The 111,519-nt window shown below is 68.6% G+C and carries 109 protein-coding genes and 3 tRNA genes (2 of these 112 running past the window's edge); 86 read left to right on the top strand and 26 right to left on the bottom strand.

Annotated features, from left to right (window positions below; translation table 11 throughout):
* The 3 genes from ACO06I_RS05505 to ACO06I_RS05495 form a co-directional block, all read left to right on the top strand.
* Positions 1-542, top strand: the 3' portion of a protein-coding gene (locus tag ACO06I_RS05505) for a penicillin-binding protein 1A (RefSeq protein ID WP_421931588.1). 1,876 nt of this gene lie to the left of the window's left edge; the window shows 542 of its 2,418 coding nt (coding positions 1,877-2,418); its start codon lies beyond the left edge, outside the window; its stop codon occupies positions 540-542.
* 49 nt (positions 543-591) lie between these two features.
* Positions 592-1,705 (top strand): peptide chain release factor 2 gene (prfB, locus tag ACO06I_RS05500; protein WP_421931587.1). Its coding sequence is split into 2 segments (ribosomal slippage): positions 592-660 and positions 662-1,705, totalling 1,113 coding nucleotides; the frame shifts between segments, so codons are not numbered across the junction.
* A 26-nt stretch (positions 1,706-1,731) separates the two neighbouring features.
* Positions 1,732-2,433 carry a 2-phosphosulfolactate phosphatase gene (locus tag ACO06I_RS05495; protein ID WP_421931586.1) on the top strand — a complete coding sequence of 234 codons (702 nt, stop codon included), beginning with the start codon at positions 1,732-1,734 and terminating at the stop codon, positions 2,431-2,433.
* Here the strand turns inward: ACO06I_RS05495 and ACO06I_RS05490 are convergent.
* From ACO06I_RS05490 to tyrS, 5 genes are all read right to left on the bottom strand, one after another.
* Entirely contained in the window at positions 2,418-2,837 is a 420-nt protein-coding gene (locus tag ACO06I_RS05490; RefSeq protein ID WP_421931585.1) for a DUF805 domain-containing protein, read from the bottom strand. The two genes, ACO06I_RS05495 and ACO06I_RS05490, sit on opposite strands and share 16 nt — an antisense overlap.
* A gap of 81 nt (positions 2,838-2,918) precedes the next feature.
* Positions 2,919-3,407, bottom strand: coding sequence for a bactofilin family protein (locus ACO06I_RS05485; RefSeq protein WP_421931584.1), 489 nt, complete (start codon positions 3,405-3,407; stop codon positions 2,919-2,921).
* A complete protein-coding gene (locus tag ACO06I_RS05480; protein WP_421931583.1) occupies positions 3,388-4,545 on the bottom strand; it encodes a M23 family metallopeptidase in 1,158 nt (385 codons plus the stop codon). The genes ACO06I_RS05485 and ACO06I_RS05480 overlap by 20 nt, the downstream gene beginning before the upstream one ends.
* A gap of 296 nt (positions 4,546-4,841) precedes the next feature.
* The gene (locus ACO06I_RS05475) at positions 4,842-5,303 is read right to left on the bottom strand and encodes a peroxiredoxin (RefSeq protein WP_421931582.1); all 462 of its coding nucleotides are present in this window, start codon (positions 5,301-5,303) and stop codon (positions 4,842-4,844) included.
* Between the two features lie 56 nt (positions 5,304-5,359).
* Entirely contained in the window at positions 5,360-6,688 is a 1,329-nt protein-coding gene (tyrS, locus tag ACO06I_RS05470; RefSeq protein ID WP_421931581.1) for a tyrosine--tRNA ligase, read from the bottom strand.
* 245 nt (positions 6,689-6,933) lie between these two features.
* Here tyrS and ACO06I_RS05465 point away from each other — a divergent pair, with 245 nt between their 5' ends.
* Together ACO06I_RS05465 and ACO06I_RS05460 are read left to right on the top strand one after the other, a co-directional pair.
* Entirely contained in the window at positions 6,934-7,488 is a 555-nt protein-coding gene (locus ACO06I_RS05465) for a DOMON-like domain-containing protein (protein WP_421931580.1), read from the top strand.
* Positions 7,485-8,687, top strand: coding sequence for an exo-beta-N-acetylmuramidase NamZ family protein (locus ACO06I_RS05460; RefSeq protein ID WP_421931579.1), 1,203 nt, complete (start codon positions 7,485-7,487; stop codon positions 8,685-8,687). The genes ACO06I_RS05465 and ACO06I_RS05460 overlap by 4 nt, the downstream gene beginning before the upstream one ends.
* Before the next feature lie 12 nt (positions 8,688-8,699).
* On the opposite strand, the gene ACO06I_RS05455 is transcribed toward ACO06I_RS05460, so the two are convergent.
* Positions 8,700-9,350: an alpha/beta hydrolase gene (locus ACO06I_RS05455; RefSeq protein ID WP_421931578.1), complete on the bottom strand. Its 651-nt coding sequence runs from the start codon at positions 9,348-9,350 to the stop codon at positions 8,700-8,702.
* Positions 9,351-9,504: 154 nt separating this feature from the next.
* Here ACO06I_RS05455 and ACO06I_RS05450 point away from each other — a divergent pair, with 154 nt between their 5' ends.
* The 11 genes from ACO06I_RS05450 to ACO06I_RS05400 all read left to right on the top strand — a co-directional run bounded on the left by ACO06I_RS05450 (position 9,505) and on the right by ACO06I_RS05400 (position 19,799).
* On the top strand, positions 9,505-9,951 hold the full coding sequence (locus ACO06I_RS05450; RefSeq protein ID WP_421931577.1) for an Rrf2 family transcriptional regulator: 447 nt from the start codon (positions 9,505-9,507) through the stop codon (positions 9,949-9,951).
* Positions 9,948-11,090, top strand: a complete 1,143-nt coding sequence (locus ACO06I_RS05445) for a cysteine desulfurase family protein (RefSeq protein WP_421931576.1) — start codon at positions 9,948-9,950, stop codon at positions 11,088-11,090. Before ACO06I_RS05450 ends, ACO06I_RS05445 begins: the two co-directional genes overlap by 4 nt.
* Positions 11,091-11,101: 11 nt before the next feature.
* On the top strand, positions 11,102-12,571 hold the full coding sequence (sufB, locus tag ACO06I_RS05440; RefSeq protein ID WP_421931575.1) for a Fe-S cluster assembly protein SufB: 1,470 nt from the start codon (positions 11,102-11,104) through the stop codon (positions 12,569-12,571).
* 29 nt (positions 12,572-12,600) lie between these two features.
* Entirely contained in the window at positions 12,601-12,975 is a 375-nt protein-coding gene (locus ACO06I_RS05435) for a hypothetical protein (protein WP_421931574.1), read from the top strand.
* Positions 12,975-13,721 (top strand): Fe-S cluster assembly ATPase SufC, encoded by a 747-nt coding sequence (gene sufC, locus ACO06I_RS05430; RefSeq protein WP_421931573.1) that lies wholly within the window; start codon positions 12,975-12,977, stop codon positions 13,719-13,721. The genes ACO06I_RS05435 and sufC overlap by 1 nt, the downstream gene beginning before the upstream one ends.
* The gene (gene sufD / locus ACO06I_RS05425; protein WP_421931572.1) at positions 13,718-14,755 is read left to right on the top strand and encodes a Fe-S cluster assembly protein SufD; all 1,038 of its coding nucleotides are present in this window, start codon (positions 13,718-13,720) and stop codon (positions 14,753-14,755) included. Before sufC ends, sufD begins: the two co-directional genes overlap by 4 nt.
* A gap of 2 nt (positions 14,756-14,757) precedes the next feature.
* A complete protein-coding gene (locus tag ACO06I_RS05420; protein WP_421931571.1) occupies positions 14,758-15,972 on the top strand; it encodes an aminotransferase class V-fold PLP-dependent enzyme in 1,215 nt (404 codons plus the stop codon).
* Positions 15,973-15,984: 12 nt separating this feature from the next.
* A complete protein-coding gene (locus ACO06I_RS05415) occupies positions 15,985-16,338 on the top strand; it encodes an SUF system Fe-S cluster assembly protein (protein ID WP_421931570.1) in 354 nt (117 codons plus the stop codon).
* A gap of 14 nt (positions 16,339-16,352) precedes the next feature.
* On the top strand, positions 16,353-16,754 hold the full coding sequence (locus ACO06I_RS05410; RefSeq protein WP_421931569.1) for a HesB/IscA family protein: 402 nt from the start codon (positions 16,353-16,355) through the stop codon (positions 16,752-16,754).
* 150 nt (positions 16,755-16,904) lie between these two features.
* Complete coding sequence (gene katG, locus ACO06I_RS05405; protein ID WP_421931568.1) at positions 16,905-19,070, top strand: catalase/peroxidase HPI; 2,166 nt, start codon at positions 16,905-16,907, stop codon at positions 19,068-19,070.
* A gap of 207 nt (positions 19,071-19,277) precedes the next feature.
* The gene (locus ACO06I_RS05400) at positions 19,278-19,799 is read left to right on the top strand and encodes a DUF2087 domain-containing protein (RefSeq protein WP_421931567.1); all 522 of its coding nucleotides are present in this window, start codon (positions 19,278-19,280) and stop codon (positions 19,797-19,799) included.
* Here ACO06I_RS05400 and ACO06I_RS05395 read toward each other — a convergent pair.
* Complete coding sequence (locus tag ACO06I_RS05395; RefSeq protein ID WP_421931566.1) at positions 19,786-20,694, bottom strand: LysR family transcriptional regulator; 909 nt, start codon at positions 20,692-20,694, stop codon at positions 19,786-19,788. The genes ACO06I_RS05400 and ACO06I_RS05395 overlap by 14 nt on opposite strands.
* Before the next feature lie 92 nt (positions 20,695-20,786).
* Between ACO06I_RS05395 and ACO06I_RS05390 the strand changes: the two genes are divergently transcribed.
* Positions 20,787-22,175, top strand: coding sequence for a phospholipase D-like domain-containing protein (locus ACO06I_RS05390; protein WP_421931565.1), 1,389 nt, complete (start codon positions 20,787-20,789; stop codon positions 22,173-22,175).
* On the opposite strand, the gene ACO06I_RS05385 is transcribed toward ACO06I_RS05390, so the two are convergent.
* From ACO06I_RS05385 to parE, 6 genes are all read right to left on the bottom strand, one after another.
* Positions 22,163-22,831, bottom strand: a complete 669-nt coding sequence (locus tag ACO06I_RS05385) for a glutathione S-transferase family protein (RefSeq protein ID WP_421931564.1) — start codon at positions 22,829-22,831, stop codon at positions 22,163-22,165. The genes ACO06I_RS05390 and ACO06I_RS05385 overlap by 13 nt on opposite strands.
* 58 nt (positions 22,832-22,889) lie before the next feature.
* Complete coding sequence (locus ACO06I_RS05380) at positions 22,890-23,072, bottom strand: hypothetical protein (RefSeq protein WP_421931563.1); 183 nt, start codon at positions 23,070-23,072, stop codon at positions 22,890-22,892.
* Between the two features lie 41 nt (positions 23,073-23,113).
* Positions 23,114-23,917, bottom strand: a complete 804-nt coding sequence (locus ACO06I_RS05375; protein ID WP_421931562.1) for an enoyl-CoA hydratase/isomerase — start codon at positions 23,915-23,917, stop codon at positions 23,114-23,116.
* 85 nt (positions 23,918-24,002) lie between these two features.
* A complete protein-coding gene (locus ACO06I_RS05370) occupies positions 24,003-25,058 on the bottom strand; it encodes a GGDEF domain-containing protein (protein ID WP_421931561.1) in 1,056 nt (351 codons plus the stop codon).
* Between the two features lie 127 nt (positions 25,059-25,185).
* Complete coding sequence (locus ACO06I_RS05365; protein ID WP_421931560.1) at positions 25,186-27,000, bottom strand: DEAD/DEAH box helicase; 1,815 nt, start codon at positions 26,998-27,000, stop codon at positions 25,186-25,188.
* A 168-nt stretch (positions 27,001-27,168) separates the two neighbouring features.
* Complete coding sequence (gene parE / locus ACO06I_RS05360; RefSeq protein ID WP_421931559.1) at positions 27,169-29,208, bottom strand: DNA topoisomerase IV subunit B; 2,040 nt, start codon at positions 29,206-29,208, stop codon at positions 27,169-27,171.
* Positions 29,209-29,310: 102 nt separating this feature from the next.
* Here parE and ACO06I_RS05355 point away from each other — a divergent pair, with 102 nt between their 5' ends.
* Complete coding sequence (locus ACO06I_RS05355) at positions 29,311-30,294, top strand: Gfo/Idh/MocA family protein (RefSeq protein WP_421931558.1); 984 nt, start codon at positions 29,311-29,313, stop codon at positions 30,292-30,294.
* On the opposite strand, the gene ACO06I_RS05350 is transcribed toward ACO06I_RS05355, so the two are convergent.
* The 4 genes from ACO06I_RS05350 to ACO06I_RS05335 all read right to left on the bottom strand — a co-directional run bounded on the left by ACO06I_RS05350 (position 30,272) and on the right by ACO06I_RS05335 (position 33,644).
* The gene (locus ACO06I_RS05350; protein WP_421931557.1) at positions 30,272-31,486 is read right to left on the bottom strand and encodes an aminoglycoside phosphotransferase family protein; all 1,215 of its coding nucleotides are present in this window, start codon (positions 31,484-31,486) and stop codon (positions 30,272-30,274) included. The two genes, ACO06I_RS05355 and ACO06I_RS05350, sit on opposite strands and share 23 nt — an antisense overlap.
* Positions 31,483-31,731 (bottom strand): DUF3297 family protein, encoded by a 249-nt coding sequence (locus ACO06I_RS05345; RefSeq protein WP_421931556.1) that lies wholly within the window; start codon positions 31,729-31,731, stop codon positions 31,483-31,485. Before ACO06I_RS05345 ends, ACO06I_RS05350 begins: the two co-directional genes overlap by 4 nt.
* Positions 31,732-31,855: 124 nt before the next feature.
* Positions 31,856-33,265: a type I glutamate--ammonia ligase gene (gene glnA, locus ACO06I_RS05340; protein ID WP_421931555.1), complete on the bottom strand. Its 1,410-nt coding sequence runs from the start codon at positions 33,263-33,265 to the stop codon at positions 31,856-31,858.
* 40 nt (positions 33,266-33,305) lie between these two features.
* The gene (locus tag ACO06I_RS05335) at positions 33,306-33,644 is read right to left on the bottom strand and encodes a P-II family nitrogen regulator (RefSeq protein WP_421931554.1); all 339 of its coding nucleotides are present in this window, start codon (positions 33,642-33,644) and stop codon (positions 33,306-33,308) included.
* A gap of 234 nt (positions 33,645-33,878) precedes the next feature.
* Here ACO06I_RS05335 and ACO06I_RS05330 point away from each other — a divergent pair, with 234 nt between their 5' ends.
* The 12 genes from ACO06I_RS05330 to ACO06I_RS05275 all read left to right on the top strand — a co-directional run bounded on the left by ACO06I_RS05330 (position 33,879) and on the right by ACO06I_RS05275 (position 46,226).
* Positions 33,879-35,414 (top strand): acetyl-CoA acetyltransferase, encoded by a 1,536-nt coding sequence (locus tag ACO06I_RS05330; protein WP_421931553.1) that lies wholly within the window; start codon positions 33,879-33,881, stop codon positions 35,412-35,414.
* 8 nt (positions 35,415-35,422) lie between these two features.
* On the top strand, positions 35,423-35,992 hold the full coding sequence (locus tag ACO06I_RS05325; RefSeq protein WP_421931552.1) for a histidine phosphatase family protein: 570 nt from the start codon (positions 35,423-35,425) through the stop codon (positions 35,990-35,992).
* Between the two features lie 12 nt (positions 35,993-36,004).
* Positions 36,005-37,456, top strand: a complete 1,452-nt coding sequence (locus ACO06I_RS05320) for an NAD(P)H-hydrate dehydratase (RefSeq protein ID WP_421931551.1) — start codon at positions 36,005-36,007, stop codon at positions 37,454-37,456.
* A gap of 252 nt (positions 37,457-37,708) precedes the next feature.
* Positions 37,709-38,347, top strand: a complete 639-nt coding sequence (locus ACO06I_RS05315) for a LysE family translocator (protein WP_421931550.1) — start codon at positions 37,709-37,711, stop codon at positions 38,345-38,347.
* Positions 38,348-38,361: 14 nt separating this feature from the next.
* Positions 38,362-38,446 (top strand) — tRNA-Leu (locus ACO06I_RS05310).
* A gap of 31 nt (positions 38,447-38,477) precedes the next feature.
* A complete protein-coding gene (locus tag ACO06I_RS05305) occupies positions 38,478-39,062 on the top strand; it encodes a class I SAM-dependent methyltransferase (RefSeq protein ID WP_421931549.1) in 585 nt (194 codons plus the stop codon).
* Between the two features lie 154 nt (positions 39,063-39,216).
* Complete coding sequence (tig, locus tag ACO06I_RS05300) at positions 39,217-40,575, top strand: trigger factor (protein ID WP_421933600.1); 1,359 nt, start codon at positions 39,217-39,219, stop codon at positions 40,573-40,575.
* Between the two features lie 245 nt (positions 40,576-40,820).
* Entirely contained in the window at positions 40,821-42,671 is a 1,851-nt protein-coding gene (locus ACO06I_RS05295) for a TonB-dependent receptor plug domain-containing protein (RefSeq protein WP_421931548.1), read from the top strand.
* Between the two features lie 22 nt (positions 42,672-42,693).
* A complete protein-coding gene (locus ACO06I_RS05290; RefSeq protein ID WP_421931547.1) occupies positions 42,694-43,203 on the top strand; it encodes a YfiR family protein in 510 nt (169 codons plus the stop codon).
* Positions 43,204-43,205: 2 nt separating this feature from the next.
* Entirely contained in the window at positions 43,206-44,936 is a 1,731-nt protein-coding gene (locus tag ACO06I_RS05285) for an ATP-binding protein (protein WP_421931546.1), read from the top strand.
* A 142-nt stretch (positions 44,937-45,078) separates the two neighbouring features.
* Positions 45,079-45,693 (top strand): ATP-dependent Clp protease proteolytic subunit, encoded by a 615-nt coding sequence (locus ACO06I_RS05280; protein ID WP_421931545.1) that lies wholly within the window; start codon positions 45,079-45,081, stop codon positions 45,691-45,693.
* A 5-nt stretch (positions 45,694-45,698) separates the two neighbouring features.
* Complete coding sequence (locus ACO06I_RS05275; RefSeq protein ID WP_421931544.1) at positions 45,699-46,226, top strand: hypothetical protein; 528 nt, start codon at positions 45,699-45,701, stop codon at positions 46,224-46,226.
* Here ACO06I_RS05275 and ACO06I_RS05270 read toward each other — a convergent pair.
* Both ACO06I_RS05270 and ACO06I_RS05265 read right to left on the bottom strand, forming a co-directional pair.
* Complete coding sequence (locus ACO06I_RS05270) at positions 46,216-46,470, bottom strand: hypothetical protein (RefSeq protein ID WP_421931543.1); 255 nt, start codon at positions 46,468-46,470, stop codon at positions 46,216-46,218. The genes ACO06I_RS05275 and ACO06I_RS05270 overlap by 11 nt on opposite strands.
* Positions 46,471-46,482: 12 nt before the next feature.
* A complete protein-coding gene (locus ACO06I_RS05265; protein WP_421931542.1) occupies positions 46,483-47,148 on the bottom strand; it encodes an HAD-IB family hydrolase in 666 nt (221 codons plus the stop codon).
* Between the two features lie 337 nt (positions 47,149-47,485).
* On the opposite strand from ACO06I_RS05265, the gene clpX reads away from it, so the two are divergent.
* The 5 genes from clpX (at position 47,486) to ACO06I_RS05240 (ending at position 53,621) form a co-directional block, all read left to right on the top strand.
* The gene (gene clpX / locus ACO06I_RS05260) at positions 47,486-48,748 is read left to right on the top strand and encodes an ATP-dependent Clp protease ATP-binding subunit ClpX (protein WP_304780075.1); all 1,263 of its coding nucleotides are present in this window, start codon (positions 47,486-47,488) and stop codon (positions 48,746-48,748) included.
* Between the two features lie 47 nt (positions 48,749-48,795).
* Positions 48,796-50,256: an MFS transporter gene (locus ACO06I_RS05255; RefSeq protein WP_421931541.1), complete on the top strand. Its 1,461-nt coding sequence runs from the start codon at positions 48,796-48,798 to the stop codon at positions 50,254-50,256.
* Positions 50,257-50,579: 323 nt separating this feature from the next.
* Complete coding sequence (lon, locus tag ACO06I_RS05250; protein WP_421931540.1) at positions 50,580-52,979, top strand: endopeptidase La; 2,400 nt, start codon at positions 50,580-50,582, stop codon at positions 52,977-52,979.
* Positions 52,980-53,158: 179 nt separating this feature from the next.
* Positions 53,159-53,431 carry an HU family DNA-binding protein gene (locus ACO06I_RS05245; protein ID WP_304699891.1) on the top strand — a complete coding sequence of 91 codons (273 nt, stop codon included), beginning with the start codon at positions 53,159-53,161 and terminating at the stop codon, positions 53,429-53,431.
* A gap of 113 nt (positions 53,432-53,544) precedes the next feature.
* Positions 53,545-53,621: transfer RNA gene (locus tag ACO06I_RS05240), tRNA-Val, on the top strand.
* 39 nt (positions 53,622-53,660) lie between these two features.
* Here ACO06I_RS05240 and ACO06I_RS05235 read toward each other — a convergent pair.
* Positions 53,661-54,134 (bottom strand): cupin domain-containing protein, encoded by a 474-nt coding sequence (locus ACO06I_RS05235; protein ID WP_421931539.1) that lies wholly within the window; start codon positions 54,132-54,134, stop codon positions 53,661-53,663.
* Between the two features lie 107 nt (positions 54,135-54,241).
* Between ACO06I_RS05235 and ACO06I_RS05230 the strand changes: the two genes are divergently transcribed.
* From ACO06I_RS05230 to ACO06I_RS05200, 7 genes are all read left to right on the top strand, one after another.
* Complete coding sequence (locus ACO06I_RS05230) at positions 54,242-55,171, top strand: LysR family transcriptional regulator (protein ID WP_421931538.1); 930 nt, start codon at positions 54,242-54,244, stop codon at positions 55,169-55,171.
* Between the two features lie 2 nt (positions 55,172-55,173).
* Complete coding sequence (locus ACO06I_RS05225) at positions 55,174-56,091, top strand: aldo/keto reductase (protein WP_421931537.1); 918 nt, start codon at positions 55,174-55,176, stop codon at positions 56,089-56,091.
* A gap of 78 nt (positions 56,092-56,169) precedes the next feature.
* Entirely contained in the window at positions 56,170-58,095 is a 1,926-nt protein-coding gene (locus ACO06I_RS05220; protein WP_421931536.1) for an NAD(P)-binding domain-containing protein, read from the top strand.
* Between the two features lie 49 nt (positions 58,096-58,144).
* On the top strand, positions 58,145-58,714 hold the full coding sequence (locus ACO06I_RS05215) for an NADPH-dependent FMN reductase (RefSeq protein ID WP_421931535.1): 570 nt from the start codon (positions 58,145-58,147) through the stop codon (positions 58,712-58,714).
* A 62-nt stretch (positions 58,715-58,776) separates the two neighbouring features.
* On the top strand, positions 58,777-59,121 hold the full coding sequence (locus ACO06I_RS05210; RefSeq protein ID WP_421931534.1) for an SH3 domain-containing protein: 345 nt from the start codon (positions 58,777-58,779) through the stop codon (positions 59,119-59,121).
* Positions 59,122-59,190: 69 nt separating this feature from the next.
* Positions 59,191-59,880, top strand: coding sequence for a hypothetical protein (locus ACO06I_RS05205; RefSeq protein WP_421931533.1), 690 nt, complete (start codon positions 59,191-59,193; stop codon positions 59,878-59,880).
* 68 nt (positions 59,881-59,948) lie between these two features.
* Positions 59,949-60,131 carry a YegP family protein gene (locus ACO06I_RS05200; RefSeq protein WP_421931532.1) on the top strand — a complete coding sequence of 61 codons (183 nt, stop codon included), beginning with the start codon at positions 59,949-59,951 and terminating at the stop codon, positions 60,129-60,131.
* 90 nt (positions 60,132-60,221) lie between these two features.
* Here ACO06I_RS05200 and ACO06I_RS05195 read toward each other — a convergent pair.
* Positions 60,222-60,298 (bottom strand) — tRNA-Asp (locus ACO06I_RS05195).
* A gap of 236 nt (positions 60,299-60,534) precedes the next feature.
* On the opposite strand from ACO06I_RS05195, the gene ACO06I_RS05190 reads away from it, so the two are divergent.
* The 26 genes from ACO06I_RS05190 (at position 60,535) to ACO06I_RS05065 (ending at position 85,680) form a co-directional block, all read left to right on the top strand.
* On the top strand, positions 60,535-60,912 hold the full coding sequence (locus ACO06I_RS05190; protein ID WP_421931531.1) for an NADH-quinone oxidoreductase subunit A: 378 nt from the start codon (positions 60,535-60,537) through the stop codon (positions 60,910-60,912).
* On the top strand, positions 60,882-61,478 hold the full coding sequence (locus ACO06I_RS05185) for a NuoB/complex I 20 kDa subunit family protein (RefSeq protein WP_421931530.1): 597 nt from the start codon (positions 60,882-60,884) through the stop codon (positions 61,476-61,478). The genes ACO06I_RS05190 and ACO06I_RS05185 overlap by 31 nt, the downstream gene beginning before the upstream one ends.
* Entirely contained in the window at positions 61,475-62,086 is a 612-nt protein-coding gene (locus tag ACO06I_RS05180; protein ID WP_421931529.1) for an NADH-quinone oxidoreductase subunit C, read from the top strand. The genes ACO06I_RS05185 and ACO06I_RS05180 overlap by 4 nt, the downstream gene beginning before the upstream one ends.
* Entirely contained in the window at positions 62,086-63,303 is a 1,218-nt protein-coding gene (locus ACO06I_RS05175; protein ID WP_421931528.1) for an NADH-quinone oxidoreductase subunit D, read from the top strand. Before ACO06I_RS05180 ends, ACO06I_RS05175 begins: the two co-directional genes overlap by 1 nt.
* Complete coding sequence (locus ACO06I_RS05170) at positions 63,300-63,650, top strand: nuclear transport factor 2 family protein (RefSeq protein WP_421931527.1); 351 nt, start codon at positions 63,300-63,302, stop codon at positions 63,648-63,650. The genes ACO06I_RS05175 and ACO06I_RS05170 overlap by 4 nt, the downstream gene beginning before the upstream one ends.
* Positions 63,651-63,660: 10 nt before the next feature.
* Positions 63,661-64,341 carry an NADH-quinone oxidoreductase subunit NuoE gene (gene nuoE, locus ACO06I_RS05165; RefSeq protein ID WP_421931526.1) on the top strand — a complete coding sequence of 227 codons (681 nt, stop codon included), beginning with the start codon at positions 63,661-63,663 and terminating at the stop codon, positions 64,339-64,341.
* Positions 64,338-64,547, top strand: a complete 210-nt coding sequence (locus ACO06I_RS05160; protein WP_304699879.1) for a hypothetical protein — start codon at positions 64,338-64,340, stop codon at positions 64,545-64,547. Before nuoE ends, ACO06I_RS05160 begins: the two co-directional genes overlap by 4 nt.
* A gap of 6 nt (positions 64,548-64,553) precedes the next feature.
* Positions 64,554-65,870, top strand: coding sequence for an NADH-quinone oxidoreductase subunit NuoF (gene nuoF / locus ACO06I_RS05155; RefSeq protein ID WP_421931525.1), 1,317 nt, complete (start codon positions 64,554-64,556; stop codon positions 65,868-65,870).
* 8 nt (positions 65,871-65,878) lie between these two features.
* Positions 65,879-67,921 (top strand): NADH-quinone oxidoreductase subunit NuoG, encoded by a 2,043-nt coding sequence (gene nuoG, locus ACO06I_RS05150; RefSeq protein ID WP_421931524.1) that lies wholly within the window; start codon positions 65,879-65,881, stop codon positions 67,919-67,921.
* Between the two features lie 3 nt (positions 67,922-67,924).
* Entirely contained in the window at positions 67,925-69,004 is a 1,080-nt protein-coding gene (gene nuoH / locus ACO06I_RS05145; RefSeq protein ID WP_421931523.1) for an NADH-quinone oxidoreductase subunit NuoH, read from the top strand.
* Positions 69,001-69,198 (top strand): hypothetical protein, encoded by a 198-nt coding sequence (locus ACO06I_RS05140; RefSeq protein WP_421931522.1) that lies wholly within the window; start codon positions 69,001-69,003, stop codon positions 69,196-69,198. Before nuoH ends, ACO06I_RS05140 begins: the two co-directional genes overlap by 4 nt.
* Positions 69,199-69,205: 7 nt before the next feature.
* Entirely contained in the window at positions 69,206-69,697 is a 492-nt protein-coding gene (gene nuoI / locus ACO06I_RS05135; RefSeq protein ID WP_421931521.1) for an NADH-quinone oxidoreductase subunit NuoI, read from the top strand.
* An 83-nt stretch (positions 69,698-69,780) separates the two neighbouring features.
* A complete protein-coding gene (locus ACO06I_RS05130) occupies positions 69,781-70,398 on the top strand; it encodes an NADH-quinone oxidoreductase subunit J (RefSeq protein ID WP_421931520.1) in 618 nt (205 codons plus the stop codon).
* Positions 70,395-70,703, top strand: a complete 309-nt coding sequence (gene nuoK / locus ACO06I_RS05125) for an NADH-quinone oxidoreductase subunit NuoK (protein ID WP_304780140.1) — start codon at positions 70,395-70,397, stop codon at positions 70,701-70,703. Before ACO06I_RS05130 ends, nuoK begins: the two co-directional genes overlap by 4 nt.
* A gap of 10 nt (positions 70,704-70,713) precedes the next feature.
* Positions 70,714-72,783 (top strand): NADH-quinone oxidoreductase subunit L, encoded by a 2,070-nt coding sequence (gene nuoL, locus ACO06I_RS05120; protein ID WP_421931519.1) that lies wholly within the window; start codon positions 70,714-70,716, stop codon positions 72,781-72,783.
* A 14-nt stretch (positions 72,784-72,797) separates the two neighbouring features.
* On the top strand, positions 72,798-74,285 hold the full coding sequence (locus ACO06I_RS05115) for an NADH-quinone oxidoreductase subunit M (protein ID WP_421931518.1): 1,488 nt from the start codon (positions 72,798-72,800) through the stop codon (positions 74,283-74,285).
* A 12-nt stretch (positions 74,286-74,297) separates the two neighbouring features.
* Complete coding sequence (nuoN, locus tag ACO06I_RS05110) at positions 74,298-75,728, top strand: NADH-quinone oxidoreductase subunit NuoN (protein WP_421931517.1); 1,431 nt, start codon at positions 74,298-74,300, stop codon at positions 75,726-75,728.
* Entirely contained in the window at positions 75,729-76,466 is a 738-nt protein-coding gene (locus tag ACO06I_RS05105; RefSeq protein ID WP_421931516.1) for a biotin--[acetyl-CoA-carboxylase] ligase, read from the top strand.
* Between the two features lies 1 nt (position 76,467).
* Positions 76,468-77,241, top strand: coding sequence for a type III pantothenate kinase (locus ACO06I_RS05100; RefSeq protein WP_421931515.1), 774 nt, complete (start codon positions 76,468-76,470; stop codon positions 77,239-77,241).
* A gap of 66 nt (positions 77,242-77,307) precedes the next feature.
* Positions 77,308-78,924: a ribonuclease J gene (locus ACO06I_RS05095; RefSeq protein WP_421933599.1), complete on the top strand. Its 1,617-nt coding sequence runs from the start codon at positions 77,308-77,310 to the stop codon at positions 78,922-78,924.
* 122 nt (positions 78,925-79,046) lie between these two features.
* Positions 79,047-81,335, top strand: a complete 2,289-nt coding sequence (locus ACO06I_RS05090; protein WP_421931514.1) for a CaiB/BaiF CoA transferase family protein — start codon at positions 79,047-79,049, stop codon at positions 81,333-81,335.
* A gap of 81 nt (positions 81,336-81,416) precedes the next feature.
* Positions 81,417-81,839, top strand: coding sequence for a methylmalonyl-CoA epimerase (gene mce / locus ACO06I_RS05085; RefSeq protein WP_304696957.1), 423 nt, complete (start codon positions 81,417-81,419; stop codon positions 81,837-81,839).
* Positions 81,839-82,102 (top strand): DUF1467 family protein, encoded by a 264-nt coding sequence (locus tag ACO06I_RS05080; RefSeq protein ID WP_421931513.1) that lies wholly within the window; start codon positions 81,839-81,841, stop codon positions 82,100-82,102. Before mce ends, ACO06I_RS05080 begins: the two co-directional genes overlap by 1 nt.
* A gap of 281 nt (positions 82,103-82,383) precedes the next feature.
* Entirely contained in the window at positions 82,384-83,697 is a 1,314-nt protein-coding gene (gene proS, locus ACO06I_RS05075) for a proline--tRNA ligase (RefSeq protein ID WP_421931512.1), read from the top strand.
* On the top strand, positions 83,694-84,983 hold the full coding sequence (locus ACO06I_RS05070; protein ID WP_421931511.1) for a lipoprotein-releasing ABC transporter permease subunit: 1,290 nt from the start codon (positions 83,694-83,696) through the stop codon (positions 84,981-84,983). The genes proS and ACO06I_RS05070 overlap by 4 nt, the downstream gene beginning before the upstream one ends.
* The gene (locus ACO06I_RS05065; RefSeq protein ID WP_421931510.1) at positions 84,976-85,680 is read left to right on the top strand and encodes an ABC transporter ATP-binding protein; all 705 of its coding nucleotides are present in this window, start codon (positions 84,976-84,978) and stop codon (positions 85,678-85,680) included. The genes ACO06I_RS05070 and ACO06I_RS05065 overlap by 8 nt, the downstream gene beginning before the upstream one ends.
* Positions 85,681-85,744: 64 nt before the next feature.
* Here the strand turns inward: ACO06I_RS05065 and ACO06I_RS05060 are convergent, their stop codons facing one another.
* On the bottom strand, positions 85,745-86,377 hold the full coding sequence (locus ACO06I_RS05060; protein ID WP_421931509.1) for a hypothetical protein: 633 nt from the start codon (positions 86,375-86,377) through the stop codon (positions 85,745-85,747).
* A 180-nt stretch (positions 86,378-86,557) separates the two neighbouring features.
* Here ACO06I_RS05060 and sidA point away from each other — a divergent pair, with 180 nt between their 5' ends.
* From sidA to lpxB, 17 genes are all read left to right on the top strand, one after another.
* The gene (gene sidA / locus ACO06I_RS05055) at positions 86,558-86,650 is read left to right on the top strand and encodes a cell division inhibitor SidA (RefSeq protein WP_421931508.1); all 93 of its coding nucleotides are present in this window, start codon (positions 86,558-86,560) and stop codon (positions 86,648-86,650) included.
* Between the two features lie 28 nt (positions 86,651-86,678).
* A complete protein-coding gene (gene dnaE, locus ACO06I_RS05050; protein ID WP_421931507.1) occupies positions 86,679-90,119 on the top strand; it encodes a DNA polymerase III subunit alpha in 3,441 nt (1,146 codons plus the stop codon).
* 181 nt (positions 90,120-90,300) lie between these two features.
* Positions 90,301-91,239, top strand: coding sequence for a 30S ribosomal protein S2 (rpsB, locus tag ACO06I_RS05045; protein ID WP_421931506.1), 939 nt, complete (start codon positions 90,301-90,303; stop codon positions 91,237-91,239).
* Positions 91,240-91,333: 94 nt separating this feature from the next.
* On the top strand, positions 91,334-92,272 hold the full coding sequence (gene tsf, locus ACO06I_RS05040; RefSeq protein WP_421931505.1) for a translation elongation factor Ts: 939 nt from the start codon (positions 91,334-91,336) through the stop codon (positions 92,270-92,272).
* Positions 92,273-92,370: 98 nt separating this feature from the next.
* Positions 92,371-93,090: a UMP kinase gene (gene pyrH, locus ACO06I_RS05035; RefSeq protein WP_421931504.1), complete on the top strand. Its 720-nt coding sequence runs from the start codon at positions 92,371-92,373 to the stop codon at positions 93,088-93,090.
* A 35-nt stretch (positions 93,091-93,125) separates the two neighbouring features.
* Complete coding sequence (gene frr, locus ACO06I_RS05030; protein ID WP_421931503.1) at positions 93,126-93,692, top strand: ribosome recycling factor; 567 nt, start codon at positions 93,126-93,128, stop codon at positions 93,690-93,692.
* Positions 93,693-93,730: 38 nt separating this feature from the next.
* Positions 93,731-94,483: an isoprenyl transferase gene (locus ACO06I_RS05025; protein WP_421931502.1), complete on the top strand. Its 753-nt coding sequence runs from the start codon at positions 93,731-93,733 to the stop codon at positions 94,481-94,483.
* A complete protein-coding gene (locus tag ACO06I_RS05020; RefSeq protein ID WP_421931501.1) occupies positions 94,464-95,306 on the top strand; it encodes a phosphatidate cytidylyltransferase in 843 nt (280 codons plus the stop codon). Before ACO06I_RS05025 ends, ACO06I_RS05020 begins: the two co-directional genes overlap by 20 nt.
* Complete coding sequence (gene dxr / locus ACO06I_RS05015; RefSeq protein ID WP_421931500.1) at positions 95,294-96,496, top strand: 1-deoxy-D-xylulose-5-phosphate reductoisomerase; 1,203 nt, start codon at positions 95,294-95,296, stop codon at positions 96,494-96,496. Before ACO06I_RS05020 ends, dxr begins: the two co-directional genes overlap by 13 nt.
* A 15-nt stretch (positions 96,497-96,511) precedes the next feature.
* Positions 96,512-97,729 carry an RIP metalloprotease RseP gene (rseP, locus tag ACO06I_RS05010; RefSeq protein ID WP_421931499.1) on the top strand — a complete coding sequence of 406 codons (1,218 nt, stop codon included), beginning with the start codon at positions 96,512-96,514 and terminating at the stop codon, positions 97,727-97,729.
* A 29-nt stretch (positions 97,730-97,758) separates the two neighbouring features.
* Complete coding sequence (gene bamA, locus ACO06I_RS05005; RefSeq protein WP_421931498.1) at positions 97,759-100,158, top strand: outer membrane protein assembly factor BamA; 2,400 nt, start codon at positions 97,759-97,761, stop codon at positions 100,156-100,158.
* 5 nt (positions 100,159-100,163) lie between these two features.
* On the top strand, positions 100,164-100,790 hold the full coding sequence (locus tag ACO06I_RS05000; protein ID WP_421931497.1) for an OmpH family outer membrane protein: 627 nt from the start codon (positions 100,164-100,166) through the stop codon (positions 100,788-100,790).
* A gap of 40 nt (positions 100,791-100,830) precedes the next feature.
* Entirely contained in the window at positions 100,831-101,853 is a 1,023-nt protein-coding gene (lpxD, locus tag ACO06I_RS04995) for a UDP-3-O-(3-hydroxymyristoyl)glucosamine N-acyltransferase (protein ID WP_421931496.1), read from the top strand.
* Positions 101,850-102,323, top strand: coding sequence for a 3-hydroxyacyl-ACP dehydratase FabZ (fabZ, locus tag ACO06I_RS04990; protein ID WP_293493195.1), 474 nt, complete (start codon positions 101,850-101,852; stop codon positions 102,321-102,323). The genes lpxD and fabZ overlap by 4 nt, the downstream gene beginning before the upstream one ends.
* Positions 102,320-103,117 carry an acyl-ACP--UDP-N-acetylglucosamine O-acyltransferase gene (gene lpxA / locus ACO06I_RS04985; RefSeq protein ID WP_421931495.1) on the top strand — a complete coding sequence of 266 codons (798 nt, stop codon included), beginning with the start codon at positions 102,320-102,322 and terminating at the stop codon, positions 103,115-103,117. Before fabZ ends, lpxA begins: the two co-directional genes overlap by 4 nt.
* Before the next feature lie 8 nt (positions 103,118-103,125).
* Entirely contained in the window at positions 103,126-103,959 is an 834-nt protein-coding gene (gene lpxI, locus ACO06I_RS04980; protein ID WP_421931494.1) for a UDP-2,3-diacylglucosamine diphosphatase, read from the top strand.
* On the top strand, positions 103,956-105,125 hold the full coding sequence (lpxB, locus tag ACO06I_RS04975) for a lipid-A-disaccharide synthase (protein ID WP_421931493.1): 1,170 nt from the start codon (positions 103,956-103,958) through the stop codon (positions 105,123-105,125). Before lpxI ends, lpxB begins: the two co-directional genes overlap by 4 nt.
* Before the next feature lie 93 nt (positions 105,126-105,218).
* Here lpxB and gltA read toward each other — a convergent pair whose 3' ends face one another.
* A complete protein-coding gene (gene gltA, locus ACO06I_RS04970; protein WP_421931492.1) occupies positions 105,219-106,502 on the bottom strand; it encodes a citrate synthase in 1,284 nt (427 codons plus the stop codon).
* A gap of 56 nt (positions 106,503-106,558) precedes the next feature.
* Entirely contained in the window at positions 106,559-107,962 is a 1,404-nt protein-coding gene (gene gltX / locus ACO06I_RS04965) for a glutamate--tRNA ligase (protein WP_421931491.1), read from the bottom strand.
* 100 nt (positions 107,963-108,062) lie between these two features.
* Here gltX and ACO06I_RS04960 point away from each other — a divergent pair, with 100 nt between their 5' ends.
* Positions 108,063-110,147, top strand: coding sequence for a ComEC/Rec2 family competence protein (locus ACO06I_RS04960; protein ID WP_421931490.1), 2,085 nt, complete (start codon positions 108,063-108,065; stop codon positions 110,145-110,147).
* Positions 110,148-110,256: 109 nt separating this feature from the next.
* On the opposite strand, the gene lexA is transcribed toward ACO06I_RS04960, so the two are convergent.
* Positions 110,257-110,952, bottom strand: a complete 696-nt coding sequence (gene lexA / locus ACO06I_RS04955) for a transcriptional repressor LexA (RefSeq protein ID WP_304699904.1) — start codon at positions 110,950-110,952, stop codon at positions 110,257-110,259.
* Positions 110,953-111,035: 83 nt separating this feature from the next.
* Positions 111,036-111,519, bottom strand: the 3' portion of a protein-coding gene (gene trpC, locus ACO06I_RS04950; RefSeq protein ID WP_421931489.1) for an indole-3-glycerol phosphate synthase TrpC. It continues 305 nt past the right edge of the window; the window shows 484 of its 789 coding nt (coding positions 306-789); its start codon lies off the right edge, out of view — the gene reads right to left on this strand; it ends in the stop codon at positions 111,036-111,038.

Below are 111,519 nucleotides of genomic sequence, written 5' to 3'. Positions count from 1 at the left end.
GCCCGCGCATCGCCCCCGGCGGGGCCCAGATGATGGACCCGATCACCGCCTACCAGATCACCTCCATGCTGCAGGGCGTGGTCCAGCGCGGCACCGCCACCTCGGTGGGCGTGCTTGGCCGTCCCGTCGGCGGCAAGACCGGCACCACCAACGAATACCGTAGCGCCTGGTTCGTGGGCTTCACCCCCCAGGTCGTGGCCGGCGTGTTCGTGGGCTTCGACGACAACCGCAGCCTGGGCGAGGGCGAGACCGGCACCGTGGCCGCCGTGCCGATCTTCACCGAGTTCATGATGGAGGCCACCAAGGGCCTGCCCAAGACCGAGTTCAAGGCGCCCAAGAACGCCAAGTTCGTCATGGTCCGCGGCATCCGCGAGGCCTTCAGGCCCGGCACCGAGCCCAAGGTCGCCGTCTCGGCGGGGGCCTATCGCCCCAGCGAGGGCCCGCAGCCCTATCAGCAGGTCTGGCCAGACGGGCAACCCACCGGCGCGCCCGCGCCGCCGGCCCCTCCGAAGAAGCAGGATGACATGAGCGGGTTGTACTAGGGCGGGCAAACCGCTACTGCCCCCGGCTCACGTTTCGAAGGAATTCCCCATGAGAGCGGATGTTGAGGCTGCCAAGGCCGACATCGAGCAGTCGATCGAACTGCTCAGGAGGCGTCTTTGACTGGGAACCTGCGCTTCGAAAACTTCACGAGCTGAACGCCCGGGTCGAGGACCCGACCCTCTGGGATAACGCCGCGGCCGCCCAGGCCATCACCCGCGAACGCAGCCAGTTGGCCGCGAGCGTGGAGTCGGTGCTGTCCATCGAACGCGACCTCGAGGACGCCCTCGGCTATGCCGAACTGGCGGACGAGGAGGGCGACGAGGCGACGCTGGACGAGGCGCGCGCCCAGCTGAAGGCCATCAAGGAGCGCGCCGGTCGGGCCGAACTGGAAGCCCTGCTCTCCGGCGAGGCCGACAGCAACGACGCCTTCATGGAAATCAACTCCGGGGCCGGGGGCACCGAGTCCAACGACTGGGCCGGCATGCTGCTGCGCATGTACACCCGCTGGGCCCAGGCTCACGGCATGACGGTGGACTTCCTGGAGGAGACCGCCGGCGAACAGGCCGGGATCAAGTCGGTGACCCTGCAGATCAAGGGGCACAACGCCTATGGCTGGCTGAAGACCGAGGCCGGGGTGCACCGCCTGGTGCGCATCTCGCCCTTCGATTCGGCCGCCAAGCGCCACACCAGCTTCGCCTCGGTCTGGGTCTATCCGGTGGTGGACGACACCATCGTCATCGACATCAACCCCTCCGACGTGCGCACCGACACCTACCGGGCCTCGGGCTCCGGCGGCCAGCACATCAACAAGACCGACTCCGCCGTGCGCCTGACCCACATCCCCACCGGGGTCGCGGTGGCCTGCCAGGCCGGGCGCTCGCAGCACCAGAACCGGGAAGAGGCCTGGAAGATGCTGCGCGCCCGCCTCTACGAGCTGGAGCTGCAGAAGCGCGAGGCCGAGGCCCAGGCGATGCAGGACCAGAAGACCGATATCGGCTGGGGCCATCAGATCCGCTCCTACGTCCTGCAGCCCTACCAGATGGTCAAGGACCTGCGGACCGAGGTGGAGACCTCCGACACCCAAGGGGTGCTGGACGGCGATCTGGACGCCTTCATGGGGGCGTCCCTGGCCCAGCGGGTCGGCATCACCCGCGAGGGCTAGGCGCGCGACAGCCAGGGAGTCGTCCGATGATCCGTTGCGAGTGGGGGCGTGAGGGGATCGAGGCCCTCAGATCGCAGGTCTCGGTGTTCGTGATCGTCGATGTGCTGTCCTTCTCCACGGCGGTGGACATCGCCGTGGGCCGTGGGGCGAGCATCTATCCCTTTCCCCTGGGCGACCACGCGGCGGCGAAGGCCGCGGCCGAGAAGGTCGGCGCCATGGCGGCCGCGCCCAAGCGCGCCGCGGGCGGCCAGTTCAGCCTGTCGCCCGCCAGCCTGCGCGACCTGAACCCCGGCGACCGCCTGCTGCTGCCCTCGCCAAATGGCTCACGGCTCTCCCTGGCCTGTGGCGACACCCCCGTGCTGGCGGGGTGCCTGCGCAACGCCAAGGCCGTGGCCGCCCGGGCCCGGGCGCTGGCGGGGCAGGGCGACATCGGCCTCATCCCGGCGGGTGAGCGCTGGCCCGGTGACACCCTGCGCCCGGCCATCGAGGACCTGATCGGCGCGGGCGCCATCATCGAGGCGCTGGAGGGGGAGATGACCGCCGAGGCCCGCGTGGCCCGCGACGCTTGGCGTAGCGCCGCGCCCGACCTCGAGGCGCTGATCCGGGACTGCCGGTCGGGCCGCGAGCTCATCGAGCGCGGCTTCGCGATCGATGTGGACCTGGCGCTTGAGCGGGGCGTCAGCGCCGCGGCGCCGATGCTCCGCGACGGCGCCTACGTCACCGTCTGAGTGTCGGGCGCCGGAACGGTGGCCTTCGGATCGGGCCCGAAACGGTTGTCGCCGGGCGTCCCCTCCAGAACCATGAAGATCAGCACCACCAGCTGACCGAGGATCGGGATCACGCCCAGCAGCAGCCACCAAGCCGTCCGGCCGCTGTCGTGCAGCCGGCGGAAGCTCACCGCCAGGGCGGGGACGAAGATGTAGAGGCAGAAGCCGATATAGGCGAGGGCGACGATCGCCGAGGCCGGGGAGCCGAACGGATCATGTTCCAGGTCCCCGCCGACGAACCAGGACAGCACCCTGGCCAGCACCTGCACGATGACGAGGAAGAGGACGAAGAGCCAGTATTCCGAGCGACGGGCGCGGCCGTTGAAGTCGGCGTACTTCCGTAGCGGTTGCAGCATCTGGTCCATGTCGCGCTCCCATACCGGTGGGGAAGCTTAGCCTTTGCGCGCTGGGCCGCAACCTTGCGGTTTGGAGCCGGCGGACCCGCCCTAGACCGGCTTGGGCGCCAGTCCCGGGGTCGGCGCGGGGGCCTGGGCCAGCGGGCTCGGGGCCGGAGTCGGCGGGGTGGCCGGGCGCTGGAATTTCAGGCTGCGGCCCTGGAAGAAGGCGCCGGTCTCCATGGCCAGCTGCTCATGGGTGATGTCGCCGTCGACATAGGCGGTGCCGTAGAGGCGGACCTGCTTGGCGGTGACGGCGCCGATGATGCGGCCGCGGGCCTCGATGGCCTCGGCATAGACGCCGCCCTCGATGTGGCCGGTCTCGCCGACGGTCAGCTTGCCCACCCGCACGTCGCCGCGGACGACGCCGTCGATGTGGACCTCGCCCTCGCCGGTGACATTGCCCTCGATGGTGATGTTCTCGCTGATCAGCGAGGCCGCCCGGGGCGCCTTGCGCTGGGGCTCCGCCGCGAGAGGGGCCGGGGCCGCGTCGAACTTCACGGGAGGCTTGGCGGGGGTCTTAGCTGTCTTGGAGAACATAATCGCCGGCTTTCACGAAACGGTCGGGGTTCTGGGCGCGTCCGTTGACCCAGACCTCGTAATGAAGATGCGGACCGGTGGAGCGGCCGGTCGAACCCATGGCCCCAATCCTCTGACCCACGGCCACGCGCTGCCCGATGCTGACCCCGATGGCCTGCAGGTGGGCGTAGCGCGTCTTGAAGCCGCCCCCATGGTCTATCTCGATGGTGTTGCCATATCCCGAACGCTGGCCGGTGAAGGACACCACGCCGGGCGCCGTCGTGTAGATCGGCACCCCGAACCCGCCCACGAAGTCGAGGCCGGAGTGGAAGGCCGGGCGCCGGGTGAAGGGATCGAAGCGGACGCCGAAGCCGCTGGACTGGCCGGTGTGGTTGGTGGGCCGGGCGAAGGGCAGCTTGGCGGCCGCCTCGGCCAGGGCCGTGGCCTCCGACATGTTCGTGGCCGCATGCTGGATGCGCACCGCGAAGCCCTCATCGACGTCGAGTACGGCGGCGAGCGCGCGCGGGTCCTTGGCCTCGATCAGCGGCCCGCCGAGGGAGCCGCCCTTGGGCGTGTAGGCGGTGGGGGTGAGGCCGGCGAGGCGGAAGGCCAGGCGCAGGCGATCGGCCCGGCTCTTGGCGAAGTTGTCGGCGGCGTCGATCAGCCGCTCCTGGCTGGCGCGGACCAGCTCGATGCGGCGCATGGGGTTGGTCCCGGCCGGGACATGGCTGGCGCGCTGGATCGTGGGGGCGAGCGCCTGGGTCAGGCCCGGCGCGCCCTTGACGTCCGTCAGCAGCATGGCGAGAGCCGCGTGGCGCTTCTCTATCGTCATGGCCAGCTCGTCCACCGAGCCGTTGGACGCGTTGAGCTGGGCGACGGCGCTGTTCAGGCGGGCCTGACGGTCGGCGATCCAGCGTTCGTACTTGGCCTGGGTGCGGGCGATCTCCTGATCGGTCGCCGACAGGGCCATGGCGTTCACCATCATGGCCGCGGTGCAGACCCCCATCCACAGGGCGCAGACCGCCAGGATGGAGGCGAAGGTCAGTTGTTTCCCGGTGGTCAGAACGAAGGCCCGCATCTCTCCGCCGGAGCGGACATAGAGGTGACGTTCGGGGAAAAGCTCTTCCAGCGATCGGCGAAGGCGCGAAAAGCGTGACATACACACCGCGTCGGCTAGGAACTGAAGTTCCGGCGATATGCGATGAGATTTTGGGTACGCGCAAGGGGCTTCGCGCCACGGGGGAGCGCAAGCCGGATCAGCCCAATTCTTAACCCGACTGGTTAACCGCGCGTGAACGGCCGCGCTAGCTTCTCAGACAAATCAAGGGCGTCTCGGAGGCGTAAACCGGCGGCCCGCGACAATTCTACAACAGCCCTGGGACGTGAAGGTTCCACCTGCACGCTGCGCAACGAGCCCCTTGCGGCGAGCGGTCGCAGGGCCGCCGGAGCTTGGCCTTAAAGGCTTTGCGCGGCCTTCAGCACCTCGGCGGCGTGGCCGGGAACCTTCACCTTGCGCCAGATGCGGGCGAGCTTGCCGTCCTTGATCAGGAAGGTGGAGCGTTCGATGCCCATGTACTTGCGCCCGTACATGTTCTTCTCGACCCAGGACCCGTAGCGCTCGATGACCGCGCCCTCCGGATCGGATCCCAGGGGCACGGCCAGATCATATTTCGCCGTAAACTTCGCGTGACTGGCCACCGAGTCCTTGGAGACCCCGATGAGACTCACCCCGGCCTTGGCGAACTCGGGCGCGAGGGCCGAAAACTCCTGGGCCTCCTTGGTGCAGCCGGAGGTGTCGTCCTTCGGATAGAAGTAGAGGACCAGGGCCTTGCCCTTGAAGTCGGACAGCCTCAGTGGCCCGTCCGCGCCGGCCAGTTCGAAGTCGGGGGCAGGGACGCCTTCGGTCACGTCGGTCATGGTCGTTCCTCGGTTGGGAAGGGCGACGACGCCGTCGCCGCCCTTCGAACTTGCCATCAGACCGGCTTGATCAGCACGATCTTCTTCTTGCCGACGGAGAGCTTGATGACGCCCTCCACCAGGTCGGCGCCCGTCAAGGTGCGGTCGCCGTCGGTCTCGGCCGCGTCATTGACCCGCAGGCCGCCGCCCTTGGCCAGGCGACGGGCCTCGCCGCGGGAGGTCGCCAGGCCGGCGTCGGCGGCCAGGGCCGCGAGCACGATCCCCACCTCGAGGTCCGTCATCGGGATCTCGAAGGTGGGCAGGTCCGACGACAGCGCGCCCTCCTCGAAGGCCTTGCGCGCGGCCTCGGCGGCGGTGTGGGCCGCCTGCGCGCCGTGCAGCATGGTGGTGGCGACATTGGCCAGCACCTTCTTGGCCTCGTTGATGTCGGCGCCCTGCATGGCCTCGTAGCGCGCGATCTCCTCCAGCGGCAGGTCGGTGAACAGGCGCATGAAGCGGCCGACGTCGGCGTCCTCGGTGTTGCGCCAGAACTGCCAGTAGTCGTAGGGGCTGCGCATGTCGGCGTTGAGCCAGACGGCCCCGCCCACGGTCTTGCCCATCTTCTGGCCCGACGCGGTGGAGAGCAGGGGCGTGGTGAGGCCGAAGGCCGGCTTCTGGTCGACGCGGCGGATCAGTTCCACGCCGTTGAGGATGTTGCCCCACTGGTCGGAGCCGCCCATCTGCAGGATGCAGCCGAACTTGCGCTCCAGCTCCAGGAAGTCGGTGGCCTGCATCAGCATGTAGTTGAATTCGAGGAAGGTCATCGGCTGCTCACGCTCCAGCCGCAGTTTGACGCTCTCGAAGCTGAGCATGCGGTTGATCGTGAAGTGGACCCCGAACTCCCGCAGGAACTCGACGTAGCCCAGCTTGTCCAGCCAGTCGGCGTTGTCGACCATGACCGCGTCGGTGGGGCCGTCGCCGAAGGTCAGGAACTTGGCGAACACCGTCTTGATATTGTTGATGTTCGACTGGATCTGGGCCTCGGTCAGCAGCGGCCGCGACTGGTCCTTGTCGGTGGGGTCGCCCACCTTGGTGGTGCCACCGCCCATCAGGACGATGGGCTTGTGGCCGGCCTGCTGCAGCCGGCGCAGCATCATGATCTGGATCAGGCTGCCCACGTGCAGGCTGGCCGCCGTGGCGTCGAAGCCGATGTAGCCGGTGATGGCGCCGGCCGACGCCGCCTCGTCCAGCTCCACCGGATGGGTGATCTGGTGGATGTAGCCGCGGGCCTGCATGGTCTTCAGCAGCTCGGACTTGAAGGCGGGTTGGTCGGCGGACATGGATCGTGACTCTTCAAAGGACGCGTGCGGCTCTAGCACGCGCTCATCTGCGATTTCGAGGGACATCTGACAGGGCTCCTGGATGGCGAAAGGCCGGAGACCGTCGATTTGAGGGGAGGGCGCCGACCGGGTTAGGGGTGGCGCGAGAGATCGATCCGCACCTGCTCTAGGGCAGGCGGTAGTAACGTCCGGCGAGGGCGGCGCGGGTGATCATGGGGCTAGCTACCGGTCTCGGGCCTGTCTCGTCAAGCTTGCGGCCGGGCCAGCGAATTGCTCTCCACCTTCGCGGCGCGCCCCGCTAGCATGGTCGCATGCGTCTAGCGTTGGAACGGCACGGCGACTCGCAGGGCGCGGCGGCCACGGGCATCGAGGTCGAGTTCGCCTGGGCCGCGCCCGGAACCCTGGCCCTGACCTATGTCGTGCGCGGCGACATCGCCGCCCTGGCCCTGCCGCCGCCGGCCGCCAGCCTCCGCACCGACGAGCTGTGGCGCCACACCTGCCTGGAGGCCTTCGTCGGAACGGTGGGTGACCCTGGCTACTATGAATTCAACCTCGCGCCGTCGGGCCAGTGGGCCGCCTACCGGTTCGGCGGCTACCGCGAGGGGATGGCCGACGCGGCCGACGCCGTCGACCCGCGGATCGTCACGGAGGCGAGCGCCGAGCGATTCACCCTTCGGGCGGTCCTCGCCCTGGACGCCTTGCCGGACCTGGCGCGCGACGCGGCCTGGCGTCTGGCCCTGTCGGCGGTGATCGAGGGGGCGGACGGCCGCAAGTCCTACTGGGCCCTGGCCCATCCGCCCGGCCGGGCGGACTTCCATCACGCCGATGGCTTTTCCCACGAAATCACCGCAGCAGAGCGCGCATGAAATTTGGCCTCGACCGACTCCTCGCCGATCCCGCCCTGCGCGCGCCGCTCAAGGGCCGCCGCGTGGCCCTGGTGGCCCACCCGGCCTCGGTGACCCAGGACCTGACCCATGCGCTGGACGCGCTCTCGGCCTGCGACGGGATCCAGCTGACGGCCGCCTTCGGGCCGCAGCACGGCCTGCGCGGCGACAAGCAGGACAACATGGTCGAGAGCCCGGACTTCGACGACCCCGTCCTCGGCATCCCGGTGTTCAGCCTGTATGGCGAGGTGCGCCGGCCGACGGGCCAGATGATGAGCACCTTCGACGTGGTGCTGATCGACCTGCAGGACCTCGGCTGCCGCATCTACACCTTCGTCACCACGCTCCGGTACATGCTGGAGGCCGCCGCCCAGCACGGCAAGGAGGTCTGGGTGCTGGACCGTCCCAATCCCGCCGGCCGGCCCATCGAGGGCCTGACCCTGCGCGAGGGGTGGGAGAGCTTCGTCGGCGCCGGACCGATGCCGATGCGCCACGGCCTGACCCTGGGGGAGATGGGTTCCTGGTTCATCAAGACGCTGGATCTGGACGTCGCCTACAAGGTCATCGAGATGGAGGGCTGGGCGCCGGAGGAAGCGCCCGGCCACGGCTGGCCGCTCGGCGAGCGCACCTGGGTCAATCCCAGCCCCAACGCCGCCAACCTCTGGATGGCGCGGGCCTATGCCGGCACGGTGATGCTGGAGGGCGCGACCCTGTCGGAGGGCCGCGGCACCACCCGGCCCCTGGAGCTGTTCGGCGCCCCGGACATCGACGCCCGCGCGGTGCTGGCGGAGATGCGGGGCTTCGCGCCCCAGTGGCTCCAGGGCTGCCTGCTGCGCGAATGCTGGTTCGAGCCCACCTTCCACAAGCATGTGGGCAAGCTCTGCAACGGCGTGCAGATCCACACCGAGGACCCCAGCTACGACCACCAGGCCTTCAAGCCCTGGCGCATCCAGGCCCTGGCGTTCAAGGCGATCCGCCGGCTCTATCCCGACTACCCGCTGTGGCGCGACTTCCCCTACGAGTACGAACTCGGGAAGCTGGCCATCGACGTCATCAACGGCGGCCCGCTGCTGCGGGAATGGGTGGATGATCCGGCCGCGACGGCCGACGACCTGGACGCGATCACCTTGCCCGACGAGCAGGCCTGGCGGATCGCGCGCCGGCCGCACCTGCTCTACTAGGCGGGGCGGAGCCTAGATCGGGTCGGCGGCGATCCGCTTGTCGAGATAGGCGCCGACGCGCTGTTCGACGTCGGGCAGGTTCTCGGCCCAGAAGTGGGTGGCGCCCTCGATCACCTCGTGGTCGATGACGATGCCCTTCTGGGTGCGCAGCTTGGAGACCACGCGCTCCACCTCCACCGGCGGCACCACGGTGTCGGCCCCGCCGTGCAGGATCAGGCCCGAGGCCGGGCAGGGCGCCAGGAAGCTGAAGTCGTACATGTTGGTGGGGGGCGAGACGGAGATGAAGCCGTCGGTCTCCGGGCGGCGCATCAACAGTTGCATGCCGACCCAGGCGCCGAAGGAGTAGCCGGCCACCCAGCACTGGGAGGCGGCGGGATTGGTGGTCTGCAGCCAGTCCAGCGCCGTGGCCGCGTCGGCCAGTTCGCCGATGCCGCTATCGAACTCGCCCTGGCTGCGGCCCACGCCGCGGAAGTTGAAACGCAGGACCGAGAAGCCGCGCTTCATGAACAGGTGGAAGAGCTGCACCGCCACCGGATGGTTCATCTGGCCGCCGGCGCGCGGGTGCGGGTGGAGGATCAGCGCGATCGGCGCCGTCTCGCTCTTCCCCGCCGAGTACCGGCCTTCGATGCGTCCGGCCGCACCGGTCAGAACCACTTCAGGCATGCCATCCTCACGTCGAATAGTTGACTCATGCGCTAGGTCTTCCTAGATCACGCCCATCGGACGAGCTCCTGGGATACGGCCCCGCGCAAGGCGGCGGCTTTAGCACAGGGGCCTCGTAAAACGCTCGAAAATTCGCAATCGGACCTCGCCGCCCATGCGCCTCAGCACCAAAGGCCGATACGCCGTGATGGCCATGGCCGATCTCGCGCGCCGCCAGGGCTGCGGGGATGACGGCGAACGCGCGGTGTCCCTGGCCGAGATCGCCGCTCGCCAGCAGATTTCGCTCTCCTATCTGGAGCAGTTGTTCGCCCGCCTGCGCCGCCGCGGCCTGGTGAAGAGCCTGCGCGGACCCGGCGGCGGCTACCTGCTGGCCCGCACGGCCGAGACCACCAACATCGCCGACATCGTCATGGCGGTGGACGAGCCCCTGCGCGCCACCCGCTGCGCGCCGAAGGGCAAGGGCTGCATGCTGAAGGGCGAGCGGTGCCTGACCCACGATCTCTGGGAGGAGATGGGCCGCCAGATCGAGGGCTATCTGGCCTCGGTCAGCCTGGCCGACGTGGTCACCGGCAAGCTGCGCGCCGCGCGGGAGGCCGCATGACCGGCGTCTATCTCGATTACAACGCCACCGCGCCGGTCCGCCCCGAGACCATCGCGGCCATGACCAGCGCCTTGGAGACCGTGGGCAACCCGTCCTCCGTCCACGCCGCGGGCCGCGCGGCCCGCGCGGTGGTGGAACAGGCCCGCGAATCCGTCGCCGCCTTGATCGGCGGCCCGGCCTCCACCGTGGTGTTCACCGGCTGCGGCACCGAGGCCAATGCGCTCGCCATCGAGAGCGCGGTGGCCACCGGCTCCCGGCGGCTGATCGTCAGCGCCATCGAGCACGAGAGCGTGGTGGAGACCGCCAAGGCCAGCGGGGCGGCGGTGGAGCTGCTGCCCGTCGGCGCCGACGGCCTGGCCGACCTGGTCTGGCTGAAGAGCCGGCTGGCGTCTTGGGACGCCGCCGACGGCAAGCCCTTCGTGGCCCTGATGCTGGCCAACAACGAGACCGGCGTCATCCAGCCGGTGTTCGAGGCCTCAGAGATCGTGCGGGCCGCCGACGGCTGGCTGCACGTCGACGCCATCCAGGCCGCCGGCAAGATCGCCGTCGACAGCCGGGCCCTGGGCGCCGACACCCTGACTATTTCCGGACACAAGTTCGGCGGGCCTCAAGGGGTGGGCGCGCTCACCTTCGGCCCCCGCGCCACCCTGGTGCGCCGCCAGCACGGCGGCGGGCAGGAGCGGGGACGTCGCGCCGGCACGGAGAACGTGGCGGGCGTCGCCGGCCTCGGCGCCGCGGCCCGCGCCGCCCTGCGCGATCTGGAGGCCTTCGCCGCCCAAGCCGCTTGGCGCGACCTCGCCGCCGCCTGCCTGGAGGCCGAGGGGGCGGTGGTGATCGCGCCGGATTCCCCGCGCCTGGCCAACACCCTCTGCATCGCCAGCCCGGGCCATGCCTCGGACTTGCAGGTGATGGGCCTCGATTTGATGGGCGTCATGGTCAGCGCCGGCTCGGCCTGCTCTTCAGGCAAGGTCAAGGCCAGCGCCGTGCTCACGGCCATGGGCCTGACCGACCTCGCCCCCTACGCCATCCGCGTCAGCGGCGGCTGGGGCGCCACCGAGAGCGACTGGGCGGCCTTCGTGGCCGCCTGGAGCGATGTTCATTCCCGTCACGCGGCTCGCCGCCGCGCGCCGGCGGCTTAGGAGTTCCCGTCATGGCCGCCGTCAAGCAGACCATCGAACACGTCGAGGCCCTGGAGAAGTACCAGCACGGCTTCGTCACCGACATCGCCCAGGACTTCGCCCCCAAGGGGCTGAACGCCGATATCGTGCGCTTCATCTCGGCCAAGAAGAACGAGCCGGAGTGGATGCTGCAGTGGCGCCTGGAGGCCTTCGAGCGCTGGCTGGCCATGGACGAGCCGCAATGGGCCAAGGTCCACTTCCCGCGCATCGACTATCAGGACAGCTACTACTACGCGGCCCCCTCCGAGAAGAAGGGCCCCAAGAGCCTGGACGAGGTCGATCCGGAGATCCTGGCCGTCTACGAGAAGCTCGGCATTCCCCTGAAGGAACAGGCGGTCCTGGCCGGGGTCGAGGGCGCGCCGCGCTACGCCGTCGACGCGGTGTTCGACAGCGTGTCGGTGGTGACCACCTTCAAGAAGGAGCTGGCCCAGGTCGGCGTGATCTTCTGCTCCATGAGCGAGGCGATCCGCGAGCATCCCGAGCTGGTGAAGAAATACCTCGGCTCGGTGGTGCCCGTTTCGGACAACTACTACGCCTGCCTGAACGCCGCGGTCTTCTCCGACGGCAGCTTCGTCTATGTGCCCCCGGGCGTCCGCTGTCCCATGGAGCTGTCGACCTATTTCCGCATCAATGCGGAGAACTCCGGCCAGTTCGAGCGCACCCTGATCATCGCCGACAAGGGCGCCTACGTCTCCTACCTGGAGGGCTGCACGGCCCCCATGCGCGACGAGAACCAGCTGCACGCCGCCGTGGTGGAGCTGGTGGTGATGGACGACGCGGAGATCAAGTATTCCACCGTCCAGAACTGGTACCCGGGCGATCCCGTGACCGGGAAGGGCGGCATCTACAACTTCGTCACCAAGCGCGCCGACTGCCGCGGCGACCGCGCCAAGGTGTCCTGGACCCAGGTGGAGACCGGCTCGGCGATCACCTGGAAGTATCCGTCCTGCATCCTGCGCGGTGAGGGTTCGGTGGGCGAGTTCTACTCCATCGCCATCACCAACGGCCGCCAGCAGGCCGACACCGGCACCAAGATGATCCACCTGGGCGCCAACACCCGATCGCGCGTGATCTCCAAGGGCATCAGCGCCGGGAAGTCCTCCAACACCTATCGGGGCCTGGTCTCTGCCCACCCCAAGGCCAAGGGCGCGCGCAACTTCACCCAGTGCGACTCCCTGCTGATCGGCAAGACCAGCGCGGCCCACACCGTGCCCTATATCGAGGCCCGCAACGGCTCCTGCGTCTTCGAGCACGAGGCCACCACCACCAAGCTCTCGGAAGACCAGCTGTTCTACGCCATGCAGCGCGGCCTCTCCCAGGAGGAGGCCGTCCAGCTGCTGGTCAACGGCTTCGTCAAGGATGTGCTGCAGGAGCTGCCCATGGAGTTCGCCGTGGAAGCCCAGAAGCTCGTCGCCATCTCCCTCGAAGGGTCCGTCGGATGACCCTCGCCCCATCGGAACGGATCGCCGCCATGTCCTTCAGGCAAGCCTTTGACGCCGAGCGTCTGAAACGCGACGCCGAACGCCGCGCCCGCGAGGACGCCGAGCGCGCCCGCCAGGAGGCCGACGAGGCCCGTTCGGTGGCTCTTTACGAGATCCTGGCCGCCGATCCCGCCTTCCTGGCCGAGAAGAAGCTGACCCTCGACCGCTCGCGGTACACCGTGATGCTCGAGCATCCGGACTTCCGCCTGCGCGCCTATTTCGAGGACGGCCAGGTCAATGTCACCGCCGCCGACAAGCGCTCGGCCACCACCATCACCGCGGCCCCCACCAAGCAGGAGTATGTCGACACCGTCGAACAGGCCCTGGACGTGCTGGCCCGCTACCTCGCCGACGAGACCATCTGATGCTGCATATCGAGAACCTGCGCGCCGAGGTGGACGGCAAGGAGATCCTCAAGGGTCTGAGCCTGGACGTGCCCGCGGGCGAGGTCCACGCGATCATGGGCCCCAACGGCGCCGGCAAGTCGACCCTCTCCTACGTGCTCACCGGCCGCGAGGGCTATGAGGTCACCGGCGGGACCGCCACCCTGGACGGGGTGGACCTGCTGGCCCTGGATCCCAACGAGCGGGCCGCGAAGGGCGTCTTCCTGTCCTTCCAGTATCCCCTGGAGATCCCCGGCGTCCCGGCCCTGACCTTCATCCGCACGGCCATGAACGCCCAGCGCAAGGCGCGCGGCGAGGCCGAGATCACCGCCCCGGCCTTCCTGAAGCTGGCCCGCGAGCATGCGGCCGCCCTGAAGATCGACTTCGAGATGCTCAAGCGGGCCCTGAACGTCGGCTTCTCCGGCGGCGAGAAGAAGCGGATGGAGATCTTCCAGATGGCCATGCTGGCCCCGCGCTTCCTGATCCTCGACGAGACCGATTCCGGTCTGGACATCGACGCCCTGAAGATCGTGTCGGAAGGCGTCAACGCCATGCGGGCGCCCGACCGCTCCATGCTGGTGATCACCCACTACCAGCGCCTGCTGGACTACATCAAACCCGACAAGGTCCACGTCCTGTCGGCGGGGCGCATCGTCGCCACCGGCGGACCCGACCTGGCGCTCGAGTTGGAGCGCGAAGGCTACGACAAGTACGCGAGGGCCGCTTGAGCCTCGCCACCGCCCTGAAATCCGGCGACGTCACCCTGCTGCCCGGCAAGCGTGACGAGGACTGGAAATGGACCGACCTGCGCGGCCTGCTGCGCGTCCTGCCGGCGGCCTCGCCGGCCAGCGACGCCGCCCTGCCGCCCGGCCCGTTCGGCGACCTGGGGGAGGGCGAGACCGCCCTGGTCAACGGCCGCCTGCGCGGCGACCCCGACCTCCTGACCCTGGCCGCCGGCCAGAGCCGGGTCCTGCGCCTGCGTTTCGTCTCCACCGCCGAGGGCTCCCACGCCGCCCATGTCGTCGTCGAGCTGGGGGAGGGCGCGGCCCTGACCCTGCTGGAGAGCTATGAGGGCCTGGCCGACGGTTACGTGGCCGACGCGGGCCTGGAGATCACCCTGGCCAAGGGCGCCCGCCTGGAGCGCATCGTGGTCGCCGCCGACACCGAGGGCGCGGTGTCGGTCAGCTCGGCCGTGGTGGTCCTGGCTCCCGAGGCCCGCTTCGGCCAGACCTTGCTCACCGACGGCGCCAAGCGCCAGCGGATCGAGACCCGCATCGCCCATCCGGGCGCCTTGGCCGAGGTCCGCCTCGACGGCGCCTATCTGCTGGCCGGCAAGCGCCACGCCGACCTCACCACCGTGGTGGAGCACCAGGGCGTGGACGGAACCACCAGCCAGCTCACCAAGGGGGTGGTCCGCGACCAGTCCCGCGGCGTCTTCCAGGGCCGGATCGTGGTGGAGGAGGGCGCCGACCGCACCGACGCCCGCATGCGCCACAACGCGCTGATCCTGTCGGACCGGGCCGAGGTGGACGCCAAGCCCGAGCTGCTGATCTTCGCCGACGACGTCCAGTGCGCCCACGGCAACACCATCGGGGCCCTGGACGAGGAGGCGCTGTTCTACATGCGCCAGCGCGGCCTGCCGGAGACCGAGGCCCGCGCCCTGCTGATCGAGGCCTTCGTCGGTCAGGTGGTCGAGCGCATCGACCACGAGCCGGCCCGCGAGCTCGCCCGGGCCTGGGCCGCCGACCGGCTGAGGGCCTGACCATGGCCTTCGACGTCGAAGCCGTCCGGGCCGAGTTCCCGATCCTGGCCCGCCAGGTGCACGGCAAGCCCCTGGTCTATCTCGACAGCGCCGCCTCGGCCCAGAAGCCGCGGGCGGTGATCGACGCCATGGTCCACGCCATGGAGCAATCCTATTCCAACGTCCATCGCGGTCTCCACACCCTCGCCAATGAAACTACAGAAGCCTATGAAAAGGCCCGTCAAAGCGTCGCCGACTTCATCCACGCAGACCTGGCCGAAATCGTCTTCACCAAGGGCGGGACGGAGTCCATCAACCTGGTCGCCGCGAGTCTCGGCGCCACGCTGACGGCCGGCGACGAGATCCTGCTCACCGAGATGGAGCACCACGCCAACATCGTGCCGTGGCACTTCCTGCGGGAGCGCCAGGGCGTGGTCCTGAAGTTCATCCCCGTCACCGATGACGGCCGCCTGGACCTGGACGCCATTCCCGACCTGCTGACCGCCAGGACCAGGGTCGTGGCCCTGACCCACATGTCCAACGTCCTGGGCACCGTGAACCCGGTGGCGGAGATCACCCGCCTGGCCCACGCCGCCGGCGCCGTGGTTCTGGTGGACGGCTGTCAGGCCATCGTCCACCAGCCGGTGGAAGTGAAGGCCCTGGACGTCGACTTCTACGTCTTCTCCGGCCACAAGCTCTACGGCCCCACCGGCATCGGCGTCCTCTACGGCAAGGCCGAGCGCCTGGCCGCGCTGCGTCCCTATCAGGGCGGGGGCGAGATGATCGCCTCGGTGGCCCTCGACGAGATCCTGTACGCCGATCCGCCGCACCGCTTCGAGGCCGGCACCCCGCCGATCCTGGAGGCCATCGGCCTGGGCGCGGCCATCGACTGGTTCGTCAAGCTGGACCGGCCCGCCGTCGCCGCCCACGAGCACCGGCTCTATGACCGGGTCCGCCAGGGCCTGGCCGGCGCCAACTGGCTGAAGGTGATCGGCGAGGCGCCGGGCAAGGGCGCCATCCTCACCTTCTCCATCGACGGCGCCCACGCCCACGACGTGGCCCAGATCCTCGACCGCTACGGCGTCGCCGTGCGGGCCGGAACCCACTGCGCGGAACCTCTGATGCGGCGCTTTGGCGTCACCTCGAGCGCCCGCGCCTCCTTCGCCCTATATAATACGGAGCGGGAAGCCGACGCCTTCGTCGACGCCCTGACCCGTACTCAAGCCTTCTTTGCGTAAGAGCCCGGACCCATGGATGACGCCGCCGCCATCACCACACCGCAACTCAGCCAGGCCGAGCTGGACGCGATCACCGATCAGCTCATCGAACAGTTGAAGACGGTGTTCGACCCCGAAATCCCGGTCGACATCTACGAGCTGGGCCTGATCTACAAGGTCGATGTCTCCGACAACAAGGACGTGGCCATCGACATGACCCTGACCGCCCCGGGCTGCCCGGTGGCCGGGGAAATGCCGGGCTGGGTGGAGGATGCGGTCCGGAAAATCCCCGGCATCGGCCAGGTGAAGGTCGATCTCGTCTTCGACCCGCCGTGGGATCCCTCGCGGATGTCCGACGAGGCGAAACTTCAATTGAACATGTTCTGACCCATATAGATGACATGACCGATCTGAACCTCACCCCCGCCGCCCGCGTCCGCCGCCCCCGGCCCAAGGTCGTCACCCTGACCGACGCCGCGGCCGAGCGGGTGCGCGAGATCATGGGCCGGGCCGAGGTTCCCTATGCCGGCCTGCGGGTGGGGGTGAAGAACGGCGGCTGCGCGGGGTCCGAATATGTCATCGAGTATGCCGAGACCGCCGGGCCTCTGGACGAGGTTGTGGAGGACAAGGGCGTCACCATTCTTATCGATCCCAAGGCGGTGCTGTTTCTGATCGGCACCGAGATCGACTACGAGAAGACCAAGCTCTCGGCCAAGTTCACCTTCCGCAATCCCAACCAGACCGACGCCTGCGGCTGCGGCGAGAGCGTGACCATCGAACCGGGCAAGGTCCTGGACGCCTGAGGCGAAGCCGATCTGTGCCATAGCTCAGCTCTATGGTGTAGATCGGAACAATCGATTTCCCCAATCGATCAAAAGGGGTCTTTCTAGCGCCAGTTGAGTTGGTCGCCGGTCCATCATGCTCGGCCGGATCCAAACGCTAGGGAGACAGAGATGGCTGATGACAACGCTCCGGGCCAATGCCCGATGGGTCACGGCGCGACGCGCCGGACCAACCGCGACTGGTGGCCGCAGAATCTGCGCCTGGAGGGCCTGAACCAGCATTCGCCCCGTTCCAACCCCATGGGCGAGGCGTTCGACTACGCCCAGGCGTTCAAGAGCCTCGACCTGGACGCGGTGATCGCCGACCTGCGCGCCCTGATGACGGATTCCCAGGACTGGTGGCCCGCGGACTTCGGGCACTATGGCGGGCTCTTCATCCGCCTGGCCTGGCACAGCGCCGGCACCTATCGCACCTCCGACGGCCGCGGCGGGGCCGGCGGCGGGCAGCAGCGCTTCGCGCCCCTGAACAGCTGGCCCGACAACGCCAACCTGGACAAGGCCCGCCGCCTGCTGTGGCCGATCAAGCAGAAGTACGGCGCTAAAATCTCCTGGGCCGACCTCTACGTCCTGGTGGGTAACGTCGCCCTGGAATCGATGGGCTTCAAGACCTTCGGCTTCGGCGGCGGCAGGGCCGACACCTGGGAGCCGGAGGAGCTGTTCTGGGGCCCCGAGGGGTCTTGGCTGGGGGACGAGCGCTATAGCGGCGAGCGTCAGCTGCACTCGGCCCTGGGCGCCGTGCAGATGGGCCTGATCTACGTCAATCCGGAGGGGCCGGGCGGCAATCCCGACCCTGTCGCCTCGGCGCGGGACATTCGCGACACCTTCGCCCGCATGGCCATGAACGACGAGGAGACCGTGGCCCTGATCGCCGGCGGCCACACCTTCGGCAAGACCCACGGCGCGGGCGATCCGTCCTTCGTCGGACCCGAGCCGGAAGCCGGGGCGATCGAGGACCAGGGTCTCGGCTGGCGCAGCAAGCACGGAACCGGCTTCGGCGCCGACGCCATCACCGGCGGGCCCGAGGTCACCTGGAGCCAGACCCCGACCCAGTGGAGCAACCACTTCTTCGAGAACCTCTTCAAGTTCGAGTGGGAGCTGGAGAAGAGCCCGGCCGGCGCCAAGCAGTGGCGCGCCAAGAACGCCCCGGCCGACGTCCCCGACGCCTTCGACGGCGCGAAGCGGCATGTGCCCAAGATGCTGACCTCGGACCTCGCCCTGCGGTTCGACCCGGAATACGAGAAGATCTCGCGGCGCTTCCTCGCCAATCCCGACCAGTTCGCCGACGCCTTCGCCCGGGCCTGGTTCAAGCTGACCCACCGGGACATGGGTCCGATCGGCCGCTATCTGGGCCCGCTCGTCCCCAGGGAGACGCTGATCTGGCAGGACCCGATTCCCGCCGTCGATCACCCGCTGATCGACGCGGCCGATATCGCCACGCTGAAGGCCAGGATTCTCGGATCGGGCCTCTCGGTTCCGCAGCTGGTCTCCGCGGCCTGGGCCTCGGCCTCCACCTACCGCGGCTCCGACAAGCGGGGCGGGGCCAATGGCGCCCGCGTCCGCCTGGCCCCCCAGAAGGACTGGGAGGTCAACGACCCGGCGAGCCTGGCCAAGGTGCTGTCGAGCCTGGAGGCGATCCAGAGCGACTTCCAGGCCGGGGGCAAGAAGGTGTCGCTCGCCGACCTCATCGTCCTGGCTGGCTCCGCGGCGGTGGAGAAGGCCGCCAGGGACGCCGGTACGGCCGTGACGGTTCCCTTCACGCCGGGCCGCATGGACGCCTCGGCGGACCAGACCGACGCGGCCTCCTTCGCTCCGCTCGAACCCACCTCCGACGGCTTCCGCAACTACCGGCGCGGCGAGCAGTTCATGGCGCCGGAGGAGGCCCTGGTGGACCGGGCGCAGCTGCTGCGGCTGAGCGCGCCGGAGATGACCGTGCTCGTGGGCGGCCTGAGGGTTCTGGGCGCCAATGCGGCCGGCTCAAAGGACGGTGTCTTCACCGACCGCCCGGGCCAGCTGACGACGGACTTCTTCGTCAACCTGCTCGACATGAACACCGAATGGCAGGCGGCGGGCTCGGACAACGCCTTCCGGGGCGTCGACCGCCACACCAAGACGCCGAAATGGACCGCCACCCGCGTGGACCTGATCTTCGGCTCCCACGCGGAGCTGCGGGCCCAGGCGGAGGTCTATGCCTGCGCGGACTCGCAGGAGAAGTTCGTCCACGACTTCGTGGCGGCCTGGACCAAGGTGATGAACGCCGACCGTCTCGACCTCAGCTGACCCCTCGCGGCGGCGTCCAGCCGGACGCCGCCGCTTGACGGCCCGCGCGGCCGGCCCTATTCGCAAACCCACGGTCCGCAGTTCACCGAGGCATCGCCGCCCGCGAGGGTTTGCTAAACCTGCTCCTGAGTTCATCGACTGACACATCTCACCGTGCCAGATCGGAAGGGCGATCACCGTTCATCCCCGGCACGCGAGGGATAGATCATGTCGAGAACCACCGTTTCCCTGCAGACGCAGGACGTCTCCAGCTTCGCTAAGGCCCTGCGCGCCCAGCTGCTGGAACGCACCGCGGCCCCCAGCCACGTCGAACTGCTGAACATGCTGGCCCGCGCCGTCGGCCGCCGCAATTTCCAGGACCTGAGGGCCCAGACCGACGCGCCGCCGCCATCGGCGCCTGAGCCGAAGGAAACCGCCGACCTGGCCGCGGTGGAGCGGGTCGCCCGTTGCTTCGGGCCTGAGGGCCGCCTGACCCGCTGGCCGGCCAAGCGGGGCGACCAGATCCTGGCCCTGTGGGTCCTATGGTCGAAACTCCCCGCCCGCGAGGAGCTCAATGAGAAGCAGATCAGCGACCGCCTCAGGGTGCTCCACGACTTCGGCGACCACGCCTTGTTGCGCCGGGATCTGATCGGGCTGGACCTCTTCTTCCGCACGGACGACTGCCGCGTCTATCGCCGCATCGAACAGGCCCCGCCGGTGACGGCCCTGGCGCTGATCAGCCGGCTCTAGGCCGAGCAGGGACGCTCAGGTCCGGCGGCGGCGGCGTCCGGGCGCCCTCTTCGACCAGCCAGTCTCGGAAGCTGTCGGCGAGAGGATCGCGAAGGTCGCGGCCCCGCACGAACACGCAGGGGCTGGGGGCTTCGATGAAGCCCAGGGGCGCGACCAATGTGCCGGCCTCGATCTCGCTGCGCACGGCGTCCCAGGACCCGATGGTCGCCCCGATGCCGGCGGTGGCGGCGCCCATGGCGTGCAGGTAGCGGTCGAAGACCTGGACCTCGCGGACGGCCGGCAGCGCGATGCCAAACCCCCGCGCCCAGTGTTCCCACTCGTCGGGATAGGTGCGCGCCACCAGGCGCGGCAGGCCCAGGATCTCGGCCAGGTCCGGCGCGGCGGAGAGTTTCGAGGGCGTGGCCACCGGACCGTGGTGTCGAGCCTTGAAAGGAGTCACCTCTGCGGCGTCCGCCGGGGCGTCGTGGCCGAGCTGCAGGGCGACATTGACCTCGGCCGTCGGGCCGTTGGCGTCCACCAGCACCACGGCCACGCCGGTGTTCTGGTCGAGGAACCCGGACAGCCTCGGGATAAGCCAGCGGGTGGCGATGGTGCTGACGCAGGCGACCTCCAGCCGCCGCGCCGCCGGAGCCACCTGGGCCACGGCGCTCTCGAGGCCTTCGAAAAGTGGCGTGAGGGCGAGGGCGAGGCTCCGGCCGGCCTCCGTCAGCCGCATTCCGCTGCGCGGGCCCTCCAGCAGGCGGACGCCGAGGCTGGCCTCCAGCCCCTTGATCTGCCGGCTCACCGCGCCGTGGGTGACGCACAGCTCCTCAGCCGCCAGCGTCATGCGGCCGTGCCGGGCGAACACCTCGAAGGCGCGCAGGCCGTTGAGTGGGGGCAGAGTGCGGAGCGCCATTGTGCGGATTCCTCACAAACAAGCGCAGCTATAATCGATATCCAGGCCCGGACAACCGGCTAGCCTGTCCCGAGGAACTTTGAGGGCGTCGCATGCAGACGGCGGATATCCAGACGGGGCGGCACATCCCCTTCGTCACCTCGGGGGCCTATCCTGTGCGGAGCGGCAACCGGGTTGCGCCGCTGGTGGACGGGACCCCGGCCTTCCGCCGCATCTGCGAGGCCATAGAGGCTGCGCGCCATAGCGTCTGGGTCACCGTCGCCTTCCTCACCGCCGACTTCGAGATGCCGGACGGGCGCGGCTCGCTGTTCGACGTCCTGGACCGGGCCGTGGCGCGGGGTCTTGAGGTCCACGTGATCTTCTGGCGCAACAACGCCGGCAGCCCGTTCTCGGAGGCCGAGGTGTTCTCCGGATTCCCGCATCACCACGCCATGCTGGCGGCGCGGGGATCGCGTTTTCAGGCCCGCTGGGATCGCGCGCAGAAGGCGTATTGCCATCACCAGAAGAGCTGGATCGTCGACGCCGGCCAGCCCGGAGAGATCGCCTTCGTGGGCGGCATCAATCTCAACACCGAGGCCATGGCCGTGCCGGCGCACGGCGGTGCGAATCATCGTCAGGCCCACGACATCTATCTCGAACTTGAGGGACCGGCGGCTACCGACGTGGTCCACAACTTCGTCCAGCGCTGGAACGAGGCCAGCGAACGGCACGCCGATGACGGCCGGTGGGGCGGGACGGAAGACCTGGCCTTTCCCCCTGACAGCGGGTCCGTGTGCGGCGGCGCCGAGGTTCAGGTGCAGAGAACCGTGAGGGCCGGCGCCTACAGCGATGACCATCCCACTCCAGGCGGGACGAGGTTCCCGATCGGCAGCGGTGAACTGACCATTTTCGACCAATATCGTCGGGCGATCGGGGCCGCGCGGCGGAGCATCTATATCGAGAACCAGGCGCTGGGGTCGCCAGAGATCGTCGAGGACCTGCACGCGGCCCTGGGGCGGGGTGTGGAGGTGGTCTGCCTCGTGCCCGCCGACGCCAATGGCTTCATGCGGGAAAGCCGGCGAGATCCAAGGACGCGGCCCTTCTACGAGCGGCTTGGCGCGCTGGGCGCGCACCCGGGCTTCACCCTCGTGGGGATCGCCGCGGTGGGCGAGGATGGGGTGCGCCGCAATGTCTATGTCCACGCCAAGGCCATGCTGGTGGACGACGCCTGGGCGACCATCGGGTCCTGCAACATCGGCGCGCGATCCTTCTTCGGGGACACCGAGCTCAACGTGTCATTCCGCGACCCGCGGGTGGTGCGCGCCCTGCGCTGTGAGTTGCTGGCCGAGCATCTCGACCACGACACCTCGGGCCTCGACGACGTCGCCGCACTGCGCCTCTACCGCGAGATCGCCCAGGAGAACCTGCGCCGGAGATCGGCCGGCGAGCCTGACTGGCGGGGAATCGCCTTCGCCCTCGATCCCGCCACCTACGGCGCGTAGGCGTAGGGTCCGCCTTTTTCCAGCGCCCGCTGGTAGGCCGGGCGGGCGTGGATCTTCTGGAGGAAGGCCGCCAGGTGCGGGCGGCCGACCAGGGCGCCGGCGCGATCGGCGGCGGCTTCGAGGGGGAAGCTCATCATGATGTCGGCGGCGGTGAACTCGGGTCCGGCGAACCACTCGGTGCGGGTCAGGACCTGCTCGAGATAGTCGAACAGGGTCTTGAGCTGCGGATCGACGAAGCCGGCCTGGGCGCGGGCCGCGATGGACCTCACCAGGCCTCGCAGCAGACCCGGGGCGCGGGCGGGTAGGGCGCTGAACACCAGCTTCAGCAGCAGGGGCGGCATGGCCGAGCCCTCGGCGAAGTGCAGCCAGTAGTTCCAGGCCAGGCGCTCGGGCGTGTTGGCCGGCGGGATCAGCCGGCCCTTGCCGTACCGGGCGACGATGTAGTCGACGATGGCGCCGGTCTCGGCGAGGACGCCGCCGTCCACGGTGATCACCGGCGACTTGCCCAGGGGATGGACCGCCTTCAGCTCCGGCGGCGCCAGCATGGTCTGAGGATCGCGCTGGTAGTGCTTGATTTCGTAGGGAGTCCCCAACTCCTCCAGCAACCAGAGCACCCGCTGGGAGCGGGAATTGTTCAGGTGATGGACCGTAAGCATGGGCGCCTCCGAAGGGGGTTCACGATCGGGGGCCGGAGAGGTCGGGGCAAGGCCAAACCTAGGTCCTGCGCCGGCTCCAGACGATGAGGATGAGTCCCACGACCACGGCGATCCCGCCATAGATGGCCCATTTGATATCCCCGGTCATGAAACTGCCCGGCAGGATGTTGAGCCCCTGCAGGACCCAGACCCCGCCCAGCAGCGCCAGCAGGGCGCCGAAGATGGTGACGATCAGTTTCATGGGCGTATTCCCCGTTCAGGCCGGGCGGACGCTGCGCGGACCTACCGGCCCGTGAACGCCGCCGGCCGCTTTTGCAGGAAGGCGACGACCCCTTCCCGAGAGTCTTCGGTCCGGCCGGCCGCCTTCTGGGCCATCCGCTCGGCGTGCAGCTGGTCGGCCCATTCGGCGTCCAGGCTCTCCCAGATCAGCTTGCGGATGGAGCCGAGGGCCCAGGGACCGGTGGCCAGGGCCTTGGCCAGCTCCATTGTGGTCGTCATCAGCTGATCGTCGGGGACGCAGCGGTTGATGAGGCCCCAGTCCAGCGCCGTCTTGGCGGGCAGGCGGTCGCCCAGCAGGGCCATCTCCATGGCCCGCGCCTTGCCGATCAGCCGGGGCAGCAGGTAGGTGGAGCCACCGTCCGGCACCAGGCCGATGCGGCGGAAGGCCTGCAGGAAATAGGCGCTTTCGGCGGCGACGATGAGGTCGCCCATCAGGGCCAGGGAGCAGCCGACGCCGGCGGCCACGCCGTTCACCGCCGTGACGATGGGGACAGGATAGTCGCGCAGGGCCTTCATGAAGGGATTGTAGACGCTCTCCAGCGCCGCCCCGGCGTCGGGGCCCTCGGGATCAGGCGCGGGCGCCTGGGGCCCGCCGCGGCCCGAGAGGTTGGCGCCGGAGCAGAAGCCGCGGCCCTCGCCGGTGAGCACCACGCAGCGGACGCCGGAATCCGGCTTGGCGAAGGCGTCGAAGGCCTGCTGCAGTTCATCCATGAGATCCAGGCCGGCCGCGTTCAGCGTGCCGGGATCGGTCATGGTGATCAGGCCGACACCGTCCTGCACGGACGTCTTGAGCTTGGAATAGGCCATGGTTTCCTCCCGGGCGTCGTTGCGCACGATCTAAGGGAGGATACCCCCGCGTCAGGCTAGGGGAAAAGCGTCCCCGTCCGGAAGCTTATGCCGCCACGGCCACGGACTCGGCCCGGCTGACCCGGTTGCGGCCGCCGCGCTTGGAGGAATAGAGGGCCCCGTCGGCGCGTTCCATGAAGTTGTGGGCGCTTTCGCCGGGCAGCCGTTCGGCCAGGCCGGCCGAGACGGTGATGGTGCCCAGGTCCTCGTTGGTGGAGCGGCGCTTGAGCATGCGCGATGACACTTCCTCGCGGATCTCCTCCAGGGTGGCCAGGGCCAGCTCGCCGCCTTCGCGGGGGAAGATCAGGGCGAACTCCTCGCCGCCGTAGCGGGCCGCGAAGCGGGGCGGGGCGCCGCGGCCGCCGATCACGCTGGCGACATAGCGGATGACCTGGTCGCCGGTCTGGTGGCCCCAGGTGTCGTTGAAGTTCTTGAAGTGGTCGATGTCGATGACCGCCAGGGCCAGGCTCTCGCCCTTGGCGTCGGCCTCGGCGCAGGCCCGCTCCAGCTCGTCGTCGAAGGCCTTGCGGTTGGCCAGGTTGGTGAGGCCGTCGGTGGTGGCGTCGCGGCGGACCTGTTCCAGGTGCTCGCGCAGGCGAGCGACCTCGGCGGTGGAGTCCGTCAGCCGCTTTTCCAGCGACCGGTTTTCCTTCTGCACGCGCTTGGTGGCGGTGGCCAGGGTGTCGATCATCGACTTCACGTGGCCGGCGTCGTCGCGCTCGCTCAGGGACTTCGAGGCGGTGGCCAGGGTCTGGCCGTAGGCGACGCTGGACTTCTGGGCGGTCTCGATGGCTTCGGAGACGTTGGCCAGCTCCTTGGTCAGGGCGTCTCCGGCGTCGCGGATCTGTTCGTTCAGGCGGGCCTTGGGCAGGTAGACCGCCGCCAACTCGTCGCTGAGGTTGTCGGTGAAGGCCTCACCGGTGGAGATGATTCGGGTGATCTCCCGGGCCAGGTCGCCCTCCGGATCGCCGACGCAGTGAGTCCACAGCTCGAAATTGACCGCCGTCGGCCAAATCTGATGCTGCTCCATGGCCGAAAGCGCCTTGCGCGCCAGGATATAGGCATCCGGCCCGCGCAGCTTGACTTCGATCCCACCGCTCATCGTACAGGTTCCCCGATCTCCAGGCCGGACCCGCGCGCATTGCGGTCGACCTGAGCTTGGGAAGGACGATAAGCCGCATAGCCAAACGAGCCGTTAAAGCGACGCTCGTTTGGGACCCCTGCGTCGCTTAATCTTCGCTCGGAGGCCGGGTCGGGGCGATTTTCAAGAACGCCGGCATGTCATTGCCAAAGCCCACCACGCGGTCGCCGTCGTCGCGCTCCTCGCGGCGGGGCCGGTCGCGGTCGCGTTCCCGAGAGGGACGGCCCTCGGTCGGGGCGGCGTCGCGGCGCGGACGATCGTCACGTTCCCGGGGCGCGCGACCCTCGGTGGGCGCGGCGTCGCGGCGAGGCCGGTCCTCGCGTTCCCGGGGCGCGCGCGTCTCGGTCGGCGCCGCGTCGCGGCGGGGACGATCCTCGCGTTCGCGGCGCGGACGTTCGCCACGCTCCGAACGCTCGCTGCGTTCGGGACGCGGGGCGCGATCCTCGACGGGCTGGGCCACGGCTTCCGCCGGGGCGGGGGCGGTGTCCGCCTCGGTGGCGCGGACACGGCCACGGGCGCGACCGCGCGGCTTGGCCTCGGCCTCGGCCTTAGGCGCCTCGGCGACGGGTTCAGGCCTGGGCGCGCGGACGGCTTCGGGATCGGCCACGAAGGGATCGAGGGAGGCTACCTCGCCATGCGGGGTGCGCGGACGCGAGCGCTCGCGATCACGGTCGCCGCGACCCGACGAGCGTTCGCCGCCCCGGCCGCGATCACGGCCGCCGCTGCGGCTGTCGCTGCGCTTCTCGTCCTTGATGGCGGCGAAGTCGACGCCCTCCAGGGTGATCTCCTCGGGCGCCTTGCCGATCAGCTTGAGCACCTTGTCGATGTTCTTGGCGTCGGCCGGGGTGACGATCATGTAGGTCTTGCCGAGCTTGCCCGCCCGGCCCGTGCGGCCGATCCGGTGCACGTAGTCGTCGGCATGGTGCGGCACGTCGTAGTTGAACACGTGGCTGACGTCCGGGACGTCCAGGCCGCGGGCCGCCACGTCGGAGGCGCAGAGCAGCTTGAGCTCGCCCTTCCGGAACGCTTCCAGGGTGCGCATGCGGGTGGTCTGGTCGAGGTCCCCGTGGATCGGCGCGGCGTCGAAGCCGTGCGTCTTCAGAGACTTGGCGACGATATCGACCTCGGACTTGCGATTGCAGAAGACGATGCCGTTGCGCACGTCGTCGGCGCCGATCAGCATGCGCAGCGCCGTGCGCTTGGCCTTGGGATCGGAGGTGGGAAGGCGGACCAGGTACTGGGTGATGGTGTCGGCGGTGGTGGCCGGGCGAGTCGCCTCGATCCGCACCGGATCATTGAGGAACTGCTTGGTCAGCCGGGTGATCTCCGGCGGCATGGTGGCCGAGAAGAACAGGGTCTGCTTCTTGGCCGGGGTCAGCTTGAAGATGCGTTCGATGTCGGGGATGAACCCCATGTCGAGCATCCGGTCGGCCTCGTCGACCACCAGGATCTGCACCCCGGTCATCAGCAGCTTGCCGCGCTCGAAGTGGTCCAGCAGGCGGCCGGGGGTGGCGATCAGGACGTCAACGCCCCGATCGAGCTTGGCTTCCTGGTCCCCGAAGGAGACCCCGCCGATCAGCAGGGCCCAGGAGAGCTTCTGCTTCTGGCCCTTGGCGTATTTCTCGAAGGACAGCGAAACCTGGTCGGCCAGTTCGCGGGTCGGCGCGATGACCAGGGCGCGGGGCATGCGCGCCTTGGACCGGCCGGCGGCCAGTCGATCGATCATCGGCAGTGTGAAGGCGGCGGTCTTGCCCGTGCCGGTCTGGGCGATGCCAAGGACGTCGCGGCCTTGCAGCGCGACGGGGATGGCCTCGGCCTGGATCGGCGTGGCGGTGGTGTAGCCGGTGTCGGCCACGGCCTGGAGCGTAGCGGGCGATAGGCCCAGTTCAGAAAATTCGGTCATCAGTTGCTATTTGGGCGGAAACGCGCCCGGTAAAGAGGCATGCGGAACCGCGGCGGCGCGGACGGCGATCGTTGCGCGCGGCGGAAGATAGGGGCTGCCGCCTTCAAGTCAACGCGTTCCGCGACTTGGGGTTCTGGCGAACCTCGTCTTGGCGACGATTGTGGGTCTTCAGGTCCAGTCGAGGTCGGCGGCGGCGAACTCGGCGTTTTCCTGGATGAAGCGGAAGCGCGACTCCGGCTTGCGGCCCATCAGGGCCTCCACCAGGTCCTCCACGGCCTCCTCGGAGCGGGGCAGGGTGACCCGGGCCAGGATCCGCTTCTTGGGATCCATGGTGGTTTCCTTGAGCTGGGCCGGCATCATCTCGCCCAGGCCCTTGAAGCGGCCGATCTCCGGCTTCTTGCCCTTGAACTCGGTGGCCAGCAGCTCCTCGCGGTGGGCGTCGTCGCGGGCGTAGATGGTCTTGCCCCCGTGGCTCATCCGGTAGAGCGGCGGCAGGGCCAGATAGAGCCGCCCGGCCCGGATCATGTCGGGCATGGTCCGGTAGAAGAAGGTGATCAGCAGGCTGGCGATGTGGGCGCCGTCGACGTCGGCGTCGGTCATGATCACCACGCGCTCGTAGCGCAGGTCCTCTTCCTTGAACCGCGATCCGGCCTGGACGCCGAGGGCCAGCATCAGGTCCGACAGCTCCTTGTTCGCGCCCATCTTGTCGAGGGTGGCCGAGGCGACGTTCAGGATCTTGCCGCGCAGGGGCAGGATGGCCTGGGTGCGGCGATCGCGGGCCTGCTTGGCCGAGCCGCCGGCGGAGTCGCCCTCCACCAGGAAGATCTCGGCCCCGTCGATGGCGTTGGCCGAACAGTCGGCCAGCTTGCCGGGCAGGCGCAGCTTGCGCGTCGCCGAGGCCCGCGCCACGTCCTTGTCGCGCCGGCGCTTCAGCCGTTCCTCGGCCCGCTCGATGACGAATTCCAGCAGGGCGCTGGCGGCCTTGGGCTGGGCGGTGAGCCAGTGGTCGAAGGGGTCGCGGAGCGCGTTTTCCACCAGGCGCTGGGCGTCGCTGGAGGACAGCCGCTCCTTGGTCTGGCCCTGGAACTCGGGGTTGGAGACGAAGACGCTCACCAGGCAGCCGGCCTGGGAGACCACGTCATCGGCGGTGATCACCCCGCCGCGCTTCTCGCCGGTCAGTTCGGCATAGGCCTTCAGGCCGCGGGTCAGGGCCGCGCGCAGGCCGGCCTCGTGGGTCCCGCCCTCGGGGGTCGGCACGGTGTTGCAGTAGGACTGCATGAAGCTGTCGGCCTCGCCGAAGCCGGCTGGGGTCCAGGTGACCGCCCATTCGACCTTGCCGGCCTCGCCCTTGCGCTCGTAGCGCCCGGCGAAGGGTTCGGGGGTGACGGTCTCGATGCCCTTCACTCGCTCGGCCAGGAAGTCGGCCAGGCCGTTGGGGAAGCGGAAGGTGGCCTCCGCCGGGGTCTGGTCCTGGATGCGCGAAGGATCACACCGCCAGCGGATCTCGACCCCGCCGTACAGATAGGCCTTGGAGCGCGCCATCCGGTAGAGGCGGGCCGGCTTGAAGGCCACGCCCTCGCCGAAGATCACCGGGTCGGGGGCGAAGCTGATGTTGGTGCCGTGTTTCTTGGTGGCGCCCAGCTTCTCGATGCCGCCGATCGCCTTGCCCCGGGTGAAGGCCTGGCGCCATTCGAAGCCGTCCTTGAAGGCGGTGACATCGACGCGCTCGGAGAGCGCGTTGACCACGGAGATGCCGACGCCGTGCAGGCCGCCGGAGGTCTCATAGGCCTTGCCGGAGAACTTCCCGCCCGAGTGCAGGACGGTCATGATCACTTCCAGGGCCGACTTGCCCGGATGCTTGGGGTGCGGGTCCACGGGGATGCCGCGACCGTCGTCCTTCACGGTGAGCATGCCGTCGGCGTCGAGGATCACCTCGATCAGTTTGGCGTGGCCGGCGACGGCCTCGTCCATGGCGTTGTCCAGCACCTCGGCGAACAGGTGGTGGAGGGCACGCTCGTCGGTGCCGCCGATATACATGCCGGGGCGCTTGCGGACCGGCTCCAGGCCCTCGAGGACCTCGATGTCCTTGGCTGAGTAGCCGCCGGTGATCGCCGGGTCGGGACGCGGCTCATGGCTCTCGGCCAGCGGCGCGGCCGGGGCGGGATTGAGGGCGTCGTCGAACAGGGAAGCCTGGGGCTTGTCGGGCATGGGCGGAAACTGGATCGATTCGATGGGGGCTCGGTATGAATCGCCCGCCGGTCTAATGCAATGGACGCGCCGCGTTGACGCACCAAGCCTGGGGACAACCCTATGACCAACACGCAGGCGCCGTTGCGCATCGGGATTCTGGGAGCGGCCAAGATCGCGCCGACGGCCATGGTCCTGCCGGCGCGGGCCACCGGGGTGGCCACCGTCGTGGCTGTCGCCGCCCGCGATCCGGCCCGCGCGAAGGCCTTCGCTGACCAGCACGGAATCCCCGAAATCGCCGAGACCTATGAACAGCTGATCGCGCGGCCCGACATCGACGCCATCTACAACGCCCTGACCCCGTCACGGCACGCCGACCTGTCCATCGCCGCCCTGAAGGCCGGCAAGCACGTCCTGTGCGAAAAACCCTTCGCCATGAACGCCGCCGAGGCCCGCGCCATGGTCGCGGCGGGGCAGGCGAGCGGCAAGGTGCTGATGGAGGCCTTCCACTACCGCTACCATCCGCTCTTCGCCCGGGTGCTGGAGATCATCGGCTCCGGCGAATTGGGAGAGGTCCGCGACCTTGCCGCGGTATTCCAGACCAAGCTCGTCGATGACGGGACCGAGATCCGCTACGAGCGCGAGTTGGGCGGCGGTTCGCTGATGGATATCGGGACCTACCCCCTGCACTGGGTGCGCACGGCGGCCTGGGCCGAGCCGACGGTCGTGCGGGCCAGCGGCGTCTTCGGGCGCGGCGGGGTGGATCATTCCACGGAGGCCGAACTGGTGTTTCCCAACGGAGCGACGGCGCGCGTCAGCGGCTCCATGGTGGCGGATGCCCCGATGGCCAGCCTCGAGGTCGGCGGAACCCTGGGCCGCCTGAAGGCAATCAACCCGCTCGCCCCGCAGATGGGCCACCTGCTTGAGGTGACCATCGAGGAGGAGCCGCCGCGCCGCGAGACCTTCAGCCGCGAGCCCACCTATGACTTCCAACTCCGGGCCTTCGTCGATGCGTGCCGGGGCGGACCTTCGCCCCTGACCAGCGGCAAGGACTCCATCGCCCAGATGGTCCTGATCGACGCCGTCAGCGCGGCGAGTCGGGCCTAGGCTCGGCCCGCACGAGGGCGGCGGTCCGCGACAGCCAGTCGGCCGGATCGGCGGCGTGATAGGGATGCTCGGCGGGCTCGATATTGTCGAGGAAGCCGCGATAGACGACCGCCTGCCGCGCCGCGGCGATAGGCGCCAGCAGGGTCAGGGCCCGGGCCGGATCGGAACCGGGAACCGCCTCGCGCCAGCGGGCCAGCCAGACGGCGCGCACAGCGTCCAGCGCCTCGGCCGGCACGCGGTCGAGGAAGGCCGAGGAGTCCAGCAGGGGATGGCCCACCCCGCTGTCGCCCCAGTCCATCAGGGCCAGATGCGCGCCGTCGCCGCGCAGGTTGCCGGGATGGAAGTCGCCGTGGACCAGGGTGTCGGGCAGGCCGCAGGCCGCCAGGTCGGCGAACCGGCGCGGCAGGTCGGCGATGAAGGCGGTCAGGGCCCCGCGGTTCTTGGTGGAGAGCTGGGGCGCGGTCCGCTCGAAGGTGGCGGTGATGGCCTCGGTTAGGGCGGGACCGCGCCAGTCGGGCAGGCCAAGGGCGAAAAGCTCCGCCTCGCGGCCAATCCACTTGGCCTGGATGCCCACCAGCAGATCCACCATCGGGAAGAGTTGGTCGATCTCGACCTCGTGCAGGTCCTTGCCCGGCAATTCGGCCATCAGGATGCGGCCTTGGCCATGGCCCAGCAGCTTCGGCACCGCTTCGCCGGCCAGGGCCTCGATCAGGGGCGCCTCATGGGCGAAGAAGGGCGGGGTGGCCTTCAGCCAGACGGTCTGCCCCTGGACCGGGACCGCCCACAGGCTCGACAGGTTCCAGGTCCGCACCTGCCGCGGCGGGCCGTTCGGGGTCAGGCCCTTCTGCGCCAGCACGGACCTGGCCCAGGCCAGGTCCGCCGCGGGGCCGCCCAGCTTGGCGTAGCTGTTGCGCAGCGGCTGTTCGTCCAGCTCGCCGTCCCACGGCTCGGCGGCGACGACCGGCTCGGCGACCTCGGCCAGGTAGGTCACCTTCACGGACTTCGGATTGGCGGCGATCTCCAGGACCCGCAGGACAGTGACCTCAATCCCGTGCGCCACGCGCACGGCCTCGATCACCGGGGCGATGTCCTGCCACCAGGGCGTGGTGATGGAGAGGGCGGGCAGGGCGCCGACGACGGCGCCGTCCGGGGTGACGAGGACGAGGCGCGCGAAGCGGGGCGGCGGGGTCACGTCTCGGGAAGGTCGCGGAAGTAGGGCTCCACAGGCCCCTGCAGCTTCACCGTCATGGCGTTGCCCTTGCGGTCCACGGTGGCGCCCACCGACAGGCGCACCCAGCCCTCGCTGACGCAGTACTCGTCGACATTGGTCTTATCGACGCCCTTGAAGCGCACGCCCACGCCGCGCTCCAGGACGGCGGCGTCGTAATAGGGGCTGTTGGGGCTGATCGCGAGGCGGTCGGGGGGCGTGTCGGACATGTCTGGGCCTTGAGCTTGGTGGAAGCCGCGGCTCCCTTGAGGCGGGTGATAGCCGCAACCCGCACAAAGCAAAAGGGCCGGAGATCGCTCTCCGGCCCCTGGCTAGGTGTGGCTCAAGCGCCGACTAGCACTTGTAGTACATCTCGAACTCCACCGGGTGCGGGTGGAGGGCGAGGCGCATGACCTCTTCCATCTTCAGCTCGATATAGGCGTCGATGAAGTCGTCGCTCATCACGCCGCCGGCCTTCAGGAAGCCGCGGTCCTTGTCGAGGTTCTCCAGGGCTTCCTTCAGGGAGCCGCAGACTTCCGGGACCTTCTTCTGCTCACGCGGCGGCAGGTCGTAGAGGTTCTTGTCCTGCGGCGCGCCCGGATCGATCTGGTTGATGATGCCGTCGAGGCCGGCCATCAGCAGGGCGGTGAAGGTCAGGTAGGGGTTGCCCATGGGGTCGGGGAAGCGGGCTTCCAGACGCTTGCCCTTGGGGCTGTCCACGTGCGGGATGCGGATCGAGGCCGAGCGGTTGCGGGCCGAATAGGCCAGCTTCACCGGGGCTTCGTAGCCGGGCACCAGACGCTTGTAGCTGTTGGTGGTGGAGTTCGAGAAGGCGTTGATGGCCTTGGCGTGCTTGATGATGCCGCCGATGTACCACAGGCACATCTGCGACAGGCCGGCGTACTTGTCGCCGGCGAACAGCGGCTTGCCTTCGCCCCAGATCGACTGGTGCACGTGCATGCCCGAGCCGTTGTCGCCGAACATCGGCTTGGCCATGAAGGTGGCCGTCTTGCCGTAGGCCGCCGCCACGTTGTGGATGACGTACTTGTAGAGCTGCAGACGGTCGGCCATGACGATCATGGTGTCGAACTTCAGGCCGAGCTCGTGCTGGGCCGGCGCCACTTCGTGGTGGTGCTTCTCGGGCTTCATGCCCAGCTCGCCCATCACCGCCAGCATTTCGCCGCGCAGGTCCTGGGCCGAGTCGATCGGGTTGACCGGGAAGTAGCCGCCCTTCGGACCCGGACGGTGACCCATGTTGCCTTCGGCATATTCCTTGGCGGAATTGCCCGGCAGTTCGATGGAGTCATAGGAATAGCCGGTGTTGTTCGGCTGCACCGACCACTTCACGTCGTCGAAGATGAAGAACTCGGCTTCCGGGCCGAAGAACACCGTGTCGCCGATGCCCGAGGCCTTCACGAAGTTCAGGGCCGCCTTGGCGATGGAGCGCGGGTCGCGGTCGTAGGGGGTGCCGGTGTCGGGGTTCACGACGTCGCAGAACAGGCAGAGCGTCGTCTGCTGGTAGAAGGGGTCGATGTAGGCGCTGTCCAGGTCCGGACGCAGCTTCATGTCGCTTTCGTTGATGGCCTTCCAGCCGGCGATCGACGAGCCGTCGAACATGGTGCCGTCGTTCAGGAATTCATCGTCCACCAGGTCGATGTCGAAGGTGACGTGCTGCATCTTCCCGCGGATGTCGGTGAAGCGCACGTCGACGTATTTCACGTCCTTCTCTTTGATTTCGTTCAGAATGTCCTTGGCGGTCGCCATAGTCGTAATCCCCTTGCAGATGTCTCGATAGGCTAAAGTCTTAGACGGCCGCGGCGCCCGTCTCCCCGGTCCGGATCCGCAGAACGTCGATAATTTCCGACACGAAGATCTTGCCGTCGCCGATGCGCCCCGTGCGCGCGGCGCCGATGATGGATTCGAGCGCGCTCTCGAGCTGGTCGTCAGCGACCACCACCTCGATCTTGATCTTGGGCAGGAAGTCCACGACGTACTCGGCGCCGCGATAGAGCTCGGTCTGGCCCTTCTGGCGGCCGTAGCCCTTGGCTTCGAGCACGGTCATGCCCTGAACGCCGAGTTCCTGAAGGGCTTCCTTCACCTCGTCGAGCTTGAACGGCTTGATGATCGCTTCGATTTTCTTCATGGCCCGACTTGGTACTCAAACAGCGCCGCCCCAGCGGTTGCCGGCTACGAGCACGCTCCGACGTGGGGCGACAAGGGGGCGCCCGCCGAGGGTTGCGCGGTGGCGGATGGGAATTGGCGAATGTCTATTTTCTCAGCATGAGCTGCGCAAGAAATAACCACTGCTGGAATCGCCTTTGTCGGCGGCGATCGGGCGCCTAGGATCGCCGCTCAAGTTCGGGCGGAGGCGTGTGAGATGGACGACAGGACCCCAGTTCTTATCGGAGCGGGCCAATTCACCTATCGGGGCGAGGCCAGCGCATCGCCGTCCCCGACCCAGTTGCTGAAGATTGCGGCGGAACGCGCGGCGGGCGACGCCGGGCTCGGCGTCGAGGCCCTGGCGGCCCTGGATGGCCTGGCCGTTGTGGGCTTCACCATCGACGCGCCGGGGGGCGGACGCCTGGTGCCGCACTCCACCAATCCGCCGGCCACCCTGGCCAAGCGCCTGGGCGCCGATCCGCGCTGGGCGGTCTATTCGCACATGGGCGGCAACAGTCCCCAGCAGCTGATCAACATCGCCTGCGAGCGGATCGCCCGCGGCGACAACGAGATGACCCTGGTGGTGGGCTGCGAGTTCCTGGGCTCGGCCACCAAGCGCCTGACCAAGGGCCTGGGCTTCGCCGACTGGGACGACGCCGAGGAGTTGCCGGAGCCGGAGCGTATCGGCGATCCGCGCCCGGGCTCCACGCCCTACGAGAACCGCCACGGCCTGGGCCGGCCCATCAATGTCTACCCGCTGTTCGAGAACGCCCTGCGCGCCCGCGACGGCCGCTCGATCCCCGACCACCAGAAGCAGATGGGCGACCTGTTCGCCCCCTTCACCAAGGTGGCGGCCAAGAACCCCGAGGCCTGGTTCCCGGTGGAGCGCTCCTCGGAGGAGCTGGTCACGGTCACCGAGCGCAACCGGATGGTGGGCTTCCCCTACACCAAGTACCTGAACGCCATCATGGAGGTGGATCAGGCGGCCGGGGTCCTGGTCTGCAGCCTGAAGAAGGCGCGCGAACTGGGCGTGGCGGAAGACAAGCTGGTCTATCTGCACGGCTGCGCCGACGCCTATGACCTGTGGTTCCCCATCGACCGCCAGAACTACCATTCCAGCCCCGCCATGCGCCTGACGGGCCAGCGCGCCCTGGCGATGGCCGGCGTCTCCCTCGATCAGATCGGCCACATCGATCTCTATTCCTGCTTCCCCGTCGCCGTGGAGATCGGCGCCGAGGAGCTGGGCCTGAAGCTGGACGACCCCCGCGGCCTGACCGTCACCGGCGGGCTGCCCTATATGGGCGGCCCCGGGAACAACTACGCCATGCACTCCATCGCGGTGATGATGCAGCGCCTGCGGGATAATCCCGGCGACTGGGGCCTGGTCACCGCCAACGGCTGGTTCCTCACCAAGCAGTCCACCGGCGTCTATTCCACCCGGGCCCCCGCCAAGCCCTTCGACCGGCAGGACCCCAAGGTGATCCAGGCCCAGATCGACGCCCTGCCGCACCCGGCTGTCATCGAACAGCCGCAAGGCCGCGCCACCATAGAGACGTATACGGTCGTTCATGGCCGGGAGGGCTACATGCTGGGCATCGTCGTCGGCCGGGATTCCGAGGGTCGCCGATTCGTCGCCCAGACCCCCAGCGACGAAGCCACCCTGCGGGACCTGGAATCGCGCGAGGGGGTGGGGCGCACCGGGACCGTCAGCCAGATCGACGACGGCCAGAAGAACCTGTTCATTCCAGACTGAGATCACCCATGTCGCGACTTTACCTGATCCGCCACGGCAAGCCCGCCGCCGTCTGGGGCGAGGCCGATGACGACCCTGGCCTGGACGCCGCCGGCAAGGCCCAGGCCGAGGCCGCCCGCGACGTCCTGCTGGCCCTGCCGGAACATGAGCGGCCCACCAAGGTCGTGAGCTCGCCCCTGCGCCGCTGCCGCGAGACCGCCCAGCCCACCGCCGAGGCCCTCGGCGTCGAGATCGAGATCGACACCTATGTGGGCGAGATTCCCACCCCCAAGGGCCTCACCGCCGAGGAGCGTCCGCCCTGGCTGCGCGAGGTCTTCCAGGGGCGCTGGCAGGACGTGAAGGGCGATCTGGACTACGACGCCTGGCGTCGCGACGTGGCCGCCTCCCTCAAGGGCCGGGCCGGGACCGCGGTGTTCAGCCACTATGTGGCGATCAATGCGGTGATGTCGCAGCTCGCCGGCGACGAGCGCGTTCTGGTGTTCCGTCCCGACCACGCCTCGATCAGCGTGCTGGAGACCGATGGAAACACCTTGCGCCTGGTGGAGCAGGGGCGCGAAGCCTCCACCGGCGTCCTCTAGAGTCCCAGGAGTATGAGCGTGCGGCCGATCCTCACCGTCAGCGAGATGGCCGCCGCCGACGCCGCGGCGATCGCGGCCGGAACCCCGGGCCAGGTCCTGATGGCCCGGGCCGGCGCCGCGGTGGCCGACGCCATCTGCGAGCACTTCACGCCGCGACCAACCGCCGTGCTGTGCGGCCCCGGCAACAATGGCGGCGACGGCTATGTGGCGGCCCGCCTGCTGGCCGAACGCGGCTGGGACGTCTGGGTCGAACGCCTGGCGCCTCCGGTCGCGCCCGACGCCAAGGCCGCCGCGGCGCTGTGGACGGGGGAGACCTTCGAGGCCGGGCAATCGCGCCGCGAGGCCGAACTCTATGTCGACGCCCTGTTCGGCGCCGGCCTGGCCCGCGCCCTGGACGGGGAGGCCGCGCGCCTTTCCCGCCTCTGCGAGCGCATGCCTGAGCGGGTCGTGGCCGTCGACATCCCCAGCGGCCTGTCCGGCGACACCGGCCGCCCCTTGGGCGACACCGCCTTCCGCGCCGCCCTGACGGTCACCTTCCACGCCAAGAAGCCGGTCCACGTGCTGGAGCCGGGCGCCAGCAGCTGCGGCGAGGTGGTGGTGGCCGACATCGGTCTGTCCGGCGGGGGCGGAACCCTGATCGAGAACACCCCCGAGCTCTGGCTCGCGCGGTTCCCCTGGCCGGTGGTCAGCGCCCACAAGCACGCCCGCGGCCGCCTGGTGGTGGTGAGCGGCGACGCCTGGAGCACCGGCGCCGCGCGCCTGGCCGCCCGCGCCGGCCTGCGGATGGGGGCCGGCCTGGTGACCGTGCTGTCGCCCACCGACGCGCTCTCGGTGAACGCCGCCCACCTGGAGGCCGTCATGCTGCGGCCCTTCGACACCGAGGTGGAGCTGGAGCAGATCGCCGCCGACGTCGACGCCGCCGTCATCGGTCCGGCCGCCGGGGTCAACGAGACGACGCTGCTGAACGTGCTGGCGCTTGCGCGCACCGGGGCGGCCCTGGTGATCGACGCCGACGCCATCACCGTCTTCCGCGATGATCCGGAGGAGTTGTTCTCCGTCCTCGATGTCGACGATGTCCTGACGCCGCATCCGGGCGAGTTCGAGCGGCTGTTCCCCGGCCTGCTGAAGAGCGCGCCCGAACGGATCACCGCGGCCCGCCGCGCCGCCGCGAAGGCCGACGCCATCGTCCTGCTCAAGGGGCCCGACACGGTCATCGCCGCCCCCGACGGCCGAGCGGCGGTCAACACCAACGGCTCGCCCTGGCTGGCCACCGCCGGCTCGGGCGACGTCCTGGCCGGGTTCATCGGGTCCCTGATCGCCCAGGGTATGGAGAGCTTCGAGGCCGCCTGCGCCGGCGCCTGGATCCATGCGGAGGCCGCCGACCTGCACGGTCCGGGCCTGATCTCCGAGGACCTGCCGGGCCTGGCCCCCCTGGTGCTGCGCCGGCTCTACGACCTGCGTTAGGCCCGCCTGTGGCCAAGCTTGGCCCTGCATGCTAAGTGCCGACCGTCCCAAAGGATGACCGCACACGTGACCCGCCTTCGCGCCGCACTCCTGGCTACCTGTATCCCGGCCTTCATGGCCGGGCGCGTAGTCCTGCGCGAGGGGAGTGCGATCTAGCTTCGATCGACCCAAACCCCTCCCGACACGGCGAGGGGTTTTTGCGAAGGGTTCGAACGCCCCCCGTCCGTTGTCTGGCGACCTCAAGGAAAGCCGATGACGTCCCTCACTCCCCAACTGCTCGCGGCGCTGGCGCTGTTCGCCTTCGTGTCCTCGATCACCCCTGGACCCAACAACACCATGCTGATGGCCTCGGGGGCCAATTTCGGCTTCCGCGCCACCGTGCCCCACCTCAGCGGCGTGGCGATCGGCTTCGCGGTCATGGTGATCGCCATCGGCCTGGGGCTCGGCGGCCTCTTCGCCGCCTATCCGCCCCTGCACGACATCCTGGCCGTGATCGGCGGCGCCTACATGGTCTGGCTCGCCTGGAAGATCGCCACCGCCAAGGGGATCGCAGGCGGGCAGGGCGGGGGGCGGCCCCAGACCTTCTGGCAGGCCGCGGCCTTCCAGTGGGTCAATCCCAAGGCCTGGGCCATGGCGCTGGGGGCGGTGACCACCTACGCCCCGGCCGAGCACTACACGCTGAATGTCGTGCTGGTCAGCCTGGTCTTCATGGCCATCAACGGCCCCTGCGTGGCGACCTGGACGGGCTTTGGCGTCGCGCTGCGTCGGTTCCTCGACCGCCCGGCGATCCTACGGGGGTTCAATGTGACCATGGCGCTGCTGCTGCTGGCCTCGCTGATTCCCCTGGCCCTGGATCTGGCGGGCCTTGGCGGGGCGGGCGCTAACCCCTAAAGGGGGCCGCGAGTGCGGGCGTGGCGGAATTGGTAGACGCACTGGATTTAGGTTCCAGCGCCGCAAGGCGTGGAGGTTCGAGTCCTCTCGCCCGCACCAAGTTGTCGGTTCGCTCGGCGAGGAGGCGGCCTTGTCCACCGGTTACTATGACGAGAACGCGGACCGGTTCTTCGCCGACACCGCCCATGCCGACATGTCCCAGGCCCGCCGCCGCTTCGTCGAGGCCCTGGCCCCGGGCGCCCGGATCCTGGACGCTGGCTGCGGCTCGGGCCGCGACGCCCTGGCCTTCCGGGAGGCGGGCTTCGAGGTGACCGCCTTCGACGGGTCGGCGCAGATGGCGCGCAGGGCCTCGGCCCACACGGGCCTGGAGGTGCTGCACCTGACCTTCGACCAGGTGACCTGGCGCGAGGCCTTCGACGGACTCTGGTCCTGCGCCTCCCTGCTGCACGTCCCGCGCGCCGAGCTGCCCGGCGTCATGGCCCGTCTGCGCGACGCCCTGGTTCCGGGCGGGGTCTGGGAGATGTCCTTCAAGCTGGGAACCGGCGAACGCCAGGCCTATGGCCGCCATTTCACCGACCTGGACGAGGCCTCGGCCCGGGTCCTGATCGCCGAGGTCGGGGGTCTGGAGACCCTCGACCTCACCCTTGGCCGCGACGTGCGCCCCGGGCGGGAAAACGAGGGCTGGGTCAACCTGCTGGTGCGCCGCGCGGGGTGAGGGGACCTGGCGCCCTCTTTGGGCTTGGAGTGCGCGCCGCGAAATGACATAAGGTCGCCCGCTCGCCGCCAGCCCTGGCGGCGCTTACCTATTCAGCCGAGGCGGACCTGAAAGGCGCGAGACCGCGCCGTGTCCGGGAAATCCAAGAATGTCGATGCAGATCGTTGAGAAGTCTGGTGAAGGCCTGAGCAAGGTCTTTGGTGTGACCGTCCCCATGTCGGACCTGGCGGAACGGATGGAAGCCAAGATCGCCGAGATCACGCCGACCCTCAACATCAAGGGTTTCCGGCCCGGCAAGGTGCCGCAGGCCCACGTCCGCAAGCTCTATGGCAAGGCCATCATGAGCGAGGTGGTCGAGCAGACCCTCAACGAGACCACCCAGAAGGTGCTCGAAGAGAACAAGCTGCGCCCCGCCGGCGACCCCGACCTGACGCCGAACGGCGACATGGCCGAGGTCATCGAGGGCAAGGCCGACCTGGCCTATGACATCGCCATCGAGGTGATGCCGGAGTTCGAGCCCACCGACCTCACCAAGATCTCCCTCAAGCGCCCCGTCTACGAGCCCACCGAGGCCGAGGTGAACGAGGCCGTCGACGAGCTGGCCAAGCAGAACCGCACCTATGAGACCCGCACCGGCAAGTCGGTGAAGGCCAAGGACGGCGACATGGTGGTGATCGACTTCATCGGCCGCGTCGACGGCGTCGCCTTCGAAGGCGGCACGGGCGCCGACACCGAACTGGTGCTGGGTTCGGGCAGCTTCATTCCGGGCTTCGAGGAACAACTTGTCGGCGCCAAGCCCGACGACAAGGTCATGGTCAAGGTGACCTTCCCGGCCGAGTACCAGGCCCCGAACCTCGCCGGCAAGGACGCCGAGTTCGAAACCACGGTCAAGGAAGTGAAGGCTCCGGTGGAGTCCAAGGCCGACGACAGCTTGGCCGAGCGCCTGGGCGTCGAGAGCTTGGAAAAGCTGCGCGAGCTGCTGAAGACCAACCTCGAAAGCCAGTACGCCGGCGCCTCGCGCTTCAAGCTGAAGCGCGCCCTGCTGGACGTGCTCGACGAGAAGCACGACTTCCCGCTGCCGCCCAAGATGGTCGAGGCCGAGTTCGCCCAGATCTGGGGCCAGGTGCAGTCCGACAAGGAACGCGGCACCCTGCCTCCCGAGGACCTGGAGAAGACCGACGAGGTCCTGCAGACCGAATACCGCAAGATCGCCGAGCGCCGCGTGCGCCTGGGTCTGGTCCTGGCCGAGATCGGCCGCGTCAACAACGTCCAGGTCAGCGACCAGGAGCTGGGCGAGGCCATGCGCGCCGAGGCCATGCGCTATGGCCCGCAGGCCCAGCAGATCTTCGACTTCTTCCGCCAGAACCCTGCCGCCCAAGCCCAGCTCCGCGCCCCGATCTTCGAGGACAAGGTGGTCGACCTGATCGTCGAGCAGGCCAAGGTGAAGGATCAGAAGGTGTCCAAGGACGACCTCCTGAAGGAAGACGACATGCCGGCGGGCTACGGCGCCTAAGAGCGTCGGCCCGTTCGCGATCGAGGGCGCCCCACGGGGCGCCCTTTTTCGTTGCGGAACCAACGAGGCGCCCTCGCGTTTCGGTGGATTGCGGGGCGACTTGGTGACGCTGGGACGCGTAGAGCGGACCGGGCGACAAGCCGGGTCGGATTCGGCGGGGGCGCCTTATGTCAATCTTCGGCCCGATCAGAGGCTCGGTCCTGACGCTTTGCACAGGCGCTGCGCTCGGGGTCGCCAATCCAGCCATGGCTGACGCCGCGGACGCCGGGGCTCTCAGCGACCTGTCCCGCCTGTCCCTCGAAGAGCTCGCCGATGTCGAGATCACCTCGGTGTCCAGGCGCCCTGAGGCCCTGAGCGGCGCCCCGGCCGCCATCTATGTGATCAACGCCGACGACATCCGCCTGTCGGGCGCTGACAGCCTGCCCGAGGTTCTGCGGCTGGCCCCTAATCTCCAGGTCGCTCGTCTGAATGCCTCCAGCTACGGGATTTCCGCCCGCGGCTTCAACCACTCCACCGCGACGGCCAACAAGCTGCAGGTGCTGGTGGATGGCCGGAGTGTCTACACGCCGCTGTACTCCGGGGTCTTCTGGGATGCGCGGGGCCTGATGCTGGCCGACATCGAGCGTATCGAGGTAGTCAGTGGCCCGGGCGGGGCGCTTTGGGGCGCCAACGCCGTGAACGGCGTGATCAACGTCATCACCCGCGCGGCCGACGCCACCCAAGGCGGCCTGCTCGATCTGACCTCGGGACCGGAGGACACAGTCGCCAACCTCCGCTTTGGCGGCCGCCTTGGCGGGGCCGGGGCGTTTCGCGTCTATGGCCGGGTCGCCGACTACGGCGCCAGCCGCACCTTATCCGGGGCGGACGGTCACGATTCCTGGGACCAGGCCCAGGCCGGGTTCAGGCTGGACTGGGGCGGGGAGGGCGACGCGTTCAGCTTCCAGGGCGACGCTTACGAGGGCTCCAGCGAGCCGGTCCCCGGGGCGCGGGCCGAGGGTGTGATCGGCGGCGGGAGTCTCTCGGGACGCTGGGTCCACAGCCGCGAGGGCGGCGGCGTCCTGGAGACCAACGCCTACTATGCCCGCGACTATCGGACCGTCACATCGGGGATCAAGGACAGTCTCGACGTCTACAATCTGGATCTCCAGTACGCGCTGGCGCCTCGCGGCCGCCACACCGTCGTGGTCGGTGGCGGCTATCGCCAGAACCGGGACAATTTCCGCGGCGCCTTCCGCACATCCTTCCTCGAACCCGCCAGCCGCACCACCCGGCTGGGCAACGTCTTCGCTCAGGACGAGATCGACCTGAGCGACAACCTGGTCCTGACCCTGGGCCTGAGGTTGGAGCACAACAGCTATACGGGCCTGGAATACATGCCCAACGCGCGGCTCGCCTGGCGGCCCACGGACAGGTCCCTGCTCTGGGGGGCGGTCTCGCGAGGGGTGCGTACGCCATCGCGATTCGACCGTGACCTGATCAATCCGGGGCTGGTGGCCGGTGGGCCCGGCTTCGTCTCGGAAGACCTCATCGCCTATGAGCTGGGCTACCGGGGACAGCCTGCGGCCAATCTCTCGGTCTCGGTGTCGGCCTACTACAACGTCTACGACAACCTGCGGACGGCGGAGGCGAGCACCGCCGCGGTCTTCCCCCTGGTGATCCGCAACGGCATGCGCGGCGAGACCTATGGCCTCGAAGCGTGGGCCGCCTGGCAGGTCCGCGACGGCTGGCGGCTCAGCGCCGGCGCGAGCGCCCTGCGCAAGGACCTGTCGCTTGATGCGGGGAGCCGGGATATCTTCGGAGTCGACTTCGCCGGAAATGACCCGGACTACCAACTTTCCCTCCGGTCCCACATGCGCCTGACGCCGACGGTGGATTTCGATCTCGACCTGCGCAGCATCGACAGCCTGAAAAAGCCCGCGGTTCCCGCCTATACGGAAATGGGCGCGCGCCTGGCCTGGCGGGTGTCGGACCAGGTGGAGTTGGCCGTGGTCGGCGAGAACCTGCTGCACGAGCAGCACCAGGAATTCGTGAGCGGCTCCCTGGCCGGCCGGGCGATCCCCCGCAGTGTGCGTGCCAGCCTGCGCTGGGGCTTCTGAGGTGCGGTTTGCGTGGCGGCTGTTGAGCGCCGCCATCCTTGCGCTTGCGCCGCTCGCCGCCACCGCGGGCAGTCTCGAGGCTCCGGTCAAGGCCACCTATCTCTACAAGTTCGTGCCCTTTGTGGAATGGCCCGCCGCCGCCTTTTCTTCGCCGACCCAGCCGGTGACCCTCTGCATCCTGGGCGGAGACCCGTTCGGTGCGGTCCTAGACCAGGCCGTTCGGGACCAGAGGATCGGGGTTCGTCCGGTCGTCGTCCGCCGCCTGGGCCGGATGGAGAAGGCGACGGGCTGCCATGTCCTCTATCTGTCGGCGCCGCGCGCGCCTGCCGCCGCCGAGGCCCTGCAGAGCGCCCGTGGCGCGCCGGTGCTCACCGTAACCGACGGCGCCGACAACGCCGGGGGGATTGTCAGCTTCGTCCTGCGCGACAATCGCGTCCGCTTCATCATCGATCCCACCGCCGCGGCGACCAACGGCCTGACCATCTCGTCCAAGCTGCTCAGCCTGGCGCTCGACCTCCGGGCGGGGAGGTAGCGATGAGCCTGCTCGCTAGACTTCCGATCCGCTGGAGCCTGGTCCCCGCCATTGCGGCCATCGGCGCCATCCTGCTGGTGCTCTGCGGCGCGGCCATCGGGGTCTATGACGAGCAGAACTATCGCGCCCAGAAGATCCGGGAGGCCACCGCCCAAGGCGAGATCCTGGCCGCCACGGTGACCGCCGCCCTGGCGTTCGACGATCGCCCGGCGGCTCAGGAGTATGTCGACGCGCTGCGGGTCAATCCCCAAGTCGTCTCCGCGGGGGTCTATAACGAGAGCGGCGCCTTGGTGGCGGGCTATGCTCGCGAGGCCGGCGGACGCGCCGATCCGACCGTCAAGCTGCAGGCGCCCGCCTTCGTGGGGCGTCACTTGGTGGTCGTCACCCCGGTGGCGGAGGCCGGCCAGACCCTTGGCGCGGTCGCCCTGCGCATCGACACAGACCCCATCGCGCGGCGTCTGTCCCGCTATCTGGGCCTAGGGCTTCTGCTGGTCATGGCCTTGCTGGTGGTGGGCGTTCTCGCCGCGGCCCATGCGGTGCTGACCCGGACCAACAGCGACCTCGCCGACGCCAACCGGCAGCTCCAGGACGAGATGCATGAGCGGGAGCGGGCCGAGACCGCCCTGCGCCAGGGTCAGCGGATGGAGGCCATGGGGCAGCTAACCGGCGGCGTGGCCCACGACTTCAACAACATCCTGATGATCGCCTCCAGCGGCCTGGACCTGATGGAGCGCACCGACAAGCCGGAGCGCCGCAAGATGCTGATCGACGGAATGCGACAGGCTGTCGATCGAGGCGCCAGCCTCACCCGGCAATTGCTGGCCTTCTCCCGCCGCGCCTCTCTGAGGCCGGAGGTCATCGATCTGACTTCGCAGCTGGAGGGCATGCGCCTGCTGCTGGATCGGTCGCTCGGCGAGGACATCTCGGTGGTGGTGAATCTGCCCGACGGCCTCTGGCGGGTGCAAGTCGATCCCTCGGAACTGGAACTGGCGATCCTGAACCTGGCGGTGAACGCCCGCGACGCCATGCCCGGCGGCGGGACCATCATCATCGGCGGCGAGAATCGGCCGGCGGGCGCCGACGATGCGATTCCCCAGGATCATGTGGCGTTGCGGATCAGCGATACCGGAACGGGCATGGCGCCGGAGATGCTCTCGCGGGTGTTCGAGCCCTTCTTCACCACCAAGGCCGTGGGCAAGGGAACGGGGCTCGGTCTCAGTCAGGTCTACGGCTTCAGCCGCGCCTCGGGCGGCGACGTGCGCATCGAGAGCGAGGTGGGTCTGGGCACCACCATCCTCCTGCTGCTGCCGCGGACCGACGCGCCGCTTCCGGTCCCGGCGACGGACCTGTCGCCTGTCACCCGCCCACCGGGCGGGCAGGGGGATCTGTTGCTGGTGGAGGATGACGAGGGTGTCGCCACCCTGGTCTCAGGAATGCTGATCGAGCTGGGCTACAACGTCACCCGCGTCGATTGCGCGGCGGACGCGGTGGCGGCCCTGGAGGCCAAGTCCGACTTCGAGATCGTGTTTTCCGACCTGGTGATGCCTGGTGAAATGGATGGCATAGCTCTGGCGCGCGAGATTGGCCGACGCTGGCCCAGCCTGCCTGTGCTGCTCACCACGGGGTTCAGCCCCGGTGTCGCGGCCGCGGCCCAGGAGGGGCTGACGCTGCTGACCAAGCCCTACGGAATCGCCGCCCTGGCCGCGGCCCTTGAGTCCACGCGGCCAAACTGAGGCCGCCCGAAACCACTTTCGCCAACTCTTAAGAGCTATCGAGGCTATTGGTCACCTTGCGCATGCCACCTCGGCACGCGATATCGGACGGGTACACGGCTCGCGTTCCAGAGTCGTTCACATCGAGAAGGGCTTCCTCCCAATGTTTGATCCGGCGACGACCGCCCTGAACCTTGTCCCGATGGTGGTCGAGCAGACCAGCCGCGGCGAGCGTGCTTTCGATATCTTCTCGCGCCTCCTGAAGGAGCGCGTGATCTTCCTGAACGGTCCCGTCGAGGACGGGATGTCGGCGCTGATCTGCGCCCAGCTGCTCTATCTTGAGGCCGAGAACCCCAAGAAGGAGATCCAGATGTACATCAACTCGCCGGGCGGCGTGGTGACGTCGGGTCTCGCGATCTACGACACCATGCAGTACATCAAGAGCCCCGTGGTCACGCTCTGCATGGGCATGGCCGCCTCCATGGGCTCATTCCTGCTGATGGCCGGCGAGCCTGGCCAGCGGATCAGCCTGCCCAACGCCCGCATCATGGTGCACCAGCCCTCGGGCGGCTATTCCGGCAAGGCCTCGGACATCGAGCGCCACGCCGAGGACATCATCAAGACCAAGCGCCGCCTGAACGAGATCTACGCCAAGCACACCGGGCGGTCCTATGAAGAGGTCGAGGAAAAGCTCGATCGCGACACTTTCATGACCGCCGAGGAAGCCAAGGAGTGGGGTCTGATCGACCTGGTCCAGGCCAACCGTTCCGAGGACTAATCTCCGTGGCGGCGCACACCCTGGTGGTGGGCGGCACCGGGATGCTTTCCGAACTTTGCGAGGCGCTCGCCGGCGACGGCGGGCGCCTTTCGCTTCTGTCGCGCCACGCCTCCCGAGCCGCCGGGACCGATGGCTTCGACTGCGACTATCACGACGGTGTCGCGTTCGCCGCGGCCCTCGATGCGGCGATCGCGCGCTCGGGTCCGATCGACCGCGCGGTCGCCTGGTTCCACACCCTGAAGATCGAGGCGCCGCGCCTGCTGGCGGCGCGGGTGGAGGGGGCGATGTTCCAGGTGCTGGGCAGCGCCGTGGCCGATCCGGCCCATCCCGAGCGGCTCGAGACAGCCCGCCGGGTGGCCGAGGGCCTGCCGCGCTGCGCCGTGCGGCAGATCGTCCTGGGGTTCAGGGTCGAGGCCGGCCGCGCCCGCTGGCTCACCAACGCCGAGATTTCGCAGGGAGCCCTCGAAGCCATCCGCAGCGACCGGCCCCTGACCGTCATCGGCCAGACCGAGCCCTGGTCGGCTAGGCCCTGAGCCGGGCCCGGGCCGCGGCCAGCATCGCCTCGCCGCTCGCGGTGACGTCGAACCGGTCGAAGTCCTGGCCGGACTCGTCGCGCACGTCGGCGAACAGGCCCTTGGGGTCTTCATGGAAATGCAGGAAGGCGCGGGACTTGAGGTAGAAGACGCCGCGCTTCTTCTCGGTCAGGCCGGGCAGGGCGCGGACGCGGGCCAGCAGGGGCTCCAGCTGGTCCAGGGCGGTCTCGCCGGCGTGCTTCACGGTCTCACCCCGTCAGGGACGTTCCTTGAAGACACGATAGCCGCGGTGATCGGCGATCTTCAACATCTCGCGGTCGCCGCTGGTGTCGCCATAGGCGGCCTTCAGGGTCACGTCGGGGCCGAAGGCGGCGCGCAGACGACGCACCTTCTCCGGACCTCGGCAGTTGGGGCCCAGGAAGGCGCCGGTCACCCGGTCATTGGCGTCGAAGGCCAGCTCCGTGGCGATCAGGGCGTCGGCGCCCAGGCCGCGGGCGAAGGGGGCGACGATCATGTCGGGGGAGGCGCTGACGATCACCAGCTTGGCGTGGCGCTGGCGCCAGCGTCGCCAGGTCTGCAGGGCGTCGGGCCTCAGCAGGCTGGGCGCCGCCGCCTCTGCGAAGGCCCGCGCCTGGGCCTCCAATTCGTCGCGGGTCATGCCCTTGAGGAACTCGCGCACCGCCGCGGCCTTGATGCGGCCGCGGTTGCGGTGGCCCAGATAGCCGACCGCCGCGGGGATCAGCCGCACCATGCCCGACATGTAGCGGCCCTGGTCCACCCGCCACTTCAGGAATTCGGTGAAACTGTCGCGCACCGTGATGGTGCCGTCGAAGTCGAAGGCCACCATGCCGGCGTCCTCGATCTGATCGTCCAGGAGTTCGTGGGAGGGCGCGCCGTTTCCGCGCAAAGTTCGCTTCGCCATGACCATCCCCTCGCGCCCTTGCCGGGGCTTGTCTATTGGGAACAATCGGCAGGTGCGGCGCGTACCTTAGGGGGAGAGGCGTGTCGTCGCGTCCGGGGCCGACGTCTTGTCCCGATCTGGCGCACACCCATCTAGGGATTCGGACGCGCCCGCCATCGGGCGCCCCGGCCGCCAATTGTCGCGATGTCCCCCCAAAGGCTTGTGATCCTTGGACGGATCGGGGAATGTCAAGGATTAGACAACCTGCGGCGCGTATCCTGCATTGATGGCGTCAGGAAACGCCTCCGGGGACGGACGTCTCGGTGAACAGCCGGTCGTCATAGAGTGAGAAACGACCATGACCAAGGCCGCCAGCGGAGACTCCAAGAGCACGCTCTATTGCTCATTCTGCGGCAAGAGCCAGCACGAGGTTCGCAAGTTGATTGCGGGCCCGACCGTGTTCATCTGTGATGAGTGCGTAGAACTGTGCATGGATATCATTCGCGAGGAGCACAAGATCTCCTTCGTGAAGTCCAAGGACGGTGTGCCGACTCCCAAGGAAATCCGCGAAGTCCTCGACGATTACGTGATCGGACAAGATCACGCCAAGAAGGTGCTCGCTGTGGCGGTGCACAACCACTACAAGCGCCTCAACCACGCCTCGAAGAATAACGACGTCGAACTGGGCAAGGCCAACATCCTGCTCATCGGTCCGACCGGCACCGGCAAGACCTTGCTGGCCCAGACCCTGGCCCGAATCATCGACGTGCCCTTCACCGTCGCCGACGCCACCACGCTCACCGAAGCGGGCTATGTGGGCGAGGATGTCGAAAATATCATCCTGAAGCTGCTCCAGGCCGCCGACTACAATGTCGAGCGGGCGCAGCGCGGCATCGTCTATATCGACGAGGTCGACAAGATCAGCCGCAAGTCGGACAACCCGTCCATCACCCGCGACGTGTCGGGCGAGGGCGTGCAGCAGGCCCTGCTGAAGATCATGGAAGGCACGGTCGCCTCCGTGCCGCCGCAGGGCGGGCGAAAGCATCCCCAGCAGGAGTTCCTGCAGGTCGACACCACCAACATCCTGTTCATCTGCGGCGGGGCCTTCGCCGGCCTGGAGAAGATCATCTCCGCCCGCGGCCAGGGCACCTCGATCGGCTTCGGCGCCAAGGTCTCCGACCCGGACGACCGCCGCACCGGCCAGATCTTCCGTCAGGTGGAGCCGGACGACCTGCTGCGCTTTGGCCTGATCCCGGAATTCGTCGGCCGTCTGCCGGTCATCGCGACCCTGGACGACCTGGACGAGCCGGCCCTAGTGAAGATCCTCACCGAGCCGAAGAACGCCTTCGTCAAGCAGTACCAGCGCCTGTTCGACATGGAGAATGTCGGCCTGACCTTCACCGACGACGCCCTCAACGCGGTGGCCCGCAAGGCCATCATCCGCAAGACCGGCGCGCGGGGCCTGCGCTCCATCCTGGAGGGCATCCTGCTCGAGACCATGTACGAGCTGCCGACCTATGACGGCGTCGAGGAAGTGGTGGTCAACGCCGAGGTCGTCGAGGGCCGGGCCCAGCCCCTGGTCATCTACGCCGAGCGCCGCGACAAGGGCGGCGCGGCCTAGAGCCCTCCGCCATGCGCCCGCCTCACTGATCCGGGGAGGGCGTCGACATGACACAGACTCCCTGCGACCGCGGCGTTCTCGCCGCGGTCGTTGCGTATCCGGGGGCCGGCGGCGGCGGCTTGGTGCTGGCCGGGACCGTGCTGGGCTCCAGCCTCGCCTTCATCGACGGCTCGGCGGTCAACCTCACCATCCCGGTGATCCAGCAGCAGCTGGGGGGCGGCGCGGCCGGGGCCCAGTGGGTCATGAACGCCTACCTGCTGTTCCTCAGCGCCCTGGTGCTGGTCGGCGGCGCGGCCGGTGATCGCTACGGCCGCAAGCGGGTCTTCGTCGCCGGCGCCATTCTCTTCACCGCAGCCTCCGTCTGCTGTGGTCTTTCCCCCAACCTGACCCTGCTGATCGCCGCTCGCGCCATCCAGGGGATCGGCGCGGCCCTCCTGGTTCCCGCCAGCCTGGCCATCCTCGGCGCCAGCTTCGACAAGCAGGCGCGGGGCCGCGCCGTCGGCATCTGGGCCGGCGCCGGGGGGCTGACCAGCGCGCTGGGCCCGGTGCTTGGCGGCTGGCTCACCGACGCGGTTTCCTGGCGGGCGGTCTTCCTGATCAATGTGCCGCTGGCGGCGCTCGCCGTCGGCTTCATTCTGATGGGGGCCAAGGAGAGCAAGGCCGACAAGGCCGGCCCGCTGGACTGGCGTGGGGCCCTCACGGTCACCCTTGGCCTGGCCGCCGTCACCTGGGGCCTCACCGAGGCGCCGGAGCGAGGTCTGACAGGGCTGCCGGTCGCCGCCCTGGTGTTCGGCGTCCTGGCGCTGGCTGTCTTCCTGCGCATCGAGCAGACCATCGCCTCGCCGATGGTCCCGCTGCAGCTCTTCAGATCGATCACCTTCTCCGGCGCCAACGGCCTGACCCTGCTGCTCTATGCCGCCTTCAGCGGCGCCCTGTTCCTGCTGCCCTTTGAGTTGATCGGTGTGCACGGCTATCCCGCCGCCAGCGCGGGGGCGGCCCTGCTGCCGCTGTCGGCGGGCCTGGCCGTGCTGTCGCCCCTGGCCGGGGGCTTCTCGGCCAAGGTGGGGCCGAGGGTGATGCTGGGGGGAGGCCCGCTCCTGGTGGCGACGGGGTTCGTCCTGCTGGCCCTGCTGGCCGACCAATCCAGCTACTGGGCCGGCGTCTTCCCCGGCCTGGCGATCGTGGCGGTCGGCATGGGACTCGCCGTCGCGCCGCTCACCGACGCCGTGCTGGGCTCGGTGGAAGACGCCCATGAGGGCGCGGCCGCGGGAATCAACAACGCCGTGGCTCGGGTCGCCGGCCTGCTGGCCGTCGCCCTGGTGGGGTTCGTACTGGTGGGCCCTCCCGGCGCCCCGGCCGCCGGCGTCATCGCCTCAGGCTACCGGACCGCCATGATCGCCGCCGCGGCCCTGGCGGGCCTGGCTGGGGTCATTGGATTCCTGACCGGGCCGGCGCGTCAGGTCACGGCGCCTACCCCTCGCAAGCGCTCGATCTCGCCGGACGAATAGCCGGCCTCCCCAAGGACTTCGGCCGTGCGCTGGCCCAGGCCCGGGGCCGGGCGCCCCGACGCCCTCGGACGCTTGGGAAGGCTCTTGCACCTGTTGCCGCGACGCACCATTTCCTGTGTCTCGGGCGTCACCACTTTCAGACGCATTGTCGCGGACACTCCGGCTCAGCTTGTAGAGGGGGCCAAAGCGTCCACATAAATGGCCGACAATTCGCCCAAGCCGGGCGGACGGGCCGACCGACTCAGACACATCGTCTGGGGGAACCCGGTCGGAATATGGGACGGGCCCTGCTTTGGAAGGGGGCCCACCAGGAGTAGATGCACATGTCTGAGATCAAAACTCTTCCCATCCTCCCGTTGCGGGACATCGTGGTCTTCCCGCACCAGCCGGTGCCGCTCTTCGTGGGCCGTGAAAAGTCCGTTCGAGCGCTTGAGGAGGCCATGAAGGCCCCCGGCAAGCAGATCCTGTTGGCCACCCAGAAGGACAAGGACGACGACGACCCGTCGCCCGAGGCCATCTATGACGTGGGCGTCGTGGCCTCGGTCCTGCAGCTGCTGAAACTGCCCGACGGTACCGTGAAGGTGCTGGTGGAGGGCAAGGCCCGCGCCGGGATTTCCAAGTTCACCGATCAAGCCGAGTTCTACGAAGCCGAGGTCGCCTTCATAACCGAGGACGGCGCGGCCTCGACGGAAGCCGAGGCGCTGTCGCGCGCGGTCGTCGAGCAGTTCGAGAACTATGTGAAGCTCAACAAGAAGGTGCCGCCAGAGGCTCTGGCCTCCATGCCCCAGGTCGACTCGCCCGGCGAGCTGGCCGACCGCATCGCCTCGCACCTGTCGGTCAAGATCTCCGAGAAGCAGAACCTGCTGGAGATCTTCAATGTCGTGAAGCGCCTGGAGAAGGTCTACGCCCTGATGGAGGGCGAGATCAGCGTCATGCAGACGGAAAAGAAGATCCGTAACCGCGTGAAGCGCCAGATGGAGAAGACCCAGCGCGAGTACTATCTCAACGAGCAGATGAAGGCGATCCAGCGCGAGCTGGGCGAGCAGGACGACAGCCGCGACGAGCTGATCGAGCTCGAGAAGCGCATCAAGAAGACCAAGCTCTCCAAGGAGGCGCGCACCAAGGCCGACGCCGAGCTGAAGAAGCTGCGCAACATGAGCCCGATGTCGGCGGAATCCACCGTCGTCCGCAACTATCTCGACTGGCTGCTGTCCATTCCGTGGGGCAAGGCCAAGACCAAGCCGATCGACCTGGTCAAGGCCGAGGAAGTGCTCGAGCATGACCACTACGGCCTGGAAAAGGTCAAGGAACGCATCCTGGAGTACCTGGCCGTCCAGGCCCGGACCGGCGCCCTGAAGGGCCCGATCCTCTGCCTGGTGGGACCGCCCGGCGTGGGCAAGACCTCGCTCGGCAAGTCCATCGCCGAGGCGACGGGCCGCGAGTTCGTGCGCGTGTCCCTGGGCGGCGTCCGTGACGAGGCCGAGATCCGCGGTCACCGCCGGACCTATATCGGCTCCATGCCGGGCAAGATCATCCAGTCGATGAAGAAGGCCAAGTCCACCAACGCCTTCTTCCTGCTCGACGAGATCGACAAGATGGGCTCCGACTATCGCGGCGACCCGTCCTCGGCCCTGCTCGAGGTCCTCGACCCGGCCCAGAACTCCACCTTCGCCGACCACTATCTGGAGGTGGACTACGACCTGTCGCCGGTGATGTTCGTCACCACGGCCAACAGCCTGAACATGCCCCAGCCGTTGCTGGACCGCATGGAGATCATCCGCATCCCCGGCTACACCGAGGACGAGAAGCTGGAGATCGCCAAGCGGCACCTGCTGCCCAAGCTGACCAAGGACCATGGGCTGACGCCGCAGGAGTTCATCGTCCCCGAGGAGGCGATCCGCGACCTGATCCGCTACTACACCCGGGAAGCCGGCGTGCGGTCGCTGGAGCGGGAGCTGGGGAACCTGGCGCGGAAGACGGTGCGCGACCTGGGTCGCGAGAAGATCACCTCGATCACGATCGACGACGCGCGTCTGGCCAAGTACGCCGGGGTCAAGAAGTACCACCACGGCGAGACCGACGAAGAGGATCAGGTCGGCATCATCACCGGCCTGGCCTACACCGACTTCGGCGGCGACATCCTGACCATCGAAGCGATCAAGATGCCGGGCAAGGGCCGTATGTCCATCACGGGCAACCTGAAGGACGTGATGAAGGAGTCGATCACGGCGGCGGCCAGCTATGTCCGCAGCCGCGCGACCGCCTTCGGCCTGGAGCCGCCGATGTTCGACAAGACCGACGTGCACGTGCACGTGCCCGAGGGCGCCACGCCCAAGGACGGTCCGTCGGCCGGCGTCGCCATGGCCGTGGCCATGGTCTCGGTGCTGACCGGCATCCCGATCCGCAAGGATATCGCCATGACCGGCGAGATCACCCTGCGCGGCCGGGTTCTGCCGATCGGCGGCCTGAAGGAGAAGCTGCTCGCGGCCCTGCGCTCCGGCGTCAAGACCGTGCTGATCCCGCAGGAGAACGTGAAGGACCTGGCCGACATCCCCGACAACGTGAAGTCGGCCATCGAGATCATCCCCGTGAAGATGGTCGACGAGGTCCTGGCGCTCGCCCTGACCAAGCCTTTGGTGCCCATCGAGTGGAAGGAACCGGCGACGCCGGCCCTGCCTCTCGCGGTCGATGATGGCGATCCCGAGGCGGTTTTGACGCACTGAACGCCACGTTAACCGCAAAGAATCGCGGATTAACTGCAAATAATTGGGCGGCGCGGGGTCTTCCCGCGCCGCCTTCGTTTGACGCCTGACGCGAGACCGCCATAATCGCGTCACGCGAAGCAGCCTCGCGAACACCGCGGGGGGTCCGCGGACCTATAACGGGCTGGGAGAGACACCAAATGACCAAGGCCGAACTCGTCACGGCGATCGCCGAAAAGGCGGGCCTCAACAAGGCGCAGGCGAAAGACGCGCTGGAAGCCTTCATCGACTCCGTCACAGCCTCTCTGAAGGCCAGTGAAGAAGTCCGGCTCGTCGGTTTCGGCAGTTTCGTGCCGGTGAACCGGGCGGCTGGCACCGCGCGAAATCCGCGCACCGGCGAAACCGTGAAGCGGCCCGCGTCCAAGACCGCGCGCTTCCGGGTCGGCGAAGGCCTGAAGAGCGCGCTGAACTAAGCGCGCCTCAAGCCAGCGAGAATTGGAACGGGGCGGTCGCCGGGGAGGTGGCCGCCCCTTTTCTATGGGGCCTTGGCGGGGCTTCCGGACCGGGGGTAGAACCCGGCTCCGAAGGGCGGCTAGCTCAGCTGGTCAGAGCACCTGGTTTACACCCAGGGGGTCGGGGGTTCGAACCCCTCGCCGCCCACCATCCTGCTTCGCTCCGCGAGCTTCGCAGGACAGGTCCCGCCTATTCCCCCAGCGGCGGTCCGACGATGTCGATGCCGTGGCGGGCGAAGGTGTCGGCGAGGGCGGTGACCATCTCGGCGGTGGGGGCCTGGGCCGCCGGCAGGCCCGGGGCCGTCGCGGGACGTGCGATGTCCCGCACCGCACCCTCGAAGGCCGCGCCGGTCGTGACGGTGATGAACCGCGCGGTGGGGCTCTCGACGATGAAGCTGTGGGGCGCGCCCCGGGGTCCCACCAGGGTCTCGCCGGGGCCGGCGACCTGTTCGACCTCGCCGACGCGGAACCGGACCCGTCCCTCGAGAATGTGGAAGACCTCGTCTTCGTCGCGGTGGACATGGGTCGGCGGGGAGTCGCCCTGGGCCATGAAATGTTCGAGGATCGACAGGCCGTCGGGGCCGGCCGCGGAGGGGCGACGGACCTCGACGCGGCTGTTCAGGAACCAGAGACCGGGCTCCGGGGCGGCGGTGAGATGGGACATTTCGGCGTCATCCTGGTAGGGCGCGGGGGCTCGCGCCGGGCGGGGCCTGACTACCCACGGGAGTCCGCGCCGTGAAATGGAACGATGTTATGGGGGCCATTTGCTGAATGAATTTCGCGGCCTTCGACCTCAACCTCCTGCGGACCTTCGACGCCCTGATGCGCGAGCGCAGCGTGACGCGGGCCGGCGAACAGATCGGCCTGTCCCAGCCGGCGGTGAGCGCCGCGCTCGGACGGCTGCGCGCCCTGCTGGACGACCAGCTCTTCGTGCGGCGAGGCGCCGAGATGGCGCCGACCCCGCGGGCCGAGGCCCTCGCCCCCATCGTCCGCGACGCCCTGGCCGGCCTGGAGCGCGCCCTCCAGGGGGACCGCGCCTTCGATCCGGCCGCCGCCCGGCGCAGCTTCACCCTGCTGGGCGCCGACTTCGTCTCCATGCTGGTGATGCCGCCCCTGTTCGCTTTGACGGCGGCCCAGGCGCCCGGCGTGCGCCTGCGGCTGGTGGACACCGCCTGGGGCGAGGTGGAGCGCCTGTTCCAGGACGACGCCATCGATCTGGCCATCGAGCGCCCCGGCCACGCCTCGGAATGGATCGCCGGGGAGATGCTGTTCCGCTCTCCCTTCGCGATCATCGCCGCCCGCGGCCGGGAGGACATCGCCGCGGCGGGCGTCAAGCCGGGTCAGGTCCTGCCGCTGGATCTGTTCTGCGACCTGCCGCAGGCCCTGCGCTCGGTGGACGGCAGCATCTCGGGTCATGTGGACGACGCCCTGGCCGAAGCCGGCCGCGCGCGGCAGGTGGTCCTGGCCCTGCCGCACTTCTCCGCCGTCGCCTTGGCGGTGGCGCAGAGCCCGCGGCTCATCGCCGCCCTGCCGGCGCAGTTCGCCCGGGCCGTGGCGCCGACCCTGGGCCTGGACATCTTCGAGGCCCCGGTGGATGTGCAGGTCCCGGAGATCCAGATGTACTGGCACAGGCGTCACGACAAGAACCCCGCCCACGTCTGGCTGCGCGATCAGGTGCGCCGCGTGACGGCGGCGTTCTGAGCATGCTCTATCGTCCCCTCGGCGCCACCGGCCTGACGGTGTCGGAGATCGGCCTGGGCTGCGCCAGCTGGTGGGGCCAGAAGGCCTTCGACGAGGGCGAGGCGATCGCTCTGGTCCACGCGGCCCTCGACCGCGGCGTCACCTTCCTCGACACCGGCGCCAGCTATTCCGGGGGGAACGCCGAACCCCGCCTGGGCCGCGCCCTGCGGGGCCGCGATCTGACGGGACTGGTGATCGCCACCAAGGCCGGGACCCGGCACGACGGCCGCCGGGTGGTCCGCGACATGTCGCCGGCGGCGGTGGAGGCCAGTGTCCTGCGCAGCCTGGGTCATCTCGGCCTGGAGACCCTGCCGCTGCTGCAGCTGCACGGCCCCGCGGTGGCCGAGTTGACGGACGAACTGCGGGCGGTCCTGCAGGGCCTGAAGCGCCGCGGCCTGATCCGGACCCTCGGGGTCAACAGCTTCGATCCGGAGGTCATCGACCATGTGATCGGCCTGCCGGACTTCGATGTGGTGATGGTGGACTACAATGTCCTGCGCCCGGAGCGGGGGCCGCTGATCGCGCGGGCCGCCGCGGCGGGGAAGGGGGTGCTGGCGGGCATGCCGCTCGCCATGGGCCACACCGGCGGCCAGGTCCTGAAGCTGCGCGCCCCGCGCGACCTATGGTACGCCCTGCGGGCCGCAAGGAACCACCGGGCCGAGGTGCTCGCCGGCCGGCGGTTCGGCTTCCTGCACCAGCGGTCCGACATGACCGGTCCCCAGGCGGCGCTGGCCTATGTCCTGGCCCATCCCGGCGTCGCCAGCGCGGTGTTCGGCACGACGCGACGGGCGCATCTGGAGGAGAACCTGGCCGCGTCCGGCATGCCGCTCCCGCCGGGCCTGGCCGCCCGCATCGCCGCCGCGCAGGACGCCGGGGGGTGACGTTGGGGCGCCCTTTCGCGCCACGCCAAGAGGCGTATTCTGCCCACAAGAACAACGACAAAGTCAGGGCAGGACACGATGGCGAAGCTCGATCTGGGTGGTCTCGATCAGGCGCTGGAGGCCGCGCATCAGCCGGCCCTGGCCGCCGCCCTGGTGCAGCTCACCGGCGACATCGGCTGGCTGCGGAAGGAGTGGACCCCGACCTACACGCCGCTCTCCCGCGGCGACACCGGGGTGCCCGAGGCCGAGCAGGCCAAGTTCCGAGGCCTGGCCAAGGCGGCCATCCTCGACTGGGTGGCCAAGGGATCGCCCAAGCCGATCACCCCCGACCCCGACGCCCTGCGCCGGATGATGAGCTTCGTGGCCGGGGCCGACATCCCCGAGGACTATGCCGACTTCCTCAATGACGAGCTGGCCATCGGCGGTCAGTCCAGCAAGGACCCGCAGTGGGTCACCCCGGTCCTGAAGGACGCCGCCCGGCGCATGCACGTCCTGGTCATCGGGGCCGGCATGTCGGGTCTGCTCACCGGCATCCGCCTGACCCAGGCCGGGATCGACTTCGAGATCGTCGAGAAGAACGCCGACGTCGGCGGCACCTGGCTGGAGAACACCTATCCCGGCTGCCGGGTGGATAGCTCCAACCACATCTATTCCTATTCCTTCGAACCCAACCACAACTGGCCCCAGCACTTCTCCACCCAGCCGGTCCTGCTCGACTATTTCCGCGGCGTCGCCGACCGCTACGACCTGCGCAAGAAGATCCGCTTCGAGACCAGCGTCGAGCAGATGGTCTGGGACGAGACCCGCGCGGTCTGGAAGGTGACCCTGAAGACCGCCAAGGGGACCGAGCAGGTGGAGGCCAACGCCGTCATCACCGCGGTGGGCCAGCTCAATCGTCCGCGCCTGCCCGACGTGAAGGGCCGCGAGCGCTTCAAGGGCCCGGCCTTCCACTCGGCCCAGTGGCGTCACGACGTGGACCTGACCGGCAAGCGGGTGGCGGTGATCGGCACCGGGGCCAGCGCCTTCCAGTTCGTGCCGGAGATCGCCGGCAAGGTGGCCAGCCTGACGGTCTTCCAGCGCACCCCGCCCTGGTGCTTCCCGACCCCGCACTATCACGAGGACGTGCCGGCCGGGATGAACTGGCTGCTGGAGCACATCCCCACCTACGACAAGTGGTACCGGTTCTTCCTGTTCTGGATGGTCACCGACGGCCTGCTGGCGGGCGTCCGCGCCGACCCCGACTGGAAGGGCGACCCCGGCTCGGTCAGCGAGGCCAACGCCATGTTCCGGGCCATGGTGGCCGAGGCCCTGCGGATGCAGGCGGCCGACCGGCCCGACCTGGCCGAAAAGGTGATCCCCAACTATCCGGTCGGCGGCAAGCGCGCCCTGCTGGACAACGGCGTCTGGATCGAGGCCCTCAAGCGCCCCAATGTCGAGCTGGTCACCGACGCGATCAGCGAGATCACCGAGACCGGCATCGTCACGGACGATGGGACGGCCCGCGAGTTCGACGTGATCATCTACGGCACGGGCTTCTACGCCAGCCGCTTCCTGCATCCGATGAAGATCAAGGGCCGCGGCGGGGCCGACCTGCACGCCACCTGGGACGGTGACGCGCGCGCCTATCTGGGCATGACGACGCCCGGCTTCCCCAACCTTTTCATGATCTACGGCCCCAACACCAATATCGTCGTCAACGGCTCCATCATCTTCTTCTCCGAGTGCAGCGTCCGCTACATCCTCGGCTGCCTGAAACTGCTGGCGGAGACCGGCGCGAAGGCCCTGGAGCCCAAGCCCGAGGTGCATGACGCCTTCAACATCCGCGTCGACGAGGGCAACAGGCTGATGGCCTGGGGCGCGCCTCAGGTCACCAGCTGGTACAAGAACGAGAAGGGCCGGGTCAGCCAGAACTGGCCCTTCGCCCTGGTGGACTACTGGCGCGCCACCCTGGCGCCCAATCCCGACGACTTCGTCCTCAGCAAGGAACGCGAGATGGCGGGGTAGGGCGCGCGGGGCCTATACCCGGGGACACATCCGTTCCCTGGGAGGTCCCATGCCGCTCAAGCTTCACACCATCATCTGCAGCACCCGTCCCACCCGGCTGGGGCCCAAGGTCGCCGCCTGGTTCGACACGATCGCCCAGGCCCATGCGGGGTTCGAGGCGGTGCTGGTGGACCTGGCCGACTTCAACCTGCCGGTCTTCGACGAGCCCAAGCATCCGCGACTGCGGGACTACGTCCACGACCATACCAAGGCCTGGAGCGCCAGCGTCGCGGCCGCCGACGCCTTCGTCTTCGTGACGCCGGAGTACAACTACGGACCGCCGCCCTCCTTCACCAATGCGGTGAACTACCTGGTCCACGAGTGGGCCTATAAGCCCGCGGCCTTCGTCAGCTATGGCGGCGCCTCCGGCGGCCTGCGCTCGGTGCAGATGGAGAAGCTGCTGCTCACCAGCGTGAAGGTCATGCCGATCCCCGAGGGGGTGGCCCTGCCGATGTTCAACCAGCATCTCGGCGAGGACGGCTTCAAGCCGCCGGAGCTGCAGGACAAGGCCGCCGTGGCCATGCTCACCGAGCTGGCCCGCTGGGGCGAGGCCATGAAGGGTCTGCGCGCGCCAAGCTAGGCCATTGCCAGGCGCGCCGGCCCGCTGTTCAACTATGTGTTGAGCCGCGAGGGAGCAGGGCGATGACGGCGGGCGTGGTGGCGGTGAAGAGCCTCAATCTGCGGGACGCCCCCGGCGGCGCCCTGGTGGGCAGCCTCGACCAGGGCGACGGCGTGGAGATGTTGGAGTCCAAGGCGGGCTGGACCCGGATCGCCACCCTCAAGGCCCCGGCGCGGACCGGCTGGGTGGCGAGCCAGTATCTCAGCCAGACGGTGGCGGCGCCCAGCCCGGCGGCCCCGCCGCCCGCCGCCCCACCCATGCCCGACGATCCGGCCCATCCGGTCACCGTCGTCGGCGGCACGGCCATCACCCCGGACGGCCGCGCCTTCGCCTCGGCCAGCAAGGGCGGCTTCTACACCATCGGGTGAACCTCCCTGGCCGGCTGGCTGGCGGGCAATCCGCCGCCGGCGGACCTCACGCCCTCGGCGGTGCGCGTCGTGCGCGCCATCTCGGCCAACGAGGGCCTGCTGGAGGCCATCAACTCCTATGACAACAGCTACATGTCCTTTGGCCTCTTCCAGTGGACCTGCGGCCCGGCCGGCGACGCCGGCGAGCTGCCGGCGCTCCTGGCGCGGCTGAAGGCCACGTCGCCGGCCGCCTTCCAGGACTGCTTTGGCCGCCACGGCCTGGACGTGCAGGTCTCGGGACCCAGCGCCACCACCGGCTATCTGGTGCTGAAGGGCGTGGTGCTGAACACCGCGGCGCGGAAGGTCCAGCTGCGGAGCGCGGCCTGGGCCTATCGATTCTGGCGGGCCGGCCACCACCACGACATGCGCGCCTGCGAGCTCAGCTTCGCCGCCAGCCGCATGGCGCGCTTCCTCGACGCCAAGGCGGCCGGGGTCCCGGTCCGCCGCTGGCTGACCTCGGAGCAGGGGGTGGCCCTGGTGCTGGACGAACACGTCAACCGCCCGGGGCACGTGCCGGGAACCCTGCAGGCCGCCATCGCCAAGCTGGGCGCCCACGATCCGACCCACTGGACCAGCGCCGACGAGGCCCGGCTGGTCGCGGCCTATGTCCTCGCCCGCAAGGCCACCAACATGACCGACCCGCTCAAGCGGGCCGAGCGGATCGCCGAGGCGGTGCACCAGGGCACGCTCTCCGACGCGCGGGGCTCGTTCCAAGCCTGAGTGGCGAGGGTCGCGACTCAGGTCTAACCTCGGGCGGCCGGGGGCTAAGAGACAGACGGAGCAACGAGATGGCCTACAAGTTCGAGATCTCGAAGGACAAGGCGGGCGAGTTCCGCGTGAAGTTCAAGGCCCCCAACGGCGAGGTGATGTTCACCACCGAGGGCTATTCCTCGAAGTCCTCGGCCAAGAACGCCATCGAATCCATGAAGAAGAACGGCCCGACCGCCGAAACCGACGACACCACTGACTGACCTGTCGCCGCCCTTCCTCGCGCGAGCGGGGGAGGGCGCACGGCCGCGCCAGCGCCCTGAACGCGTCAAACCAGCGATGTGGGGGGAAAGTGGCGCGAATGACGGGACTCGAACCCGCGACCTCCGGCGTGACAGGCCGGCGCTCTAACCAACTGAGCTACATCCGCATGTGGGCCATGTGGGCCCGCGAGGGGCGTCTGATAGGTTGCGACCGGAATCGTGTCAACGGGCGAGTTGAATTCGTCGCACAAGGGCCTGTGAATAGATGTGGACCGCGCGCCCTCCTGCGAGGCGTTCGCAGTTCGAACATCGGTCTTTTTCATGGGTGCGACATCAGCGTCACCACGCCGTTTGAACCTGCCGCGATCGTGGTCTAGAAGGGCGCGACTCCTTCGAGGATTCCATGAACGCGTTCCTTCTGCAGTACCTCCCCATCGTGATCTTCCTGGGGATCGCGGCGGCCCTGGGGGTCGTCTTCATCCTCGCCTCGGCGGTTCTCGCCCCCACGGCGCCGGACCCCGAAAAGCTCTCGTCCTACGAGTGCGGCTTCAACGCCTTCGATGATGCGCGGATGAAGTTCGACGTCAGGTTCTACCTGGTCTCGATCCTCTTCATCATCTTCGACCTGGAAGTGGCCTTCCTGTTCCCGTGGGCGGTCTCGCTCATGAAACTGCCGCAGGAGCTGGGCCAGTTCTCCTTCTGGTCGATGATGACCTTCCTGGGCGTGCTGACCGTCGGCTTCATCTACGAATGGAAGAAGGGCGCCCTGGAATGGGAGTGATCGTCCCCTCGGGCTCCGCGCCTGCGCTTTCGGCCGGTCGCTCGACCGTCGAGGGCTATAATCCCAAGCTTCACGACCCCTTCTTCGACGGCGTCTCCACCGAGCTGGCCGACAAGGGATTCATCACGGCCGCCGCCGACGACCTCATCACCTGGGCGCGTACCGGCTCGCTGATGTGGATGACCTTCGGCCTGGCCTGCTGCGCCGTCGAGATGATGCACGCCTCGATGCCGCGCTACGACCTGGAGCGCTACGGCTTCGCCCCGCGCGCCAGCCCGCGCCAGTCCGACGTGATGATCGTCGCCGGCACCCTGTGCAACAAGATGGCCCCGGCCCTGCGCAAGGTCTACGACCAGATGCCGGAGCCCCGCTACGTCATCTCCATGGGCTCCTGCGCCAATGGCGGGGGCTACTACTATTTCAGCTACTCCGTGGTGCGCGGCTGCGACCGGATCGTTCCGGTGGACATCTACGTTCCCGGCTGCCCGCCCACCGCCGAGGCCCTGGTCTACGGCGTGCTGCAGCTGCAGAAGAAGATCCGCCGCACGGGGACCATCGAGAGATGAGCTGGCCCGTCACGACCCAAACCCTCGAGACCCTGGGCCAGCAGGCCGTCGCCGACAGCGCCGGCGCCTTGGCCAGCTACGCCGTCGCCTTTGACGAGCTGACCCTGACGGCCCCGGCCGGCCGCGTGGCCCAGGCCCTGACCCTGCTGCGCGACAAGTTCGGCTTCGCCCAGCTGATCGACCTGTGCGGCGTCGACTACCCGGAGCGCCCGCTGCGCTTCGACGTGGTCTACCACCTGCTGTCGATGACCAAGAACCAGCGCGTCCGCCTGAAGGTCCAGACCGACGAGGACACCGCCGTCCCCACCGCCACGGGGGTCTTCCCCTGCGCCGACTGGTACGAGCGCGAGGCCTTCGACATGTACGGAATCTTCTTCGAGGGCCACCCGGACCTGCGCCGCATCCTCACCGACTACGGCTTCCACGGGCATCCGCTGCGCAAGGACTTCCCGATGACCGGCTATGTCGAGCTGCGCTACGACGACGAGCTCAAGCGCGTGGTCTACGAGCCGGTGAAGTCCGTCGAGTACCGCAACTGGGACTTCCTCTCGCCCTGGGAAGGCGCCGACTACATCCTGCCCGGCGACGAAAAAGTGGAGGCCAAGTGATGGCGGACGACGCCTCCCTGAAGCCGCTCTCGGAAAACGAGACCCCGGTCCGGAAATTCAACATCAACTTTGGCCCGCAGCACCCCGCGGCCCACGGCGTCCTGCGCCTGGTCCTGGAGCTGGACGGCGAGGTCGTGGAGCGGGTCGACCCGCACATCGGCCTGCTGCATCGCGGCACCGAGAAGCTGATGGAGTACCGCACCTACCTCCAGAACATCCCGTACTTCGACCGCCTCGACTACGTGGCGCCGATGAACCAGGAACACGCCTTCTGCCTGGCCATCGAGAAGCTGCTGGGCCTGGAGGTTCCGATGCGCGGCAGCCTGATCCGGGTCATGTACTCGGAAATCGGCCGCGTCCTGAACCACCTGCTCAACGTCACGACCCAGGCCATGGACGTCGGCGCGCTCACCCCGCCTCTGTGGGGCTTCGAGGAGCGCGAGAAGCTGATGGTCTTCTACGAGCGGGCCTGCGGCGCGCGCCTGCACGCCAACTACTTCCGCCCCGGCGGCGTCCACCAGGACCTGCCCGAGGACCTGATCAACGACATCGACGACTGGGCCGTGGCCTTCGCCCGCCCGCTCAGCGACATCGACAAGCTGATCACCGGCAACCGCATCTTCAAGCAGCGCAACGTCAATATCGGCGTGGTGACCCGCCAGGAGGCCATCGACTGGGGCTTCTCCGGCGTCATGGTGCGGGGTTCGGGCATCGCCTGGGACCTGCGTCGCAACCAGCCCTACGAGTGCTATGACGAGCTGGACTTCGAGATCCCGCTCGGCCTGAACGGCGACTGCTACGACCGCTATCTCTGCCGCATGCAGGAAATGCGGGAGTCCATCAAGATCATCCGCCAGTGCGTTGAACGGCTTCGGAAAACGCCGGGTCCGGTGCTGACCGAGGACAACAAGTTCGCGCCGCCGCGCCGGGGCGAGATGAAGCGCTCCATGGAAGCCCTGATCCACCATTTCAAGCTCTACACCGAGGGCTTCCGCACCCCGGAGGGCGAGGTCTACGCCGCCGTCGAGGCGCCCAAGGGCGAGTTCGGCGTCTTCCTGGTGAGCGACGGGACCAACAAGCCCTATCGCTGCAAGATCCGCGCGCCGGGCTATCCGCACCTGGCGGCCATGGACTGGATGGCCAAGGGCCACATGCTGGCCGACGTCTCGGCGATCATCGGGTCCCTGGACATCGTCTTCGGGGAGGTCGACCGGTGAGCGCGCCTGCCTGCATCTCCCCCTTCGACGTCGTGGACGGTCAGTTCGAGGCTTACAACAGCCAGAACCTGTCGACCTTCTGCAGCTTCTACGCCGACGACGCCGTGCTCGCCGACTTCAACGGCGCAATCACCGCGAACGGCATCGAGGCCATCCGCGCGCGGCACGAGAAGCTGTTCGCCGATTTCCCGCAGAACAAGGCCGAGCTGAAGGCGCGGATCGTCATCGGTTCGCGCGTCATCGACCACGAGCTGGTCGCCCGTACGCCCGGCGGCGACACCTTCGAGGTCGCGGCCATCTACACCATCTCGGACGCCAAGATCGTCCGGGTCGATTTCGTGAAGTGAGGCTCAGACCGTGAGCGTTCGACGCCTTTCCCCGAACCAGCCCGCCAGCTTCGCCTTCTCCGCGGAGACGATGAAGCAGGCCCAGTGGTGGATCTCGAAATATCCGGACGGCCGCCAGCAGTCGGCGGTGATCCCGATCCTGTGGCTGGTGCAGAAGCAGGAAGGCTGGGTTTCCGAACCCGCCATCCGCGCCGTCGCCGAGCTGCTGAAGATGGCCACCATCCGCGTCTACGAGGTCGCCACCTTCTATACGATGTTCATGCTGGAGCCGGTCGGCACCCACGCCATCGTCCAGGTCTGCGGCACCACGGCCTGCCAGTCGCGGGGCTCCGAGGCCCTGCTGGAGGTGTGCCGCAAGCGCTTCGGTCCTGACAGCCACCGCTCGGCGGACGGCAAGTTCTACTGGCAGGAAGTCGAGTGCCTGGGGGCCTGCTCCAACGCGCCGATGGCCGCCATCAACGACCGCTACTACGAAGACCTGACCGTCGAGGGGTTCGAGAAGCTGCTGGACGAGTTCGCCGCCGGGCGCACGCCGCCTCCGGGGTCGGAGATCGGCCGCCAGGGCAGCGCCGTCCTGGGCGGCAACACCACCCTCAACGATTCCAAGCTCTATGACGGGTCGGCCGCCAAGCCGATCAAGAAGCTGCCGAACGCCGCCCCCAAGGGTAAGGCCAAGGCGCCTGTCGCATGACCGAGGTGGAGATCGCCAAGCGCCGGTTCACGATCATGGTCGCGGTCTCCGCGGCCAGCGTCTTCGTGGCCATCGCCTCGATCGTCTGCGCCTTTCGATTCAGCCAGACCTGGCTGCTGTACGTCTTCGCTGTCGCGCTCCTGATCGGGTTCGGCGCGCAGATCTGGTTCATCGCGGGCTTCCGGTCCGCGAAAAAGGGAGTGTAGGGGGTCTTGGTCGGCATCCTGGAAGACAAGGACCGCATCTTCACCAACATCTACGGGCTCCAAGACTGGGGCCTGGAAGGTGCGAAGGCGCGCGGCTGCTGGAACGCGACGCGCGAGATGCTGGAACAGAGCCACGAATGGGTCTGCGAGCAGATCCGTGAATCCGGCCTGCGGGGCCGGGGCGGCGGCGGGTTCGTCACCGGCTTCAAGTGGACCCTGATGCCGCAGCAGCTCAGCGAGCGGCCCCACTATCTGGTGGTCAACGCCGACGAGTCCGAGCCCGGCGCCTGCAAGGATCGCGAGATCATCCGCAACGATCCGCACCTGCTGATCGAGGGCTGCATGATCGCCAGCTACGCGATCCGCGCCCACACCGCCTATATCTACATCCGCGGCGAGTACGTGGCCGAGCGCGAGCGCCTGGAGGCGGCGATCAAGCAGGCCTACGCGGCCAAGCTGATCGGCAAGAACAACGTCAACGGCTGGGACTTCGACCTCCACGTCACCCATGGTGGCGGGGCCTATATCTGCGGCGACGAGACCGCGCTGATGGAGAGCCTGGAGGGCAAGAAGGGCCAGCCGCGCCTCAAGCCCCCGTTCCCGGCCGGCGCCGGCATCTATGGCTGCCCCACCACCATCAACAACGTCGAGTCCATCGCCGTCGTCGGCACCATCCTGCGCCGCGGCGCCGGTTGGTTCGCGGGCTTCGGCCGTCCGAAGAACGCCGGCACCAAGCTGATGGCGGCCTCGGGCCACGTGAACAAGCCCAGCGTGGTGGAGGAGGCGATGTCCATCCCCATGCGCCAGCTGATCGAGGAGCACTTCGGCGGCGTGCGCGGCGGCTGGGGCAAGCTCAAGGCGGTGATTCCCGGCGGGGTCTCCATGCCGATGATCACCCGCGAACAGGCCGAGACGGTCCTGATGGACTTCGACGACCTGCCCCGCGTGCAGTCGCGACTGGGCACCGCCACCATGATCCTCTTCGACGAGGACACCGACCTGATCCGCGTGATCGCCCGGGTCTCGCGCTTCTTCAAGCACGAGAGCTGCGGCCAGTGCACGCCGTGCCGCGAAGGCACCGGCTGGATGTGGCGGGTGATGGAGCGGATGGTCACCGGCGAGGCCGAGATGCGCGAGATCGACCTATTGCTCGACGTCGCCTCCCAGGTCGAGGGTCACACCATCTGCGGCCTCGGCGACGCCGCGGCTTGGCCCATCCAGGGCCTGTTCCGCAACTTCCGCCACGAGGTCGAAGAGCGGATCACCAGTTATCGCGCGGGCAAGCCGCATGTTCAGGGCCACGCCCTGCACGCGGCGGAGTGAGCTGAAAGATGCCTAAAGCCAAGGTCAACGGCGTCGAGGTCGAGTTCGAACCCGGCATGACGGTTCTGCAGGTGGCGGAGCTGGCCGGGGAGGAGATCCCGCGCTTCTGCTATCACGAGCGGCTGAGCATCGCCGGCAACTGCCGCATGTGCCTGGTCGAGGTGAAACCCGGCCCGCCCAAGCCGCAGGCCTCCTGCGCCCTGCCGGCCTCCGATGGCCAGGAGATCATCACCAACTCGCCGATGGTCAAGAAGGCCCGCGAGGGGGTGATGGAGTTCCTGCTCATCAACCACCCGCTGGATTGCCCGATCTGCGACCAGGGCGGCGAGTGCGACCTGCAGGACCAGGCCATGGGCTATGGCCGCGACGACAGCCGCTATGGCGAGAACAAGCGCGCGGTCGAAGAGAAGTTCATGGGGCCGTTGATCAAGACGGTCATGACCCGCTGCATCCAGTGCACCCGCTGCGTCCGCTTCATCACCGAAGTGGCCGGCGTGCCCGACATCGGTCTCATCTCCCGCGGCGAAGACGTTGAAATCACGACCTATCTCGACAAGGCCGTGGCCAGCGAACTGTCGGCCAATGTCATCGACCTCTGCCCGGTGGGCGCGCTCACCTCCAAGCCCTACGCCTTCAACGCCCGGCCCTGGGAGCTGAAGAAGACCGAGAGCGTCGACGTCATGGACGCGCTGGGCTCGGCTATCCGCGTCGACAGCCGGGGCCCCGCGGTGCTGCGCGTGCTGCCGCGGCTGAACGAGGACATCAACGAGGAGTGGATCAGCGACAAGACCCGCTACGCCGTCGATGGCCTGTCCCGCCAGCGTCTCGACAAGCCCTTTATCCGTGAAGGCGGCCGCCTGCGGACCGCCACCTGGGCCGAGGCGCTGAGCCTCGTCGCCGCCAAGCTGAAGGCCGCCAGCCCCGACCGCATCGGCGTGATCGCCGGCGACCTGCAGGACGCGGAGTCCATGAAGGCCGCCAAGGACCTCTTCGGATCCCTGGGGGTGAAGAACCTCGACTGCCGCCAGGACGGCATGGCGCTCGGCGCCGGCGCCCGCGAGACCTGGCTGTTCAACTCCACCATCGCCGGCGTCGAGAACGCCGACGTTATCCTGATGGTCGGGACCAATCCGCGCCTGGAGGCGCCGGTGCTCAACGCCCGGTTCCGCAAGCGCTGGGTCGCCGGCGCCCTGGAAGTCGGCGTCATCGGCGACCAGGCCGACCTGACCTACGGCTATGAGTATCTCGGCGCGGGCTCGGCCAGTCTGTCGGGCCTGGCCAAGTCCAAGAGCGAGTTCGTCAAACGCCTGAAGGCGGCCAAGAACCCCGCCATCATCCTCGGCGCCGGCGCGCTCGGCCGCGCCGACGGCGGGGCGATCGCCAAGGCCGCGGCGGAGGTCGCCAAGGCCTTCGGCATGACCTGGAACGTCCTGCACACCGCCGCCAGCCGCGTCGGCGGCCTGGACCTGGGCTTCATCCCCGGCGAGGGCGGCAAGACCGCCGTCCAGATGGTCGCCCCCGGCGCTATGGACGTGCTGTTCCTGATGGGCGCCGACGAGATCGACGCCACCGCCAGCGACGCCTTCACCGTCTATATGGGCACCCACGGCGACGCCGGCGCCCACATGGCCGACGTGATCCTGCCGGGCGCGGCCTATACCGAGAAGGACGGCCTCTATGTGAACACCGAGGGCCGGGTCCAGATGGGCCAGCGCGCGGTGTTCCCCAAGGGCGAGGGCCGCGAGGACTGGTCCATCCTGCGGGCCCTGTCGGATCGCCTGGGCGCCACCTTGCCCTACGACACCCTGGCCCAGCTGCGCGCCAAGCTGTTCGCCGACCATCCGACCTTCGGACGGATCGACTACGCGCCGGGCGCGGCGGCCTCGGCCATCGACCTGTCGGGCATCCCGGCGGCCGGATCGGCCACGGACGCGCCGCTCACCAGCGCGGTGCGCGCCTTCCACCTCACCAACCCCATCGCCCGCGCCAGCGTGACGATGGCCGAGTGCGCGGCCGTGGCGGCCGGCGCCTCCAAGATCGCGGCGGAGTAGGGGATGGATCCGACCATCAATTTCTGGGCCACCCAGCTCGGCTGGACCCTGATCACCGTCGGCAAGATCATGCTGGTGATCCTGCCACTGCTGGTCTGCCTGGCCTTCTTCATGCTGGCCGACCGCAAGATCTGGGCGGGCGTCCAGATGCGCAAGGGCCCCAACGTGGTGGGCCCCTTCGGCCTGCTGCAATCCTTCGCCGACCTGATCAAGTTCGTGCTGAAGGAGCTGGTCATCCCCGACGGCGCCGACAAGGCGGTCTTCCTGCTGGCGCCGGTCCTGACCTTCCTCCTGTCCCTGGTGGGCTGGGCGGTGATCCCCTTCGCGCCGGGCTGGGTGATCTCCAACATCAATGTCGGCGTGCTCTACCTCTTCGCCATCAGCTCGCTGGGCGTCTACGGCATCATCATGGGCGGCTGGGCTTCGAACTCGAAGTACCCCTTCCTGGGCAGCCTGCGCTCGGCGGCCCAGATGGTCAGCTACGAGGTCTCCATCGGCTTCGTGATCATCACCGTCATCCTGCTGAGCGGCAGCATGAACCTGATGACCATCGTCGAGAAGCAGGCGGGCGGGTTCTGGAACTGGAACTTCCTCGGCGGCGGCCTGCACAACTGGCCCATCACCATCGTGATGTTCGCCATGTCGGTGATCTTCTTCATCTCGGCCCTGGCCGAGACCAACCGCCCCCCCTTCGACCTGCCGGAAGCCGAGTCCGAGCTCGTGGCCGGCTATCAGGTGGAATATTCCTCCAGCCCGTTCCTGCTCTTCATGATCGGCGAGCTGGTGAACATCGTGCTGATGTGTTCGCTGATCTCGCTGCTGTTCTTCGGCGGCTGGCAGGCGCCCATCGATTTCGCCTTCGTCCACCAGTGGGGCGACCTGGCGCAGGGCTTCTACGGCCTGATGTGGTTCTTCCTGAAGACCTGCTTCTTCTTCTTCCTGATCGCCATGGCCAAGGCCATCGTGCCCCGCTACCGCTACGACCAGCTGATGCGCCTGGGGTGGAAGGTCTTCCTGCCCACCTCCCTCGTCGCCGTGGTCCTGGTGGCGGCCTGGCGCGTGTTCGGGCCCGTCCCCGCATGAAGATCCTGCTCGCCCTCTCCGCGACCCTGCTCTGCGCCGCCTGCGCCAGCGGCGTGACCCCCAATGGCGGGGTGGCGAGCTATGACGCCTTGAAGACCGCCCGCGCCGAATGCCTGGCCAAGGGCGGCGATCTGAAGCTGGCGAAGGAGGGTGATCCTCAGTCGATCACCGCCTACGTCTGCAAACGAAAGTGACGCCAAGATGATGCAGCGTATCACCCAGGCCGTGAAAGGCGCGGCGCTGATGGACTTCGTCGGCGCCTTCGGGATGGCCATGAAGTACATGGTCCGCCCCAAGGCCACCGTGCTCTATCCCTATGAGCGCGGGCCCCAGTCGCCGCGCTTCCGTGGCGAGCACGCCCTGCGCCGCTATCCCAACGGCGAAGAGCGCTGCATCGCCTGCAAGCTCTGCGAGGCCATCTGCCCGGCCCAGGCCATCACCATCGAGGCCGAGCCCCGCGCCGACGGCAGCCGCCGCACCACCCGCTACGACATCGACATGGTGAAGTGCATCTATTGCGGCCTGTGCCAGGAGGCCTGCCCGGTGGACGCCATCGTCGAGGGGCCCAACATCGAATACGCCGTGGAGACCCGCGAGGAGCTCTATTACGACAAGGAACGCCTGCTCGATAACGGGGACCGTTGGGAGCGGCAGATCGCGAAGAATCTGGAACTGGACGCGCCCTACCGGTAAGACCCGGGCGCGATTCCGAAAGCTAATCACCGCGTCGCCGTCAGGCGCCGGTCACTGAAATTGAGGGGCTGAGACAAGCCGTTATGGCCGTTCAGGCGATCGCATTCTACTTGCTGGCGGCGGTGACCTTGGTCGCCGGGCTCTGCGTGGTCTCGGCCCGCAGTCCCGTGCACTCGGTCCTGTTCCTGATCTTGACGTTCTTCTCCGCCGCGGGGCTCTTCGTGCTCCTTGGGGCCGAGTTCCTCGCCATGCTTCTGGTGGTCGTCTATGTCGGCGCCGTCGCGGTGCTGTTCCTCTTCGTCGTCATGATGCTCGACGTCGACTTCACCGCGCTCCGCCAGGGCTTCGCCCGCTACATGCCCCTGGGCGCGGGCGTCGCCGGCGTCCTGGCCTTCGAGATGATCCTGGTCTCCACCGCGGTCTCCACCGGCGGGGCCGCGCGGCTGAACGACACCCCGGCCGCCTCGGGCGTGGACATCTCCAACGCCGAGACCATCGGGCGGGTGCTCTACACCGACTATGTCTACTTCTTCCAGGCGGCGGGGATGGTTCTGCTGGTGGCCATGATCGGCGCCATCGTGCTGACCCTGCGCCATAAGCCCGGCGTCCGCCGGCAGGTGATCGCCGACCAGGTAGCGCGCGAGCCGAAGACCGGCATGCGGGTCATTTCCATCAAACCCGGCGCGGGGATCGACGAATGAGCATCGGGCTCGCCCATTACCTGGCGGTCGCGGCGATCCTGTTCACCATCGGGGTGTTCGGGATCTTCGTGAACCGCAAGAACATCATCGTCATCCTGATGTCGATCGAGCTGATCCTGCTGGCCGTGAACATCAACCTGGTGGCCTTCTCGGTCTATCTGCACAACGTCACGGGGCAGATCTTCGCCATGTTCGTCCTGACCGTGGCCGCGGCCGAGGCCGCCGTCGGCCTGGCCATCCTGGTCACCTTCTTCCGTAACCGCGGCGACATCGCCGTGGACGACGTCTCCGTGATGAAGGGCTGAGGACCCCGCCATGACCCCTCAGCTTCTCGTCACCATCGCGGTCTTCGCGCCCCTGGTCGCCGCGGCCATCGCGGGCCTGTCGGGCCGCCGCATCGGCAATGTCGCCTCCCAGGCGCTCACCACCGGCGCCCTGTTCCTGTCCTGCGCCATCGCCTGGACCACCTTCTACGGGGTGATCTGGGGCGACTGGCCGGCCCGGTTCACCGTCCACATCCTGCCCTTCATCAATATCGGCGACTTCCAGTCCAACTGGTCGATCCGCATCGACACCCTGTCGGCCGTGATGCTCGTGGTGGTGACCAGCGTCTCCTCGCTCGTGCACCTCTACTCCTGGGGTTACATGGCCGAGGACCCGTCCAAGCCGCGGTTCTTCGCCTATCTGTCGCTGTTCACCTTCGCCATGCTGGCCCTGGTCACCGCCGCCGACTTCATGCAGCTGTTCTTCGGCTGGGAAGGGGTGGGCCTGGCCAGCTACCTGCTGATCGGCTTCTGGTTCCACAAGCCCACCGCCAACGCCGCCTCCATCAAGGCCTTCGTGGTCAACCGGGTGGGGGACTTCGGTTTCGCGCTCGGCATCATGACCGTCTACTGGATGTTCGGCACGGTGCAGTTCGCCGAGATCTTCCCGCGCGTCGCGGAGTTCGCCGACAAGGGCTGGTTCTTCGCCGGCCACTGGTTCCACGCCGTGGACCTGGCCTGCGCCCTGCTGTTCGTCGGCGCCATGGGCAAGTCGGCCCAGTTCTTCCTGCACACCTGGCTGCCGGACGCCATGGAAGGCCCGACCCCGGTCTCGGCCCTGATCCACGCCGCCACCATGGTGACGGCCGGCGTCTACATGGTCTGCCTGCTGTCGCCGATGTTCGAGTACGCGCCGGTCGCCAAGCAGATCGTCACCCTGATCGGCGCGGTGACGGCCCTGTTCGCCGCCACGGTGGGTCTCGCCCAGAACGACATCAAGCGGGTCATCGCCTATTCGACCTGCTCGCAGCTCGGCTACATGTTCTTCGCCGCCGGCGTGGGCGCCTATCAGGCGGCCATGTTCCATCTCTTCACCCACGCCTTCTTCAAGGCGCTGCTGTTCCTGGGCGCGGGCTCGGTGATCCACGGCATGCACCACGAGCAGGACATGCGGAAGATGGGCGGCCTGTGGAAATACCTGCCGGTGACCTATGCGGTCATGACCATCGGGACGCTCGCCATCACCGGCTTCGGCATCCCGGGCGTGGAGCTGGGCTTCGCCGGCTTCTATTCCAAGGACACCATCATCGAGGCCGCCTTCGCCGCGGGCCAGCACAACCCGGTGGCCTTCTTCGCCTTCCTGGTCAGCCTCAGCGCCGCCGGCCTCACGGCCTTCTATTCCTGGCGCCTGGCCTTCATGACCTTCCATGGCACGCCGAAGTGGGCGCATGACGATCACGCCCACGCCGCCGACGACCACGCCAGCCACGCCCAGATCGAGACCCACAGCGAGCCGCTGCCGGACGATCACGACGCCCACGGCCATGGAGACCACAAGCCCCACGAGAGCCCGCTGGTGATGCTGGTCCCGCTGATCGCGCTGGCGGTCGGCGCCGTGGCCGCCGGCTACGTCTTCGTGGAGTCCTTCGTCGGCGAGGAACGCAACGCCTTCTGGCGCGGCGCCATCTTCAATGCGCCCACCAACACCGTCCTGGAACACGCTCACCACTCGCCGGAATGGCTGCTGTGGGCGCCCCTGGTGGTCTCGGTGATCGGTTTCCTGGCGGCCTGGTACTACTACATCGCCAACGAGGGGATGGGCGCGCGGATCGCCGCCAAGAAGGGCCCGCTGTGGAGCTTCCTCTACAACAAGTGGTACTTCGACGAGCTCTATGAGGCGACCTTCGTGCGGGCGGCCAAGTTCCTGGGCGACCTGTTCTGGAAGGGCGGCGACCAGAAGATCATCGACGGCCTGGGTCCGGACGGCGTCTCGGCGGTGTCCTATGACATCGGCCGCCGCGCGGGTCTGCTGCAGACCGGTTATGTCTATCACTACGCCTTCGTCATGCTGTTGGGCGTGCTGGGTCTCCTGACCTTCGCCGTCTTCCAGTGGCAGGCTTGAGCGGGAGCGGGATCATGATCGGCCTTCTCTCCGGCGTCACCTTCGCCCCCCTGCTGGGCGTCGCAGCCATCCTCATCCTGAGGTTCTTCGCGCGCACCGACGACGCCAAGACCGTCAGCGCCGCCAAGTGGATCGCGCTCGTCACCACCCTCGCGACCCTGGCCCTCTCGGTCCTGCTGGTGGCGGAGTACGATCCGGCCAATCCGGGCTTCCAGTTCGTCGAGGACGCCCCCTGGTTCGCGGGCCTGCACTACCGTATGGGCGTGGACGGGATCTCCATCCTGTTCGTCCTGCTCACCGCCTTCCTCATGCCGCTCTGCATCGCGGCCTCCTGGAAGACGATCGAGACGCGCGTGCTGGAATACATGATCGCCTTCCTGGTCCTGGAGACCCTGGTGATCGGCGTGTTCTGCGCGCTGGACCTGGTGCTGTTCTACGCCTTCTTCGAGTTCGGCCTGGTGCCGATGTTCCTGATCATCGGCATCTGGGGCGGCAAGCGCAGGGTCTACGCGGCCTACAAGTTCTTCCTCTACACCCTACTGGGTTCGGTCCTGATGCTGGCGGCCATCCTCGGCATGATCGGGATCGCCCACACCTCCTCGATCCCCGAACTGATGGTCTACAAGTTCGACCCGCACCTGCAGACCTGGCTGTGGCTGGCCTTCTTCGCCTCCTTCGCGGTGAAGATGCCCATGTGGCCGGTCCACACCTGGCTGCCCGACGCCCACGTAGAGGCGCCCACCGCGGGCTCGGTGATCCTGGCCGGCATCCTGCTGAAGATGGGGGGCTACGGCTTCCTGCGCTTCAGCCTGCCGATGTTCCCCCAGGCCTCGGAGTACTTCACGCCCCTGGTGTTCGCGATGAGCGTCATCGCCATCGTCTACACCTCGCTGGTGGCCTTCCGTCAGACCGACATCAAGAAGCTGATCGCCTATTCCTCGGTGGCCCACATGGGCTTCGTGACCATGGGCATCTTCTCCGGCAACGACATCGGCGTGCAGGGGGCCATCTTCCAGATGCTCAGCCACGGGGTGATCTCCGGGGCGCTCTTCCTCTGCGTGGGCGTGGTCTATGACCGCATGCACACCCGCGAGATCGCCTTCTACGGCGGGCTGGTGAACCGCATGCCGTGGTACGCGGCGGTCTTCATGCTCTTCACCATGGGCAATGTCGGCCTGCCGGGCACCTCGGGCTTCGTCGGCGAGATCCTGACCATGACCGGGACCTACGGCGTCTCCACCTGGACGGCCCTGGTGGCAGCCAGCGGGGTGATCCTCTCGGCGGTCTACGCCCTGTCGCTCTATCGTCGGGTGATCTTCGGGGAGCTCACCAATCCGGCCCTGGCCGAGATCGGCGACCTCGACTGGCGCGAGGTGGCGATCTTCGCGCCGCTGATCGCCTCCACCCTCTACCTCGGCATCTATCCGGCCGCCGTCTTCGACCTGACCCAGTCCTCGGTCGACAACCTCGTCGCGGTCTACCGCGCGGCCATCGGCGCCTAGGGGCTCTTATCCATGAACTTCTCCGCCGATATCGCCCTTGCCGGTCCCGAGCTGATCCTGGCCGGCGCCGCCCTCCTGCTCCTGGTGGTCGGGGCCTTCGCGCCGCGGGCCACCAACCTGCTGTCCATCGGCGCCGTCGCCGCCCTCGCGGGCGCCGGCTACGCCGCGGCCTTCGGGGCGCAGGGCAGGGGCTTTTCCGGGGGCCTGGTGGCCGACGCCGCCTCGGCCTTCAGCCAGGTGGCGATCTTTGCCGCCAGCGCCGTGGCCATCCCGCTCGGCCAGAAGTGGTTCGAGCGGCGCGGGGTGCGCAATTTCGAATTCCCGGTCCTGATCCTGCTGGCCGCGCTCGGCATGTCGATGATGGTGGCCGCCGGCGACCTGATCTCGCTCTATGTCGGGGTCGAGCTGCAGTCCCTGGCCCTCTACGTCCTGGCCGCCATGCACCGCGACGACGCCAAGGCCTCGGAAGCCGGCCTGAAGTACTTCGTGCTGGGCGCGCTTTCCTCAGGGCTCCTGCTCTACGGCGCCTCGCTGATCTACGGCTTCGCCGGCTCCACCAAGTTCGTCGACATCGCCGTGGCGGTCCACGCCGGGGCCGGGACGGGCGTGCTGTTCGGCCTGGTCTTCCTGATCTGCGGCCTGGCCTTCAAGGTCTCCGCCGCCCCGTTCCACATGTGGACGCCGGACGTCTATGAGGGCGCGCCGACCCCGGTCGTGGCCTTCTTCGCCGGGGCGCCGAAGCTGGCGGCCATGGTGCTGTTCGCCCGCGCGCTCAGCGAAGGCTTCCAGGGGGCCTCGGCCCAGTGGAGCCAGGTCCTGGTGATCATCGCCCTGGTCTCCATCGCGGTCGGCGCCTTCGCAGGCCTCGCCCAGAGCAACCTCAAGCGCCTGTGGGCCTATTCCTCCATCGCCAATGTCGGCTACGCGGTCCTGGGCCTGGCCTCGGGCAGCGCCGAGGGCGTGCAGTCCATGCTGGTCTTCATGGTCCTCTACATGGTCGACGTGACCGGCTTCTTCGCCTGCCTGGCGGCCCTGTCCCGGGCCGGCAAGCCGATGGAGACCATCGAGGACATGGCCGGCCTGATGAAGGAGCGTCCCGGCATCGCCATCGCCATGACCGTCTTCTCCCTGTCGGCCCTGGGCCTGCCGCCCTTCTCGGGCTTCTGGGCGAAGTTCTACGTCTTCAAGGCGGCCATCAATTCCGGCCTCGGCGTCGCCGCGGTCATCGGTCTGGTGGGCAGTGTCGTGGCGGCCTTCTACTACCTGCGCCTGATCAAGGTCATGTGGTTCGACGGCGGCGTCGGCGGCACGGACGCCCCGCCGGCCGAGGCCCGCACCATCGCCATCGCCGCGGCCCTCTTCTCCTTCCCGCTGGTGCTCGGCGCGCTGGTCTTCATCGACCCGCTGGCCAAGGCCGCCGCGGCCGCCTTCGGCCTGGTCTAGGTGACGCTTCCGCCGATCGAGTCCTACGACGAGATCGATTCCACCAACGCCGAGGCGCGCCGCCGCGCCGAGGCGGGCGAGGTCGGCCCCGTCTGGATCACCGCGCTGACCCAGACCGCCGGCCGCGGTCGGCGAGGCCGTGACTGGCAGACCAGATCCGGCAACCTGGCGGCCACCCTGCTGTTTCCCACCGACAAGCCGGCGGGGGAGGCGGCCCAGATCTCCTTCGTGGCGGCGCTCGCCGCCGCCGACCTGGCGGAGACCTGCCTGGGCGCCGGCGTCGCCACCGTGAAATGGCCCAACGACCTGCTGATCCACGGCCGCAAGGCCGTCGGGATCCTGGTGGAGTCCGGCCCGCTGCCGGACGGTCGCCTGTGGCTGGCGGTGGGGATCGGGATCAACCTGGCCCACGCCCCCCAGGACGTGGAGCGCCCCGCCGCGGACTTCGCCGAGTTCATGAACGGCCCGCCGCCGACGCCGCGCGCGGCCCTGGAGGTGCTCGCCCAGGCCTTCGAGCGCTGGCGCCTGGCCTGGGAGCGGGAGGGCTTCGCCCCCATCGCCAAGGGATGGACCGAGCGCGCCCACGGCCTGGGGCAGCCCTGCGAGGCCCGTCTGCCCAACCAGACCCTGCGGGGGGTGGCCGAGGGCCTGGACCTGGATGGCGCGCTGCGCCTGCGACTGGACGACGGCGCGGTTCTGCGCATAACGGCCGGCGACGTTTTCTTCGGAGGGGCCTGACATGCTGCTCGCCATCGAACAGGGCAACACCAACACGCTGTTCGCCGTCCATGATGGCGGAAGCTGGATCGCCCAGTGGCGCGCGGCCACCGACTCCAGCCGCACCGCCGACGAGTACGCGGTCTGGCTGTCCCAGCTCCTCAACATGGCCGGCCTGCAGTTCGGCGTCCTGGACGCCTGCATCATCTCCAGCGTGGTGCCGCAGTCGATCTTCAACCTGCGCAACCTGTCGCGCCGCTATTTCCACGTGGAGCCCCTGGTGATCGGCGAGAACGCCGAGCTGGGGATTCCGGTGCGCATCACCAAGCCGGCCGAGGCCGGGGCCGACCGTCTTGTGAACGCAATTGGGGCGCATATCGTCTATCCGGGCGACCTCATCGTCATCGACTCCGGCACCGCCACCACCTTCGACGTGGTGGCCGCCGATGGCGGTCTTGAGGGCTGCGCCATCGCGCCAGGGATCAACCTGTCGATGGAGGCGTTGCATACGGCGGCGGCGAAGCTGCCCCGTGTCGCGATCCAGCGGCCCGAGCATGTCGTCGGCAAGGACACCGTGGAAGCGATGCAGGCCGGCGTGTTCTGGGGCTATATCGCCCTCATCGAAGGTCTCGTCGCCCGTATCAAGGCCGAGTGGGGCCGCCCGATGACCGTGATCGGCACGGGCGGCGTCGCCTCTCTCTTCCACGGCGCCACCAGCGCCATCGACCATTTTGATCCCGATCTCACCATCCGTGGGATGCTGGAAATTCACCGCCGAAACCCGGCGAAGGCATAATTCGTGAAACCCAAACCTGACGACGAACTCGTTTTCCTGCCGCTCGGCGGCTCGAACGAGATCGGAATGAACTTCAATCTCTACGGCTACGGTCCCCCGCACGCGCGGAAATGGATCGTGGTCGATCTCGGCATCACCTTCGGCGACCAGACCACGCCCGGGGTGGAGATCATCCTGCCCGACCCGCAGTTCCTCGAGGCGCACAAGAAGGACATCCTCGGGATCGTCCTGACCCACGCCCACGAGGACCATATCGGCGCCGTCGCGCGCCTGTGGCCGCGCCTGGGCGGCGTGCTCTACGCCACGCCCTTCACCGCCTTCCTGCTGCGCGAGAAGCTGCGGGAGAACCCGGCCGCCGCCGGGGCTGAGATCGTCGAGGTGCCCCTGGGGGGCAAGGTGACCCTGGGTCCCTTCGAGATCGACCTGATCACGCTCACCCACTCGATCCCCGAGCCCAACGGCCTGGCGATCCGCACCCCGCTCGGCACCATCCTCCACACCGGCGACTGGAAGATCGATCCCGATCCCGTCCTGGGCTCGGTGACCGACGAGGACGCCATCAAGAAGCTGGGGGACGAAGGTGTCCTGGCCATGGTCTGCGACTCCACCAACGTCTTCGTCGACGGCACGGCCGGCTCCGAGGCCGACGTCCGCGACGCGCTCTCCAGCCTGATCAAGGGGCTGCATCACAAGGTGGCCGTGGCCTGCTTCGCCTCCAACGTGGCGCGCATGGATTCCGTGATCCGCGCCGCCGAGGCCGCCGGCCGCCGGGTCTGCCTGGTGGGCCGCTCGATGCACCGCATGGCGGCCGCCGCCAAGTCGGTGGGCATGATGACCGACCTCAAGGATTTCATCCCCGACAACGAGGCCCGCGACTTCGCCGAGGACCGCATCCTCTATCTGTGCACCGGCAGCCAGGGGGAGGCCCGCGCGGCCCTGTTCCGCATCGCCGACGGCTCCCACCCCTTCGTGAAGCTGGGGCAGGGGGACGCCTGCGTCTTCTCCTCCCGCGTCATTCCCGGCAACGAGGTGCCGATCCGCGCCCTGCAGAACCGCCTCGCCGACCGCGGCGTGCGGCTCTACACCGAGCGCGACCATCCGGGCATCCACGTCTCCGGCCACCCCTGCCGTGACGAGCTGGCGCAGATGTACGCCTGGGCCCGGCCGCAGATCGCCGTGCCCACCCATGGGGAGCGCCGCCACCTGCTGGAGCACGCCGCCTTCGCCAAGGACCTGCAGGTTCCGCAGACCGTCTCGCCCCGCAACGGCGACATGGTCCGCCTGGCGCCCGGCCGCGCCGAGATCATCGACGAGGTTCCCGCCGGCCGCATCTATGTCGACGGCGGCATGCTGACCCCGGAGAACGGCGACGCCCTGCGCGAACGCCGCCACGCCGCCTTCAACGGCATGCTGGCCGTCTCCGTCGCCCTGGACCCCCGCGGCAAGATCGTCTCGGGCCCGCAGGTCCGCGCCCTCGGCCTGCCCGCCGAGGAGGACTATCCGATGGACGAGATGATGGACGACCTCGCCGACGAGGCCGAACGCGCCCTCGACCGCCTCAAGGGTCCCGAGCGGGACGACGACGAGGCCATCGAGAAGGCCATCTCGCGGGCGGTGAAGAAGGCGAGCCAAAGGGTATGGGGCCGCCGTCCCGTGGTGGAGACCACGGTCCTGCGCATCTAACCGACCGACCGGTCGGGCTTGTTTCAAGGCTCGGGTATGGTTTGATGTCCTCCGGCTCGCGGCCCGCGAGCTCCGCGAGGGCGCGCGACACGACGCGCCCCGCACCAGGGAGGGCGCTCGAAATGTCCGCATTCGCCGGCGTGCGCATCGTCGACTTTACGCAGGGGCTTCCCGGTCCCATGGCGGCCATGTTGCTGGGCGACTTCGAGGCCGAGGTCGTCAAGGTCGAGCCGCCCCAGGGCGATCGCATGGCCGGCCATCCCGGCTACCTCACCTGGAACCGCAACAAGCAGCTCCTGACCCTGGACCTCGCCACGCCGGAAGGCCTGGCTCGCGCCCGAGAGCTGATCGCGCTCGCCGACGTCGCCCTCTTCGACCATACGCCGGGCAAGCTGGAGGCCCTGGGCCTCGACGCCCGCACCCTCACCGAGGCCCATCCGTCCCTGATCCACGCCTGGATGCCGCCCTATGGGACCACGGGGTCCTGGAGCCAGCTGCCCTCCCACCACAGCCTGCTGACGGCGCTCAGCGGGGTGGCGTTCCGGCAAGGCGCCTATTCCGACCAGCCCATCCACCTGATCCTGCCCCTCTGCCACTATGGCCAGGGCGTGATGGGCGCCGCGGCCATCGGGGCGGCCCTGCACGAGCGCCACCGGAGCGGCAAGGGCCAGGCCGTCATCGTCAGCGGCCTGCACGGGGTCTCGGAAGTCACCGGCCCGGTCCGGGTCCTGGCCGACCCGCCTCTGCCCCGCGGCGCGCCGCTCGGGGCCTCTCCCAGCTACCGGCTCTATGAGTGCGGCGACGGCCAGTGGTTCTTCCTGGCGACCCTGTTCGTGGCCTTCTACCACCGCGCCATCCAGGCGCTCGGCCTGGCTGACCACTGGGAGACCTTCGCCGCCGATCCCCTGCTGGCCCGCGAGGCCCTGAAGGCGGTGTTCAAGACCCGGCCCCGGGCCGAGTGGCTGACCCTGCTGCAGAGTCACGGGGTCCCCTGCGCCCCGGTGGGCGAGCGCGAGCCCTGGTTCGCCGGAGACGCCATCGCCGCCGGAGAGGCGAGGGTGGTCCTGGATCACCCGCAGCTCGGCCCCGTGGCCATGCCCAATGTCCCCGCGCGCCTGACGGTGACCCCGGGCTCGGTGCGCCACCTGGCCAAGCCCTTGAACGGCAACGCCTGGGGGCCGCGCCCCGGGCTGGAGCCCACCGGCGCCAATGACGGTCCCGCGCCCCTGGCCGGGATCAAGGTGCTCGACCTGGGGACGGTGATCGCCGGGGCCCATGCCGGCGGCGTCCTGGCCAATCTCGGCGCCGACGTCATCAAGATCGAGCCCATCGAGGGCGACCCCTTCCGCAGCAATGGCGGTGGCTTCATGGCCTATAACCGCGGCAAGCGCGGTCTGGGGATCGACCTGAAGCAGCCGGCCGCCCGCGAGATGTTCTTCGACCTGGTGCGCGAGGCCGACGTCATCCTCGACAACTACCGCTTCGGCGTCCGCGAGCGCCTGGGCATCCACTACGCGGCGCTCAAGGCGATCAATCCCAGGATCATCTCCTGCTCGATCAACGCCTATGGCGACAAGGGGCCCCGCGCGCACCTGCCGGGCTTCGATCCCCTGCTGCAGGCCGAGGGCGGGATGATGGCCGCCCAGGGCGGGGACGGCGAGCCGGTCCTGCACACCATCCCGGTCAATGACGTGGCCACCGCCGCCATCGTCGCCTTCTCCATCATCGCCGCCCTCAACGCCCGCCAGACGACCGGGGAGGGGCAGGAGGTGGTCACCAGCCTGATGGCCCAGAGCCTCACTTTCCAGCTGGGGGAGGTCACCACCTATGAGGGCCGGCCGGCCAACGATGTCGGCGACCGCGACTGCCTGGGCGTGCGCGCCTTGCACCGCTACTACAACTGCGCCGACGGCTGGATCGCCATCGTCTGCGAGACCCCCGAACAGGCCGACGCGGTGGGGGGAGTCCTTCGGGTCGCCGTCCCCGCGACGGCGCTCGCCGCCCCCCGCGACGGCCCCCTGGCCCGCGCCCTGGAACTCGCCTTCGCCAGCCGCCTGCGCGACGAGGTGATGGGCGCCCTGCTGGCCCAGGAGGTCCCCTGCGCCCCGGTCCTGCGCGGCTATGAGGCCTTCGAGAGCGACTGGCTGTGGGAGAACGACGTCTTCGAGGTCTGGCGTCATCCGCGCCTGGGGGACATGCTGGGGGTCCGGTCCTATGCGGACTTCGGCCGCGGCGCGGCGGGCTTCCACCGCCCCACCCCGGACCTCGGCCAGCACAGCGGCGAGCTCTTGGAGGAGATGGGCTATTCCCACGCCCACATCGCCGAGCTGCTGGCGGCCGGCGCCATCTTCGGCCCCGCCGCCAACCTGGCCCACCTGCGCGACGGCGGCACGGCCCTGTTCACGCAGTAGCGGCGGGAAGTCGCACAGAGCGTTCCCCTAACCCGGCGGAACTCGTCTATACCCTCGCCCATCATTTGAGGCGGACGGTCCATGATCGGAAAACTGAACCATGTGGGGGTCGCGACCCCCTCCATCGACGAGGCGGTCAAGGTCTATCGCGACCTGCTGGGCGCCACCTCCATCGGCGAGAAGTTCGCCCTGCCCGAACAGGGGGTCTGGGTCTGCTTCGTCGACACTCCCAACAGCCAGATCGAGCTGATCGAGCCCTATGGCGAGGCCTCGCCGATCCACGGCTTCCTGGCCAAGAACCCCTCGGGCGGCCAGCACCACATCTGCTTCGAGGTGCCCGACATCCTGGTGGCCCGCGACGACATGCGGGCCAAGGGCGCCACGGTCCTGGGGACCGGCGAGCCCCGCATCGGCGCCCACGGCGTGCCGGTGATCTTCATCCATCCCAAGAACATGGGCGGCGTCCTGGTCGAGCTCATGGAAACCCCCAAGGGAGCCCACTGATGACCTGGTTCACCGGCGTCGCCATCTATCTGACCATCTGGTGGACGGTGCTGTTCGCCGTCCTGCCGCTGGGGGTCACCAGCCACGCCGAGGCCGGCATCGACAAGGGCGACGGCGGCGATCCGGCCGCGCCGGTGGATCCCAAGATCAAGCAGAAGTTCATCACCACCACCTGGATCTCGGCGATCGTCTTCGCCGTCCTGTGGCTGCTGCTGCACTTCAAGGTGATTCCGCTCCCCAGCCTGCCCTCCGGCCTGGGCTGATTGCCCAAGGACGCGGCGTCGCGTCCCGGGCGCGCTCAAAGTTTGGGCGAAACCCGGGCGGCGGCGGGGCGGGGGCGTAACCCCTTCGGCGGCGGCCGTAACCCAGGTTACCTGATTGGACATCGCGGGCAGCCAAAAGCCGCCCGTGGCGTTTTCCCCGACGATGAGAAGGCCGCCCGCCTCCCTGGGCGGCCTTCTTTTCATCCAGCTTCGTTGCCAAGGTCCATGGGCGACGGCTATCAGGGCCGTTGATCTGAACCTCGTCCGGGAATCTTCGCCAGATGCGTCTTTCGCGTTACTTCATGCCGACGCTTCGGGAAGCCCCCTCCGACGCCCAGGTGGTCAGCCACCAGCTCATGCTGCGCGCCGGCATGATCCGCCAGGAGGCTGCCGGCATCTATGCCTGGCTTCCCCTCGGCCTGCGGGTCCTGAAGAAGATCGAGCAGATCGTCCGCGAGGAGATGGATCGCGCCGGCGCCATCGAGGTGCTGATGCCCACCCTGCAGCTGGCCGACCTGTGGCGCGAGAGCGGCCGCTATGAGGACTATGGCGACGAGATGCTGCGCATCACCGACCGCCACAAGCGCGACCTGCTCTACGGGCCTACGGCGGAGGAGGTGATCACCGAGATCTTCCGCGCCTATGTGAAGAGCTACAAGGACCTGCCCAAGAACTTCTACAACATCCAGTGGAAGTTCCGCGATGAGCGCCGTCCCCGCTTCGGCGTCATGCGCGGCCGCGAGTTCCTGATGAAGGACGCCTATTCCTTCGATGTGGACGAGGCCGCCGCCCGCCGCTCCTACAACCGCATGTTCATCGCCTATCTGAACACCTATGCGCGGATGGGCCTCAATGTGGTGCCCATGAAGGCCGACCCCGGCCCCATCGGCGGGGACCTGTCCCACGAGTTCATCATCCTGGCCGACACCGGCGAGAGCCAGGTCTTCTGCCACAAGGACCTCATCGAGATGGGCGCCCCCGGCGACGTCGATTGGGACGGCGACCTCCAGCCCCTGGTGGAGCAGCGCACCAATCTCTACGCCGCCACCGAGGAGATGCACGACGAGGCCGCCTTCGCCGCCGTCCCCGAGGACAAGCGCCTGTCGGCGCGCGGCATCGAGGTCGGCCACATCTTCTATTTCGGCGAGAAGTACTCCAAGCCCATGAAGGCCGTGGTGGCCGGGCCCGACGGCCAGGACCGCCCCATCCACGGCGGCTCCTACGGGGTTGGGGTCTCGCGCCTGACCGGGGCGATCATCGAGGCCAGCCACGACGAGGCCGGCATCATCTGGCCCGACGCCGTGGCGCCCTTCGGCGTGGCGGTGATCAATCTGCGCCCCGGCGACGCCGCCGTCGATGAGGTGGCCGAGAACGCCTATCAAGCCCTGATCGCGGCGGGCAAGGATCCGCTGCTGGACGACAGCGACCAGCGCCCCGGCGCCAAGTTCGCCGCCATGGACCTGGTGGGCATCCCCTGGCAGCTGGTGGTGGGTCCCAAGGGCGTCGCCGACGGCACGGTGGAGATCAAGCGCCGCGCCACCGGCGAGAAGCAGACCCTGCCCCTGGAGCAGGCCCTGAAGGTGATCACCGCGTGAGCCAGCAGGCCCTGGGGGGACGCGCCCCGCCCTTCGGGGTGTGGGAACGCACGGTGGCCGGCCGCTATCTGCGCGCCAAGAAGAGCCAGGGCGGCGTGGCCCTGATCTCGGTCATCTCCTTCATCGGCATCACCCTGGCCGTCGCCGTCCTGATCATCGTCATGAGCGTGATGAACGGCTTCCGCTCCGAGCTGCTCAGCCGCATCCTCGGCTTCAACGGCCACGTCTATGTCGCCGGCGGCGTCCTCCAGGGTCCCGACCAAGACCCCCTGGTCCACCGCCTGCGCGCCATTCCCGGCGTCACCCAGGCCGCCCCGGTGATCGAGGCCCAGGCCATGGCCCTGGGCATCGGCCAGATCAGCGGCGCCATCGTGCGCGGCATCACCCCAGCCGACCTCAAGGCCACCAAGATCATCTCGGGCAACATCGTCTCCGGCTCCCTGGAGGGCTTCGGCGACGGCGAGTACGGCGGCGACCTGGTGCTGGTGGGCGACGAGCTGGCCCGCAATCTGGGGGTCCAGGCCGGCGACGCCCTGACCCTGATCTCCCCCACCGGCGGGGCCACGGCCTTCGGCGCCACGCCGCAGCGCAAGTCCTACACCGTGGCCGGCACCTTCAAGGTGGGGATGAGCCAGTACGACCAGGCCTTCATCTACATGCCGCTTTCCCAGGCCCAGCTGTTCTTCGGCCGCGACCAGAGCGTCGACTTCGTGGAAATGAAGCTGGCCAATCCCGACGACGCGGTTGGGATGAAGCCGGAGGTGGCCCGCATCGCCGGCCCCGGCGCCGTGGTCACCGACTGGACCCAGAAGAACGCCTCCTACTGGGGCGCCCTTCAGGTGGAGCGGAACGTCATGTTCCTGATCCTGATGATGCTGCTGTTCATCGCGGCCATGAACATCATCTCCGGCCTGGTCATGCTGGTGAAGAACAAGAGCCGCGACATCGCCATCCTGCGCACCATGGGGGCGGGGCAGGGGAGCATCCTGCGCATCTTCTTCATGACCGGCGCCACCATCGGCATCCTGGGCACGGCCACGGGCCTGGCCATCGGCGTGCTCTTCTGCACCTTCATCGGCGAGATCCAGCAGGCGGTGGAGTGGGCGACCGGGACCCAGGTGTTCAATTCCGACGTCTATTTCCTCACCCGCGTGCCGGCCAAGATCGACTGGATCGAGGTCTCCGGCATCGTCGCGGGCGCGCTCGCCATGACCTTCATCGCCAGCCTGCCCTCGGCCTGGCGCGCCTCGCGCCTCGATCCCGTGGAGGCGCTTCGCTATGAGTGACCCCTCCAGCCCCGACCAGGTCCTGGCCATCCGCGGCCTGACCCGGACCTACCAGAGCGGCGACAAAACGCTCACCGTCCTCGACGGCGCCGACCTGGACGTCATGCCGGGCGAGGTCGTGGGCCTGATCGGCCCCTCGGGCTCGGGCAAGTCGTCGCTGCTGCACGCCGCGGGCCTGCTGGAGCGCCCCACCGCCGGCCAGATCTTCATCGAGGGCCGCGACTGCTCCAACCTCAGCGACCGGGTCCGGACGCGGGTGCGCCTGCACACCATCGGCTTCGTCTACCAGGCCCACCACCTACTGCCGGAGTTCTCGGCCCTGGACAACGTGGCCCTGCCCCAGATGATCGCCGGGGTCTCTCGCAAGGCCGCCCGCGAACGCGCCTTCTTCCTGCTGGAGGAGCTCGGCCTGGCCGAACGGGTCAAGCACCAGCCCGCCCAGCTCTCCGGCGGAGAGCAGCAGCGCGTCGCCATCGCCCGGGCCCTCGCCAACTCGCCTCGCCTCTTGCTGGCAGACGAACCCACCGGCAACCTCGATCCGCATACGTCAGCCGCCGTGTTCGAGAACCTCTACGCCCTGGCCCGCGCCACCGGCGTCGCGGCCCTCGTCGCCACCCACAACCTCGAACTCGCGCGGCATATGGACCGGGTCCTGGGGCTCAAGGACGGGAAGCTGGAAGCGCAGACGGGGTTCTAGGACACCGGTCCTCCTCGCCGTCCTCCGGCGCGCCCTATTCGGCCGCGAGAGGGGGGGGCGGGCCTCAGTTGGTCTTCACGGAGGTGATCCGGTTCACGGGGCGGGTGTCGTAGAAGACCGTCACCTGCTGCCCGTCGGCCTTTGTCATGCCCTCAGAGACGAAGGCCTCGAAGGTCATCGGCTTTCCGGCCGCGGGAGTCACCGTGACCGTGTCCGGCAGGTCGCCGTCGCTGACCTCGCCCGCGCCGCTCAGCCGGCCGCTGATCTTCAATAGGCCCGAGACAGACGCCGGCGCCTCATCCCCAAGCACCGAGACGCCCTTGAGCCGGATGTCCCGCAAAGCCGGCTCGTCCTCGCGCGTGTAGCCGACGGCGACTCTCTTGCCCTTCAGGGCCTCAAGGCCGCCAGCCCCGAGGCCCAGGTCCTCGGCATTGGCGGTCAGGTCGTGGCCGGGCTGGCCCGATTGGAACACGATGGTGACGACATACATGGGGTAGCCGCCGTCCTCCACGGCCGTGACTTCGCCGACCCCGCGCAGCTCACCGACCGCCCGTTCCCGCGCGCCGTCGGAGGCTGGGGCGGCTTGAGCTCTCTCCATCGCCGGCCTGTCCTTCGCAACGGGCGCCGTCGAACTCGTCCTGGCCTGGCAGCCCGCCAAGGCGATGGCGGCGAGGAGGGCGATGAGGTGCGAGGTCATAGGGGGCATCCTGGCTCCGATAGGCACGGCGGGCTTCATGGCTGAGCTTAGCCCAGGGTCGGCGCGGCCTCCCACCCCTCGGGGGGCTATTTCCCGCTGCGATGTCCTTGAGATCCACCCCTTGTCATGAGAACAAAACCAGAATAGGAACATACCCGGAACATTCACAGGAGGGGCGTTATGGTTGTTCGTCTGGCGCGGGAATCGCTGGCCTTTGTGTCGGTGGCGGGGTTTGTCGTGATGATGTGTCTGGTCGCCCAACTGGCCGCCTGAGGCCGACAATCTGAGAGTGGAGGACGGCGTGAGCGGGCAGGGCGGAGACGGCGGTTTCGTCCATCTGCGGGTGCGCTCGGCCTATTCGCTGCTGGAGGGCGCCATCAAGGCCGACGCGGTCGGCAAGCTGGCGGCCAAGGCCCACATGCCGGCCGTGGCGCTCACCGACCGGGCCAACCTCTTCGGGGCGCTCGAGTTCTCCGTCGCCACCAAGGAGACCGGGGTCCAGCCCATCGTCGGCGTCGCCCTGCCGGTGCGCGGCATCGGCGAGGGGCCGCCGGAGCGTTGGGCCAAGATCCCCACCATCGTCCTGCTGGCCCAGAGCGAGCAGGGCTATCTGCACCTCTCCGAACTGTCCTCGATGGCCTATCTGGACATCGAGCCCACCGACGAGCCCCAGGTCCCCTGGAGCGCCGTCGTCGAGCGGGCCGAGGGGCTGATCCTGCTGTCGGGGGGCGTCGACGGTCCCGTCGATCCCCTGATGGCCTCGGGCAAGACCGCCGAGGGCCAGGCGGCGCTCGCCGAGATGCACCGCGTGTTCGGCGACCGCTTTTATATCGAGCTGCAGCGCCACGGCATGGCCGCCCAGGCCGCCGCCGAGCCCGAGCTGGTGGCCTATGCCTACGAGTTCGACATCCCCCTGGTGGCCACCAACGACGTCTATTTCGGCCCGGCCGAGCTCTACACCGCCCACGAGGCCCTGCTGTGCATCGCCGACGGCGCCTTCATCAGCCAGGAGGACCGCCGCCGGGTGACGCCGGAGCACTGGTTCAAGCCGGCCGAGGACATGCGCAAGCTGTTCGCCGACCTGCCGGAGGCCTGCGACAACACCCTCGATATCGCCCGGCGCTGCGCCTTCATGGTCAAGAAGCGCGACCCCATCCTGCCGCGCTTCCCCACCGTGGCCGGCCGCACCGAGGCCGAGGAGCTGGCCGAGCAGGCCCGCGAAGGGCTGCGCAGGCGGCTGGAGGGCCACATCCTCTCCGGGACCGAGCAGGACTACTGGGACCGGCTGGAGCGCGAGATCGGCGTCATCCAGGCCATGGGCTTCCCCGGCTACTTCCTGATCGTGTCGGATTTCATGAAGTGGGCCGTGGCCCATGACATTCCCGTCGGGCCGGGACGGGGCTCCGGCGCGGGTTCGCTGGTGGCCTGGTCCCTGCTGATCACCGGCCTCGATCCCCTGCGCTACGGCCTGCTGTTCGAGCGGTTCCTGAACCCCGAGCGGGTCTCCATGCCCGACTTCGACATCGACTTCTGCCAGGAGCGGCGGGAGGAGGTGATCTCCTACGTCCAGCAGCGCTACGGCCGCGATCGCGTCGCCCAGATCATCACCTTCGGCACCCTGCAGGCCCGCGCCGTGCTGCGCGACGTCGGCCGGGTGCTGCAACTCCCCCTGGGCCAGGTGGACCGCCTGGCCAAGATGGTTCCGGCCAACCCCGCCAATCCGGTGACGCTGGCCCGCGCCATCGAGATCGAGCCGCGCCTGCGCCAGGCCAAGGACGACGACGAGGCTGTGGCCCAGCTGCTGGAGACCGCCCTCCAGCTCGAGGGCCTCTATCGCAACGCCTCGACCCATGCCGCAGGCGTGGTGATCTCCGACCGTCCGCTCACCGAGCTGACCCCCCTCTACCGCGATCCGCGCTCGGACCTGCCCGCCACCCAGTTCAACATGAAGTGGGTGGAGAGCGCGGGCCTGGTGAAGTTCGACTTCCTGGGCCTGAAGACCCTGACCGTCATCGACCGGGCGCTGAAATATCTCGACAAGCGCGGCGCCCGCATCGACATCGCCACCCTGCCTCTGGACGACGCCAAGACCTACGAGCTGATGAGCGCGGCCCAGACGGTCGGCGTGTTCCAGCTGGAAGGCCAGGGCATGCGCGACACCCTGCGCCAGCTGCGCCCCAACTCCATCGAGGACGTCACCGCCGTCGGCGCGCTGTACCGGCCCGGGCCCATGGACAACATTCCGTTGTTCATCGACTGCAAGTTCGGCCGCAAACCCGTTGATTACCTTCACCCTTCTCTCGAAGTGGTGCTGAAGGAGACCTACGGCGTCATCGTCTATCAGGAACAGGTGATGCAGATCGCCCAGATCCTGGCGGGCTATTCGCTGGGCGAAGCCGACCTGCTGCGCCGGGCCATGGGCAAGAAGAAGAAGGAGGAGATGGAGCAGCAGCGGGCGCGCTTCATTTCCGGCGCGGCCGAAAAGGGCGTCTCCGCCGAGCAGTCGGGGGGCATCTTCGACCTGGTGGACAAGTTCGCGGGCTACGGCTTCAACAAGAGCCACGCGGCCGCCTACGCCCTGATTTCGTATCAAACCGGCTGGTTGAAGGCCAATGCGCCGGCGGAGTTCTTCGCGGCCTCGATGAGCCTCGACATCTCCAACACCGACAAGCTGGCGGTCTTCTACCAGGACGCCAAGAAGTTCGGGGTCAAGATCCGCGCCCCGGACGTCAACCACTCCGCCGCCGACTTCGACGTCGAGGCCGGCGAGGTGGTCTACGCCCTGGGCGGCATCCGCAATGTCGGCCTGCAGGCCATGGAGCACGTCGTCGCCGTCCGCGCCGAGGGCGGGCCCTTCAAGGACATCTTCGACTTCGTCGAGCGGGTCGATCCCAAGCAGGTCAACAAGCGCGCCTTCGAGACCCTGGCCCGGGCCGGCGCCTTCGACACCATCCACGCCAACCGCGCCCAGATCTTCGCCGCCGCCGACGTCCTGGTGGGCTACGGCCAGTCGGTGGCCGCCGAGCGCGCCTCCTCGCAAGGGTCGCTGTTCGGCGGCGACCAGGTGGAGGCCCAGCGGCCCCGCCTGCCCAAGGCCGACACCTGGTCCTCCACCCAGCGCCTGGACGAGGAGCTGGCCGCCGTCGGCTTCTATCTGTCAGGCCACCCCATGGACGACATGGTGCCCGCCCTGCGCCGCAAGCGCGTCGACCTGCTGGCCGATGTCCTGCCCAAGGCCATCGCCGGCGCCGAGGCCTTCCGCATGGCCGGCGTCGTGCGCCGCAAGCAGGAGCGGGCCTCGGCCTCCAGCGGCGAGAAGTTCGCCTTCGTCACCTTCTCCGACCCCACCGGCGAGTTCGAGGTGCTGTTCCCGCCGGAATCCCTGCGCAACGCCCGCGAACTGCTGGAGCCCGGCAAGTGCGTCGGCCTGCGCATCCGCGCCAAGGCCCGCGACGGCGAGGTGCGCTTCTTCGGCGACGGCTGCGAGCCCATCGACCGGGCCATCGAGAACGCCGTGGCCGGGCTTCGCGTCCACCTCGCCCCCCGAAGCGCCGAGATCGAGGCCCTGAAGAAGCGCCTCGAAGGTTCGGTCAACACCCGCGGCGGCGAGGTGATCCTGGTGGCGGCCATCGAGGGCGGCCGCGAGGTGGAGGTCAAGCTGCCCGGCCGCTTCACCCTGGACAACGCCGTGCGCGGCGCGCTCAAGACCTCTCCCGGCGTGGTCTTCGTCGAGGATCTCTAGGCCGCGTCAGGCGTCAACCGCCGCTGGCTATTGCCTTTTCCGGCGTTACGCCCTACATCCGCGCCCATTCCACACGCAGGCGTTTGGCGGTTGGCGGGGAGACATCCCGCCGGTTTCCATTCCGGTCCTCCATCAGGAGGGTTTGTCTGCGGAGGCTAACCGGAAAAAGAGGACCATACATATGGCGCTTCCCGACTTCTCCATGCGTCAGCTCCTGGAAGCTGGCGCCCACTTCGGCCACCAGACCCACCGCTGGAATCCGAAGATGGACCGCTACATCTTTGGTAGCCGCTCCAACATCCACATCATCGACCTCTCCCAGTCGATCCCCCTCCTGCACCAAGCCCTGGTGAAGGTGCGCGAAATCGCCGCCGGCGGTGGCCGCGTGCTGTTCGTCGGCACCAAGCGTCAGGCCTCCGATCCGGTGGCCACCGCCGCCAAGCGCAGCGCCCAGTACTATGTGAACCACCGCTGGCTGGGCGGCACGCTCACCAACTGGCGCACCGTCTCGGGCTCCATCGCCCGCCTGCGCGAGCTGGAAGGCCTGCTGGAAGGCGGCGCCCAAGGCCGGGCCAAGAAGGAACTGCTGAAGCTGACGCGCGAACGCGACAAGCTCGAGCTGTCCCTCGGCGGCATCAAGGACATGGGCGGCATTCCCGACATCATGTTCGTGATCGACACCAACAAGGAAGCGATCGCGATCCTGGAAGCCCGCAAGCTGAACATCCCGGTCATCGCCATCCTCGACACCAACTGCGATCCGGACGGCATCACCTATCCGATCCCGGGCAACGACGACGCCGCGCGCGCCATCCAGCTCTATTGCGACCTGATGGCCGACTCGATCCTCGACGGCCTGGCCGCCGGCCAATCGGCCGCCGGTGTCGACCTGGGCGCCTCCATCGCCCCGATCGAGCCGACGCTCGCCCGTGAGCTGACCCCGGAACCGGTCGTGACCGAAGCCGAGATGGCCGCCCCGGCGGCCGCTCCGGCCCCGGTCGCCGCCCCCGCGCCCGTGGCGGCTGAACCGGCCCCGGCCGAGGTCGCCCCGGCCGCGGCCGAACCGGAGACCACCGCGGCGGAAGCCCCGGCGGCTGAACCGACCGCGACCCAAGAGTAAGCCGGAGGACGCCCTCCGGCGTCGCCGACACGACTACGACATGGCGGGGTCCTAGATGGGCTCCGCCGACCCAATTGATCTGAAGGAGCTCACCATGGCGGAAATCACCGCTGCGCTGGTCAAGGACCTGCGCGAGAAATCCGGCGCGGGCATGATGGACTGCAAGAAGGCCTTGCAGGAAAACGGCGGCGACGTCGAAGCCTCCATCGACTGGCTGCGCACCAAGGGCCTTTCCAAGGCCGCCAAGAAGTCCGACCGCGCCGCGGCCGAGGGCCTCGTGGCCGGCAAGCTCAGCGACGACGGCAAGACCGGCGTCCTGATCGAGCTGAACGCCGAGACCGACTTCGTGTCCAAGAACGACAAGTTCCAGGACGCGGCGCGCGAGTGCGCGACCGTGGCGCTTGGCATCGACGGCGACGTCGACGCCATCTCCGCGGCCAAGACCTCGACGGGCGAAGTGGTGGGTGACGTGATCACCAACCTGATCGCCACCATCGGCGAGAACATGCGCCTGCGTCGCTCGGCGCGTCTGACCGTGTCGCAAGGCGCCGTGGCCCTCTACCTGCACAATGCGCAGGGCGACGGCGTCGGTCGCCTTGGCGTGCTCGTCGCGCTGGAAGGCGCCGGCGACCAGGCGGTGCTGAAGGATGTGGGCCGCAAGATCGCCCTGCACGTGGCCGGCACCCCGACCCCGCCGCTGGCGCTCACCGAGGCCGACCTCGATCCCGCCGCCGTCGAGAAGGAAAAGAAGTTCCTCACCGACCAGGCTCTGGAATCGGGCAAGCCCATCGGCGTCGTCGAGAAGATGATCGAGGGCCGGATCCGCAAGTGGCAGGAAGAAGTGGTGCTGCTGAAGCAGCCCTTCGTCATGAACCCGGACCAGACCATCGAGGGCCTGCTGGCCGAGACCGGCAAGGAACTCGGCGCTCCGGTGACGGTGAAGGGCTTCGTGCGCTTCGCCCTGGGTGAAGGCGTGGAGAAGAAGGTCGACGATTTCGCCGCCGAAGTGGCGTCGATGACCGGCCAGGCCTAAACCACCACCATAAAAAGACGGCCCAAGGGCGTGGTGCGTTCGACGCGCACCACGCCCTTGGTTTATGTAGATACGCCCAAGATTCTCGAGAGCGCCCCATGTCCGACGCCAAGCCGCGCTACAAGAAGATCCTCTTGAAGATGTCGGGCGAGGTCCTGATGGGCGACGCCATGTTCGGCATCGACACCAAGACCATCGAGGCGGTGGCCGAGGACATCAAGGAAGTGGTCGACGCCGGCGTCGAGCTCTGCCTGGTGGTGGGCGGCGGTAACATCTTCCGCGGCGTCTCCCTGGCCGGCAAGGGCATGGACCGCGCCAACGCCGACTATATGGGCATGCTGGCCACGGTGATGAACGCGCTCGCCCTCCAGGGCGCCCTGGAGAAGGCCGGCGTCTATACCCGCGTCCAGTCGGCCATCCCCATGGAGGCGGTCTGCGAGCCCTATATCCGCCGGCGGGCCCAGCGGCACCTGGAGAAGGGCAGGGTGGTGATCTTCGCCGCCGGCCTCGGCGCCCCCTTCTTCACCACCGACACGCCCGCGGCCCTGCGCGCCGCGGAGATGGGCTGCGACGCCCTCTTCAAGGGCACCAGCGTCGATGGGGTCTACACCGCCGATCCCAAGAAGGATCCGAGCGCCAAGCGCTACGAGACCCTCAGCTACCAGGACGTGCTGGCCCAGGACCTGCGGGTCATGGACGCCTCGGCCATCGCCCTGATGCGCGACAACAACGTACCGATCGTGGTGTTCTCGATCCGCGAACGGGGCAACTTCATGAAGGTGCTGAAGGGCCAAGGCGTCTTCACCACCATCGCCTGACCCGCCGACCACTCTAGACTTAGGGAGATGCACCCATGGCCGATGCAGAAAAGCCGGTGCTTTCGCGCTACCGGGACCGCATGGACAAGGCGATCTCCGCCTTGAAGGAAGAATTCGCCAGCCTGCGCACGGGCCGCGCCTCGGCCGGCCTGCTGGATCAGGTGATGGTGGAGGCCTATGGCTCGACCGTGCCCTTGAACCAGGTGGCCGCCGTCAGCGTGCCGGAGCCGCGTTCGATCACCGTCAGTGTCTGGGACAAGGGCATGGTGGTGTCGGTGGAGAAGGCGATCCGTTCGTCGGGCCTCGGCTTCAACCCGGTCAACGAAGGCACGAACCTGCGCATTCCGATTCCGCCGCTCACCGAGGAGCGCCGCAAGGACCTGGCCAAGATCGCGGGCAAATATGCCGAACAGCAGAAGATCGCCGTCCGCAACGTTCGCCGCGACGCCAATGACGACCTGAAGAAGGCCGAGAAGGGCGGGACGATCAACCAGGACGAACAGAAGCGGATGGAGGCCGAGGTCCAGAAGATGACCGACGAGGCCATCAAGCGCGTGGACGAAGCCTTGAAAATCAAAGAGCAAGAGATCATGCAGGTTTAGTCGTCCAGACTGCCGCCAAGGACGAAACGGAAAACCGCATGGCCTCCGCTCCCCCAGAGCCGCCCGAAAAGGACGCGCCGCTGCACGTGGCGATCGTCATGGACGGCAATGGCCGCTGGGCCAAGCGCCGCGGCCTGCCGCGCAAGCTGGGCCACCCCAAGGGGGTGGAGGCGATTCGCAAGGTGGTGGAGGCCGCCCCGGACCTCGGCGTCCGCTGGCTCACCCTCTACGCCTTCTCCACCGAGAACTGGCGCCGCCCCGCCGGGGAGGTGGCCGAGGTGATGCGGCTGCTGAAGCACTATGTGAACAGCGACCTCGAGAAACTGACCCGCGAGGGGGTGAAGGTCCGCATCCTCGGCCGCCGTGAGGGCCTGCCGCCGGACGTCGCCGAGATCGTCGAGCGGGCCGAGACCCGCACCGCCCACAACGACCGCTTCTTCCTGCAGGTGGCCTTCAACTATGGCGGCCGCGCCGACATCGTCGACGCCGCCCGCGCCCTGGTGGCCGACGCCCTGGCCGGCAAGATCGACGCCGCGGCGGTGACCGACGAGGCCTTCGAACAGAGGCTCTCCACCGGTGGCCTGCCGGCGCCGGACCTGGTGGTGCGCACCAGCGGCGAGCAGCGCCTCTCCAACTTCCTCCTGTGGGAGTCGGCCTATTCGGAGTTCGTCTTCCCCGACGTGCTCTGGCCCGACTTCACCCCCGACCACCTGCAGTCGGCGATCGATGAGTTCCACCGGCGCGAGCGCAGGTACGGCGCCGTCGCGGACGATGTCCTTGCCGCCGGCTAAGCGTTTCAACTGGTCCAATCTGGGCGTTCGGGTGGCGTCAGCCACCGTCCTGGTGCCCACCGCCCTGGCGGCGGTCTGGTTTGACACCGGCCTGGCCGCCGGCGGCTGGCCGTTCCTGGTGCTGATCGCCGTGGCCGTCGCCCTGCTGTCCATCGAATGGGGCGGCATGAGCGCGCCCTATGCGCCGGTGCGGGTCTCCACCGCCGTCACCGTGGCGATCCTGGCCGGGGTCTTCCTGGCCCATCGCGACCACATGTGGCTCGCCTGGGCCGGCCTGCTGCTGGGCGGCATAGCCTCGGCCCTGGTGGCGCGCGGCGTGGCCGAGCGGCCCACCGACGCCGCCTTCGGGGTCTTCTATATCGGCATCGCCTGCATCTGCCTGGTCTGGCTGCGGGCCATGCCCCAGGGCCAGTGGTGGACCCTGATGCTGTTCGCCATCACCTGGACCGCCGACATCGCCGCCTTCGCCGTCGGCAGCGCCCTGAAGGGCCCCAAGCTCTGGCCGCGGTTCTCCCCCAACAAGACCTGGTCGGGCTTCGTCGGCGGCCTGGTCTTCGCCATGGCGGTCGGGGCCTTGATGACCATCATCCCCGCCTTCGAGCTGAACATGGCCGCCGGCGCCCTGGTGGGCCTGCTGGGGGGCCTGGCGACCATGGCCGGGGACCTCTGGGAGTCGGCCTTGAAGCGCCGGTTCGGCGTGAAGGACTCCGGCGATCTGATCCCCGGTCACGGCGGGCTGCTGGACCGCGTGGACGGCCTGCTGTTCGCCGTGGTGGTGATCGCCATCGCCCGGCTGGTCAACCACCTGGGGTGGGGACATTGACCCTGCCGCGCCGCATCAGCGTCCTGGGCTGCACCGGGTCGGTGGGGGTCTCCACGCTCGACCTGCTGGAGAAGTCCGGGGCGGAGGTCGAGATGGTCGCCCTGGCGGCCGGCCGGAATGTCCAGGTCCTGGCCGAGCAGGCGCGCCGCTGGCGCCCGAAGCTCGCCGTGATCGAGGACGAGAGCCGCCTGGCCGAACTGCGCGATCGCCTGGCCGGAACCGGAATCGCCACCGCCGCCGGAGCCCAGGCCGTGGTCGAGGCCGCGGACATGGACGCCCAGTGGGTGATGTCGGCCATTGTCGGCTTCGCGGGGCTGGGCCCCACCCTGGCCGCGGCCCGGTCCGGCGCCATCGTGGCGCTGGCCAACAAGGAGAGCCTGGTCTGCGCCGGGCCCCAGCTGCTGCGCATCGCCAAGCTGGCCGGCGGCGTGGTGATCCCGGTGGATTCCGAGCACTCGGCGATCTTCCAGGTCTTCGACCCCATGGTCGCCCAGCACGTCTCGCGCCTGGTGCTCACCGCCTCGGGCGGGCCCTTCCGGGGCTGGTCGCGGGAGCAGATGCGCCTAGCCAGCGTCGAGCAGGCGGTCAATCACCCCAAGTGGGACATGGGGGTGAAGATCTCCATCGACTCGGCCACCATGATGAACAAGGGCCTGGAGATGGTGGAGGCGGCCTATCTGTTCGCCATGCCGCCGGAGCGGGTCGACGTGATCGTCCATCCGCAGTCCATCGTCCATTCCATGGTGGAATATGTCGACGGCTCCACCCTGGCCCAGCTCGGGGCGCCGGACATGCGCACCCCCATCGCCTGCGCGCTCGCCTGGCCCGACCGCCTGCCCTGGCCGGCGCCCCGGCTGGACCTGGCCCAGATCGGCCAGCTCACCTTCGAGGCGCCCGACTACGAGCGATTCCCCGCGCTGCAGCTGGCCAAGGAGGCCCTGGCGGCCGGCGGCGCGGCGCCGGCGGTGATGAACGCCGCCAATGAGGTCGCCGTGGCCGCATTTCTTGACCGTCGGATAGGCTTTCTCGATATTGCCGCAATCGTGGCCGACACACTCCAACGTGTTGAGGCCGAGGGCCTCGCGGGGGAACCCACCGGCGATGTCCTGCAAACGGCGAAGGCGACAGACACCATGGCGCGCCGCGTCGCGGGCGAGGTCGTGGCCCGGCTCGAGCCGGTCGCGCTGTAAGGAGTAGCCTGCGTCATGCTTCAATTCCTCCATACGGCCGTGACCTACATCGTGCCCTTCGTGCTGGTCCTGACCCTGGTGGTCACGGTCCACGAGCTGGGACACTTCTGGGCGGCCAAGAGCTTCGGCGTGGCCGTCGACCGATTCTCCATCGGTTTTGGCCGCTCCATCGCCGCCTGGACCGACCGGTCCGGCGTCGAATGGCGGATCGGCTGGGCGCCGCTGGGCGGCTATGTGCGCTTCGCCGGCGACGAGAATGTCGCCAGCGTGCCCGACCAGGACGACCTGGAGACCCTGCGCCAGTCCATCGTGGCCCGCGAAGGGCAGGGGGGCCTGGCGCGCTACTACCATTTCAAGCCGATCTGGCAGCGCGCGGTGATCGCCGCCGCCGGGCCGATCGCCAATTTCGCCCTCGCAATCGTCCTGTTCGCCGCCCTGATCTTCGCCCTGGGGGAGATGCTCCTGCCGGCAAAGGTCGCTTCTATCACGCCGGGAAGTCCCGCCGCCCAGGCCGGTTTTCGGGCGGGCGATCTCATCGCCGAGGCAAACGGCCGTCCAGTCAGGAGCTTCGTGGATCTCGCTGAAGTCGCCCAGCTTCGCGTGGATCTACCCACGGTTTTCATCGTGCGTCGCGGGACCGAAGACGTTTCCCTGACCGCCACCTCTAAACTGCAGATGCGCTCGGACGGCCTGGGCGGGCAACGGCTGCAGGGCACCCTTGGGATCGTCCCCGCCCAGGCTCGCGAGGACTATATCCACGTCCGCTACAATCCGATCAAAGCCCTTGGCAAAGGCGTCGAGCGGACATGGCGGGTGCTCAGCACCACGGTCTACTATCTCGGCCGAATGGTGACGGGACAGGTGTCCGCCAACCAGTTGAGCGGTCCGCTGGGAATCGCCCGCGTCTCGGGTCAGGTCGCCCAGACAGGGGCGGAGGGTGCGTCCGACATCGGATCACAAGTCCTCGGCTCGGGCGTCGCCCTCTTGGGCTTGGCCGCCGTGCTTTCGGTGGGGATCGGCTTCATGAACCTGCTGCCGGTGCCCGTGCTGGACGGGGGACACCTGCTGTTCTACGCCTACGAAGCTGTGGCCCGCAGGCCTCTCGCGGCCAAGGTTCAGGCCGTGGGCTATCGCGTGGGCCTTGCGCTGTTGCTGGGATTGATGTTGTTCGCGACCTGGAACGATCTGCAGCAACTGCGTGTGTTCAAAATCCTTGGCGGTCTGCTTTCCTGACCCGCCCTTTTCCGTTGACGGCAGAAACGATGCAAAGAACCCGCGCCCGTAGCGCCGCGCTCGCCTCCGGTCTCGCCCTGCTTTTGGGCTCGACCGCGCTTACCCTGCCGAGCCTTGCGTTGGCCCAGGCCGCCGAACAGGGCGGCGTCGTGCAGAGGATCATTGTCGAGGGCAACGAGCGGATCGAGCAGTCGACCGTGCTCTCCTACCTGCCGATCCAGCCCGGTGAGACCGCCGACCCGGCCAAGCTCGACCTGGCCCTGAAGGCCCTGTTCCGCACCGACCTGTTCTCGGACGTGAAGATCAACCTGGTGAACGGCGACCTGACCATCACGGTCGTGGAGAACCCGATCATCAACAAGGTGGTGTTCGAGGGCAATTCCGGCCTGAAGGAAGAGAAGCTGCGCGACGAGGTCACCGTGCGTCCGCGCGGCATCTTCACCCGCGCCAAGGTCCAGGCCGACGTCCAGCGCATCGTCGAGCTCTATCGCCGCTCGGGCCGCATCTCGGCCACGGTGACGCCGAAGATCGTCGAACTGCCCCAGAAGCGCGTGGACCTGATCTTCGAGATCGACGAGGGCCCCAAGAGCGGGGTGCTGCGGGTCAACTTCCTCGGCAACAAGGAATTCTCCGACAACGACCTGCGCGACGTCGTCGTGACCGAGCAGTCGAGCTGGTACAAGTTCTTCTCGTCCAACGCCAACTACGACCCCGACCGCCTGGAGTACGACAAGGAGCAGCTGCGCAAGCACTACCGCAACCGCGGCTTCTACGACTTCCGTGTGATCTCGGCGGTGGCCGAACTGTCCCCGGACAAGAACGGCTTCGTCATCACCTACACCCTCGACGAAGGTCCCGAATACAAGTTCGGCAAGATTTCCGTGGAGACCGAACTTCAGAAGCTGGACAAGGACCTGCTGCTCCAGCTGGTCCCGATCCACTCGGGCGAGCTCTATCAGGACCAGGTGATCGAGAACGCCACCGACGCCCTGACCTTCGCGGCCGGCGCCGCCGGCTTCGCCTCGGTGGACGTGCGTCCGCGCTACGTGGCCAACAAGGAGACCAAGACCGTCGACGTGGTCTTCCAGGTCCGCGAGGGGCCGCGCGTCTATGTCGATCGCATCGACATCGTCGGCAACAGCCAGACCCTGGACTACGTGATCCGCCGCGAACTGAACCTGGTGGAGGGCGACGCCTACAACCGCGCCCTGGTGGACCGGTCGAAGAACAACATCCGCGCGCTCGGCTTCTTCAAGGACGTCGACATCACCGAGATCCCCGGCTCGGCGCCGGACCGCACCAACCTGCAGGTGAAGGTCGAGGAGCAGCCCACCGGCGAACTCTCCTTCAGCGCCGGCTACTCGTCGGTCGACCAACTCGTGCTGGACCTGGGCATCACCCAGCGCAACTTCCGCGGGCGCGGCCAGGACGTCCGGGCCCGCATCTCCGTGGGCTCCCTGCGCCAGCAGCTCGACTTCTCCTTCACCGAGCCGCGCTTCCTGGGCCGCAACCTGCGGGCCGGGGTGGACCTCTATTCCTACCGCTACGACCTGACCGACTATTCGGCCTACCAGACCAGCACCCTGGGCATGAACCTGCGGGCCGGCTTCCCGCTCACCCTCAACTCGTCGATGACCACCCGCTACGTGATCCGCAGCGACGAGGTGAAGATCGACGACTCCTACTGCAATCCGGCCTCGCCGATCGTGTCGCTGTCGCTCTGCGCCCAGCGCGGCTCCTTCGTGACCTCCCTGGTGGGCTATGGCCTGCACCTGGATCGCCGCAACAACCCGATCAACCCGACCCGCGGCTTCTCCGCCGACCTCAGCCAGGACTTGGCCGGCCTGGGCGGCGACGTGAACTACATCCGCACCGACGTGAGCGGCGCCTGGTACCACGGGTTCAACAAGGACTTCATCCTCAGCGTCACCGGCCAGGGCGGCTACATCGCCGGCTGGAACGGCGACACCATCCGGATCAACGACCGCTCCTATAAGGGCGGCAACAGCTTCCGCGGCTTCGAGACCGCGGGCATCGGGCCGCGTGACACCAACTTCGCCCGCAGCGACGCGCTCGGCGGCCGCGCCTACGCCATCGGCTCGGTGGAGCTGACCATCCCGACCTTCGTGCCCGAGCAGTACGGCATCAAGGCCGCCCTGTTCACCGACTTCGGCACCGTCGGGCTGCTGGATGATGTGGACAAGGAATACCAACCGGGCGCGATTAATCCCGCCACAAATCTTCCCTATCCTGCCGGAACGCGTGACCCGTTGATCTTCGATGATCTGTCGTTGCGCGCCACAGCCGGTCTGTCGGTGTTCTGGAAGTCTCCGATGGGTCCCATCCGCTTCGACTTCAGCCAAGTTTTGGCCAAAGAAGCCTACGACAAGACCGAAACCTTCCGTTTCTCCACTTCAACGAAGTTCTGACCCCCATGACGATCAAAAATCTTGTCGCGGCGACCTGTGTCGCTGCGCTTTCGCTCACCGCGAGCTCGCAGGCCTTCGCCCAGGCCGCCGCTCCGGCCATCACTCACGGACCGGCCATTCCGGGCGTCTGCGTCATGTCGATCGAGGGCGTCATCGGCTCCTCGACCGTGGGCAAGTACGTCCAGACCCGCCTGCAACAGATCGCGACCCAGGTCGGCGCCGAGCTGAAGGCCGAGGAAGCCGCCATCCAGAACGACGCCAAGGCCCTCGACGCCCGCAAGGCCTCGATGGACCAGGGCGCCTTCGAGAAGGCCGCCGCCGACCTGCAGGTCCGGGCCAACGCCTATCAGCGCAAGGCCCAGCTGCGTGAACGCGAGATGCAGGCCACCCAGCAGAAGGCGCTTGGCCGCGTCGGCCAGGAGCTGGACCCGATCATCCGTCAGGTCTACCAGCAGCGTCAGTGCAGCGTGCTGCTGCAGCGGGACGCCCTGGTCATCGCCAACCCGGCCATGGATATCAGCCCGACCATGACCACGGCGCTGAACGCCAAGATCACCCAGTTCGCTTTCGACCGCGAACGCCTGGACCAACCGGCCGCGGCCCCGCAAGCTGCGGCTCCCGTCCGCAAGTAGGACGACTCGGGCTATGCGCGGGTCGAGCTGAGAGTGCTTGATGCCTGACCCGCGCTTTTTCGAAGATCTGGGCCCCGTCTCCCTGACGGAGCTCGCCGAGCTGACCGGGGCCGAGATTTCGGCCCCGGGGGCCGGTGCGTCCCGCGTGGCGCGTGTCGCCATCCTGGCGCGGGCCACCCCCGACAGCATCACCTATTTCTCCGACCGCAAGCTCGCCTCCGACCTGGCCGAGACCCGGGCGGCGGCCTGCTTCGTGGGGGCCCGCGACGTCGACCTGGTTCCCCAGGGCTGCGTGGCCCTGGTCACCCGCCAGCCCACCGCCGCCTACGCCATGTCCGCCCTGCGCCTGCACCGGCCGCGCCACCACCTGGGCGAGGCGGTGTCGCGGGACGCCAAGCTGGAGGCCGGGGTCGTGCTCGGTCCCGGCGTGGTGATCGGACCGGGGGCGGAGATCGGCGCCAACACCGTCATCGGCGCCAACACCGTCATCGGCCCCGGCGTCGCCGTCGGCCGAGACGGCCAGATCGGGCCCAATGTCACCATCCACTGCGCCCTGCTGGGCGACCGGGTGAAGATCCTGGCCGGCGCGGTCATCGGCGAGGCCGGCTTCGGCGCCACCGCCGGCCCCAAGGGGGTCATCGACATCCCCCAGCTGGGCCGGGTCATCCTGCAGGACGGCGTCACCATCGGCGCCAACAGCTGCGTCGACCGCGGGGCCTATGACGACACGGTCCTGGGGGAGAACACCAAGATCGATAACCTGGTGCAGATCGCCCACAATGTCCGCGTCGGCCGCAACTGCGTGATGGCCGCCCACACCGGGATTTCCGGCAGCGTCACCATCGGCGACGGCTCGGCCTTCGGCGGGCGCGCCGGTGTCGCCGACCACGTCATCATCGGCGAGGGGGCCCAGGTGGGCGCCGCGTCCGGCGTGCTGCGGGACATCCCGCCGGGCGCGATCGTGGGCGGCTATCCGGCCATGCCCATGCGACAATGGCTGCGCGAAGTCGCCTGGCTGAGCAAGTCGGCGGCCAAGCGCCGCCGGGAGGAACCTGATCAATGAGCCGCAAGGCCCCCGTCAACGAATCTCCCACCGAGATCGACATCACCGAGATCGTGAAGCGTATCCCGCATCGCTATCCCTTCCTGCTGGTCGATCGCTGCGAGGACTACAAGCCCAGCGAGTCCATCGTCGGCATCAAGTGCGTGACCATCAACGAGCCCTTCTTCCAGGGTCACTTCCCCGACTATCCGGTCATGCCCGGCGTGCTGATCATCGAGGCCCTGGCCCAGACCGGCGCGGTGCTGATGTCCAAGTCCCTTGAGGTGGACGTGGCCGGCAAGACCATCTTCTTCGTCTCGGTGGACAACGGCCGCTTCCGCCAGCCCGTGCGGCCCGGCGACGTCCTGCGCCTGAACGTCAAGGTCATCCGCGCCCGCGGCGACCTCTTCAAGTTCCAGGGTCAGGCCATGGTCGGCGACAAGGTCGCCGCCGAATGCGAGTTCGCCGCCATGGTGGTGGCCACCCAATGACCGCCCAGATCCACCCCAACGCCATCGTCGCCGACGGCGCCGAACTGGGGGAAGGCGTCGTCGTCGGCCCCTTCTGCACCGTGGGCCCCAATGTCCGGCTGGGCGCCAACACCCGGCTCGTCTCCCACATCGTCGTCGACGGCCATACCGAGCTTGGGGAGGACAACACCGTCTATCCCTTCGCCATGCTCGGCGGCCCGCCGCAGCACACCGCCTACAAGGGCGAGCCCACCAAGCTGGTGATCGGCGACCGCAACACCATCCGCGAGCACGCCACCATGAACGTCGGCACGGTCGGCGGCGGCGGGGTCACCAGCGTCGGCTCGGACGGCTTCTACATGATCGAAAGCCACGTGGCCCATGACTGCAAGGTCGGCGACCACGTGATCCTCACCAAGCAGGCCACCCTGGGCGGTCACTGCCAGATCGGCGATTATGTCATCGTCGGCGGCCTGGCGGCCGTGCACCAGTACACCCGGGTCGGGCGCCACGCGATGATCGGCGGCTTGGCGGCCGTGGTGAAGGACGTCATCCCCTACGGCTCGGTCTGGGGCAACCACGCCCACCTCGAGGGCCTGAACCTGGTGGGCTTGAAGCGCCGCGGCTTCAGCCGCGAGACCATCAACACCATGCGCGCGGCCTACCGCATGCTGTTCGCCGACGAAGGCACCTTCCAGGAGCGCCTGGACGACACCGTCGAGACCTATGCCAGCTGCGACGAGGTGCTGGAGATCATCGACTTCATCCGCGCCGACGGCAGCCGTCCCCTGTGCCTGCCCGAGCGCGAGGTCTAGTCCCAGCCATGCGCAAGCTGGGCCTGATCGCCGGCGGCGGCACGCTTCCCCTGGAGATCGCCGAGCATTGCGAACAGGAAGGCCGCCCGGTGTTCGTCGCCCGCCTCAAGGGCTTCGCCGGACCTGAGCTGAACCGCTTCCCCGGCGCCGACGTGGGCCTGGCCGAGGTGGGCAAGACCATCAAGGCGCTCAAGCGCGCCGGGTGCCAGGCGGTCTGCCTGGTGGGCAATGTCAGCCGGCCCGACTTCAAGGCCCTGAAGCCCGACCTGCGCGGCCTGGCCATGCTGCCGGCGGTGATCGCCGCGGCCCGCCATGGCGACGACGCCCTGCTGCGGGTGGTGCTGGACGAGTTCGCCAAGGAGGGCTTCGTCATCGAGGGCGCCCACGAGGCCAAGAGCGACCTGTCCCTGGCCAAGGGACCGCTGGGCAAGGTCGCCCCGGGGCCCGAGCACACGGCCGACATCGAGCGCGCCCTGCTGGTGGCCCGGGAGATCGGCCGCCTGGACGTGGGGCAGGGGGCTGTGGTCTGCGACGGCCTGGTCCTGGCCGTGGAGGCCCAGGAGGGCACCGACGCCATGCTGCGCCGTGTCGCCCATGAGATTCCCACCGCCATCCGCGGGGTCCCCGGCGCCTATCGTGGCGTGCTGGCCAAGGCGCCCAAGCCGATCCAGGAGACCCGCGTCGACCTGCCCACCATCGGCCTGGCCACCGTGCAGCGCGCCGCCGCCGCGGGCCTGGCCGGCATCGTGGGGGAGGCCGGCCGCCTGCTGGTCCTCGACCGCGAGGCGGTGATCGAGATGGCCGACGAACTGGGCCTGTTCATCGTGGGCGTCGAGCCATGACCAAACCCCTCTGCGTGATGCTGGTGGCCACGGAGGCCTCCGGCGACGACCGTGGCGCGGGGCTGGCCAAGTCCCTTCGCGCCCGGCTCGGCGACAAGGTCCGCTTCATCGGCGCCGGTGGGGCCCAGATGGCCGCCCAGGGCGTCGAAAGCCTGTTCGACATCGCCCAGCTCTCCATCCTCGGCGTCGTGGACGCGCTCGCCGTCTATCCCCGCGCCATGAAACTGGTGGACCAGACCGTGGCCCTGGCCGCGCGGGAGAAGCCCGACGTCGTGGTCCTGATCGACTCCTGGGCCTTCAGCCTGCGGGTCGCCAACCGCCTGCGCAAGCTCGACCCCGCCATTCCCCTGGTGAAGTACGTCGCTCCCCAGGTCTGGGCCTGGCGGCGGGGACGGGCCAAGGTCCTGGCCCGTTCGGTGGACCACCTGCTCTCCATCCACACCTTCGACGCCCCCTATTTCGAGGCCGAGGGCCTGCCCACCACCTTCGTCGGCAACGCCGCCCTGAAGGTCGACTTCTCCGCCGCCGATCCGGCCCGTCTGCGCGCCGAGTACAAGATCGCCCCCGAGGCGCCGATCCTGCTGGTCCTGCCCGGCAGCCGGCCCAGCGAGATCAACCGGGTCCTGCCGCCCTTCGCCGAGGCGGCCCTGCTGCTCAAGGCCAGCCGCCCGGACCTGGAGATCGTCATTCCCGCCGCCCCCACCGTCGCCGAGGCGGTGAAGGCCCAGGTGGCCGGCTGGCCGCGCCGCGCCCATGTGGTGGAAGGCGAGCAGGCCAAGCTGGACTCGATGAAGGCCGCCACCGTGGCCATGGCCTGCTCGGGCACGGTGACCATCGAACTGGCCCTGGCCGGATGCCCGATGGTGATCGGCTACCGGATCGACAAGCTGACCTACGCCCTGGTCAACCGCCTGGTGCGCCGGCCCATCACCCTGTTCAACATCGCCGCCGGCGAGATCGTGGCCCCCGAACTGATCCAGGACGATTGCACGCCCCAGGCCCTGGCCCGCGAGATCGCCCTGCGCCTGGAAGACCCGGCGCTCCGCGCCCGCCAGGTGGCGGCTCAGTTCGCCGCCCTGGAGACCATGGGGCGCGGCGGTCCCGACCCCTCCGACGCCGCCGCCGACGCCATCCTCAAGATCCTGGCCGAACGCACGCCGGCCTGACGGCTCGGAGTCGCCAACTGCGCCATCCGGACAAAGAAAATCCGCCGCGCCTGGGGCGCGGCGGATGATCTGTCCTGGCGTTGGAGGCGGGCCTTAGCCGCGCTTGTCGATCGCCGTGTAGTCGCGGAGCGGGGCGCCGGTATAGATTTGGCGCGGACGGCCGATCTTCTGCAACGGATCCTCGATCATTTCCTTCCACTGGGCGATCCAGCCGACGGTGCGGGCCACGGCGAACAGCACGGTGAACATCTCGGGCGGGAAGCCCAGGGCGCGCAGGGTGATGCCGGAATAGAAGTCGACGTTCGGATAGAGCTTGCGCTCGATGAAGTAGGGGTCGGAGAGCGCGATCTTCTCCAGCTCCATGGCGACCTTCAGCAACGGGTCGTCGGAGTGGCCGACTTCGGCCAGGACTTCATGGCAGGTCTTCTGCATGACCGTCGCGCGCGGGTCGTAGTTCTTGTAGACCCGGTGACCGAAGCCCATCAGGCGATAGCGGCGGTCCTTCACGCCCTGGACGTATTCGGGGATGCGATCGACGGTGCCGATCTCCTTGAGCATGTTCAGCGCCTCTTCGTTGGCGCCGCCGTGGCTGGGGCCCCAGAGGCAGGCGATGCCGGCCGCGATGCAGGCGAAGGGGTTGGCGCCCGAGGAGCCGGCCAGACGCACCGTCGAGGTGGAGGCGTTCTGCTCGTGGTCGGCGTGCAGGATGAAGATGCGGTCCATGGCCCGCGTCAGCACCGGGTTCGGGACCCAATCCTCGGCCGGGACCGAGAAGCACATGCGCAGGAAGTTCTCGGCGTAGGACAGGTCGTTGCGCGGATGCACGAAGGGCTGGCCACGGAAGTACTTGAAGGCCCGCGCCGCGATGGTCGGCATCTTGGCGATCAGCCGGTGCGACGAGATCATCCGCTGCTCGGGATCCTCGACGTTGGTGCTGTCATGATAGAAGGCCGACAGGGCGCCGACCGCGCCGACCATGATCGCCATCGGGTGAGCATCCCGGCGGAAGCCCTGGAAAAAGCGATCGAACTGCTCGTGCAGCATGGTGTGGTAGGTGATGGTCTTCTCGAACTGCTCGGCCTCGGCCGCGTTCGGCAGCTCGCCGTGCAGCAGCAGGTAGCAGACCTCCAGGAAGCTCGACTTCTCGGCCAGCTGGTCGATCGGATAACCGCGGTGCAGCAAAACGCCCGCGTCCCCGTCGATGAAGGTGATCTTGCTCTCGCAGCTCGCCGTGGAGGTGAAGCCGGGGTCGTAGGTGAAGACGTCGGCCTCGGCGTAGAGCTTGCGGATATCAACGACGGCCGGGCCGTCGACGCCCTTCAGAATCGGGAGTTCAACGGTCTTTGAGCCGATGCTCATTTTCGCCATGTCGGCCATGCCATCCCCTTCGCATGTCTGGAACAAAACGCCTGTTTGGCGAGCCTTATACCGGCTTACGCAGCGGGCGAAAGGGCATCGTCAAGCCGACCGAGACTTTCCGCTTTTCCGAGGCTTACCAAGGCGCCGGCGAGATCGGGCGCGGGCGACCCGCCCGACAGGACGCCACGTAAGGCTGGGCCGATCTTTCCAAGGCCCACGCCCTCGCTTTCGGCGAAGGCGCGCAGGGCCGCCTCGAGGGCGACGACCTCCCACTCGGCCTGGCCTGCGAGGTTTTGGCGCAGGCGCGCGAAGCGCGCGCGGGTCTCGTCGTTCAGCAGGGCGAGCGTCTTCTCGGGCAGTTCGAGGGGCCGCCGCTTCAGGGCGAAGACCACAGCGTCGGCCAACTCCAGGAGGGTCTTGGCGCCGTCCCGGACCAGCGGAATGGTGCGGTGCAGGATGTCGGTGTCGCCGTCGTGCAGGGTCTCGCCCCGGCTCTTCAGGACGCGCACGGTCAGGTCGGTCAGCCGGCCGATCTCCGCCTGGCGCAGATAGTGGTTGTTGATGTGGTTCAGCTTGGCCCAGTCCAGCCGGGCCGGGGCGCTGACCACGTCGGTGACGTCGAACCAGGCCTGGGCCTGCTCGTCGGAGAAGATCTCGTCGTCCCCGTGGCCCCAGCCGAGCCGCGCCAGGTAGTTGCGCATGGCCTCGGGCAGGTAGCCCATGTCGTCGAACTCGCTCACCGCCTGGGCGCCGTGCCGCTTGGACAGCTTGGCGCCGTCGGGGCCGTGGATCATCGGCAGGTGGGCCCAGACCGGCACTTCCCAGCCCAGGGCCTCGTAGATCAGGGTCTGGCGGGCGGCGTTGTTCAGGTGGTCGTCGCCGCGGATCACGTGGGTGATCCCCATCTCGTGGTCATCGACGATGACCGCGAGGTTGTAGGTCGGCGTGCCGTCGGTCCGCAGGATGATGAGGTCGTCCAGGTCCTTGTTCTTGAAGGTCACGTCGCCCTTCACCAGGTCGTGGATGACTGTCTCACCCTCCTGCGGGCCCTTGAAGCGCACCACGAAGGGACGGTCGTTGAAGTTGGCGTCCTGGTCGCGCCAGGGCGAGCGCACCGCCCGGCCCTCGGCGCGGGCGATCTCGCGCTCTGCGGTCAACTCGTCAGGCGTCATGTAGTCGCGATAGGCCCGGCCGCGGGACAGCAGCTCCTGGGCCGCCAGGACGTGGCGGTCGGCGCGCGCGGCCTGGAAGACCGGCTCCTCGTCAGGCGTCAGCCCCAGCCAGGCCATGCCGTCGAAGATCGCCTGGACGGCGGGCAGGGTGGAGCGCTCGCGGTCGGTGTCCTCGATGCGCAACAGGAACTTGCCGCCCATGCGCTTGGCGTAAAGCCAGTTGAACAGGGCCGTGCGGGCCGTGCCAATATGCATGTAGCCGGTGGGCGAGGGGGCGATACGGGTGACGACGGGACGGTCGGACATCGAGCTCGGGACTATGGGTGAGGCGGCGTCGGCGGAGGCCGACGCGATCGCGGCGCCTATTTACACGCCCGTCCGCAAGCTTCCTAGCGCCGCCGATGCGATGGCGTGGCTGCACGCCCAGGCCGCCGCCCAGGCCGACCGGCTCGGCCTGTGGACGCCAGTGGCCTTCGGATGCGGCGCGGCGGCCTACTTCGCCCTGCCGCGCGAGCCCCTCGCCCTGCTGGCCCTCGCCGTCCTGGGCCTGGCCGGCGGCCTGCTGCTGATCCGCGCGCGATGGGGCGGCAGCCGCGCCCTGGCCGTGGCCCTGACCCTGGCGGCCTTCGCCCTGGCCGGCTTCGCGGCGGGCAAGCTGCGCACCGAGCAGGTCCGCGCCCCCCAGGCGCCCGCCGGCCGGGGGATGGCGACCATCGACGCCTTCGTGGTGGACGTCGCCAGTCCGGGGCAGGGCGGCCCACGTCTGTTGCTGGCGCCGATCCGGGTCGGCGGCCTGGACCCCGAGGCGACCCCGATCCGCGCGCGGGTCACCCTGCAGGCCGACGCGGCCCTGCCGGCTCCGGGAACCGCCGTCCGCCTGCGCGGCATGCTGAACCCGCCGCCGCCGCCGGCCAGCCCCGGCTCCTACGACTTCGCCCGCGACGCCTTCTTCGAGGAAATCGGCGGGGTGGGCTTCACCCTCACCGCGCCTCGCCAGATCTTCGCCGAGCCGCCGCCCTGGCGCCTCGCCCTGGAGATGCGGGTCAACGCCGCCCGCTGGGCCCTGGCGCGCAAGATCGTCGACCAGATGGGGGTGGAGAGCGGCGGCCTGGCCGCGGCCATGGTCACCGGGCATGAGGCCTTCGTGCCCAAGGAACAGGTGGACGCCCTGCGGGCGGCGGGCCTGGCCCACATCATCTCCATTTCCGGCCTGCACATGGCCATCGTCGGCGGCTTCGCCTTCGCCGGGGTACGCCTGCTGATCGCGGCCTGGCCCTGGCTCGCCCTGCGTCTGTCCAGCAAGAAGGCCGCGGCCCTGGCCGGCCTCGCCGCCGTCCTGGCCTATCTGGTGCTCTCGGGCGCGCCGGCGCCGGCCGAGCGGGCCGCCATCACCGCCTGCGCGGCCTTCGGGGCCATCCTGGTGGATCGCCGCGCCATCAGCCTGCACACCCTGGCCGTCGCCGCCCTGGTGATCCTGGCCCTGCAGCCGGAGGCGGTCACCGAGCCGGGCTTCCAGATGTCCTTCGCCGCCACCACGGCCCTCGTCGCCCTGGCCGAGCTCTGGCCGCGGCCGGTGCGGGAGATCAACGCGCCTTGGCCGATCCGCGGCGTCCAGGCGGTGGGGACCTGGCTCGGCGCCAGCCTGGCGGCCAGCTTCGTGGCGGGCCTGGCCACCGGCCCCTTCGCCATGCAGCACTTCAACCGGGTCTCCACCTTCGGCCTGGCCGCCAACCTGCTGGTGGCGCCCATCTCCTCCTTCCTGATGATGCCGGCCCTGGCCCTGGGGGCGGTGCTGGCGCCCCTGGGCCTGGGGGAGGCCCCCCTGCGGGCGGCGGGCCTGGCCATCGAGGCCATGAACCGCATCGCCGCGACGGCGGCGGGCCTGCCCCACGCCCAGATCATCGTGGCCAGCGCGCCGGCCTGGACCCTGCCGGCGGCCTTCCTGGGCATCCTGTGGCTCTGTCTGTGGAAGGGGCCTCTGCGCTGGGCCGGCCTCCCGCTCGCCCTGGCCGTCACCCTGACCCCGCGCCCGCCGCCGCCGGACATCTGGATCGCCGCCGACGGCTCGACCCTGGCGGTGCGGCAGGGCGGGCAGGCGGTTCTGTTCCGCCCCGATGTGAAGCTGTTCGGCGCCGAGCTCTGGGCGCGACGGCGCGGCCTGGAGCCGGCCACGGACGGTCTTGCGGCCCGCGACGCCCTCTATGACTGCGACCGCTGGTCCTGCGCCCCGAGGCCCGGCTCGGGCCCGCGCGTGGCCGCGGTCTTCACCCGGCGCGCCTCCACGATCGAGAAGAAGCTGCCGCTGTTCTGCCAATGGGCGCAGGTGGTGGTGGTGCGTGGCGCGGCGAGCGCCTCCGACTGCCCTGGGGCCCTGTTGCTGACCGAGGACGACTTCGCCCGCGGCGGCTCGGCCGAACTCTATCGCACGGCGCAGGGCTGGAGGATCGTGTGGGCGCAGACCCTGCGGGGCCGGCGCCCTTGGACGAACTAGAGCACGTCAGGCGGAAGTGGATACCGGTTCCGCCGCCCGACGTGCTCTAATATCTTGAATCTAGACCCGTTTTGTCGTTTCAGATGAGTCCGTCTGAAACGGTCAGGGTCTAGTGGTACTTGCGGATCAGGCCGACGAGGCGGCCCTGAACCTGGACCTGGTCGGGTCCGAAGATGCGGGTCTCATAGGCCGGGTTGGCGGCCTCCAGGGCGATGGAGGCCCCCTTCTTGCGCAGGCGTTTGAGGGTGGCTTCCTCGCCCATCACCAGGGCCACGACGATCTCGCCGGAGGTGGCGGTGTCGGTCTTGCGGATCACCACATAGTCGCCGTCCAGGATGCCGGCGTTGATCATGGAGTCGCCCTGCACCTCGAGGGCGAAGTGCTCGCCCGCGCCCAGCATGCTCTCGGGCACGTGCATGCGGTCGCGCTCCTGCTGGATCGCCTCGATGGGGGTGCCGGCGGCGATTTTGCCGAGGATGGAGATCTCGCGGGTGTCGTTGGCCGCCGCCGGCTGCGGGGCGGACGATCCGGCCTCCACCAGCTGCGGCTTGAAGGGTGCGCGGCCCTTGGGCGGGGAGGAGGTGGTGGCCTGCTGCGGCAGCTTCACCACTTCCAGGGCCCGGGCCCGGTGCGGCAGGCGGCGCAGGAAGCCGCGCTCCTCGAGCGCCGTGATCAGGCGGTGGATGCCGGACTTGGACGCCAGGTCGAGCGCCTCCTTCATCTCGTCGAAGGATGGCGAGACGCCGCTCTCCTTGATCCGCTCATGGATGAACATGAGCAATTCGTGCTGTTTGCGGGTGAGCATGGACGTAGAGCCCTTAAAGAACAAAGCAGAAACCTTGCCGATGTTCTCTAGGCGTTCTTCGTTAATGTCAAGTTGACCGCGGGCTAGGCGAGCAGGGCCTTCGCCGCGGCCGCCACGTCGGCCTGACGCATCAGGCTTTCCCCCACCAGCATGGCGCGGGCGCCCGACCGCTCCAGGCGGGCGGCGTCGGCGGGGGTGAAGATGCCGCTTTCCGTGACCAGCAAGGCGTTTGCGGGGGCCAGGGCCGCCAGCCGCTCGGTGATGGCCAGGTCGATCTCGAAGCTGCGCAGGTCGCGGTTGTTGACCCCCACCAGGGTCGCGCCCAGCGCCCCGGCCCGGGCCATCTCGCCCTCGTCGTGGACCTCCACCAGGGCGTCCAGGCCGAATCGGGCGGCCTCCCGCATCAACGCGGCGGCGACGGAATCATCGACCATGGCCAGGATCACCAGGATGGCGTCGGCCCCCAGAGCCCGGGATTCGGCCACCTGCCAGGGGTCCACCAGGAACTCCTTGCGCAGGGCGGGCAGGGCGCAGGCGTCGCGCGCGGCGGTCAGGAAACTGTCGGCG

It is taken from the genome of Phenylobacterium sp., assembly GCF_965229015.1.
In the GTDB taxonomy this organism is placed as follows: domain Bacteria; phylum Pseudomonadota; class Alphaproteobacteria; order Caulobacterales; family Caulobacteraceae; genus Phenylobacterium.
The sequence above is the reverse complement of the archived record's forward strand: the minus strand, read 5'-3'. Positions and strand labels throughout refer to the sequence as shown.

Bases quoted from the DNA above. Each gene is read 5' to 3' on its own strand.
- tig (WP_421933600.1), top strand. From the start codon at position 39,217: ATGCAGATCGTTGAGAAGTCTGGTGAAGGCCTGAGCAAGGTCTTTGGT.
- ACO06I_RS05020 (WP_421931501.1), top strand. From the start codon at position 94,464: ATGTCCTTGCCGCCGGCTAAGCGTTTCAACTGGTCCAATCTGGGCGTT.
- ACO06I_RS05450 (WP_421931577.1), top strand. From the start codon at position 9,505: ATGCGCCTCAGCACCAAAGGCCGATACGCCGTGATGGCCATGGCCGAT.
- ACO06I_RS05395 (WP_421931566.1), bottom strand. From the start codon at position 20,694: ATGGCGCTCCGCACTCTGCCCCCACTCAACGGCCTGCGCGCCTTCGAG.
- ACO06I_RS05370 (WP_421931561.1), bottom strand. From the start codon at position 25,058: ATGAGCGGTGGGATCGAAGTCAAGCTGCGCGGGCCGGATGCCTATATC.
- ACO06I_RS05465 (WP_421931580.1), top strand. From the start codon at position 6,934: ATGCGTCTAGCGTTGGAACGGCACGGCGACTCGCAGGGCGCGGCGGCC.
- ACO06I_RS05160 (WP_304699879.1), top strand. From the start codon at position 64,338: ATGACCGAGGTGGAGATCGCCAAGCGCCGGTTCACGATCATGGTCGCG.
- ACO06I_RS05330 (WP_421931553.1), top strand. From the start codon at position 33,879: ATGGACGACAGGACCCCAGTTCTTATCGGAGCGGGCCAATTCACCTAT.
- ACO06I_RS05490 (WP_421931585.1), bottom strand. From the start codon at position 2,837: ATGGACCAGATGCTGCAACCGCTACGGAAGTACGCCGACTTCAACGGC.
- ACO06I_RS05455 (WP_421931578.1), bottom strand. From the start codon at position 9,350: ATGCCTGAAGTGGTTCTGACCGGTGCGGCCGGACGCATCGAAGGCCGG.
- ACO06I_RS05400 (WP_421931567.1), top strand. From the start codon at position 19,278: ATGTCGAGAACCACCGTTTCCCTGCAGACGCAGGACGTCTCCAGCTTC.
- ACO06I_RS05185 (WP_421931530.1), top strand. From the start codon at position 60,882: ATGGAAGAAGGGCGCCCTGGAATGGGAGTGATCGTCCCCTCGGGCTCC.
- parE (WP_421931559.1), bottom strand. From the start codon at position 29,208: ATGCCCGACAAGCCCCAGGCTTCCCTGTTCGACGACGCCCTCAATCCC.
- tyrS (WP_421931581.1), bottom strand. From the start codon at position 6,688: ATGTCCCTCGAAATCGCAGATGAGCGCGTGCTAGAGCCGCACGCGTCC.
- ACO06I_RS05315 (WP_421931550.1), top strand. From the start codon at position 37,709: ATGACGTCCCTCACTCCCCAACTGCTCGCGGCGCTGGCGCTGTTCGCC.
- tsf (WP_421931505.1), top strand. From the start codon at position 91,334: ATGGCGGAAATCACCGCTGCGCTGGTCAAGGACCTGCGCGAGAAATCC.
- ACO06I_RS05190 (WP_421931531.1), top strand. From the start codon at position 60,535: ATGAACGCGTTCCTTCTGCAGTACCTCCCCATCGTGATCTTCCTGGGG.
- lpxB (WP_421931493.1), top strand. From the start codon at position 103,956: ATGACCAAACCCCTCTGCGTGATGCTGGTGGCCACGGAGGCCTCCGGC.
- ACO06I_RS05320 (WP_421931551.1), top strand. From the start codon at position 36,005: ATGAGCGTGCGGCCGATCCTCACCGTCAGCGAGATGGCCGCCGCCGAC.
- ACO06I_RS05335 (WP_421931554.1), bottom strand. From the start codon at position 33,644: ATGAAGAAAATCGAAGCGATCATCAAGCCGTTCAAGCTCGACGAGGTG.
- katG (WP_421931568.1), top strand. From the start codon at position 16,905: ATGGCTGATGACAACGCTCCGGGCCAATGCCCGATGGGTCACGGCGCG.
- lon (WP_421931540.1), top strand. From the start codon at position 50,580: ATGTCTGAGATCAAAACTCTTCCCATCCTCCCGTTGCGGGACATCGTG.
- ACO06I_RS05485 (WP_421931584.1), bottom strand. From the start codon at position 3,407: ATGTTCTCCAAGACAGCTAAGACCCCCGCCAAGCCTCCCGTGAAGTTC.
- ACO06I_RS05390 (WP_421931565.1), top strand. From the start codon at position 20,787: ATGCAGACGGCGGATATCCAGACGGGGCGGCACATCCCCTTCGTCACC.
- ACO06I_RS05025 (WP_421931502.1), top strand. From the start codon at position 93,731: ATGGCCTCCGCTCCCCCAGAGCCGCCCGAAAAGGACGCGCCGCTGCAC.
- nuoH (WP_421931523.1), top strand. From the start codon at position 67,925: ATGGATCCGACCATCAATTTCTGGGCCACCCAGCTCGGCTGGACCCTG.
- ACO06I_RS05255 (WP_421931541.1), top strand. From the start codon at position 48,796: ATGACACAGACTCCCTGCGACCGCGGCGTTCTCGCCGCGGTCGTTGCG.
- ACO06I_RS05345 (WP_421931556.1), bottom strand. From the start codon at position 31,731: ATGTCCGACACGCCCCCCGACCGCCTCGCGATCAGCCCCAACAGCCCC.
- nuoI (WP_421931521.1), top strand. From the start codon at position 69,206: ATGATGCAGCGTATCACCCAGGCCGTGAAAGGCGCGGCGCTGATGGAC.
- ACO06I_RS05225 (WP_421931537.1), top strand. From the start codon at position 55,174: ATGCTCTATCGTCCCCTCGGCGCCACCGGCCTGACGGTGTCGGAGATC.
- rpsB (WP_421931506.1), top strand. From the start codon at position 90,301: ATGGCGCTTCCCGACTTCTCCATGCGTCAGCTCCTGGAAGCTGGCGCC.
- ACO06I_RS05090 (WP_421931514.1), top strand. From the start codon at position 79,047: ATGTCCGCATTCGCCGGCGTGCGCATCGTCGACTTTACGCAGGGGCTT.
- ACO06I_RS05280 (WP_421931545.1), top strand. From the start codon at position 45,079: ATGTTTGATCCGGCGACGACCGCCCTGAACCTTGTCCCGATGGTGGTC.
- ACO06I_RS05175 (WP_421931528.1), top strand. From the start codon at position 62,086: ATGGCGGACGACGCCTCCCTGAAGCCGCTCTCGGAAAACGAGACCCCG.
- ACO06I_RS05100 (WP_421931515.1), top strand. From the start codon at position 76,468: ATGCTGCTCGCCATCGAACAGGGCAACACCAACACGCTGTTCGCCGTC.
- sufB (WP_421931575.1), top strand. From the start codon at position 11,102: ATGGCCGCCGTCAAGCAGACCATCGAACACGTCGAGGCCCTGGAGAAG.
- ACO06I_RS05230 (WP_421931538.1), top strand. From the start codon at position 54,242: ATGAATTTCGCGGCCTTCGACCTCAACCTCCTGCGGACCTTCGACGCC.
- nuoL (WP_421931519.1), top strand. From the start codon at position 70,714: ATGACCCCTCAGCTTCTCGTCACCATCGCGGTCTTCGCGCCCCTGGTC.
- ACO06I_RS05385 (WP_421931564.1), bottom strand. From the start codon at position 22,831: ATGCTTACGGTCCATCACCTGAACAATTCCCGCTCCCAGCGGGTGCTC.
- ACO06I_RS05365 (WP_421931560.1), bottom strand. From the start codon at position 27,000: ATGACCGAATTTTCTGAACTGGGCCTATCGCCCGCTACGCTCCAGGCC.
- ACO06I_RS05295 (WP_421931548.1), top strand. From the start codon at position 40,821: ATGGCTGACGCCGCGGACGCCGGGGCTCTCAGCGACCTGTCCCGCCTG.
- lpxA (WP_421931495.1), top strand. From the start codon at position 102,320: ATGACCGCCCAGATCCACCCCAACGCCATCGTCGCCGACGGCGCCGAA.
- ACO06I_RS04960 (WP_421931490.1), top strand. From the start codon at position 108,063: ATGGCGTGGCTGCACGCCCAGGCCGCCGCCCAGGCCGACCGGCTCGGC.
- ACO06I_RS05480 (WP_421931583.1), bottom strand. From the start codon at position 4,545: ATGTCACGCTTTTCGCGCCTTCGCCGATCGCTGGAAGAGCTTTTCCCC.
- nuoN (WP_421931517.1), top strand. From the start codon at position 74,298: ATGAACTTCTCCGCCGATATCGCCCTTGCCGGTCCCGAGCTGATCCTG.
- ACO06I_RS05115 (WP_421931518.1), top strand. From the start codon at position 72,798: ATGATCGGCCTTCTCTCCGGCGTCACCTTCGCCCCCCTGCTGGGCGTC.
- lpxI (WP_421931494.1), top strand. From the start codon at position 103,126: ATGCGCAAGCTGGGCCTGATCGCCGGCGGCGGCACGCTTCCCCTGGAG.
- ACO06I_RS05060 (WP_421931509.1), bottom strand. From the start codon at position 86,377: ATGACCTCGCACCTCATCGCCCTCCTCGCCGCCATCGCCTTGGCGGGC.
- ACO06I_RS05245 (WP_304699891.1), top strand. From the start codon at position 53,159: ATGACCAAGGCCGAACTCGTCACGGCGATCGCCGAAAAGGCGGGCCTC.
- nuoG (WP_421931524.1), top strand. From the start codon at position 65,879: ATGCCTAAAGCCAAGGTCAACGGCGTCGAGGTCGAGTTCGAACCCGGC.
- rseP (WP_421931499.1), top strand. From the start codon at position 96,512: ATGCTTCAATTCCTCCATACGGCCGTGACCTACATCGTGCCCTTCGTG.
- lexA (WP_304699904.1), bottom strand. From the start codon at position 110,952: ATGCTCACCCGCAAACAGCACGAATTGCTCATGTTCATCCATGAGCGG.
- sidA (WP_421931508.1), top strand. From the start codon at position 86,558: ATGGTTGTTCGTCTGGCGCGGGAATCGCTGGCCTTTGTGTCGGTGGCG.
- ACO06I_RS05435 (WP_421931574.1), top strand. From the start codon at position 12,601: ATGTCCTTCAGGCAAGCCTTTGACGCCGAGCGTCTGAAACGCGACGCC.
- ACO06I_RS05265 (WP_421931542.1), bottom strand. From the start codon at position 47,148: ATGGCGAAGCGAACTTTGCGCGGAAACGGCGCGCCCTCCCACGAACTC.
- ACO06I_RS05410 (WP_421931569.1), top strand. From the start codon at position 16,353: ATGACCGATCTGAACCTCACCCCCGCCGCCCGCGTCCGCCGCCCCCGG.
- ACO06I_RS05445 (WP_421931576.1), top strand. From the start codon at position 9,948: ATGACCGGCGTCTATCTCGATTACAACGCCACCGCGCCGGTCCGCCCC.
- ACO06I_RS05415 (WP_421931570.1), top strand. From the start codon at position 15,985: ATGGATGACGCCGCCGCCATCACCACACCGCAACTCAGCCAGGCCGAG.
- ACO06I_RS05285 (WP_421931546.1), top strand. From the start codon at position 43,206: ATGAGCCTGCTCGCTAGACTTCCGATCCGCTGGAGCCTGGTCCCCGCC.
- ACO06I_RS05235 (WP_421931539.1), bottom strand. From the start codon at position 54,134: ATGTCCCATCTCACCGCCGCCCCGGAGCCCGGTCTCTGGTTCCTGAAC.
- gltX (WP_421931491.1), bottom strand. From the start codon at position 107,962: ATGTCCGACCGTCCCGTCGTCACCCGTATCGCCCCCTCGCCCACCGGC.
- gltA (WP_421931492.1), bottom strand. From the start codon at position 106,502: ATGGCCGACATGGCGAAAATGAGCATCGGCTCAAAGACCGTTGAACTC.
- ACO06I_RS05380 (WP_421931563.1), bottom strand. From the start codon at position 23,072: ATGAAACTGATCGTCACCATCTTCGGCGCCCTGCTGGCGCTGCTGGGC.
- ACO06I_RS05420 (WP_421931571.1), top strand. From the start codon at position 14,758: ATGGCCTTCGACGTCGAAGCCGTCCGGGCCGAGTTCCCGATCCTGGCC.
- ACO06I_RS05460 (WP_421931579.1), top strand. From the start codon at position 7,485: ATGAAATTTGGCCTCGACCGACTCCTCGCCGATCCCGCCCTGCGCGCG.
- fabZ (WP_293493195.1), top strand. From the start codon at position 101,850: ATGAGCCGCAAGGCCCCCGTCAACGAATCTCCCACCGAGATCGACATC.
- bamA (WP_421931498.1), top strand. From the start codon at position 97,759: ATGCAAAGAACCCGCGCCCGTAGCGCCGCGCTCGCCTCCGGTCTCGCC.
- ACO06I_RS05325 (WP_421931552.1), top strand. From the start codon at position 35,423: ATGTCGCGACTTTACCTGATCCGCCACGGCAAGCCCGCCGCCGTCTGG.
- ACO06I_RS05000 (WP_421931497.1), top strand. From the start codon at position 100,164: ATGACGATCAAAAATCTTGTCGCGGCGACCTGTGTCGCTGCGCTTTCG.
- ACO06I_RS05080 (WP_421931513.1), top strand. From the start codon at position 81,839: ATGACCTGGTTCACCGGCGTCGCCATCTATCTGACCATCTGGTGGACG.
- clpX (WP_304780075.1), top strand. From the start codon at position 47,486: ATGACCAAGGCCGCCAGCGGAGACTCCAAGAGCACGCTCTATTGCTCA.
- ACO06I_RS05215 (WP_421931535.1), top strand. From the start codon at position 58,145: ATGCCGCTCAAGCTTCACACCATCATCTGCAGCACCCGTCCCACCCGG.
- sufC (WP_421931573.1), top strand. From the start codon at position 12,975: ATGCTGCATATCGAGAACCTGCGCGCCGAGGTGGACGGCAAGGAGATC.
- ACO06I_RS05095 (WP_421933599.1), top strand. From the start codon at position 77,308: ATGAACTTCAATCTCTACGGCTACGGTCCCCCGCACGCGCGGAAATGG.
- mce (WP_304696957.1), top strand. From the start codon at position 81,417: ATGATCGGAAAACTGAACCATGTGGGGGTCGCGACCCCCTCCATCGAC.
- ACO06I_RS05220 (WP_421931536.1), top strand. From the start codon at position 56,170: ATGGCGAAGCTCGATCTGGGTGGTCTCGATCAGGCGCTGGAGGCCGCG.
- ACO06I_RS05180 (WP_421931529.1), top strand. From the start codon at position 61,475: ATGAGCTGGCCCGTCACGACCCAAACCCTCGAGACCCTGGGCCAGCAG.
- ACO06I_RS05210 (WP_421931534.1), top strand. From the start codon at position 58,777: ATGACGGCGGGCGTGGTGGCGGTGAAGAGCCTCAATCTGCGGGACGCC.
- ACO06I_RS05140 (WP_421931522.1), top strand. From the start codon at position 69,001: ATGAAGATCCTGCTCGCCCTCTCCGCGACCCTGCTCTGCGCCGCCTGC.
- glnA (WP_421931555.1), bottom strand. From the start codon at position 33,265: ATGGCGACCGCCAAGGACATTCTGAACGAAATCAAAGAGAAGGACGTG.
- ACO06I_RS05495 (WP_421931586.1), top strand. From the start codon at position 1,732: ATGATCCGTTGCGAGTGGGGGCGTGAGGGGATCGAGGCCCTCAGATCG.
- nuoK (WP_304780140.1), top strand. From the start codon at position 70,395: ATGAGCATCGGGCTCGCCCATTACCTGGCGGTCGCGGCGATCCTGTTC.
- lpxD (WP_421931496.1), top strand. From the start codon at position 100,831: ATGCCTGACCCGCGCTTTTTCGAAGATCTGGGCCCCGTCTCCCTGACG.
- ACO06I_RS05475 (WP_421931582.1), bottom strand. From the start codon at position 5,303: ATGACCGACGTGACCGAAGGCGTCCCTGCCCCCGACTTCGAACTGGCC.
- ACO06I_RS05355 (WP_421931558.1), top strand. From the start codon at position 29,311: ATGACCAACACGCAGGCGCCGTTGCGCATCGGGATTCTGGGAGCGGCC.
- ACO06I_RS05130 (WP_421931520.1), top strand. From the start codon at position 69,781: ATGGCCGTTCAGGCGATCGCATTCTACTTGCTGGCGGCGGTGACCTTG.
- ACO06I_RS05065 (WP_421931510.1), top strand. From the start codon at position 84,976: ATGAGTGACCCCTCCAGCCCCGACCAGGTCCTGGCCATCCGCGGCCTG.
- ACO06I_RS05375 (WP_421931562.1), bottom strand. From the start codon at position 23,917: ATGGCCTATTCCAAGCTCAAGACGTCCGTGCAGGACGGTGTCGGCCTG.
- proS (WP_421931512.1), top strand. From the start codon at position 82,384: ATGCGTCTTTCGCGTTACTTCATGCCGACGCTTCGGGAAGCCCCCTCC.
- ACO06I_RS05200 (WP_421931532.1), top strand. From the start codon at position 59,949: ATGGCCTACAAGTTCGAGATCTCGAAGGACAAGGCGGGCGAGTTCCGC.
- frr (WP_421931503.1), top strand. From the start codon at position 93,126: ATGGCCGATGCAGAAAAGCCGGTGCTTTCGCGCTACCGGGACCGCATG.
- pyrH (WP_421931504.1), top strand. From the start codon at position 92,371: ATGTCCGACGCCAAGCCGCGCTACAAGAAGATCCTCTTGAAGATGTCG.